Origin of the sequence: Prosthecomicrobium pneumaticum, from assembly GCF_014199915.1 — a bacterium.
Lineage (GTDB): Bacteria > Pseudomonadota > Alphaproteobacteria > Rhizobiales > Kaistiaceae > Prosthecomicrobium > Prosthecomicrobium pneumaticum.
The window spans coordinates 225,051-338,840 of the sequence record NZ_JACHOO010000001.1; the positions used below are offsets into that span (position 1 = coordinate 225,051).

Below are 113,790 nucleotides of genomic sequence, written 5' to 3' on the forward strand. Positions count from 1 at the left end.
TCGCTGCCCCACTTCACGGGCACGATCCCGGACGGCGTCAGCTCTGTCGAGGTGACGATCACCGTCAAGGGCGACCATCTGCCCGAGGGTGACGAGACCTTCGCCGTCCGGCTCGGCTCCGTCGTCAATGCCGCTGCGCCGGTCGCGCTCGGCGAGGACATCGTCGCCACCGGCGGCATCGTCGAAGACGATGTCGCGCCGCAGATCGCCTTTGTCGGCTTCAACAGCGATGGCGCCGACAACCTCGCCTTCGTGGCGCTCGGTCCGATCGTCGCCGGAACGCAGATCCAGTTCACCGACAAGTCGTGGAACGGCCAGTCCTTCTATACCGGCGAGAGCGCCTTCACGTGGACGGCATCGACCGATATCGCCGCGGGTACGGTCGTCACGCTCGACGGTCTCGCCGCTGGTGAGACGTCGACGAGCAATCTCGGCACCGTGGTCTTCACGGACTCGACCGCGCGCGATATTGATGGCGGCTTCGAGACCGTGTTCGCCTTTCTCGGCTCGGTCGACCAGCCGACCGCTTTCCTCGCCGCGATCAGCAATGGCGGCTTCGGTGAAGGCAGCTCGACGGGCGTCTCGCTCGCCAATACCGGGCTCAGCCTCGGCGATGGCGCGGTGAGCGTCGACCAGGCGGACATCGCCGCCTATACGGGCCCGCGGATCGGCACCTCCTTCGAGGAGTTCCGCTCCTTTCTCTTCGATAGCGCCTACTGGGTCTCCCAGAACGGTTCGGGCAAGGCCAATGACGGCACTGCGCCGGACCTGCCTTTCTCGATCGCGCCGCTCGTCTCCGATCCGGCGAGCCAGACCATCTTCTTCAGTCCCGGTGCGATCAATGTCGCGCAGAGCGAGGGTGATGCCGGGACAACGGTGCTGACCTTCACCATCATGCGCACGGGCGGCAGCGGCACCACCGGCGAACTGTCCTTCGGCGGCACTCTGGCCGCGGGGACCACCGACGCGGCGGATTTCGGCGGCACGCTCCCGACGACCTTCAGTGGCACCATTGCCCCCGGCGAGTCCAGCGCGGTCGTCAGCATCGTCCTCTCGGGCGATGTCGATGTGGAGCCGGCCGAGACCTTCGAACTGACGCTCACCTCGGTCTCGAACGGCACCGAGAGTGTGGCGATCGATCCGGCCCGCGCCACCGCGGTCGCGACCGTGCTGAATGACGACCCGCTCGTCATCGCCGACGGCGAGACGCGCACGACCCAGGTTAAGCTGACCGGCACCGACACGCTCGTCATCGAGCACGGCGGCACGCTGTCGGTTCTCTCCGGCAGTCCGGTCGGCTTCGTCGGCCCGATGACCGACGTGACGGTCGACAATTCCGGTGTGATCGATGGAGGAACCGGATCGGCCTTCGAAGCCAATCTGGAGCAGGTCGGCCCGGTCTTCTTCACCATCTGGAACCGGGAAGGCGCGATCATCCGCTCGGCGAGCGAGTTCCGCCTCGGCGGCACGGCGACGAGCCAGCTCGTCACGATCAACAATGCCGGCACGATGATCACGGCCAGCCGCAACATCGACGTCAACAACTTCCCGGCGGCGCCGACGGTGGTCAACAATTACGCCACCGGCCTCATCGAAAGCGCCGCCAACAGCGAGGCGATCCGCGGGCCGGCGATCGTCAACAATTGGGGCATCATCCGGCAGCGCGATGCCGGCACGAGTTCGGCCGATCAGGCGGCGATCGACTTCGAAGGCAAGCCCGGCGGCATCGTCAACAATTATGCAGGCGGCCTGATCGAGGGCAACAAGCACGGCGTGACCGGCAGTGATCCGATCCGTGTGCTGAACGAGGCCGGGGCGACGATCATCGGGCACAACGGTTCCGCCATCAACATCGATACCGATCCCGGCGTCGAGAACACCGTCTATGTCACCAATCACGGCACGCTGATCGGCGCGTCGTTCAACCTCGCCGACTCCGACGGCGATGCGATCGACACCGACGGCCTCGCGGTGATCGAGAACTGGGGCTCGATCCGCGGCATCGGCCACAATGGCTATCACAGCGGCGAGCCGAACCTGTCGGAGGGCATCGCGTCCGGCGGCGGCTCGATCCGCAACTATGAGGGCGCCGAGATCTATGGCTACGGGCGCGCCATCCAGATCGACAATTCCGGTAATGGCGCCGCCTACTCGGCGACCACGATCTACAATGAGGGCCTGATCCAGGGCGGCGGTAACCTTCCGACCGGCGTCGTCGCGGCCGATTCGCTCCTCTACACGCCGGTCAACGGCGAGGCGATCAACATCCTCGGCGGCTGGGCGGACGAGCTCGAGAACACCGCCACCGGCGTGATCGTGGGCGGCGTCCGGATGGGCGGCGGCGACGATCGGCTCGTCAATGCGGGCTCGATCTCGGCGACGGGCGGCTCGGCGGTCGATATGGGCGCCGGCGACGACGTCGTGACGCTCGATGCGGGGGCCGAGGTGGTCGGCGCGATTCTGCTCGGCGACGGCGACGACCGCCTGACCGCGGTCGATGGCGATCTCGACGTCTCGGGCGGGGCGGGCGACGACGCGATCACGGCCGGCGCGGGCGACGATGTGATCGCCGGCGATGACGGGGCCGACACGCTCGACGGCGGCGCCGGCGACGATCAGCTCGACGGCGGCGCGAATGCCGACCGGCTGTTCGGCGGCTCGGGCGACGATCTCCTCTTCGGCGGCACGGGCGACGATGTGCTCGTCGGCGGCTCGGGCGACGATCAGATCGACGGCGGCGCGGGTGTCGATACGGTCGATTATTCGGCCGACATGGCCGGCGTCACCGTCGATCTCGCGGTCGGCACCGCTTTCGGCGAGACGATCGGCGCGGACAGCCTCGCCGGCATCGAGATCGTCATCGGCGGCTCCGGCCATGACACGCTGACCGGCGACGACGGTGACAATGTCTTCTTCGGCGGGCTCGGCAACGATACGATCGCCGGGGGCGCGGGCTTCGACACGCTCGATCTCTCGGGCGCCAGCGGTGCGGTGACGATCGGCTCGGGTCGGGTGTCGGCCGCCGGTATCGGCACCGACAGCTTCACCGGCATCGAGGCGTTCCGCTTCGGCGACGCGGCCGACACCGTCACCGGTGGCAATGGCGACGAGACGCTCGACGGCGGGGCGGGTGACGATGTGGTGAAGGGCGGTGCCGGCAACGACGCCGTCACCGGCGGCACGGGCGACGACACGGTGGACGGCGGCTCCGGCGACGACGTCGTCGACGGCGGCGCGGGCACGGACACGGTGCGCGGCGGTTCGGGCGGTGACACCGCCCGGGGCGGCGCGGGCGACGACGCGATCGACGGCGGCTCGGGCGACGATCTCCTCTTCGGCGACGCCGGCCGCGACACGATCGCCGGCGGTTCGGGCGACGACACGATCGAGGGCGGGGCGGACGACGACGTGCTGTCGGGCGGTTCGGGCCACGACGTGTTCGTTTTCGCGGCGGGCTTCGGCCATGACCGGGTGACGGATTTCTCGCTCTCCGGGTCGAGCGCCGACGTGATCGCCTTCGCGGACGATCTCTTCGCCGATTTCGCCGCCGTTCTCGGCGCGGCGGATCAGGTCGGCCGCGACGTGGTGATCACGATCGACGACGCGACCAGCCTGACCCTCGCCAACGTCAAGCTCGCCGCCCTCGCCGCCGACGACTTCCGCTTCGCCTGAGGCGGGGCCGGGCGCCTGGCCGGCCGGGTGCGCGCCCGACGACCCCGCGCACCGGCCAGCCCGCCCGTCCGGCGGTCCGGTGGCGGCCCCCGCCGCGCCGTTTCACCAGAAGAGGATCGGCCGGCCGGTGTAGTCGCCGCGCAGGCCGTGCTTCAGCCGGCTCGCAACGGACCGGTCGCGCAGCCGATGGCAGTGGAACACCTGGCCGTAGCCGGTCGGCGGCCGGGCGAGGCCGTCGCCGAAATCCTCCGCCGTCCGGCGCGGCACGCGCGGGCCGAACTGGGAGGGATCGGGGAAGCGCGGCAGGCCCGCCTTCTGGGAGAGAATGGTCAGCACCGACTGGTCGTGCCGGTGCTCGATGAAGCCGTCGAAATTCGGCAGGCCGAGCCGGTTCGGGTCGTCGGTCAGCCGCTCGCGATAGGGAAAGGCCCGCGCCATCTCGGCGACGAAGGCCTCCGCCTCGGGCCCAGCGCGGTAGAGCTGAAAGCCGCTGACGAGCTGCGCGTTCTCCCAGAAGGCCGGGGTGTCGGCGTCCATCGAGACGAAGCAGTCGCGCTTCGTCCAGAGCCGCTGCGGCACCGGTCCACCCATCTCGAACAGCACGATCGGGTGCTCGTCGGCGAGCGCGAGCAGCGGCTCCGGGTCGCCGACGAGCGTCATCGCGACGTCGGTATAGAGAACGAGGTCGCCCGGGCGGCTGGCCCTGAGCGCGTCGGCGATGATCGCCGGCTTCCACAGCCAGTAGCCGGCGCCGCGCCGCTCGGCCATGATCTCGGGATGCCGCTCCGCGAGGTCGCGCGCGACGGGCGAGTGGGGTCCGTAGAGGCGGAAGGCGCGCAGGCCGGCGCGCTGCGAATACCGCTCGGCGAGCCGGGCCGCTTGGGCGAGATCGGACGTCGCATAAGCGATGTGGGTGGTCCGCGCCGCGTATCGTCCGCTCAACGCCGTCTCCGCGCCGGTGAGGCGGCACTGTCGCGAGGCCGGCGCCGCAGGTCAAGCGCGTGCGTCGGCCGCCGCCTCGAGCAGGGCGAGCGCCTCCGCGACGGTGGCGAGCCGGATAGCCGAACGGCCCTCGTCGGGGAAGGTGTGCACCGCATGACGGGCCGGCGCGCCGCGGCGGGCGAGGCCGAAATGCACGAGGCCGACCGGCTTCTCCGCCGAACCGCCGCCCGGCCCGGCGATGCCGGTCACGGCGACCGCGACATCGGCCTCCGAGCGGGCGAGCGCCCCGACGGCCATCGCGAGCGCGACCTCCCGGCTGACCGCGCCGACCCGCCCGATCAGCGTCGCCGGCACGCCGAGCATCGCCGTCTTCGCCGCGTTCGAATAGGTGACGAAGCCGCGGTCGACCACCGCCGAGGAGCCGGCGACCTCGGTCAGCGCGGCCGCGATCAACCCGCCGGTGCAGGATTCGGCGGTGGCGATCGTCAGCCCGCGTTCGGAATAGAGCCGGACGAGCGCAGTCGCGCGCGCGAGGAGGGGGGTGAGATCGGTCATGGCGTCTCCTCGCCGGGCGGGTCGACGGGATAGGGCAGGCGGATGGTCGCGGTGGCGATCGCGGCGATGCCTTCGCCGCGGCCGAGCGCGCCGAGCTTCTCGTTGGTGGTCGCCTTGACGCCCACCCGGTCCGCGCCGATGCCGCAGATCGCAGCGATCCGCGCCCGCATCGCCGTTCGGTGCGGGCCGATCCGCGGCGCCTCGGCGACGATGGCGAGGTCGAGATGGGCGATCACACCGCCGCGCGCCCGCACGCGCTCCGCCGCGAAGGCGAGGAAGCGATCCGAGGAGGCGCCCTTCCATTGCGGATCGGAGGGCGGGAAATGGTCGCCGATATCGCCTTCGGCGAGCGCGCCGAGCAGGGCGTCGGTCAACGCATGCAACGCCACGTCGGCGTCGGAATGCCCGGCGAGCCGCCGGTCGTGCGGGATCGGAACACCGCCGAGATGAACGGTGTCGCCGTCGGTGAAGGGGTGGATGTCGTAGCCCGTGCCGACCCGCGTCTCGCCGAGGATGAGCAGCCCGTCCTGCCGCAGGCGGCGGCCGGCGGCGGCGATGTCGGCCGGCGTGGTGAGCTTCACGTTCTCCGCCTCGCCCGGCACCAGCGTGACCGGCACCCCCGCCCATTCCATCACCGCGGCGTCGTCCGTCGCGGCGAGACCCGCCGCGGCCGCACCGCGATGCGCGGCGAGGAGCGTCTCGAGTCGGAATCCCTGCGGCGTCTGCGCGCCGAAGAGGCCGCCCCGATCGACCGTGGCTATGACGCGGCCGTCGCCGTCCGCCCGCTTCAGCGTGTCGGTGACCGGCGTCGCGGGCAGCACGGCGTCGGCCCCCTCGAGCGCGGCGATCACCCGGCCGATCAGCGCGGCCGACGCGAAGGGCCGCACCCCGTCATGCACCAGCACATGCGTCGCCCCCTCTGCGGCGAGCGCCTCGAGCCCGCGCAGCACCGTCTCCTGCCGCGTGGCGCCGCCCTTCACCGGCGGCAGCAGACGCGGATGCTCGCCGACGGCGGCGTCGTAGAGCGGGCCGTCCTCGGCCCCGATCGCCACCAGCACCGGACCGATGCCTTCATGCTGCATGAAAATCTCGACGGTCCGGGCGAGGATCGCCCGGCCGCCGATCCTCTGGTATTGCTTCGGCACCGCGCCGCCCGCTCGCACGCCGCGGCCGGCGGCGACGATCAGGACGGCGGGCTTTGTCTGCAGCATGGGCATGATCCGGTCGATTTCGGCCGCATGGTTCATCAATTTCGCGCCGCGGCGCAACAAGCCTCTTGCCGCGCCATAATTGCTGACTACGATGTGGGCAAAATCGGAAGATGCCTAATCGATAGTCAATCGGTGAATGTGGTCTTGAAGCCCCTGCAAACAGCACGATTAGCGGAGCCGCTGGCGATCGGGTCGGTGACGATTCCGAACCGGGTTCTGCTCGCGCCGATGTCGGGCGTTTCGGACCGGCCGTTCCGCCGCATCGCGGCTCGCTTCGGCGCCGGCATGGTCGTCTCCGAAATGGTGGCGAGCGAGGACCTCGTCGGCGGCGATCCGGAGATCGCGACGCGCGCCGAGGCGACCGGGGTCGGGCCGCATGTCGTGCAGCTCGCCGGCCGCGAGGCGCACTGGATGGCCGAGGGGGCGCGCGTCGCCGCCGGCGCCGGCGCCGACATCATCGACATCAATATGGGCTGCCCCGCGAAGAAGGTGACGAGCGGCTGGTCGGGCTCCGCGCTGATGCGCGACCTCGACCATGCCGAGCGGCTGATCGCGGCGACGGTCGAGGCGAGCCCGGTGCCGGTGACCCTCAAGATGCGGCTCGGCTGGGACGAGCGCTCGCTCGTCGCGCCCGAACTCGCCCGCCGGGCGGAGGCGGCCGGCGTCGCGCTCGTCACCGTGCACGGCCGCACGCGCTGCCAGTTCTACAAGGGCTCGGCCGACTGGGCGGCGATCCGCGCCGTGAAGGAAGCGATCGCCATCCCGCTGGTCGCCAATGGCGATCTCGTCGCGCCGGGCCAGCTCGGCGCGATGCTCGCCGCCTCGGGCGCCGACGGGGTGATGGTCGGCCGCGGCGCCTATGGCCGGCCCTGGCTGCCCGGCCATCTCGCCCGCTTCGCCGCAACCGGCGTGATGCCCGAGGCCCCGTCGGGCGTCGCGCTCTTCGAGATCGTCGCGGGCCAGTACGAGGAGATCCTCGCGCTCTACGGCGCGGCGCTCGGGGTGCGCATCGCGCGCAAGCATATCGGCTGGACGCTCGATGGCGCCGGCCTCGGCGGCGCGCTCCGCGCCGCGATCCTGACCGAAACCGATCCGGCCCGCGTGCTGCCCCTCCTCGAGGCGGCGCTCACGGCCGATGCAGCAAGGAGGGCCGCATGAGCCCCGCCATCTCACCCGCCGGCGGCCCGAAGGGCGCGAAGCCGGTGGACACGAAGGGCGTCAAGCCGATGGAGACGCCGATCGGTCCGCTGATGCTCGACGCCCTGCCGCATCCCGTCCTGCTCGTCGATCCGCGCGGCCACATCACCCAGGCGAACAACGCCGCGCAGGATTTCTTCCAGGCCTCCGTCGCCGTGATGCGCCGGCACCCGATCGCCCATTTCGTGCCGTTCGGCAGCCCGCTGCTCGCGCTGATCGAACAGGTGCGCACCCGCGGCGCGGCGGTCAACGAATACCGCGTCGATGTCGGCACGCCGCGCACCGGCGAGCGCGTCGTCGACATCTTCGCGACGCCGCTGCAGGACCAGTCGGAGGAGGTCGTCGTCATGCTGCAGGAGCGCGGCATGGCGGAGAAGATGGATCGCCAGCTCACCCATCGCGGCGCGGCGCGCTCGGTCACCGGCCTCGCCGCGATGCTCGCGCACGAGATCAAGAACCCGCTCTCCGGCATACGCGGCGCGGCGCAGCTCCTCGAGACCTCGGTCGACGACGCCGACCGGGCGCTGACCCGCCTGATCTGCGACGAGGCGGACCGCATCGTGAAGCTCGTCGACCGGATGGAGGTGTTCTCCGACGAGCGGCCGATCGAGCGCAGCCCGGTCAACATCCATTCGGTGCTCGAACACGTGAAGCGGCTCGCCCAGTCGGGCTTCGCCCGCAACATCCGCATCGTCGAGGAATACGATCCCTCGCTGCCTTTCGTCTTCGCCAACCGCGACCAGCTGATCCAGGTCTTCCTCAACCTCGTGAAGAATGCGGCGGAGGCGATCGGCGACGATCCGGACGGCGAGATCCTGCTGACGACGGCGTTCCGGCCGGGCATCCGGCTCTCCGTGCCGGGGACGCCGAACCGGGTCACCCTGCCGCTCGAATTCGTCGTGCGCGACAACGGCCCGGGTGTCCCCGCCGACATGATGCCTCATCTCTTCGATCCCTTCGTCACCACCAAGACGAACGGAACCGGGCTCGGCCTCGCCCTCGTCGCCAAGATCATCGGCGACCATGGCGGCGTCATCGAATGCGAATCGCAGCCGCGGCGGACGGCCTTCCGCGTGTTGATGCCGGCCTGGCCGGGCACTGGCGACCCCCCTGAGCGGGAGTGAAAGGACAGCTTCCATGCCGAACGGCAACATCCTCGTGGCGGACGACGATGCGGCGATCCGGACGGTGCTCAACCAGGCGCTGTCGCGGGCCGGCTACGAGGTCCGGCTGACCTCGAACGCGGCCACGCTGTGGCGCTGGGTGAGCCAGGGCGAGGGCGACCTCGTCATCACCGATGTGGTGATGCCCGACGAGAACGCCTTCGACCTCCTGCCGCGCATCAAGCGGGCGCGGCCGGAACTGCCGGTCATCGTGATGAGCGCGCAGAACACCTTCATGACGGCGATCCGTGCTTCCGAGCGCGGCGCCTACGAATATCTGCCGAAGCCGTTCGACCTCAAGGAGCTGATCTCGATCGTCGGCCGCGCGCTGTCCGAGCCGAAGCTGCGCCGGCGCGACGATCCGGGCGACGATCCGGGCGAGAACATCCCGCTCGTCGGCCGCTCGCCGGCGATGCAGGACATTTACCGCGTGCTCGCGCGGCTGATGCAGACCGACCTGACCGTGATGATCGCCGGCGAATCGGGCACCGGCAAGGAGCTGGTCGCCCGGGCGCTGCACGATTACGGCAAGCGGCGCACCGGACCCTTCGTCGCGATCAACATGGCGGCGATCCCGCGCGACCTGATCGAAAGCGAGCTGTTCGGCCACGAGAAGGGGGCCTTCACGGGCGCCCAGGCGCGTTCCGCCGGCCGGTTCGAACAGGCCGAGGGCGGAACCCTGTTCCTCGACGAGATCGGCGACATGCCGATGGAGGCGCAGACCCGGCTGCTCCGCGTCCTGCAGCAGGGGGAATACACGACCGTGGGCGGCCGCACGCCGATCAAGACCGATGTGCGGATCATCGCCGCGACCAACAAGGACCTGCGCATCCTGATCAATCAGGGCCTGTTCCGCGAGGACCTGTTCTTCCGCCTCAACGTCGTGCCGATCCGGCTGCCGGCGCTGCGCGAGCGGGCGGAGGATATCCCCGATCTGGTCCGCCACTTCTTCCAGCTCGTCGAGAAGGAGGGCCTGCCGAACAAGCAGATCGAACCCCCGGCGCTCGAGCGGCTGAAGCGCTATCGCTGGCCGGGCAATGTCCGCGAGCTCGAGAACCTGATCCGCCGGCTCGCCGCGCTCTATCCGCAGGACGTGATCACCGAGAACATCATCGAGACCGAACTCGATACGCCGGCGCAGGCGCTCGCGCCGGCGGAATCGGGCAATGAGGACACGCTCTCCGGCTCGGTCGAGCGCCACCTGACGGCCTATTTCGAGGGTTTCGGCGACAACCTGCCGCCGCCCGGCCTCTACCACCGCATCCTGCGCGAGGTCGAATACCCGCTGATCAGCGCCGCCCTCGCCGCGACCCGCGGCAACCAGATCAAGGCGGCCGAACTTCTCGGCGTCAATCGCAACACGCTCCGGAAGAAGATCCGCGACCTCGACGTCCAGGTGATCCGCAGCTCCCGCTGACGGGGCGGTCCCGACACGCAATGTGGCGCCTTCGCCACATTGCTGTTGCAATCGGGCCGCAGCTTCCGCGGCCATGTCGGACGGATTCGATCGCGACGAGATTCGGAAGTGCCGGGAGGTCCCGCCTTGATCGCGATCGGGGAGGCCCTTCCGGTGGCGACGCCGCTCGGCGGGCGCGAGTTCTCGCGCTGGCCGCGCCGCATCCGCACGCTCGGCTACATCCTCGTCGTGCTGTCGCTCGCGAGTTCCTTCGCGACCTTCGCGCTGCTGATGGGGCTGACGCCGATCGATCCCACCGGCGAGGTCGTGGTCAGCGCGATGGCCGTCAACGGCGCGCTGGTCGGCGCGCTGGCGCTCGCCGTCGGCTGGGAGATCGTCACCCTCGTGCGCGCCCGCCGCAAGGGCCGCGCCGCCGCCCGGCTGCACATCCGCGTCGTCGCGCTGTTCTCGATCATCGCCGCCGTGCCGGCGATCCTCGTCGCGCTCGCCGCGAGCTTCACGCTCAATCGCGGCCTCGATCACTGGTTCTCCGAGCGCACCCGGCAGATCGTCGCGACCTCGCAGCAGATCGCGCTCGCCTTCGCCGAGGAGCAGGCGCGCTCGCTGCGCACCGACATCCTGACGCTGCGCCTCGATTTCGAGCGCGCCCAACCGTTGCTCGAGGCGGACCCCGACCAGTTCCAGACCTTCATGAACTCGGTCGCCGCCTTCCGCGGCATTCCCGGCCTCTATATCGTCAAGCCGGACGGCTCGCTGATCGCGCAGGCCGATTTCCAGTTCAAGCTCGCTTTCGTGCCGCCGCCGCCCGAGGCGCTCGACCAGGCCAAGGCCGGCTCCGATCCGGTGCTGATCGCGCCGGGCGCCACGCGGATCGTCGGCGCGCTGATCCGGCTGCAATCCTATCGCGACGTGTTTCTCTACGTGTCGCGCGAGATCGACCCCAAGGTCGTCCGCTACATCAACATGACGACCGACAACATCAACGAATACCGATCGATGGAGCAGACCCGCTTTGCCGTCCAGGTGGCGTTCGGCCTGCTCTATATCGGCATCTCGCTCGTCGTGCTCCTTTCGGCGATCTGGCTCGGCATCGGCTTCGCCAATCGCATCGTCTCGCCGATCCGAAGGCTGATCGATGCGTCGGACCAGGTGGCGCGCGGCAATCTCGCCGTCGAGGTTCCCTACCGCTCGGCGGACGGCGACATCGGCGCGCTCGGCCAGACCTTCAACACGATGACGGCCGAGCTGCGCCGGCAGCAGGCGGAACTCGTCGCCGCCAACGAACTGATCGACAGCCGCCGCCGCTTCACCGAGGCGGTGCTCGCCGGCGTCTCGGCGGGCGTCGTCGGCCTCGACGCGGATGGCAGGGTGACGCTCGCCAATCGCGGCGGCCTGCGCCTGCTCGGCGTCGCCGACGAGCGCGGTGCGATCGGTCGTCCGATCGCCGAACTGGTGCCGGAGCTCACCGATGTGGTCGCCGTGGCGCTCGTCGACCAGGGCCGGTCGGAACACCGCGACCAGATCGCGCTGGTGCGCGACGGTCGCGAGCGTACCCTCAACGTCCGCGTCACCACCGAGCGCTCCGAATCGAACGCGCACGGCTATGTGGTGACACTCGACGACATCACCGATCTGATGACCGCGCAGCGCGGCGCCGCCTGGGCCGACATCGCCCGCCGCATCGCGCACGAGATCAAGAACCCGCTCACGCCGATCCAGCTCTCGGCCGAGCGGCTGCGCCGCCGCTTCGGCAAGACGGTGGGGGAGGGGCGGGAGGTGTTCGACCAGTGCGTCGACACGATCATCCGCCAGGTCGGCGACATCGGCCGCATGGTCGACGAGTTCTCCGCCTTCGCGCGCATGCCGAAGCCGGCGATGGAGGCGCGCGACCTGCGCGATCCGGTGCGCGAGGCGGTGTTCCTGCTCGAGGTCGGCCATCCCGACATCGAGTTCCGGATGGAGCTGCCTTCGGAACCGATGGTCGGCCGGTTCGATACGCGGCTCGTCTCGCAGGTCTTCACCAATGTCGTGAAGAACGCGACGGAGGCGATCGCGGCTCTGCCCGCGGAGGCGCGCGGCACGCCGCGCATCACCGTGACCGGCCGGGTTGAGGGCGATCAGATCGTCGTCGACGTCATCGACACGGGCATCGGCCTGCCGGCGGAAAACCGCCAGCGCCTGCTCGAGCCCTATATGACGACGCGCGAGAAGGGCACCGGGCTCGGCCTCGCCATCGTCCGCAAGATTCTCGAGGAGCACGGAGGGCGGATCGACCTCCTCGACGCGCCACAGGTCGCCGAAGGCGGCCACGGCGCGATGGTCCGCATCACGCTGCCGAAGAGCGAGGCTCCGTTGCCGGAGCCGGCTCGGGAAGCAGCGGCCTGAGACGGGAAGCGTTCATGTCCACTGACATTCTGATCATCGACGATGAACTCGACATTCGGGAACTCGTCGCCGGCATCCTCGAGGACGAGGGGCACGGCACGCGCACGGCCGGCGACACCGACACCGCGCTCGCCGAGATCGCGCGGCGGCGGCCGGGCCTCGTCTTCCTCGACATCTGGCTGCAAGGGAGCCGGATCGACGGCCTGACGCTGCTCGATACGATCAAGGAGCAGCATCCCGACCTGCCGGTGGTGATGATCTCCGGCCATGGCAATATCGAGACCGCGGTGTCGGCGATCCGCCGCGGCGCCTATGACTATATCGAGAAGCCGTTCAAGGCCGACCGGCTGATCCTCGTCGCCGAGCGGGCGCTCGAGGCGTCGAAGCTGCGCCGCGAAATCCGTGTGCTGCGCGAGCGTACCGGCGAGGCCGACGAACTGGTCGGCCGCTCGACCGCGGTCAACCATCTGCGCCAGACGATCGAACGGATCGCGCCGACCAACAGCCGGATCATGATCTCCGGCCCGTCCGGCTCGGGCAAGGAACTCGCTGCCCGCGCCATCCATCGGCTGTCGACGCGCGCCTCGGGTCCCTTCGTGGTGCTGAATGCGGCGACCATCACGCCGGATCGCATGGAGGTCGAGCTCTTCGGCACCGACGGCGACGGCGCGGCGCGGCGGGTCGGCGCGCTCGAGGAGGCGCATGGCGGCACGCTCTATCTCGACGAGGTCGCCGACATGCCGCGCGAGACGCAGGGCAAGATCCTGCGCGTGCTGATCGAGCAGTCCTTCCAGCGCGTCGGCGGGTCGACCAAGGTGCAGGTCGACGTCCGCATCATCTCCTCGACGGCGCGCGACCTCGAGCGCGAGATCGGCGAAGGCTCGTTCCGCGAGGATCTGTTCCATCGCCTCTCGGTCGTGCCGCTCCGGGTGCCGGCGCTGGCCGAGCGGCGCGACGACATCCCGGTGCTCGTCCAGCATTTCGCGGAGCACATCTCCCGCACCACCGGCCTGCCGATGCGGCCGATCGGCGAGGATGCCTTCGCCGTCCTGCAGGCGCACGACTGGCCGGGCAACATCCGGCAGTTGCGCAACAATGTCGAAAGGCTGATGATCCTCGCCCGCGGCGGCGCGACGGAGACGATCACCGCCGATATGCTGCCGCCGGAGATCGGCGAGATCCTGCCTTCGACGCCGGGCCGAGGCGGTGAGCATCTGATGTCGCTGCCGCTGCGCGATGCGCGCGAGATCTTCGAGCGGGAATATCTGACCGCGCAGGTCAACCGCTTCGGCGGCAACATCTCGCGGACCGCCGAATTCGTCGGCATGGAGCGCTCGGCGCTCCATCGCAAGCTGAAGTCGCTCGGCGTCAACTGAGCCCGGAGCCGCCATGTCGCGTATCGCCTATGTCAACGGCCGCTATGTTCCGCTGCGGCAGGCCGCCGTGCACGTCGAGGACCGCGGCTACCAGTTCGCCGACGGCGTCTACGAGGTCTGCGAGGTCGATGGCGGCCGGCTGATCGACGAGCGGCGCCACATGGACCGGCTCGAGCGGTCGCTGAAGGAACTGCGCATCGCGATGCCGATGAGCCGGGTCGCACTCGGCGCGGTGCTGCGCGAGACGGTGCGGCGCAATCGCGTCGGGCACGGCCTCGTCTATCTGCAGGTGACGCGCGGCGTCGCCCCGCGCAACCATCTCTTCCCGTCGCCCGCCGTCCTGCCGGCGATCGTCGTCACGGCGCGCTCCTCCGACGCCGCGGCGGCCGAGCGGCGCGCCGAGGCGGGCGTCGGCGTCATCACCGTGCCGGAGAACCGCTGGGCGCGGGTCGACATCAAGACCGTCTCGCTGCTGCCGAACGTGCTCGCCAAGCAGGCGGCGAAGGAAGCGGGCGCCTATGAGGCCTGGTTCGTCGATGCGGACGGCCGGGTCACCGAGGGCGGCTCGACCAATGCCTGGATCGTCACCGCCGACGGCGCCCTCGTTACCCGGCCGGCGGAGGAGGGCATTCTACGCGGCATCACCCGCACCGTTCTGTTCGATCTCGCCGCGGAGGAGGGCCTGAAGATCGAGGAACGTGCCTTCACCGTCGAGGAGGCGAAGGCGGCGCGCGAGGCGTTCATCACCGCGGCGACCGCTGTCGTCATGCCGGTCGTGCGGATCGACGAGGTGCCGCTCGGCAATGGCGCGCCGGGTTCGATCGCGACCCGGCTGCGCAGCCGCTTCCATGATGTCGCCGAGCGGAGTAGCCTGTTCGCCCGCCCGGCCGGATGAATCGTTCCATCGCGCGCCGCGTCAAGAAAGACGTGACGTGCAACCCGGAAGCGGGCACATTGTTTGGAACGGCCGGCAAGGCAAAGGCCGTCGGGACCGTCGCGTCCCCAACAAGCACGAAGCGTGAGACATAAGAATGGCAGACCGCGCGCAAAACCTTCAGGACACGTTCCTCAATCATGTCCGCAAGGCGAAGACACCGCTGACGATCTTCCTCGTCAACGGCGTCAAGCTGCAGGGCATCGTCACCTGGTTCGACAATTTTTGCGTTCTTCTCCGGCGGGACGGGCACTCGCAACTCGTCTACAAGCACGCCATATCAACCATCATGCCGGGCGCTCCGATTCAGCTCTTCGAGCCGAACGACGACAATGACCGGCCAGGAGCCTGATTGAACGACATCCATGAAAGCCCCGGCGATCGCATCGCCGGGCGCGAGACCAAGGCGGCGCCCGACCGGGCGCTCGTTCTCGTGCCGGTGCCGACCGGCCGCGCCAAGCTCGAAGACGGCTCGCCGCTCGCCCGCCGCAGCGTCGCGGCCCGGGTCGACGAGGCGGTCGGCCTCGCCCGCGCCATCGAGCTCGACGTGGTCGAGGCGATCCCGATCAACATTTCCGAATACCGGCCGGCAACGCTGATCGGCAAGGGCAAGGTCGAGGAGGTCGCGGCGAAGGCCGAGGCCGGCAAGATCGACCTCGTCGTTGTCGACCACGCGCTGTCGCCGGTGCAGCAGCAGAATCTCGAGAAGGCGCTGAAGGCAAAGGTCATCGACCGCACCGGCCTGATCCTCGAGATCTTCGGCGAGCGGGCGCAGACCAAGGAAGGCCGGCTTCAGGTCGAGCTCGCCCATCTCACCTATCAGAAGAGCCGGCTCGTTCGGTCCTGGACCCATCTCGAGCGGCAGCGCGGCGGCTTCGGCTTCCTCGGCGGCCCGGGCGAGACCCAGATCGAGGCCGACCGGCGGATGATCCAGGAGCGCATCGCCCGCATCGAGCACGATCTCGAGACGGTGGTGCGCACCCGCCGGCTGCAGCGCGAGGGCCGGCGCAAGGTGCCGCATCCGATCGTCGCGCTGGTCGGCTACACGAATGCCGGCAAGTCGACGCTCTTCAATGCGCTCACCCATTCCGACATCTTCGCCAAGGACCTGCTCTTCGCGACGCTCGACCCGACGCTGCGCCAGCTGAAGCTGCCGCATGGCGGGGAGGTGATCCTCTCGGACACGGTGGGCTTCATCTCCAACCTGCCGACCCATCTCGTCGCCGCCTTCCGGGCGACGCTCGAAGAGGTCATCGAGGCGACGATCATCCTGCACGTCCGCGACATCGCGCACGAGGACACCGAGGCGCAGGCCGCCGACGTCGCGCAGGTCCTGTCGCAGCTCGGCATCGACGTCGCCGCCTCCGACCGGGTGATCGAGGTCTGGAACAAGATCGACCTGCTGCCGCCCGACCAGCGGCCGGGCGCCGAGGAGATCGCCGGCCGGCGTATCGTCCCTGTATCGGCGCTGACGGGCGAGGGCCTGCCGCGGCTCCTCTCGACCGTCGAGGCGAAGCTCGGCGAGGGCCGCGCGGTGTTCCATGTCGCTCTCTCGGGCGAGGCGCTCGGCGGGCTGCACCGGCTCTACGAGCTCGGCAATGTCCTCGAGCGCCGCGACGAGGAGGACGGCACGGTCCATGCCGTCGTGCGCGTCGCCGACAAGCATCTCGACGCCTTCCGCGACACCTTCCCCGGCGCCCGCGAGCGCCGGGTGAACTGAAGCGGAGCACGGGGGGCTTTTCCATGAGCTCCTGATAGGGAGTTACCTTCGGCTGCGCCGGCGGGGCGTCTCCGGGCCGGCGCCGCCTCTCCGCCCGTCATCCCGGGCGAGGCGAAGCCGGGACCCGGGACCCATCGAGCAGGACGGGAAGACGCGCCTGTCCGGGCGAGGGATGTGCGTCCCCGCGCGGACCATGGATTGAGCCGCAAGGCGATGTGGCCGCCCGGGGCCGGCAGGCCGGCCGATTGCGCTGGCAGAATCGGGCGAGCCGGCTATTCCAGCCCCTTCGCCTCGCGCCACAGCGCTTCCATCTCGTCGAGCGTCGCGGCGTCGAGGCTGCGGCCCGTCTCGGCCAGGCGGCGCTCGATATGGCCGAAGCGGCGGCGGAACTTCTCGTTGGTGCCGCGCAGCGCCGCATCCGGGTCGATCTCGACATGGCGGGCGAGGTTGGCGACGGCGAACAAGAGGTCGCCGATCTCGTCCCCCACCCGGGCGGCGGGGGCTCCGGCGTCGAGCTCCGCCTCGATCTCGTCGATCTCCTCGCGCAGCTTGGCGAGCACCGCGCGCGGATCGTTCCAGTCGAAGCCGACGGTGCCGGCCCGCTTCTGCAGCTTCACCGCGCGGGCGAGCGCCGTCATGCCGGCCGGCACGTCGGCGAGCAGGCCGCCCTCCGTCGGCAGGCCCGCCGCGGCGCGCTTCTGCGCCCGCTCGCGCTTCTCCTCCGCCTTGATCGCCTCCCACATCCCCTTCGCCGAGCGGGCGGAGCGCGCCGCCGCATCGCCGAAGACGTGCGGGTGGCGGCGGATCATCTTCCGTGTGATCGCCGCGACGACGTCGCCGAAGTCGAACCGGCCTTCCTCGGCGGCGAGCTGCGCGTGATAGACGACCTGCAGCAGCAGATCGCCGAGCTCCTCCTCCAGATCGACCATGTCGCCGCGGGCGATCGCATCGGCGACCTCATAGGCCTCCTCGACCGTATAGGGCGCGATGGTCGCGAAACTCTGCTCGATGTCCCAGGGGCATCCGGTCTCCCGGTCGCGCAGCCGGGCCATGATCTCGATCAGACGGGTGATGTCGCGGGAGGGCTGCATGGCGGCGTCGCCGATTCGCTTGCGGGCCGGCAGGGTCGCACGGCGCGCCGGAGAGGGCTACGGGTCGCGATCGAACAGCGTCGGCGCGCCGCGGGCGTGCCGGCTCTCGATCGCCAGCATGCGCCGCTTGGCGGCGGTGCCGCCGGCGCCGCTCCAGGCGAGTCCGCACGGTCCGATCGGCGTGTCGAAGACGGTGAAGGCGATCATGTCGGACTGAAGACCCTCACCCGACCTCTCCCGCAGGCGGGAGAGGGGCTCGTCGCGCTTGCTGGACGGGTGATCCGATCGGCCGGTCGGGGCACCCTCTCCCGCCGCGCGGGAGAGGGCTTCGCCTCTTGGCGAGGCGAAGCCGAGCCTAGATGCGAAGGGTGAGGGCACCTTCCTCCCTTCGCCGATCCGGGAGAAGACCCTCACCCGACCTCTCCCGCAAGCGGGAGAGGGGCTCGTCGCGCTTGCTGGACGGGTGATCCGATCGGCCGGTCGTCGTCTCGCCCTCCGCAGGAGAGCGGTCGAGGAGAGGGGCTCCCCTCTCCCGCCGCGCGGGAGAGGGCTTCGCCTCTTGGCGAGCGCAGCGAGCCTGGATGAGAAGGGTGAGGGCGCCTTCCTCCCTTCGCCGATTCGGGAGAAGACCCTCACCCGACCTCTCCCGCAGGCGGGAGAGGGGCTCGCCGCGCCCTGCAGCCCTACGGCCGTTCCACCGTGATCACCTGGAAGGTGTGCATCACGTCGTCGTCCTCGCGGATCGAGACGTATTCGCCGACCACGAAGCGCTCCTCGCCGAGGCGGAAGCCGGTCTCGTCGTCCTCCTCGCCCGCCTCATAGTCGAAGAACCACTGGCCGCCCGGCCGTCGCGCCAGCCGGCCGACCGCGTCCGCCTCGCCGGGGCGGAAACGGCGGACGCGGCATTCGGCCTTGTGCGCCCTGAAGGTCTCGGCGTCGAGCGTGCCGTCGTCGGCGAGCGGCGCGACGAGGTCGTAGCCGTGCGTCGGGTCGCCGACCGGGTGGCCGCGCTCGCGCGCCAGTTCGAGGCGGATGTGGCGGAAACTCGATGGCAGCGTCGTCATGGGGGGCTCCTGTCGCGTGGTCGGGATCGGGTCGGCGCCGGCCGACCGGGCGGCGGCGAAGCGGGCGGCAGGCCTAGCTGCGGCCGGGCGAAGCGGGCGGATCGGGCCGGTCGGGCCCTTCATCGAGACCGTGCAGATAGGCGATGAAGGCGTCGATATCGGCCGGCGTGAAGGTGAAGACCGGCATCGCCGGATGGCCCGACGAGAGGCCCTCGGCCATCGATTCCTCGAGCGATTCGAGGGGATAGCGCAGATGCAGGTCGCGGAAGGGCGGCGCCTGCGCGAACGGGCTCGGCCCGTGCTTGCCGATCGCGTGGCAGCGGGCGCATTTCTCCTGCGCGATCGCCTTGCCGCGCTGCACATCGGCGGCGAACGCCGGCTGCGCGCCGATCGCCGCGAGCGCCAGAATCATCGGTATCCGTCTCATCCCGAACCTCCTCGCCGCATCCTGCGGCGCCTGCCGATCCGATGATAACGCCGCTGCGGCGCGTCGTTCTGATCCGGATCAAGCTGCACTGCGGCAGAAAACGCATATTGCACGCGATATTCGTTCGTGTTAGCGCTTCGATCCAGGCAGGCGAGGGCTCGGGAGGACTGGAGCCCGCTGCCGAGGGAGGACAATCCGATGACGACACGCCTTTCGGGCGCGCTTTGCCGTGCCTTCTCGATCGCTGCGCTGCTCGCCGGCGCGGCGACCGTCGCCCAGGCTTCCGACAACAAGATCGCGCTCATTCCGGGCGGACCGCATCCCTACTTCGCGCCCTGGGAGCAGGCCGCGGCCGACGCCCAGAAGGACTTCGGCATCGCCGCGGTCGACTTCAAGGTTCCGTCCGAGTGGAAGCTCAACCTGCAGACCGAGCTGGTCGAGAGCCTGGTGACGCAGGGCTACACCGCCTTCGGCATCTTCCCCGGCGACGCGGTCGGCATCAACTCGACGGTCGAGGAACTCGAAGGCGCCGGCATTCCGGCCGCCGCACTCGCGGGCTGCGCGCAGGACCCGACCAAGATGCAGTTCTGTCTCGGCACGGATGTCTACAACTCCGCCTATCTCGGCACCAAGGCGCTGATCGAGGCGATGGGCGGCAAAGGCAAGATCGTCCATCTCGCCGGCCTGCTCGTCGATCCGAACACCAAGCTGCGCATGGACGCGGTCGAGAAGGCGGTCGGCGAGACGAACGGCGCGGTGTCGATCGTCCAGCACATCACCGATACCGACGCGCAGGAAGCCGCCGACCAGAAGATCAACGCGCTCCTCGGCGCGCAGAAGGACCAGATCGACGGCCTGATCTCGACGGCCTACATCCCGTCCGTGGTCGCCGCCAAGTCGCTGCGCAATCTCGGCGACAAGCGGATCAAGCTCGTCGGCATCGACGACGATCCGATCGTGCTCGACGCGATCAAGGACGGCTTCGCGGCCGGCACGATGGCGCAGAACCCCTACGGACAGGGTTATGTCGGCGCCTATGTGCTCGACCTCCTCGCCGGCGGCGGCTGCACCGTGAAGGCCGACGCGCCGTGGATCCAGACGCCGCAGACCGCCCACTTCATCGACTCCGGCACGCTCCTGATCAGCGCCGCCAACATCGCGAGCTACAAGGACGACCTGAAGAAGATCACTTCGGACATCCAGTCCTCCTTCAAGGACAAGTATCTCGACTGCAAGTGAGGCTTTCGCGAGAGACGGCGTGCCGTCTCTCGCGCCATTTCGGCCACCCGGTCGTCATCCCGGCGAAAGCCGGGACCCATTCAGCCGAACCGCCAGACGGCATTCTCCTTGATGGGTCCCGGGTCTGGGCTTCGCTCCGCCCGGGATGACGGCCACCGAGACGCTCAACCCGGACCCCGTCATGACCGTCGCCGATGCCAACGAAGCGCCTGCCCGCCGCGGCGCCTTTCTCGCCGAGAGCGGCAATCTGATCGGGCTCGCCGCCATCGTCCTGATCTTCTGGGTGGTGCTGACGAGCCTTCGGCCCGGCTTCATCTCGAATTTCAACCTCTTCACCCTGTCGCGCTCGCTCGCCATCGACATTGTCATCGGCTTCTCGACGATGGTGGTGCTCGCGACCGGCGGCATGAACCTCGCGATCGGCTCGATCGGCGTCTGCGCCGTGATGGCGGCCGGCTTCCTGATGCAGGGGCTCGGCCTGCCGCCGCTCGTCGCCTTCGCGGCGGCGCTCGCGCTCGGCGCCGCGCTCGGCTGGCTGAACGGCTTCGCGATCGTCCGCTCGGGCGTGAACTCCTTCATCATCACGCTCGCGAGCGCGAGCCTCTATCTCGGCGCCATGCTCATTCTCTCGAAGGCGGTCACCTTCAACGAGCTGCCCGCCGCGGTCGCCGATTTCGGCAAGCTGCGCTTCGGCGGCTTCGTCTCGCCGCTCCTCATCATCGCGCTCGCGATCGGCGCGGCGCTGATCGTGCTCTTCCGCTTCACCGCGCTCGGCCGGGAGATTCTCGCCGCGGGCGCCAATCCGCGCGCCGCCGAGCTCTCCGGCGTGCCGGTCGGCCGCGTCGTGATCATTGCGCACACGCTGTCGGGCGCGCTCGCCGGAGCGGCCGGGCTGATGCTCGTCGCCCGGCTCGGCGCGGCGATGCCCTCGATCGGCCAGGACTGGCTGCTGCCTTCCTTCCTCGCGCCGGTGCTCGGCGGCACGCTGCTGTCGGGCGGCGCCGTCTCGGTGATCGGCACCATGCTCGGCGCACTCCTCGTCACCACCATCCGCTCGGGACTGCTCGTCATGCAGGTCGGCAATTTCTGGCTGCAGCTCTTCCTCGGCGTGATCCTGCTCGCCGCCGTGATGCTCGATCGCTATCGCGGCAAGGTCGCCGAGCGGCGCAGCCTGGGACGCCGCTGATGACACTCGGCCAGCGCCTCATCGCCAATGAATGGTCGGCGATCGCGGTCGCGATCGTGATCGGCGTGGTCGGCCTCGCCGCGACCTCGCCGGCCTTCCTGACGGAGTTCAACCTCTATGTGATGATGCGGTCCTTCTGCGTCGTCCTCGTCGTCGCCTTCGCGCAGATGCTGACGCTCGCCGTCGGGCAGCTCAACCTTTCGATCGGCGCGCTCGGCGGCCTCGTCGCGATCGCCATCGGCGGCATGATGGAGGTGCTCGGCTTTCCGATTGCCGTCGCCCTGCCGATCGGCCTCGCGATCGGCGCGCTCGGCGGCCTGATCAACGGGCTCCTGACGGTGCGGACCGGCATCAACGGTTTCATCATCACGCTCGCCACCGCCTCGGCCTTCACCGGCATCAATCTCGGCATCACCGAGTCGATCCCCTTCTACAACCTGCCTTCCGCCTTCGTGGCCTTCGGCACGGCGCGCCTCTCGGCCTTTCCGATGCTCCTCATCCCGCCGGTGATCGTCGCGCTCCTGCTCGCGCTCTTCCTCGCCCGCACCGTGCCGGGCCGGCAGCTCCTCGCGGTCGGCGGCAATCCGCACGCCGCGCAGCTTTCGGGCGTCCACATGAACGGCATCGTCGTGCTCGCCCATACGCTGTCCGGCCTCCTCGCCGCGGTCGGCGCGATCCTCGCCGTCGCGCAGCTCGGCTCGGCGCAGCCGACCATCGGCCAGGACTGGCTGATCATGTCCTTCGCCGCGCCGATCATCGGCGGAGCCGCCCTCACCGGCGGCCATGTCTCGGTGGCGGCGACCGCGCTCGCCGTCGTGCTGATCGTGCTCATCCAGAACGGCATGGTGCTCGCGCAGGTCGACCCTTACTGGGTGCAGTTCCTGCTCGGCGCGCTGATCCTCGCCGCGGTCGGGCTCAACCGGCTGCGCGCCGTCCGGGCGGGGGAGGCGTGAGATGCGGCTGACCGTCGAGGACATCGGCAAGAGCTTTCCGGGCGTCACCGCGCTCGACGGCGTCTCCTTCGAAATCCGGCCGGGCGAAATCCACGCCCTGATGGGCGAGAACGGCGCCGGCAAGTCGACGCTGATCAAGATCATCACCGGCCTCTACCGGCCGGACCGTGGCCGGCTGCTCGTCGACGGCGTGCCCGCCGACTTCCACTCGCCGCGCGACGCGATCGCCGCCGGCATCAGCGCGGTGCATCAGGAGCGCAACCTCATCCCGCGCTTCACGGTCGGCGAGAACATCCTGCTCGAGCGCCTGCCGCGCCGGCACGGCCTCGTCGATTACGGTCGGGTGCACCGCGAGGCGCGCCGCTTCCTCGACATGATCGACCCCTCGATCGACACCCGCACCGAGGTGCGCCGGCTGTCGGTCGCGCAGATGCAGATCGTCGAGATCGCCAAGGCCCTGTCGCTCGAGGCGGGCGTTCTCCTCCTCGACGAGCCGACCGCCTCGATCACCGGCCATGAGGCCGACGCGCTCTTCGCCGTGCTTCGCCGGCTGAAGGCGGAAGGCAAGGCGATCGTCTTCGTGAGCCACAAGCTCGAGGAAGTCACCGCGATCTCCGACCGCGTCACCGTGCTGCGCGACGGCAAGGTGGCGGCGGCCGGCGAGCCGATCGCCTCGATGAGCCGGGGCCGCATCGTCTCGGCGATGATCGGCCGCGAGGAGCGCGTCGCCGAGATCGGCGAGCGCGACCTCCGCGACCGGACGGCCGTGCTCGAGGCGCGCGGCGTCGCGACCGCGCTCGGCCATCGCGACATCGGCTTCACGCTCCGCAAGGGCGAGATCCTCGGCCTCTACGGCCTCGTCGGTGCGGGCCGCACCGAGCTCGCCCGCGCCCTGATCGGCGACGTGCGGATCACCGCGGGCGAGGTGCGGGTGAACGGCCGGCCGGTGGCGATCGCGAGCGTGCCGGAGGCGATCCGCCGGCACCGGATCGGCTACATCTCCGAGGACCGCAAGGCCGAGGGGCTGATCCTCGCCCATCCCGTCCGGTCCAATGTCGCGATCACCGTCTGGCGGCGCATCGCCTCGGCGCTCGGCCTCGTCGGCCGCGGCGCGGAGCGGCGGATCGTCGAGCCGCTGGTGCGCAAGCTCGACCTGAAGACCCCTTCGATCGAGCAGGGCGTCGGCAAGCTCTCCGGCGGCAACCAGCAGAAGGTCTCGATCGCCAAATGGCTCGCCGCCGGCGTCGAGATCCTGATCATCGACGAGCCGACGGTCGGCATCGACATCAAGACGAAGACCGCGATCCACGAGCTGATCGCCGAGATCACCCGCGACGGCGTCTCGGTCCTGCTGATCTCGAGCGACATGCCGGAAATGATCACGCTCGCCGACCGCATCCTCGTGATGCGCGACTTCGCCCTCGTCGGCGAGATCGAGAACAGCCGGCGCTACGAGCCGATGAGCCGGCGGATCATGAGCTTCATCCATCAGGGCGCCGAGGGCGCCGCAGAGAACGAGCCCAACGGGCCGGAGGCCGCGCATGGCTAGGATCGATCGTGTCGAAGTCCTGATGGTCGACCTGAAGCCGAAGGTCAAACGGGTCGACGCGATCCAGTCCTTCGTCAGCCAGGAGACCCCGTTCGTGCGCATCTTCGCCGACGACGGTTCGGTCGGCACCGGCTACACCTTCACGATCGGCACGGGCGGCCACTCGATCGTCGAGCTGATCGTGCGCCATCTGGCGCCGCAGCTGATCGGCCGCGATCCGGCCTTCATCGAGGAGATCTGGCGCGACCTGCTCTTCCATACCCATGCGACGGCGGTCGGCGCGATCACCTCGCTCGCGCTCTGCGCGATCGATACGGCGCTCTGGGATCTGCGCTGCCGGGTCGCGGGGCGTCCGCTCCATGTCGAAGCGGGCGGCGCGAAGTCGTCGGCCCGGCTCTACACGACCGAGGGCGGCTGGCTGCAGATCGAGACGCCGGCGCTCGTCGAGGACGCGCTGAAGGCGAAGGAGGCGGGCTTCGGCGGCTCGAAGATGAAGGTCGGCCGGCCGATCCATCAGGATGTCGCCCGCCTGCAGGCGGTCCGCGAGGCGGTCGGCCCGGATTTCGAGATCATGATCGACGCCAACCAGGCCTTCACCGTCGACGAGGCGATCCGCCGGGCCCGCCATTACGAGCCCTTCGACGTCGCCTGGTACGAGGAGCCGCTGCCGGCGGAGGACCTCGGCGGCCACATCCGCCTCTCGGCGGCGACGACGCTTCCTGTCGCGGTCGGCGAATCGATCTACAGCGTCTCCCATTTCCGGGAGTACCTGCAGCGCGAGGCATGCTCCATCGTCCAGGCGGACGTGGCACGAATCGGCGGTATCACACCGTGGCTCAAGGCAGCCCATCTCGCCGAGGCGTTCAACGTGCCGATCTGCCCGCATTTCCTGATGGAGCTGCATGTCGGCCTCGTCTGCGCGGTTCCGAACGGCCGCTGGGTCGAGTATATCCCGCAGCTCGATATCCTCACCGAGAAGGGGCTCCGGATCGAGAACGGCCGGGCGGTCGCCTCCGACGAGCCGGGCCTCGGCATCGCCTGGAACTTCGAGGCGATCGAGCGGATGCGGGTGGACGGCCGGACGCATGTGATCGGCCGAAACTGACGGGGAGCGAGGCGGCGCCATGACGCTCGCGGCGGACGGCGCCGGCAAGGATGGGGACGGGCTTCCGCTCTACGAGCTGATCTACCGCGTTCTCCGCCGTCATCTCGCCGATGGCGCGTTGCCGAAGGGCCTCGTCATCGGCGAGGCGGCGGTTGCCCGCGCCTTCCGCTCGAGCCGCATCCCCGCCGCCGCGGCGCTGCGCCGTCTGCGCGACGAGGGGCTTCTGACGAGTTTCGAGGGCCGCGGCCTGATCGTCGAGGGCGGCGAAGAGCCGCTCAGGATCGACCTCGCCGAGGCCGGACTCGTCCTTCCCGAGACGCTCGGCGGCGAACCGAAGGCCCGCAACCGCCGCGTCCGCATCTATCCGGAGGTCGAGCACATCGTCGCCTCCTGCCTGCCCTATGGCCGTTTCCAGCTGAACGGCAGCCTGCTCGCCGATCATTACGGCGTCAGCCGCACCGTCGCGCACGAGGTGCTGACCCGGCTCGAACGCGCCGGACTGATCGTCCAGGACCGCAATCAACGCTGGTATGCCGGGCCGCTGACGCCGGAGCTGATGCAGGAGCATTTCGAGCTGCGCTGGCTGCTCGAGCCGGTCGCGCTGACCCAGGCGCCGGACATCGACCGGGTCGATCTCGAGGCGAAGCGGGCGCGGCTCGTCAAGCTCCAGACGGGCAAGCGCACCGTCGCGGCGATCGAGCGGCTGGAGGAGGACCTGCACGTCGACACCGTGCTGCGCTGCCGCAACCGGCAGCTCCGCCAGGCGATCCGCCGCAGCCAGCTGCCGCTGATCGCGACGCATCACACCTTCGAGCGGCACCTGCACACGGAGGAGGTGGACCTGATGCTCGCCGAGCATCGCGAGGTGTTCGATCGCCTGATCGCCGCGGATCTGCCCGGCGCCACCGCGGCGCTCGAACGCCATCTGCGCCGGTCCTTCACCTCGAACGTCGCGCTCCTCGCCGCCCTCGGCCCGCTGCCCGAGCGCCACCGCGTGCCGTTCCTGATCGAGGTCGGCTGAGCTCGCGTCTCCCGGGCGTGTCGCCGTCCGTCAAGGCGATGCGCCGGACCGTCGTCGATCCGGCTGCGCCCGTGGACGAGTACGCAGCGTCTCCCGAAGCCGCGGCTACGATGGAGGGTCGCGATGCGTGGCCGGTCTCAGCTCGGAACGCGGACCGGACGCAGCAGGAATTGCGGGACGTGGTCGCCGAGGCCGACCGGGGTCGGGCCGTCGTGATCGTCGCGCCGGCCACGGCCACGGCGCTGGTCGCCCTGCGGGGCGTCGTTGCGGGGGCGCTGCACGGAGGGGCTCGCCGTCCCCTGCGTGACGGGGCCGGAGCGCGGCGCGGAGGAGGGGATGGCGGTTTCGGCCGTTCCGGCGGGCTCCGCCTCGCGCGGCGCACGGCGGCGTTCGGCCTCCTGGCGCGGCTTCGTCTCGCGGGCCTTCGCCTCCGACGGCTTCGCCTCGGGCGACCTGCCTTCTGAAGACCTCGCCTCGCGGGATTTGTCACTCCGGCGGCCGCGACCGCGGGCGGGACGCTCGTCCTCGGCCGTATCGCCGGAACCGGTCGAGACACCGGGCTCGAGCCAGCTCACATTGTCGCCGGTCAGCTTCTTGATGGCGTCGACATATTTCGTCTCGGCCGGGGTGACGAGCGTCACCGAGGTGCCGGAGCGACCCGCGCGGCCGGTGCGGCCGATCCGGTGGACATAGTCGTCGGCGTGGGTCGGCACGTCGTAATTGTAGACGTGGCTGACATCCGGAATATCGAGGCCGCGCGCCGCGACGTCGCTCGCCACGAGCAAGGTCAGCCGGTTGTTCTTGAAGGCGTCGAGCGTCGCCATGCGCGCCCGCTGGTCCATGTCGCCGTGCAGCGCGCCGACCGAGAAACCGTGCCGCTCGAGCGAGCGGGCGACCACCGCGACGTCGCGCTTGCGGTTGCAGAAGATGATCGCGTTCTTCAGATCGACGGCGCCGCGGATCAGGTCGCGCAGCGTCGCCCGCTTGTCGGCGCTCTCGCGGCCGCAGGTGATGAAATGCTGCGCCACCGTCTTCGCCGTCGTCGCCGGACGGGCCACCTCGACACGGACCGGATTGGTCAGGAAAGCGTCGGCGAGGCGAGTGATCTCCGGCGGCATGGTCGCGGAGAAGAAAAGGGTCTGCCGCGTGAAGGGCAGCATCTTGCAGATCCGCTCGATGTCCGGGATGAAGCCCATATCGAGCATACGGTCGGCCTCGTCGATCACGAGGATCTCGACGCCGGTCAGCATCAGCTTGCCGCGCTCGAAGAGATCGATCAGCCGGCCGGGCGTCGCGATCAAGACGTCGACACCGCGATCGAGCTTCTTCTCCTGATCGCCGAAAGAGACGCCGCCGATGATCAGCGCGACGCTCAGCTTGTGGTTCTGGCCATAGCGGACGAAGTTCTCCTCGACCTGCGCGGCGAGTTCGCGCGTCGGCTCGAGGATCAGGGTGCGGGGCATGCGGGCGCGGGCGCGGCCCTGTTCGAGCCGCGTCAGCATCGGCAGCACGAAGGAGGCCGTCTTGCCGGTGCCGGTCTGGGCGATACCCAGTACGTCACGGCCCTCGAGCACATGGGGGATCGCGCCGGCCTGGATCGGCGTCGGGGTGGTGTAGCCGCTCGTCGTAACGGCAGCCAACACTTTGGGGCTCAGTCCGAGCTGGTCGAAATTCATGTCTTAGAAGAAAGGACCTTTGGTCCGGGTCTGGACGAGGCGCGAGCGCTATCGCCTTCGGTCATCGATGAGCTGCAATATGGGAATTACTGGCCTCTTGTCAATTCGCCGCACAGGAAATCGGCTCGGCGCAGCCATTTTTTCGCGGCTGCGGCAAAGGTGAGACGGCGTATCGGGCCGGATTGAACGGCCGGCCCGCGTGCTGCTCGCGTCTCAGTTGCTGGCGGGGCCGAAGGTGTATGTGCCGTCGGTGTTGAGGAAAAGTTCGTAGGTATCGGAGCCGTTGCCGCTCGAATCGGCCAGTTCGACGAAGATCGACAGGCCGTTGTCGTCCGGCTCGGCGACATAATCGTCGATGTCGCGCTTCATGGTCTCGAGCTCCTTGATCTCGACGGAGCGCTGGACCACCTCGGCGCCGTCCGGACCTTTGCCGATCCACTGCACGAAGAGACGGGCGACCGGGGGCTCGGCGGTGCTCCGGGCGATGACGACGCGATAGCTGCCGGTGCCGCCGCCCGGAACGTCGAAGCTGCCGACGACGCGGACGTCCTCGACGGCGGTCGGCATCGCCCCGACGCCGTCGGCGAGCGGATCGGCCGCGACCGGGGCCGCATGGAGCGCGAGGAGGAGCGGAAGGGCGAAGAGGAGGCGGGTCTGCATATCGTCTGATCTCCCGGACGAGGGCGGCGGAGAGGCTAACCGAACTCGGGCGGTGGCGGAACCGCCCCCGCCGCCGCAGCGTTCATGGCGCCGAGGGGAGTTGCTCCGAAGGAGTGAGCCATGAGCAGAATGCTCGGTCTGATACTCGCCGCCGCCGTCGTAATTCCGCTCGGGACCGCAGAGGCCGCGCCCGTCGCGTCCCCCGCGGTGCCCGAAGCGGGCGTGATCAAGGTGGCCGACGGTTGCGGCCGGTTCTGGCACCGCAATCCGTGGGGTCGCTGTGTCCCCAATCGCGGCTACCGCGAACATCGGCGCCCGCCGGCGGTCTATTTCGGCTTCGGCCCGCGCTGGGAACGCGAGGACCGCTGGGATCGGCGCGATCATCACCGCCGCCATCGCGACTGGGACTGAGCGTCCGGCGCTGCGCATGCCGGCCCTGCGGGGCCGGCATGCCGGAGGCATCGCCGCTGCCGCGCGGCCGGCTCAGATGTCGAGCTCGGTCGCGAAGGCGGCGTTTTCCTGGATGAAGCGGAAGCGCTCCTCCGGCTTGTTGCCCATCAGCTGCTCGACCGTCTCGCGCGTCAGCGTAACTTCATCCTCGACGATGCCGACCCGCAGCAGGGTGCGATGGGCCGGATCCATCGTTGTCTCCTTCAACTGCGCCGGCATCATCTCGCCGAGGCCCTTGAAGCGGCCGACCTCCACCTTGCCGCGCCCCTTGAAGACGGTCGCGAGCAGTTCCTCGCGATGCGCATCGTCCCGCGCGTAGAGCGTCTTGCCGCCCTGCGTCAGCCGGTAGAGCGGGGGCACGGCGAGATAGAGATGGCCGCCACGGATCAGCTCCGGCATCTCCCGGTAGAAGAAGGTGATCAGCAGCGAGGCGATATGCGCGCCGTCGACATCGGCGTCGGTCATCACGATCACCTTGTCGTAGCGCAGATCCTCCTCGCGATAACTCTTTCCGGTGCCGACCCCGAGCGCCTGGATGAGATCGGCGAGCTGCTGGTTGGCGGCGAGCTTGTCGCGGCCGGCGCTCGCCACGTTGAGGATCTTGCCGCGCAGCGGCAGCACCGCCTGATTGGCGCGGCTGCGCGCCTGCTTGGCGGAGCCGCCCGCGGAATCGCCCTCGACGATGAAGATCTCGCTCCCCTGAGCAGCCGTCTGGCTGCAATCGGCGAGCTTGCCCGGCAGCCGGAGCTTGCGCACCGCGGTCTTGCGGGCGACGTCCTTCTCCTGGCGGCGGCGCAGCCGCTCGTCGGCCCGCTCGAGTACCCAGTCGAGCAGGCGTGTCGCCTCGGCGGGCGATGCGGCGAGCCAATGGTCGAACGGGTCGCCGACCGCCTTCTCGACCAGACGCGCCGCCTCGGCGGTCGAGAGCTTGTCCTTGGTCTGGCCGACGAATTCCGGCTCGCGCACGAAGACGGAGAGGAGGGCGGCGCAGGAGGTCATCACGTCGTCGGAGGTGATGATCGAGGCGCGCTTGTTGCCGGACAGTTCGGCATAGGTCTTGAGGCCGCGCAGGAGCGCCATGCGCAGGCCCTGTTCGTGCGTGCCGCCCTCCGGCGTCGGAATGGTGTTGCAATAGGAGCGGACGAAGCCGTCGCCGGGATACCAGGCGACCGCCCACTCGACCGCGCCATGGCCGCTCGCCTTCTCGGTGCGGCCGGCGAACATGGCGTTCGTCACCTGGCGCTCGCCGGTCAGCTCGACGGCGAGCGAGTCCTTGAGGCCGCCGGGAAAATGGAAGACCGCGGTGGTCGGCGTATCCGTGCCGGCGACGAGCTCGGCGGCACAGGTCCAGCGGATCTCGACGCCGCCGAACAGATAGGCCTTGGAGCGCGCCATCTTGAAGAGGCGCTCCGGCTTGAAGCGGGCGCCCTTGCCAAAGATCTGCTCGTCGGGCCGGAAACGGGTCCGCGTGCCGCGGCGGTTGTGCACCTCGCCGAGCGCCTCCAGGCCGGTCACCGGAGCGCCGCGCGAAAAGCGCTGCCGCCACAGCTTCTTGCCACGCGCCACCTCGACTTCGAGCGTTTCGGAGAGCGCGTTGACGACGGAGACGCCGACGCCGTGCAGGCCGCCCGAGGTCTCGTAGACCTTCGAGTCGAACTTGCCGCCGGAATGCAGCGTCGTCATGATCACTTCGAGCGCCGACTTGTCCTGGAACTTCGGGTGCGGATCGACCGGGATGCCACGGCCGTTGTCGGTGACGGTGAGGAAACCGTCGGCCTCGAGTTCGACACCGATAAACGTGGCATGGCCGGCGACCGCTTCATCCATCGAATTGTCGATCACCTCGGCGAAGAGATGATGCAGCGCCTTCTCGTCCGTGCCGCCGATATACATGCCAGGCCGGCGGCGGACGGGCTCGAGCCCTTCGAGCACCTCGATGTCGGCGGCGGAATAGCTCTCGGCGACCGGAGCCGGCGTCTTGGCGCGCTGGCGCGCCTCCTCGCGCCGCGCGGCGGCCTTGTCGGCGATCGATCGGATATCGGCGGCGGCGCCGGTCGCGGCGCCGAAGAGGTCGTCGGTTTCGGCCATGTCGTCCTGACGCTGTGGCGGCGCCGGCGGCGGAGATCCGACCCGGACCGGCGCGCGGCCCTGGCTTTCCTGAGAGCGGCTGCCCGTGCTTCGTATCGCCTTTGTTCACGGCCGCCGCAAGCGGAAATCCGCGGCCGTCCACCGCTTTCGGCGGCCTGCCGGAGCTGGCAGGAAAGGAGAGTCCCCCGATGATCGGCCATATCGACCATTTCGTGCTCACCGTGCGCTCCGTCGAAGCGAGCTGCGCCTTCGACGGCCGGGTGCTCGGCTTCCGGCGGGTCGATGCGCCCGGCCGGCCCAGCGCGCTCGCCTTCGGGCATCAGAAGATCAACCTGCACGAGGTGGGTCGCACCTTCGAGCCGAAAGCCGCGGCGCCGACGCCCGGCAGCGGCGATTTCTGCCTGATCGCGGCGGTGCCCATCGAGACCGTGCGCGACCGCCTGCTGGCCGAGGGCGTCCCGATCGAGCTCGGTCCCGTCGAGCGGGAAGGGGCGCAAGGTCCGATGACCTCGCTCTATTTCCGCGATCCGGACGGCAATCTCGTCGAGGTCGGCTCCTACCGAAGATGATCCGAGAGGGAACCGCGGCGGTGACTCGCGGAGTCTGTGTCGACCCCGCAACAGGTCCGATGAGTCCTGTTCCATGACTCGCGCATCGGCCCCATTCGCCGCCTTTCAGCCATAAATAGAAACGAGCGTCGCCGGCGTTGGGGGCGGATGGAAGCGCAGCGACAAGCCGGCGAATGTGCACCGGACGGACGGCCTCTGGCCGCGCCGCCGAAGCCTTTGCCGTAGCCGGACGGGCGCCTCGGATTCGCCGGAAACCAATCCTATCTCCCGCCGGACCGTGGATGCACGGCGGCGGTGGGCCTAGGCGGAAGTCACGCGTGGGAGAGACGACGGCGGGGGCCGTCGGCGGCGACCGCGCTACTCAGAAACGGCGTACCATGCGGATCGGTGTTGCGTTCGGTGTCAAGGCGATGATGGGGCTGCTGGCGGCCGGGCTGTGCTCGGTGGCGGCCTTCGCCTTCGACGCCAAGCACATGGACGAGAATTTCTCGCCCGGCGAGGCGTTCCGCTTCGGCTTCAACGCCTACAAGCAGGGCGACAAGTCGACCGCGGTCGAAGCGCTCACCTATGCCGCCGACAAGGGCCATGCCATTGCGCAGTGGAAACTCGGCCGGATGTATGCCGAGGGTGACGGTCTGAAGAAGGACGACGCCAAGGCCTTCAAGCTGTTCAGCGAGATCGTCAATGTGCATGCCGAGGACAATCCCAACGCGCCCTCGGCCCGTTTCGTCTCGAATGCCTTCGTCGAGCTCGGCGGCTATTACCGCAACGGCATTCCCGGCTCCGACATGGCGCCCGATCTCGGCCGTGCCCGCAGCATGTATGCCTATGCCGCCTCCTATTTCGGCGACCCCGACGCGCAGCTCGCGCTCGCCCGCATGTATTATGACGGCGAGGGTGTCGACCGCGACCCGCTGCAGGCGGCGCGCTGGGCGAAGCTCGCCGCCGACAAGGGCAATGTCGGGGCGCAGGCGCTGCTCGGCCACATGCTCTTCGAGGGGGAGGGGATCGAGCGCCAGCCGGTGCTCGGGCTGATGTTCCTGTCGCTCGCCCGCGATCGCGCGCCCGGCCAGGACTGGATCCTGCGCATGCACGAGCAGGCCTTCTCGGTCGCCGACGAGACCGAGCGCCGTACCGCCCTGGCGCTCGCCGAAAAATGGGAAACCAAGAACGCGCCGACGCAATAAGCCGCACCCCCCGGCGGCCCGGGCGCGTCCCTATCCTGTTGGCAGTCTTCGTTTTCCCGACCCGCATCGCTTGCGGCGCGCCGCCGACTCCGAAAAGATGAAGAGAATCTGAACGACCGGCGGTCGGCGCCCGGCGGAGACGCGATGTGAAGAGACGGTTCGGGACGGCCGACGGGGTGCACGGCCGTTGCCGCCTCGGGGGAGGCCGCGCGCAGTGATGCCCTGGCGACAGTGGCTCCGGTCCGGAACGGTGATCGTCACGCTCCTGACGCTCGTCGCGCTGTTGGCGACGCTGCGCGGCATCGAGAGCGATCTGGCGCGCCGGGTCGACGGGGCGCTGGTCGTCGACGGCCAGGGCTGGGCGACGGCCGAGGTGAGCGGCCGCGTCGTCACGGTGATGGGCACGGCGCCGACCGTGCTGGCGCAGCGGCTGGCGCAGGAATCGGCGCAGCGTGTCTGGGGCGTCGCCGAGGCGATCGACGGCACCGGCCTGATCCCACTCGAACGCCCCTATAGCTGGCGGGCGACGCGCGGCCAGACCGAGCTGCGCATCGGCGGCTTCGCGCCTTCCGAGGAGGCGCGCCGGTCGATCCTCGCCGCGGCCGCGCTGCGCCTGCCCGATGTCGCGCTGATCGACGAGATGAAGCTCGCCCGCGGCCAGCCATCGGGCTTTCTCGTGCTCGTCGACTACACGTTCCGCCGTCTCGCCGAGCTGTCCGAGGGGACGGTGACGCTCACCGACACGCGGCTTTCGGTCGACGGCACGGCAGCGGACGAGGCCGCCTATGCGGAGATTCAGACCGCGCTCGCCGGACCGCTGCCCTCCGAGGCGACGTTGACGGGCCTGCGCATCCTGCCGCCCCACGCCGACAGCTTCCGTTGGGAGGCGCGCTACGACGGAAAGGCGGTGACGATCGACGGTTTCGCCCCGTCGGAACCGGCACGCGCGGAGATCGCCGCTGCGGCCCGGCAGGCGCTGCCCGGCGCGACGCTCGCCGACACGACCCGGCTCGCCTCGGGCGCACCGGTCGGCTTCACTTCCGCCGCCGCATTCGCGCTCTACCAGCTCGCTTATCTCACCTCCGGCTCGGTGGTGATCGACAATGGTACGCTCGCCGTGAAGGGCACCGCCCGCTCGGTCGACGCCTATGAGGCGGCGATCGCCGAGATCGAGGCGCGGCGCGACCGCCGGCTGTCCGGCGTGCTGATCGACAGCGCCGACATCCTGCCGGCCTCCGTCGACCCCTATGTCTGGAGGGCCGAGCGGAACGGCGACAGCGCGACGGTGACCGGCTATGTGCCGAGCGAGGCGGCGCGCGACGAGATCACCCGCGCGCTCGCGGCGCGGTTGCCGGGCGTGCGGATCGAGAACCGGATGCGCGTCGCGGAGGGCGATCCGCGCATGGACTGGATCGGCGCGCTGAAATTCGCCATCGAGCAGCTCTCCCGCCTCGCCAAGGGGTCGGTCTCGCTGTCGGGTCCGAGCTATGAGATCACCGGCGAGGCGGCGAGCGCGGCGGCCTATACCGCGCTCGTCGAGCGGCTGAAGACGACGCTGCCGGCGAGCATGACGCTGCGGCGGCAGTCGATCGCGCCGGCGGCGATAGCACCCTTCGTGTTCTCCGCCGCGCAGAGCGGCGACACGCTGCTGCTCGGCGGCTATGTGCCGACCGACGAGACGGCGCAGGCGATCGTTGCCGCGGCACGGCCGAAATTCGGCAATGTGACGATCGAGATGCGGCTGCTGCTCGCCGGTGGCGCGCCGGACGGTTTCGTCACCGCGGTGACCGCCGGGCTTCAGGCGCTGTCCCGGCTCGAGGGCGGCACGTTCGATCTGACCGACCGCAAGCTGACGCTGACCGGCGCCGTCCATGGTGCCTCCGGCCGGGCTTCGATCGAGAGCGCGCTCGCGGAAGCGCTGCCCGAGGGCTTCGAACCGACCCTTTCGCTGACCGAGGTCGAGGACGGCCCGATGATGAGCGCGGAGGAGTGCCAGACGGCGCTGCGGGGCGAGGCGGCCAAGGGCCGGATCGATTTCGGGGACAATGACGACCGGCTGCAGCTGGACGCCTTCGGCCTGCTCGACCGCATCGCGGCGGTTGCGCGCCGGTGTCCGGGCGCGACGATCGAGGTCGGCGGGCACACCGATTCCGGCGGCGGCCGCAGCCGGAACCAGGCGCTCAGCGAGCGGCGGGCCCAGGCGGTGGTCGATTACCTCGTGGCCGCGGGCGTGCGGCCGGAGCGTCTCGCGGCGGTCGGTTACGGGGAGAGCCGGCCGATCGCCTCCAATTCAAACGCCGCCGGCCGAATCCAGAACCGCCGCATCGAATTCAACGTGGTGGGGCAGTAGCGCGCCATGACTTATGTCCTCGCCTTCTACTGGCCCTATATGGCGGTCGCCCTCGGCCTGGGCGTCGTCATCGGCTGGTGGACCGAGGGCCGGCGCGAGATCGGCGAACCGCCGAAGAGCGGGGAGGGCGGGTCATGATTCGCCACGCCGCCGAACTCTGGCTCGGCTTCGCGCTCGTCTTCCTGACCGGCTGTCTGATCGGCAGTCTGATCGAGCGGACCATCGCCCAGACCCGCGCCGGCCGGCTGCAGCGGCGCTGCGTGCTGGGCTTGCTGCGGATCGGCCGCGGCATTCTGTGGCGGCTCTTCCCCTGGCGCGGGCAGGCGCCGGAGGTGCCGGTCTCCGTGGCGATCCCGGCGCCCGCCTATGGCACAGCGGTCAACCAGATCGGCGGGCTGGTGCCGCACGACCTGCCGCCGGGGCCGCCGTCCGACGAAGAGGAGGAGGGCGAGCCCGGCGTCGGGCCGCCGCGGCGGCCTTCGGCCGCGACGGAACGGCGACGTGCCGAGTCGCTCGCCCGCGCCGAAGCCTCGGGCGGCCATCGGCCGATGGCGCTCGCAGCGCCCCGCGGTGGCAAGGCGGATGCCTTGATCGCCATCGACGGGGTGAGCCGCAGGGAGGCCCGCTGGCTCGGCGAGATCGGCATCTATCATTATGGCCAGATCGCCGCCTGGACGCCCGTCGAGCTGACCTGGGTCGCCGCCTATCTCGGCCGCACCGAGCCGGTCGACGAACTCGCCTGGGTCGCCTCGGCGACCGCGCTCGCGACCGGTGCATCGCCCCCGAAGCGGCGCCCGAAACCACGGCCGGCGGGCGGCGATGCGAGGGAGATCGTAGAGCCGCTCAACACCGAGGATGCCCCGGCTGTCGCGCCCGACGACGGCCCCGCGGAGGCCCGAGCCATCGATGCAACGCCGGCGGCGATGGTGCCGCTGCAGACGACGGACGGGTCGGCAGCCGTCGGTCCGCCGCCCGAACGAGGGGCGTCCGTCGCGCCGCCGCCGCCGGCGGCGGAGCCGGCCGAAGCCGCCGCGCCGGCCGACACGGACGATGCCGGACTCGAACCGCGCGTGCCCGCCGCGATCCCGGCCGCCGCCGAGCCCGATGAGGCGGCGGTCCCGCCGGCCGCGGCTCCGATCGAGGCCGCCACCGCGCATGCGGAGCCGCCGGCGATCGGGACGCTGCCGCCTGCAGAGAGTGAGGCGCTGCCGCCCGCAGAGAGCGGAGCGGCCGAGCCCGAGGCGGCGGCGGGCGATACCGACCTGGGCGTCGGTGACGACGCGCCATCCGAATCCGGCGGCGCCGGCGATGCATCGGGCGAGGCGGCTGCGGCGCTTTTCGAGACCGCGCCGCCCGAGGGGGCGACAAGGAACGATCCGCCGGCGCAGCGGAGTGTGGCCCTCGCGGTTCCTCCCGCTTCCGAGCGGCCGGACGAAGCGGAGGAAGCGCCCGTGCGCGCGGCCTCGGCCGGCGACATCCCGGCCGAAGAGGCGCAGGCGACGGACGGCCGCGTGGCCGGAACGGCCGGCGATGCCGCGGAAAAACCAGAAGGGGAGAGCGCGCCGCTGTCGTCAGGCGACGGTGCGCTCGTCCAGCCGGAGGAGAAAACCCGCGATCGTCGTGACGAGAGCGCCCCGTAGCATCGGCGGGTGGCCTTCACCGGGCGCCACCGCAACCTCGAGGCCCGGATGCGCCGTGGCCATTGCCTCGACCGTCTCGGCGGTCAGGAGATCGCTCGTGCCGCCGCGGATGACGAGGGTGGGGACGGCCGCGAGCGCCGCGAAGGCTGCCGACAGGTCGAGCGGCGCGGTGTCTTCGGCCACGCCGTCGAGGGTGCTGGCGAGCGCGGGATCGTAATCCGGCTCCGGCCGGCCGTCGACGTCGCGGAAGGTCAGGCGGGCGAGGGCGGCCCAGTCCTCCGCGCCATAGGCCGGAAACTGCGCGCCGTGCAGCGCCGCGAGCGCCCGCGCGGCCTCCGCCCAATCGGACGGCGCGGCGCCGCGCCCGACATAGGACTTGATCCGCATCAACCCCGCGGTCTCGATCCGGCTGCCGATGTCGACGAGCACCGCGCCGGCAATGATGTCGGGGCGGACCGCCGCCATCAGCATGGCGAGGATGCCGCCGCGCGACGTGCCGACCACCGCGACGCGCGTGAGGCCGCGGGCGGCGAGGCCGGCGAGCGCGTCGGCGAGTTCGACGCCGGGCTGATAGCGGCTCGGATCGGGGTCGCGTTCGGAAGCGCCACGGCCGCGTGAATCGAGGGCGAGCACCCGCCGCGGCCGCATCGGATCGGTCGCGAGCGCGGTCGCGAGGACCTCGAAATCGCGCACCGTGCGGGTCAGGCCGGGCAGGCAGAGGACCGGGACGCCGCCGCCCTCGCGCGGGCCGTAATCACGCCCCGCGAGCGTCAGCCCGTCCGCCGAGCGCCAGCCGAAGGCCTCGTATCCGGCCGCCTCGTCGCGGCGGGCCTCAGGGGGCGCGGGCGGGCTCAGGCTGGACCCCCGCGGCGCAGGTCGCGCTCGATCTTCAGCGCCGGCTCGCCGAGCCGGGCGCGGTAGACCTGCAGGTTCTCCATGCAGCGCATCACGTAGTTGCGCGTCTCGGTATAGGGGATGCGTTCGATCCAATCGACTACGTCGACGCCCGGGTCGCGCGGATCGCCATAGTCCGCGACCCATTTCAGCACCCGGCTGCGGCCCGCATTATAGGCCGCGAAGGTCATGATGTAGGAGCCGTTGAAGCCGTCGAAGAGATCGCCGAGATGGGCCGCCCCGAGCGTCGCGTTATAGGCCGGGTCGCTCGTCAGCCGCTTCTCCGAATAGGGCAGGCCGGCCGCCTTCGCCGTGATCCGCGCCGTCGCCGGCATCAGCTGAAGGAGGCCGCGCGCGCCGGCCCGGCTGACCGCGCCTGGGTTGAAGCCGCTCTCCTGGCGGGCGATCGCATAGACGACCGAGCGTTCGACCCCGGCGGTCTTCGCCGATTTGGGGATGGCGGCGACCGGATAGGCGAGGGCGTCGACGGGGAGGCCGCGCCCCTGCGCCTTCTTGCCGATCGCCAGCGCGGTCTGGTGATCGCCCTCCTTCTCCGCCATGTCGGCGAGGATGGCGATCTCGACGGGCTCGGAGAGCGTGTCGGCGAGATGGTTGAGGAACTGGCGGGCGAGCCGGTCGGCGCCCGCGGCCTCGAGGAGCCGGTGGGCGCGCACCAGGTCGCGCGCCTCGAAGCGCGCGAGTGCGGCCTTGTCGATGCGCGGCGCACGCGGAATCGAGAGTTCGCGAATGCCGAGCCGGGCGGTGGCGAGCTGGCCGTAATAGGTGGTCGGGTAGGCGGCGGCGCGGCGATACTGGCGCTCCGCCTCGCCCTTGTCGCCCGCCGCTTCCGCGGTTCGGGCGAGCCAGTATTCGGCGCGCGCCTGGCTGATCGGCATCGAGGAGATGCGCTGGATCTCCTCGAAGTGCCGCCGCGCCGTCTTCGCGTCGCCGATGAAGCGGAGCGCATACCAGCCGGCGTGGAACTCGGCCTCGGCGCGCTCGGCCGACGACTCGGCGGAATGCGCGGCGGCGAGCCGGTAGGCGGTGCGCGGGTCACCGAGATCGAGCAGTTCGCGCGACAGCACGCGGCGTTCGACCCACCAGGCGTCCGGGTCGACGAGCGATGCCGCGTCGCGCGGTGCCTCGAGCATCATCTTCGTCGCGTCGCGGTATTTCTCGGCGCGGCGGAGCTGCTGCACCTGCGCGAAGAGATAGCCGGGATCGCGCTTCATCTTCGCCGGCAGGGCGGCGAGCAGCGCGTCGGCGTTCTTCTGCCGGCGGATCACCGCGGCCCAGGCCTGGGCGAGGGCGCGGGTGTCCTTGTCGAGAAACTGCGCCACCTGCAGCGCCGCCTCGGCATTGCCGCGATAGAAGAACATCGCCATCCGGGCCTTGTGGTCGGCCGGGGTGAGGAGGTTCGCGAATTCCTTGGTGACGGTGAGCTGGAGCGCGGGCGAGAGCTCCTCGCTGCGCCATTTCGGCCGGATCACCGCGGCGGCGTCCTTCGCCCGGCCGGCGGCGAGATAGGCCCGCACGAGCAGCGCGACGCCCTCGTCGGAGGAGGGCGGGCTGCCGCGGAACGCGTCGATGATGCGGGCCGGCTGCTCGTTGCTGCGCGCGAGCGCCTGTTCGGCGCGCCGCCGCAGCATCGCCTGGCCCGGCCAATGGGCGAGTTCGAGCGACACCGCGGTGATCTGCTCGACCGGAACGTCCGGGCTGCCGCTCTGCGCGACGAGCCACTCGACGATGTTGCGGGCGACCGGGTCCGGCATCAGCCGGGCGACGGCGAGCGCCTTGCCGACATTGCCGTCGTCGATCAGGGCGAGCGCGGCCTTGAGGCCGACATTGCTCGGCGACAGGCTCTCGAGAAGCCCCGACGCGGCGGCGCCGGCGGCCGAGGCCTGGACCGGGCGGACGAGGGCGGGCTTCGCGACCGGGATGACGGCACCGGTGATGTCGCCGGCATCGGCGACGCGGACCGGATTGGGCCGGGGCATCGGCGCGGAGGCGAACGCCGCCTCGCCGGCGACCAGGAGGGCGAGCACGCTCGCGAGCGACCGCCCGGCGACCGCGCGCCGCCGCATGCTCCTCATCCGTTCTACCGTCATGCGCACCTCACTCTTCCGCCGCGACCGATCGAGATGCCCCTTCCCGGCCGAATCAGGATCATGGCCCGTCTGCCCGCCGGCCGTAAGGCTAAGGCAACGTGGTGAACGAAGTTTTGACGTGACGACCGAATGCGCCGCATCCTTGCCCTGTTTCCGAGCACGCTTTATGGTCCCCGCCCCATGAGCCGAGGCGGCATGCGCGAACAATGCGCCCGCAGTTCGGCCACAAGACGGCAAGGGCGGAAACCATGCTAGAGGGTTCGATCACGGCGCTCGTCACGCCGATGCGCGAGGGAACCGTCGACGAGGCGGCCTTTCGCGAATTCGTCGACTGGCAGATCACCGAGGGCAGCCACGGCCTGGTGCCGGTCGGCACCACGGGCGAGAGCCCGACGCTCTCGCACGAGGAGCACAAGCGCGTCGTCGAAATCTGCATCGAGGTCGCGAACGGCCGGGTGCCGGTGATCGCCGGGGCGGGGTCCAACAACACCACGGAGGCGATCGATCTCGCCCGCCATGCCGAGGAGGCCGGCGCCGACGCCGTGCTCGTCGTCACGCCCTATTACAACAAGCCGAACCAGGAAGGGCTCTACCAGCACTTCAAGGCGATCAACGATGCGATCGGCATTCCGATCGTGATCTACAACATTCCGCCGCGTTCGGTGATCGACATGTCGGTCGAGACGATGGCGCGGCTGTTCGAACTGAAGAACATCGTCGGCGTCAAGGACGCGACCGGCAAGATCGAGCGGGTGAGCCAGCAGCGGCTGGCGATGGGTCCGGATTTCGTCCAGCTCTCCGGCGAGGACGCGACCGCGCTCGCCTTCAACGCCCATGGCGGCCGCGGCTGCATCTCCGTCACCGCGAATGTCGCGCCGAAGCTCTGCTCGGAATTCCAGGAGGCGATGCTCGCTGGGGATTACGCGAAGGCGCTCGGCTATCAGGACCGCCTGATGCCGCTCCACCAGGCCCTGTTCATCGAGCCGAACCCGACCGGCGTGAAGTATGCGCTGTCGGTGCTCGGCAAGATGGAGGCAACCGTGCGCCTGCCGCTCGTCGGCATTACCGAGCCCACCCAGGCCGCCATCCGCAAGGCGATGGTGCATGCCGGGCTGACCAATTGAGGGTTCTTCCGTGACCACCGCCAAAGGCGGCGACCCGCGCTTCCGCCTCGCCGCCGACAACCGTCGCGCCCGCTACAATTTCGAGATCGGCCAGACCTTCGAGGCGGGCATCGCGCTCACCGGCACGGAGATCAAGTCGCTGCGCGGCGGCCGTTCGAACATCCAGGATTCCTATGCCGCCGAGCACAATGGCGAGCTCTTCCTCTACAACGCCTACATCCCGGAATATCTTCAGGCGAACCGCTTCAATCACGAGACGCGGCGGCCGCGAAAGCTCCTGTTGCACAAGCGGGAGATCAACCGGCTGACCGGCGCGGTGCAGCGCGAGGGCATGACGATCGTGCCGCTGAAGATCTATTTCAACGATCGCGGCCGGGCGAAGGTCGAGATCGGCCTCGCGCGCGGCAAGCAGCTGCACGACAAGCGCGCCGCCGAGCGCGACCGCGACTGGGGCCGCGAAAAGGCCCGCCTGCTCCGCGACAAAGGCTGAGGCTCGACCGACACACCGGGCGGCCCGGGACGACGTAGAACGGGGGGCGCTCCGTGTCCGGCGGGCGGCCGACCGGCGATCGGCCCTACAACCCCTCGATCGGGATGCCGGCAGGCTGCGGCGCGGGGGAGCGGCGGCCGGCGAGGTCGAGGAGGGTGGGGACGATGTCCTCGGCCCGTTCGACGACCACGAAGCCGACCTCGAAGCCGGGCCGGATGAAGCCTTCCCGGTCCATGTGGCGCAGCAGCGCGACGAGCGGATCCCAGAACCCCTCGATATTGGCGATCAGCACCGGCTTGTCGTGCCGGCCGAGCTGCGCCCAGGTCATCATCTCGACCAGTTCCTCGAGCGTGCCGATGCCGCCGGGAAGGGCGACGAAGGCATCCGCCCGCTCGAACATCTCCTGTTTGCGCTGATGCATGTTCTCGGTGACGAGAAGCTCGTGCGCCGCGTCGAGCATGATCTCGCGCTGCTTCAGGAATTCCGGGATGATGCCGGTGACCCGGCCGCCGGCCTCCATGACATGGCGGGCGACCAGGCCCATCAGCCCGATCGATCCGCCGCCATAGACGAGGCGAAGGCCCGCATCCGCCATGGCACGACCAAGGACCGCGGCCGCCTCGGCATAGGCGGGGTGGGCTCCGGCGGCGGAACCGCAATAGACGCAGATGGAGGAGAGCGCTGTCATACCGTCTTCCTCGCACCGCAGCATGAGGCCGTCAAGGATCGCGGCGCGGTGCGGGAAGTCGCAGAATTACGCCATCCTCGCGGCTTGTGGCATGCCGGAATCCGCGTATAACTGCCTTGGGGGCGCCGGATTTCGTTGAGTTCGGGGGGCGGTTCGCCGGCGAAGCCGATCCGCCGTGACAATCTGTGCAGGGACGCCGGATCGGAACGCAATGGCTGAGCAGAACAGGAACTCCGGTCCGCTGGCGACCATCGTGCTGATCGTCGTTCTGGCGCTCGCCGGCTGGTTCGGCTTCGTCTACGAGATCCCGAAGAAGGCGGCGGAACCGGCCGGGACGACCGCGGAGAGCGCGCCGGCCGCGGAGACCCCGGCGGCCGATTTGTCGGAGACGGCACCGGGCTCCGCCTCGTCCGACGCCGCAGCCCAGCCCGACGGCGCCGCGCCGGCTGCGGCCGAGGCCGCGCCGGGCGGGACGGAAGCAAGCGGGGGCGGAGCGACGGCTTCGTCCGGCGCCGCTTCGGACGCGACCGCGGAAGCGCTCCAAACGGCGACCCAGACATCGCCGGCCGATGCCGAATCGGCGCCGGCACCTGAACCGTCGAGCCAGGCGGCGGCCACGGCGCCCTCGAACGCGCCGGGCGGCGACGGGACGCCCGCGAGCGAGACCTCGACGCTTGCCGGTCCGACCTTCGACGTCGTCCGCGTCGAGCCGTCGGGCGAGACCGTCGCTGCGGGCCTCGCCGAGCCGAAGGCGACCGTCGAACTGCTCGACGGCGCCCAGCCGATCGCCAGGACCGAGGCGAACGAGCGCGGCGAATGGACCGTGCTGCTCGACAAGCCGCTCGCGCCCGGCACGCACGATCTCGGCATCCGCACCATTTCGCCCGACGGGCGCACCGAGTCGCTGTCGGAGCAGCGGGTCGCCGTCGATGTGCCCGAAAAGGCCGGAGAGCAACCGCTCGTTGTCCTGAACACGCCGGAAGAGCCGAGCCGCGTGCTGCAGGCGCCCGAGCCGGTGACGGAGACGGGGGGCGCGGAGACGGCGCAGGCTCCGACCGATGCCGCCGCCTCTTCCGCCGCCGGTGGCGCCGAGGCCGAGCCCGCCGCTCCGTCGTCCTCGAACGGAACAGACACCGCTGCAGACACGGGTGCTCCGGCCGATTTCCTGCCCCAGACTGCCGCCGGCGAGCCGCCGGCCCCTTCTGCAGACACCGAGGCCGCACCCGCGGCGGAGGCGCCCTCCGCCATCGCTGCGGACGGCGAGACCCCGGCCGCCCCGGTCGACACGCCTGCGCCCGCGGCTATCGCGAGCGAGCCGAAGGTCGCGGTCGAGGCCGTCGAGATCGAGAACGGCCGCCTCTATGTCGCCGGCTCGGCCTCGGGTCCCGAGACGGTGCGGGTCTATGTCGACGATCAGCCGGTGGGCGAGGCGAAGCCGGACGAGAACGGCCGCTGGATCCTCGAGGCGAACCGCGATCTCGATCCCGGCCAGCACGCGGTGCGCGCCGATCAGGTCGGCGCCGACGGCCAGGTGATCGTGCGGGCGGAGGTCGATTTCCTGCGCGAGCCGGACACGGTGGCGCTGGCGCCGGTCGTCGTCTCGCCCGGCGCCGCAGGCGGCGGCGCGGCGGGCGCAACCGTCGACGTGGCGATGCCGCAGACGCAGACCGTCATCATCCGCCGGGGCGACAATCTCTGGCGGATCGCCCGCCGCCTCTATGGCCGCGGCATCCGCTACACCACGATCTATTCGGCCAATGACGATCAGATCCGAAGCCCGCACCGGATCTATCCCGGACAGGTCTTCGTCGTGCCGGCGGGCGATCTGCGCTGGACGAACTGATCCGCCGTCCTTATCTGCGGGCGAGACACGGGCGCGGCTTCGCGGGGCGGTGAGTCCCCGCGGCCTCTTCGTGCTTTCTCTCGCGGCCTCGGCGCCGATCTCGACAAGAAGGAGGACGCGATGAGCGTCCAGGCCGGTCCGACGGCAACCGGCGCCGCCAAGGCGCAACAGGCGCAGCAGGCGCGAGACGGCGAAGGCGGCCTCGCGACCGTCCGCCGGCTGTGGCCCTATATCTGGCCATCCGACCGGCCCGATCTGCGGCTCCGCGTCTTCCTCGCCATCGTCGTTCTGGCGCTCGCCAAGGTCGTCACCGTCTACGTGCCCTATTTCTACAAATGGGCCACCGACGCCCTGGTCGGCCCGGCGGCGGCTGGATCGGCGGAGGCGCGCGGTCTCGCCGTCGCGGTCACCGTGCCGGTCATGCTCGTCGTCGCCTATGGCATGGGCCGGGTCCTGGCGACGGCCTTCAACCAGATCCGCGATGCGCTCTTCGCGCGGGTGAGCGAGCACGCCATCCGCCGCCTCGGCCACCGCGCCTTCGTCCACATGCACCAGCTGTCGCTGCGCTTCCATCTGCAGCGGCGGACCGGCGGCCTGTCGCGCACCATGGATCACGGGATGAAGGGCATCGACGCGATCGTCGACCACATCATCCTCAATGCCGCGCCGACCGTGCTCGAGTTCGTGCTCGCGGCGGGCGTCATCGCCTGGCACTTCGATTCGCGCTATCTGGCGGTGATCGTCGTGACGATCGTCCTCTATGTCTGGTTCACGGTCGTCGCCTCGAACTGGCGGATCGCCATCCGCCGCGAGATGAATGCGGCCGACACCGAGGCGAGCGGCAAGGCGGTCGACAGCCTGCTCAATTACGAGACGGTCAAGTATTTCGGCAACGAGCCGATGGAGGCGGCGCGCTATGACCGCAGCCTCGCCCGCTACGAAGCCGCCTCGGTCAAGACCTGGACCTCGCTCGCCTGGCTCAATCTCGGCCAGACGGTGATCTTCTCGATCGGCATGATCCTCTGCATGGTGCTCTCCGGCATCGCCGTGATGCGCGGCACGCAGACGATCGGCGATTTCGTGATGATCAATGCGCTGCTGATCCAGCTCTCCATGCCGCTCAATTTCATCGGCATGATCTATCGCGAGCTGAAGCAGGGGCTCGCCGATGTCGAGGCGATGTTCGCGCTGCTCGATGTCGATCCGGAGGTGAAGGACAGGCCGAATGCGGCGGATCTCGCGGTCTCGGCCGCGACGGTGCGATTCGAGAACGTCTCCTTCCACTATGATCCGGCACGTCCGATCCTGAAGGACGTCTCCTTCGAGGTGCCGTCGGGCAAGACCGTCGCGATCGTCGGCCCCTCCGGCGCCGGCAAGTCGACCATTTCGCGCCTGCTCTTCCGCTTCTACGATGTCACCGGCGGGCGCATCCTGATCGACGGGCAGGACATCCGCGACGTCAACCAGGCGAGCGTGCGAGCGGCGATCGGCATGGTCCCGCAGGACACGGTGCTCTTCAACGACACGATCGCCTACAACATCCGCTACGGCCGACCGGCGGCGACCGATGCCGAACTGCACGCCGCCGCCGCGATGGCTCAGATCGGCGGCTTCATCGAGAGCCTGCCGGACGGTTATGCGACGGAGGTCGGCGAACGCGGCCTGAAGCTCTCCGGCGGCGAGAAACAGCGCGTCGCGATCGCCCGCACCATTCTGAAGGCGCCGCCGATCCTCGTTCTCGACGAGGCGACCTCGGCGCTCGACACCCATACCGAGCGCGAGATTCAGGAGGCGCTCGACCGCGTCTCGACGGGCCGCACCACGCTCGTCATCGCGCACCGGCTGTCGACCGTCGTCAATGCCGACCAGATCATCGTGCTCGAGGCCGGGCGGATCGCCGAGCGCGGCACGCATGACGAACTGATCGCCGAGGGCGGGCTCTACGCCTCGATGTGGAGCCGGCAGCGCGAGGCGGCGGAAGCGGCCGAGCGGCTGCGCCAGGTCGAGGCGACGGACACGCTCGGTATCGTCAGGCGCGGCGTGCCGGCGGCGGAATAGGCGGGCCGGCTTCTCGCTTTATGCGGTGTGTGGCCGCCGGCGCTTCAGCGCCGACCAGGTGAGCGCCGTCGCGACCGTGATGACGACGAAGATCACGCCGATCACATTGATCACCGGGGTCAGGCCGAAGCGGAAGCGGGCGCCGATCTCGGTGACGAGCGTCCATTCGCTGCCGATCGTGAAGACGGTGGTGTTGTAGTTCTCGATCGACTGCAGCACGGCGATCAGCGTCGCGGCGCCGATCGAGGGCATCAGGAAGGGCAGGGTGATCCGCCGGAAGACCAAGAGCGGGGAGGCACCGAGATCGAGCGCCGCCTCCTCGAGGCTGCGGTCCTGCCGCTGCAGCCGCGCCATGAACATCAGCATGGCGTAGGAGGCGATGAAGGTCGACTGGGCGATCGTGGCGAGGAACAGGCCGCCGCCGACGCCGAGGGGCCGCCAGAATACGAGCGTCGAGATCGCGATGATGATGCCGGGCGTCAGCACCGGCGAGACGAGCGCGCCGTAGAGAAGGCCACCGAACCGGGACGAGAGGCGCGTCAGGACGAGCGCGCCGGCGAGGCCTAGCGGGATCGAGAGCGCGACGACCCCGGCGGCGACCATGAAGGAATTGAGGAGACCCCGCAGGATCCGCGCGTCATGGACGAGGGCGGAGAACCATTCGAGCGTGAAGCCGCGCCACTGCGTCACCGACGGGTAGGGATAGGCGTTGAAGGCGGCGAGCGACATCACCGCGAGCGGCGCGAACAGATAGACGAGGAACAGCGCCATATAGCCGGAAAGCAGCGCATCGGCGAGGCGGGACCGGCTCATTTGGCGATGTCCCGGATGCCGACGCCGAACAGCCGCATGACGGCGAAGATGAAGACGATGCAGACGATCAGCAACGCGAAGGAATAGGCCGCACCGACATTCCAGTCGTTCGAGACGAAGAACTGCCGGTAGACGAGCTGCGAGAACCAGTCGCCCGAGAGCCCGCGCGTCATGATCTGCGGCACCGAATAGGAGCCGACCGAGAGCATGAAGGTCATGATGCAGCCGACCGCGATGCCGGGCTTCGCATGCGGGATGATCACCCGCCAATGGGTGCGCGGCGTCGAGGCGCCGAGATCCTGCGCCGCCTCGATCTGGTTGCGGTCGAGCGTCTGCAGCGCATTGAGGATCGGGAACACCATGAAGAGCACATAGGCGTAGACCATCGCGACGAAGACCGCCGCCGGGCTCTCGAGGAAGGGGATCCAGGTCTTCTGCTCGAAGGAGACGAGCCCGATCGTCTGCAGGAAACCGTTGATGACGCCCTGATAGTCGAGGATCATCAGCCAGGCATAGACGCGCAGCAGCTCGTTGATCGCATAGGGCACGGTGAGGCAGAGCAAGAGCACCGCCGCCTTCGCCGGCTTTGCGACATGCGCGATCATATAGGCGACGGGATAGCAGACGACGAGCGAAAGCAGCGTTACGAGAAGGGCATAGAGGATGGTCTTCACGAAAATGTAGAAGTGCAGGCCGCTCATACGCGTGTAGTTCTGCAGCCCGTAGACCTTCGGGGGTTCCTTCTCCTGCGCTTCGAGCGTGGCGATCTCGGCTTCGAGTGCGGCGACCTTCTCTTCCATCGCCGGCTTCTCCGCCGCCGGCGCGGCCTGGAGGTCGAAGCGCAGGAGATCGATCTCGGTATAGGCCCGGTCGATCCGGAGCGACACGTCGCCCGCGCTCTGCCGGCTCCACAGCGACTGTTCGAGCATCATCGCCTGCGGCAGCACGATCATCACGACGAGCCAGAACGCGCAGAGGAGCAGCGCGAGCGCGGCGATGCCGCCGCCATAAGCGCGCCGGAAGGTGGCAAAGCCGCCGATGCCCGCCGAAGGCCGACGCCGGCGGGGCGTCGCCGCCGGCGCGGCGCCGAGGCCGATCGGGGGAATGTCGCCGAGCGGGCGCGCCGTCATCGCCTCAGCCTTCCGCGAGGCCGCCGGCGGGCAGGACCCGCGCATCGGCGGCAGCGAAGCCGATCGTGTGGCGGCTGCCGGGCTCGGCCGCCGAGTCCGCCTCGCCATTGGCGAGTTGAACCCGGATCGGCTCGCCACCCGCGGCGAACATCAGCGTGACGAAGGAGCCCTCGAGATCGCGCCGCAGGAGTTCGGCCGGCAGCGCCGCATCCGGGATCGTGCCGTTCGCGAAGCGCATCCGCTCCGGCCGCACGAAGAGCATCGCCTCATCGCCCACCGCGAGCCGTCCGCCGGGCCGGCCGCGTAACGGGCCGAAGGGGGAGGCGATCTCCGCCGTGTCGGCGTCGAGACCGGTGACCTTGCCGCGGAAAACGTTGTTCTCGCCGACGAAGGTGGCGACGAAGGGCGTCGCCGGTCGCGCATAGATCTCGTCCGCCGTGCCGATCTGCTCGACCCGGCCGCGCCGCATCACTGCGATGCGGTCGCTCATCATCAGCGCCTCGCCCTGGTCATGGGTGATGAAGACGAAGGTGACGCCGGTCTGGCGCTGGATCTGCTTCAGCTCGGCCCGCATGTGCTGCCTGAGCTTGAGGTCGAGCGCGGAAAGCGGCTCGTCGAGGAGAAGAACGGCCGGCTCGACGGCGAGCGCCCGGGCGATCGCGACGCGCTGGCGCTGGCCGCCGGACATTTCGGAGGGCTTCTTGCCGCCCTGGCCGGCGAGGCCGACCAGCGCCAGCAACTCCTCCGCCCGATCGCGCCGCCTCGCCTTCGACATGCCGCGCGCCTCGAGGCCGAAGGCGACGTTCTCGGCGACGCTCATCAGCGGGAAGAGCGCGAGATTCTGGAAGATGAGCGCCGTCGGACGGGCGTTCGGTCCTCTTCCGGCCATGTCCTCGCCGCCGATCAGCACGCGGCCGGCGGTCGGCTCGATGAAGCCGGAGATCATCCTGAGGATCGTCGTCTTGCCGCAGCCGGAGGGCCCGAGGATCGAGAAGAACTCGCCGGCCCGGATGTCGAGCGAGGTTCGCTCGACGGCGAGGAAATCGCCGAACTGCATCTCGACATCGACGAGTTCGACCGGTCTGCCGCGCGCAGCTGTGCCGCCGGATGCGCTCATGGACGTCCTCTGTCGATCGCGGGGGGCGAGGCGGAGGAGGGGCTCCGGCAGAACCGGAGCCCCCTTCGTATCAGGCGTTGGTCAGCTTCTCGGTGTATTCGGCGCGCAGAGCCGCATAGAAATCGGTCTGCATCGGCCACCAGAAGAGATTGTCGATCGTGCCGGCCGGATAGGCGGCGGCAAAGTCCTCCTTCGCCTCGGCCGACAGGTGCTGGTCGGAGTCGACGGCGCAGGAGTTGTAGCCGGTGGCATTCGCAAAGGTGCCGCCGACTTCCGGCTGGAACAGGTAGTTCGCGAAGGCATAGGCCTGGTCGAGATTGGCCGCACCCGCCGGAATGGCGAGCGTGTCGGTCCAGGCGAGGCCACCTTCCTTCGGCATGCCGTAGCGCCACTTCGGATCGGTCTTGCGCTTCAGCAGAATGCCGGTCGTGTCCCAGGTCTGGCCGATCGAGCAGGCGGCGTCGGTGAAAGCGGCGGTCGCCTCGGTCGCATTGTTCCAGTAGGCGCCGATATTGGCGCGGTGCTCGAGGACGAACTTCAGGCAGGCCTCGAAGACGCGGCGGCTGTCCGCCTCGGACTTGTACATGTCCATGGCGCGGTCGGACTTCTCGATGCCGGCCGCGTCGAGATAGAGCGCGACGCTGTTGAAGACCGATTTCTGGCGGATCGCGACCTGCTTATCGAGGCCCGACGTCCACATGTCGCCATAGGAGAGCTCGCCCGACTTCAGGTCGTGCTTGGTCGAGTCCCAGGTGACGGCCTCGGTGCCCCAGTCGAAGGGCACGAGATAGCGCTTGCCGCGATGCGAGGCGCCGAGGGCGAGCGAGTTGCGGTAGATCGCCGGGATCACCTGCTCGACCTTGAACTTCGCTTCGTCGATCGGCTGCAGAAGGTTGTCCTTGTAATAGTTCGGGCCGGTGTCGACCGAGGGGAAGAAGATGTCGTAGCCCTTGCCGCCGGCGGCACGCAGCTTGTTCTCGATCTCTTCGTTGCCGCCATAGGTCGAGAGGTTCACCTTGATGCCGGTGGCCTTCTCGAAATCGGCGATGATGGTGTTCTTGTCGAAATAATCGCCCCAGGCGGCGACGTCGACGCTGCCCGAGGAGGACAGCGCGTCGTGGGCGCGCAGGATGACGGGCGCGGCGAGGAGCGCGGCGCTCGTCTTGAGCACGGTACGGCGGTTGATCGTCATTGTTCCGTTCCTCTCTTCGCGTCCCTGAAAGGTCCGGCCTCGGTCGCGCGGGGCGCGTCACGGTGGCGGGCCGCCGGGCCAAGGCACTCCCCCGGGTACCAGCTCGCCTCTAGCGAGGCCCCGTGACGGCTGTGTGACGCCGGGCGAGCTTGGGTTGCGGCCATCATGCCCGTGGCGCGGGCATACTGACAAGGCGGATTGCGACGCCTTAGCCGACGAAGAAAAGCCCCCGCCGCGATGATGCGACAGGGGCCGGGCCGGGAAGAGGAAACGGGAGGGCGGCGCCTACCAGGCGCCGGCACGGATCGGCTGGTCGAGCCCGGCGGAGGCGGGCGCGGCGGCCTCGATCGGAGCCTGAACGCCGCCGGGGGCGGGCAGGGCCGGCGCCCGTGCCCCGCTCGTCACCGGCTGAAGGCTCTTCAGTGCATCGGCGAAAGCGTCGTTGCGGCGGAGCGCCTCGCGGCCGGCGGCAATCACCAGATCGACCTGCGCTTTCGGCAGCTTGAGCCGGGTCGGCACGCGCTGCAGCTCGGCGCGCTCTCCGGCATCGAGTTCCTCGAAGCCCACTTCGCCGACGAAGAGTTTCACGTCGCGGCAGTTCCAGCCATTGACCGAGCCGCGCAGCCGCTCGACCTCGTTGCGCGGCAGACCGCAACGCCAGTCGATCAGCTGCTTGTGCCAGCGCTGCATTTCCTGGCGCAGGCTGTCGAACCCTTCGCGGACCGACGCGTCGATCGCGGTATCGGTGACCGCCATGACGAGATCGGCGAGGCCGGGCTGCTCCGTCGAGGAGGCCCAGTCGGCGTTCTGCGTCTGCCCAGCATTGCCGACGAGGAACACGAGCCGGCGCATCTTCACCGCCTCGGAAGGCGAGAGCGGGCCATAGGGCGTCTGCGACGAGGCGCGCGCGATCGAGAAGCCGGTGATGCCGAAATTGTCGGTGATGCCGCCGTCGACGAGTTTTACGAATTTCAGCTTCTCGGGATCCTGATAGCTGTCGAGCGCCCGGGCATAGGCCTTCAGCCCGCTCGAGACATTGGGCGTGTTGAGCGCCGAGACGAGCCAGCCGGGCTGCTTGTAGCCGCAGCTGCCGCCATAGGCGGCGAGCTGGATCGGCGCAAAGACGACCGGCACCGCCGCGGAGGCGGCGACGGCCTCGGCGATCGGCAGCTGGTCGAGATCGCTGCAGAGCGCGGAGAAGGTGTCGTAGGTGAAGAGGAAGGGGGTACGGTTGTAGAGGTCGGTCGCGTTGATCCAGACGGTCGGCGCGCCCGGCCGGCGGAGCTGGCCGAAGCGGGCTCCGGAGAAGACGTTCTTGTCGAGCCAGCGGCCGAAGCTGCTGCGGTCGTTCACGCCGCCGCCGATCGCCCGCAGGATATTGGTCGGCTGCATCACCGAGGTGCGCATCGACGCCTCGCCGTCGCGGATCAGGAAGCGCTCGCGGAAATCGCGGTAGCCGCGCGTGCCGTTGAGGCCGAAATAGGCGGCAGCGACCGAGCCGCCCGAGACGCCCGACACCATGCGCACCGAATCGAGCATCGAGCCCTCGCCGCCCGGCAGCGGCGTCGCTTCGAGTTCCCGCATCATGCCATAGGCGAAGGCCGCGGCGCGCGTGCCGCCGCCCGAGAAGGCGAGGCCGACGACGGTCGAGCCGGACGTGTCGAGGCCGGCGATGGCGGCGGAGGCGGGCATCGGCGCCACGGTCGCGGCGACCGGCGCGTTGATCGGCTCGTTGATCGCGCTCAGGCAGCCGGAGAGCGCGAGCGCCGCTCCGAGCGCGGCCGCGAGGCCCAGCCGGCGGGCGCGCTTGTCTCTCGTCGCGTTCTCGATCTGCTGCACGGTCTCACTCTCGCACCCGACACCCCGGCGGAGCCATGGCCTGCGACAAGGGCGAAGGTATGGCGCGGAGAAGGCGCGAATCGGCCCCCGCGGCCCGCCGCAGGAGTCAGGAGGGGGCGCCGAGGGCTCCCGTCTCGCGGTCGAACCGCCAGACCTTGTGGCCGTCGAGCCGGGTGCCGCCCCACCAGCGGTCGAGCCCGCTCATCGCGACGTGATCCTCCTCGCCGGCGAGCACCGCCTCGCCCAGTTCGGAAAGGAACAGGTCGGCGAGGAGATAGTCGTCCCGCTCGGTCTCGAGCGTCGGATAGATGTGCGGCAGACCCTCGACGAGCGGAACGGCGCAGAAGGCGAGATCGTCGAGCAGCCGGTAGAAGCTCCAGTCGCCGAGGAAAGGCGCCGTCTCGCCGAGCGCCACATGGCGGAAGAGAGAACGGGGCGTCGCCTCGCCGCGGCCCACCGATTCGAGGATGCGCGCCTCGGTGAGGCCGAGGCCGCTCTCCGGCGCCGGCAGTTCCTCGACGAAACGGCGCAGCGCCGCGTCGAGGAAGGGCAGGGCATCGCCGAGCGTGCCGAGCCGGGCAACGATGTGCTCCGGTGTCGAGCGGCCGAGATCGGCAAAGACGCCCTGCGCGAGATCGAGATCGGCCGCCGTGAGCGGCCGGGCCCGCGCGGCGAAGCGGCCGATCGTCTCCGGCCGCTGTCGGGTCAGGAAATCGTCCGCCTGGACGAGCACCACACCCTCGGTCCGTCCGACCGAGGCGAAGAAATCGAGGATCTGCAGCAATTGCAGCTGGTCGTAGAGGTCGTGCTCGAGCCAGATCTCGATCCGGTCGAAGGCGCCATGGTCGTGCATCACCTCGTCGCGGTCGACGAAGCCGACCGCCAGCGCCTCGTCGGGCAGGCCGAAGCGGCGGCGCAGATATGCGACCCGCAGGGCCGACAGGCCCTCGAGGCTCGCGCCGGCGACGATCGGCCCCTCGTGCAGCGCGTCGCGCCAGGGAAGGACCGGTCCGTCGAGCGTGGTCGCCCGAAGCAGTTCGGCCGCGGCGTCGCCATTGGTGAGGTAGAGCGTCGTCATCGGTCCTTCATCGTCAGGGGCGAGGAAGAATGCAAGGCGCCCAAGAGAAACGAACGGCGCGCCCCTTCCGCCGTTCCGCCCTTGGCGCTAGAAGCGGCGAAGACGTCAGCCACGGGGCCCCGCCATGACCGCGATCATCGACATCACCGCCCGCCAGATCCTCGACAGCCGCGGCAATCCGACGGTCGAGGTCGACGTGACCCTCGAAGACGGCTCGACCGGCCGTGCCGCTGTGCCCTCGGGCGCCTCGACCGGCGCGCACGAAGCGGTCGAACTGCGCGACGGCGACAAGGCGCGCTATCTCGGCAAGGGTGTGCAAAACGCCGTCGACGCGGTCAATGGCGAGATCTCGGATGCCGTCGGCGGCATGGACGCCGAAGACCAGGCGCTGATCGACAAGGTGATGATCGAGCTCGACGGCACGCACAACAAGGCGCGGCTCGGCGCGAACGCTATTCTCGGCGTGTCGCTCGCGGTGGCGAAGGCGGCGGCCGAGGCGGCCGCCCTGCCGCTCTACCGCTATGTCGGCGGCGTCAATGCGAAGACGCTCCCGGTGCCGATGATGAACATCATCAATGGCGGCGTGCACGCCGACAACCCGATCGACTTCCAGGAATTCATGATCCTGCCGGTCGGCGCGCCCTCGCTCGCCGAGGCCGTGCGGATGGGCTCGGAGATCTTCCACACGCTGAAGAAGCAGCTGAAGGACGCCGGCCACAACACCAATGTGGGCGACGAGGGCGGCTTCGCGCCGAACCTGCCGTCCGCGGTCGCCGCGCTCGATTTCGTCAGCAAGGCGATCGAGAAGGCCGGCTACCGGCCGGGCGAGGACGTCTATATCGGCCTCGACTGCGCCTCGACGGAGTTCTTCAAGAACGGCCGCTACGAGTATGAGGGGGAAGGCATCGCCCGTTCGATCGACGAGCAGGTCGCCTATCTCGCCGATCTCGTCTCGAAGTTCCCGATCATTTCGATCGAGGACGGCATGAGCGAGGACGACTGGACGGGCTGGAAGGAGCTGACCAACGCGATCGGCAGCAGGTGCCAGCTGGTCGGCGACGACCTCTTCGTCACCAATTCGAAGCGCCTCGCCGACGGCATCGCCCGCGGCGTCGGCAATTCGATCCTCGTCAAGGTCAACCAGATCGGCACGCTGACCGAGACGCTCGACGCGGTCGAGCTCGCACACAAGGCGGGCTATACCGCGGTGATGTCGCACCGCTCGGGCGAGACCGAGGATTCGACCATCGCCGACCTCGCCGTCGCGACCAATTGCGGGCAGATCAAGACCGGCTCGCTCGCCCGCTCCGACCGGACCGCGAAGTATAACCAGTTGATCCGCATCGAGGGCGAACTCGGCCCGATGGCGAAGTATGCGGGCCGGAGCGTGCTGAAGGGGTGATCGCTCTTCGGGGCGGCGCGACGAAGTGCCGCCCCGTCTGCCATGCTCCCATTCGGGATTCCGCACACGCGGTGCTTGTGGGACAGGCTGAGGCGCCTTAGGAGATCGGCCGCATCTCCGCTTCGGGTTCCGTCATGTCGCGCCACCGCGGGAAATCCCAGTCCTCGCCGGCGGTCGTTCTCGTTGCGACGCAGCGAAGCCATTGGGGCGCCTGCCGTTTTCCTTCCGCCTTGCGGCGGGGCGGGTTCTTCGTCGTCATCCTCGCCCGGCCGCGGAGCCTGATCGCACTCGGCCGCGACCGAATCCGTGATCGGTTCGTTCTGTTGCGCAGCCGGCGGCTGGTGCCCGTCATGCGTGCCGATCTCGAACACGCCATCCAGGGCCTCTCCGACCTGCGCATCGTGCCGACCGACGACGGCGCCCATCACCTGCTCGCCCGGCTGCTGCGCGACGACACCGACCGCAGCGCTCCGCTCTCGCCGACGCTCCGCTCGGCGCTCGATCGGTCTCTCGGCGCGGCGGACAACGTGGCCATGCGCACAGACAAGACGGCGATCCAGGCCCTAGCGCAACGGACTGGCGTCGACGTACCAGCGGGCGGCCCGGTCGAGAGCGAGGACGAGGCGCTCCGCCTCGGGGCGGGACTCGGCTACCCGGTGCTCCTGAAGCTGCCGCGCGGCGCGGGCGGCGGCGGCATCGCGCTCTGCGAAGATGCAGCGAGCCTCACCGCGGCCTATCGGCGTCTCGTTCCGGACGCGAAGACGCCCCAAGGCGCCATCCGCCGCTTCATGGAACGGCTCGTCCTTTCGGACACGCCCGGGACGCCTTCGGTACAGAAATTCATAGCCGGCGAGACGGGGATCAGCTGCGCCTATGCCGAGGAGGGCCGGACGCTGGCCGTGATGACGGCGCTCGTCATCGCGCAGCGCGGGCCGACACGGCCGGCGACCGCCGTGCGGCTGGTGCGCCACCCCGCCATGGAGGAGGCGACCGCCCGCATGGTGGCGGGGCTCGGCGCGTCGGGCTTCCTGTCCTTCGACTTCGTCATCGAGCCGGGGACCGGCAGGGCCTTGCTGCTCGAATGCAATCCGCGGCCGATCCAGATGATGCCGCTCGGACCCAGGATCGGTGCAGACCTCATCGGCGCGATGCGCGCCGGACGATCCGGCCGGCTGGAGGGGCCGGCCGACCCGCTCGACGTCGCGCTCTTCCCGCAGGAATGGGGCCGTGATCCGCAGAGCCCGCTGCTCGTGCACGGCATCCATGACGTGCCCTGGGACGAGCCGCTGCTGCTCGCTGCGATGATGAAGCGGGCAGAGCGCCATCACCGCAGCCTCGTCTCGGAAGGCCTCGCCGGGCCGGCGGAGGAACCGCCGGTCGCGCCCGCCTCCTGGCCTGCCCTCGACACGCCGTCGCAGGCGGCGCGCGTTGCTGAACCGTGACGGGGCGCCGGCGTTCTGATACGCACGCAGCGGGCCGGAGCCAGCACCCATGTTTCTCGTCAAGATCTATGTCGTGATCGCCATCATCTTCTCGGCGATCACCTTCATGTCGCTCGAAGCGAACGACTATACGGACGATTCGATTCGCCGCTGCGCCGACCTGTCGAGCGATGTCGGCGGCGTGCGGATCCCCGCCAAATGGCAGTTCGCGCTCTACAAGGGCTTTCTGTGGCCGGTCAGCCTCTGGAACGAGTACGTCCAGAGCAACAATCGCAGCTTCACCGACTGGCTGATGACCTGGTACGATCCCTTCGAGGGCGAGTGCCGCCAGCGCCCGGCGCGCTGAGCGGCGCGGAAGGCCGGGAGACGGGCAGCACCCGGCCTCTTCAGCCGGCCCTGCGACGGCCGGGGCGGGGTTTCGTCGATGACGAAGGCCGGCGACGGCCGGGCGTCACACGGGGGAATCTACCCGGTTGCCCGCCCGCCGCGCTCTCCGAATTGCCTCTGCCGGAGCCGTGGCGCGCCGGCCGCGATCAGGCTGCCCTGGCGGCGAGCGCCTGATCGGCGGTGATCGCCGTTTCCGGCGTTCCGGAGACGATCAACTCGAGCACCTCGTGCTCGTCGGTGTGGGCGATGTAGCGGTCGCCGACATTCTGGCCGCGCTTCAGCACCATGATGCGGTCGCCGACCTCGAAGATGTCGGTCAGGCGGTGCGAGATGATGATCTGCGCGACGCCCTGCCGCTTCAGCTCGGCCATGGTCTCGAGCAGCCGCTCGGTCGCCATCACGGAGAGATTGGCGGTCGGCTCGTCGAGGATGACGACGCGCGGGTTGAAGGAGATCGCGCGCGCGATCGCCACCGATTGCTGGCGGCCGCCCGACAGGCTCTCGACCTTCTGGAACACCGAATTGACGTCGACCTTCAACCGCGACAGCACGGCCTCGGCGTCGGCATACATCCGCTTGCGGTCGACGAACAGGCCGCGCCGCGGCCAGCGGCCGAGGAAGATGTTCTGCGCGATGTCCATGTTCCCGCAGAGCGCGAAATCCTGGTAGATCATCTCGATCCCCTTGTCGCGGCTCTCGTGCGGGCTGCGGAAGTCCGTCGGCTGGCCGTCGACGAGCACATCGCCCGTGTCGCGGTGGTAGGCGCCGGTCAGAACCTTCATCAGCGTCGACTTGCCGGCCGAATTGTCCCCGACGAGACCGAGGATCTCGCCGGGCGCCAGCGTGAAGTTGACGTCCTTCAGCGCCTGGACCGGACCAAACGCCTTGTTGATGTTCCGCATCTGGATGAGCGGGGTCTTGGTCTCAGGCATGAGCGCTTCCCTTGGCGGGGGTCGAACGACGAGCGAAACGGCGGCGGATCGAGCCGACGAGGTCGCCCTGTCGGAACCAGATGTCGCCGAGCACAGCGGTGATCAGGATGAGGCCGATGAAGACGTTCACCCAGTGCTGCGGCATCACGAAGGAACTGCCGTCCGGCAGCAACACCTGCAGCGACAGGAGCGCGCGGATGAGCGCGATCACCGCCGCGCCGGCGAGCGCGCCGATCACCGTGCCATAGCCGCCGAAGATCGATCCGCCGCCGATGATCACGGCGGCGATCGCGTCGAGCTCGCGGAGCTGGCCGGCGGACGGATTGAAGCTGCGCAGGAAGGCGATGTAGATCACGCCCGCCGCCGCGGCGCAGAGCGCCGAGAAGACGAGGCTGAGGAAACGCACCCGGTTGGTGTTGATGCCGGCATATTCCGCCGCGCGGCGGTTGCCGCCGGTCGCATAGACCATCTGGCCGAACGGCGTCTTGGCGAGCACGATGCCGGCGACGAGCGCGACGAGGAGCATGAAGATCGTCTGCACGCTCAGCGCCGCGGCGATCTCATAGGCGAGCGAGCCCGGCTCCGGCGCGATGCCGAAATAGCGCAGCACCTCGATCAGCTTGCGCCCGAGGAGATTGAAGTTCTCGCTGAAGCCGGAGAGCTGGCGTCCCGCCACCATCCACGCGCCGATGCCGCGCGCCATATAGAACATGCCGAGCGTCGCAACGAAGGCCGGCAGGCCGAAGCGCACGGTGAGCAGGGCATTGACGAAGCCGGCCGCGGCGCCCGCGGCGAGCGCGATGAACACCGCCGACCAGGGGTCGAAGCCGAGCTGCTTCATCAGGAAGGCGGCCGTCGCGCCCGACAGCGCCAGAACGGAGCCGACCGACAGGTCGATGTCGCCGTTGGCGATCACATAGGTGAGGCCGATCGAGAGCAGGCCCACCTCGGTGAAGGAGAGCAGGAGATTGAAGGAATTGTCGATCGAGCCCCAGAAATCGGGGCGCAGATAGAGGCCGACGGCCCACAGCACGATCGTCAGCATGATCGCCGCGGCGTCACGCCGGGCGAGGAACTTGCCGAGGCCGCGCGCCCGGAGCGCCTTGTCCGACGCCGTGGAGCCTTTCGTCTGAGCGCCTTCGATGGCGACGCCGCCGACCTCGATCAGCGGCGGCAAGGGCCGGCCGCGCAGCCGCGCGAGCAGGCGCGGGAACACCTGGCGGCGGATGATCCAGGGCTCGATGAGCACGGCGAGGAGCAGGATGATGCCGAGGAAGGCCGGCACGGCGCCTGGCGGCAGCTGCGCCATGCCCTGCACCTGCATCTCGACATCGCCGACCTTGACGATCCGCGTCATCGGGATGCCTTCGCGCAACACCTTGTCGATCAGGGTCACCAGCATGGCGCCGAGCGCGCCGCCGAGCACGCGGCCCCGGCCGCCGAGGATCGACGCGCCGCCGACGATCACCGCGGCGATCACGATCAGCTCGGCGCCCTGGCCGTATTGCGAGGTGACGCCCTTGTCCTGCGCGACGTTGAGCAGGCCGGCGAGGGTGGCGCAGAGCGCCGAGAGCACATAGGCGCGGATGCGCACCCGCTTGGTCGGAATGCCGGCATAGCTCGCCGCCATCTCGTTGCCGCCGGTCGCATAGGTCTCGTAGCCCCAGCGCGTCTTGGCGAGCGCAAACACGCCGACCAGCGCGACGAGGGCGAAGACGAGGATCTGGTTGTTGAAGCCGAAGCCGTTATTGGCGCCGAGGGCGAAGAACCAGCCGCCATCGCTCGTCGCCTTGTCGGAATAGGAGATCGTCTTGCCGCCGGTCAACCCGAGCACCAGGCCGCGCCCGATGAAGAGCATGGTCAGCGTGGTGATGAAGGAAGGGACGCGCAGCGTCGTGACGAGGAAGCCGTTGACCAGTCCCACCGCAACGCCGAAGGCGACGGCGGCGAGGATCGAGGGCACGATGCCGAGATCGTAGTGCGAGCGGGCGAAGCAGATCGAGAAGACGGTGGCGACGAGGCCGACCGTCGATCCGACCGAAAGGTCGAGATCCTTGTTGACGATCACGAAGGTCATGCCGACCGCCATGATGCCGACGCGCGCGGTGTCGCGCAGCACCGAGACGAGCGCGTCGGCCTTGCCGAAGAAGACCGGATTGATGAAGACGCCGACGAGATAGAGCAGCGCCATGAAGAGGATGAGCCCGACCTCCCAGCCGCCGATCAACTCGAGCGGCAGGCGGCGTGAGGGCTTGGGCGAGGAAACGGTCGCAACGGCCATGGTGTCTCGGCGTGGGCGAGAGGCGTCGATACGGAGCGGACTGCGCCCGTCGGGGCGCAGTCCTCAACCGTGGTGCGGGGCCCGCGAAGGCTCCCGCGCGGGACATCAGTTCTCGAAGCGCTTGCCGACCTTGTCGACGTTCTCTTTGGTGACGAGCTGCGCCTTGGTGTCGAGGTCGGCCGCCTGAACGCCGCGGTCGATCTCGAGATAGAGCTGCGCGACGGGCCAGAAGCCCTGCAGGAAGGGCTGCTGGCCGAGCGAGCCGGTGAGCGCGTCGCTCTTGATCAGCTCCTGCTGCTTCGGACCGAGGTCGAAGCCGAAGGCGCAGACCTTGCCGTTCATGCCGAGCTGGGCGATCGCGTCGCCGAGCGCCGGCGTCACGAAGGCGTTCGCCGCGAAGGCGCCGACGACATCGCCGCGCGACTCGATCAGGCTGACGATCGAGTTGACGATGTCGTCCTTGTTGACGTCGACGCCGATGTTCTCCGGGCCGGCATCGACCTTGAAGTTGGCGAGCTTGCCGGCGTCGTTGAGCGTCTTGACGATCGCCTCGAAGGCGGCGGTGACGCGGCGGTTGACTTCCACATTGCCGAGCGTGGTGGTCGACGGCAGGATGATCGAGCCGCCCTCGACGCCCTTGTCGAGCAGGCACTTGGCGAGCGCCTCGCCGCCGACGGCGGCGGCCGCCGACGACTGGCCGGTGTGGCTGATCTGGTTGCGGTGGGCGAGCGCGGGGTCGAACGAATTGGTCGTGGCGACCGGGATGCCGTTGGCGAAGGCCTTGTTGACGATGTCGTCATAGGCGCCCGACTGCGGCGTCGTCATCACGATGCCGTCGATCGTCGGATCATTGATGACCTGGTTGAGGATCTCGATCTCGCGCGGAATATCGTCGACCGGCGCTTCCGAGCCGAGCATGATCAGGTTGATGCCGAACGCGTCGGCCGCCACTTTCGCGCCGACATAGGTCGGGTCGAAGAAGCCGTTGCCGGCGGTGTGCGTGATGACGGCAAAGGTCAGCTTGCCGTCGGCGGAATGGAAGTTCTTCGTCCCCTCGGCTTCCTTGGCGGCATCGCCGAAGGTGTAGCCGCCGACGGCCTTCTCCAGAACGCCCGACTGCGCATGCGCGAAGGTCGCGACGACGGAGACGGAGGCGCAGAGCGCCATCGTCTTCAGTACCGATTTCATTGTGATCCTCCCAAGATCGCTCCCCCGAAATGATACGATCATTCCGAGCGGGCCGCAGCATAGGCAAGCCTGCGGCCGGCTGCAATCGGGGTCCGAAGAAAAGGCTGACGCGGGGGAAGCGCCGTCGACGCGGCATCCCCTCTGTGCGAAGTTCGCCGCCGCCCGAACCCACCCGCCGACCTGCCGAGGACAAGATGGCCGAGATCGCGTTCGTCCCGCTGACGCCCACCCTGCACCGGCTCGCCGAGGGGCCCTCGTGGGACGATCGCCGGGGCGCGCTGCTCTATTGCGATATCCCCGAGGGCCGCATCCGTGCGGTGACGCCGGACGGGCTCGAGGTCGACCTGTGGACGCTGCCCGACATCGTCTGTTCGTTCGGTCTCTGCGAGTCGGGGCGGCTGGTCGTGGCGCTGCGCGACCGGGTGGTGCTGTTCGACCCCTCGAGCGGTGGCATCGAGACGCTCGCCACCATCGAGGCCGACAATCCGGCGACCCGGCTCAATGACGGCAAGGTCGGCCCGGACGGCGCTTTCTGGGTCGGGACGATGGACGAAAGCCCGGCGAAGCGGAAGGTCGGGGCGCTCTACCGCGTCACCGCCGACGGCTCGGTCGAGAAGAAGGTGGAGGGGCTCGGCGTCTCGAACGGCCTCGCCTTTGCCGCCGACGGCCGCACCCTGTTCCATGCCGACAGCCGGGGTCCCTGGATCGATCGCTGGACGCTCGACCCGGCGACCGGCGCGCTGTCCGACCGCGTCCGCCTCGCGGAGCTCGACGAGGCCACCGGCCGGCCGGACGGCGGCGCGACCGATGTCGAGGGCTATTACTGGAGCGCCGGCGTGTCGGCGGCCCGCCTCAACCGCTTCGCGCCCGACGGGCGACTCGTGGAAAGCCATTCCATTCCGGCCGCTGCGCCGACCATGCCGTGCTTCGGCGGACCCGACATGAAAACGCTTTTCGTCACCAGTCTCAGGACCGGCCGCACCGAGGAACAGCTCGCCCGTTATCCCTTGAGCGGATCCGTATTCGTAGGACGATCCACCGTCGCCGGCGTCCCCGTCGGCCGATTCCGCGGCGTCTGAGCGCGGGCCGGCGCGGCAGCAGCGCGTGCACCGCAAACGCTCCGTTAATCCTCTTTGGCGATGGTTCGTTCACCATGCGCCAATTCCGGAGATCAGCGGTGACGACACGCCAGCGCCGGCGATCGATGCTCGGCATGTTGATCGTTCCCGCCGCCTCGGTCGCGATGCTCGGCTATTTCGCCTATCACTCCTTCAACGGCGATTACGGCATCTGGTCGCGCGAGCGGATGGAGGCGGAGGCGGTGCGGCTCGAGGCCGAGCTCGCTGCGCTGCAAAAGGAGCGCAAGGCGCTCGCCTTCCGTGCGGACCTTCTGCGCTCGGAAAGTCTCGATCCGGACATGGTCGACGAGCGCGCACGGCGCAATCTGAACGTTCTCCACCCCGATGAGCTGATGATCGACATGGGTGCGCTGCAGCAAGACGGACGCTGACTCCGCCCCGTCTCATTCGTCCGATCAACCGGATTTTGGTTCATTTCTATTTTCGCAGCGAAGTCATGTATTTGGCGCATGGCTTCGATGCTCGCCGCGCATCTTTCCTTGCCCCTCGCCTTGCGGTAACGTCCGCGCCATCAAGGGGTAGGATAACGCTCGGAGAACTTCCGCATGGCCGTAGCCAAGAGGGCAGGGGGCCGCACGGCCGCCGCTTCCGCAGCACGCAAGCCGGCGACGCGTTCGGGCGGCAAGGCCGCGACGAAGGCGGCCGCCGTCGAGACGCCGGCTTTCACCAGGGACGAGGAACTCTTCGCCTATCGCGAAATGCTGCTGATCCGCCGCTTCGAGGAGAAGGCGGGCCAGATGTACGGCATGGGGCTGATCGGCGGCTTCTGCCATCTCTATATCGGCCAGGAGGCCGTCGTCGTCGGCATGCAGATGGCGATCCGCGACGGCGAGGATCAGGTCATCACCGGCTATCGCGACCACGGCCACATGCTGGCGACCGGCATGGACGCGAAGGGGGTGATGGCCGAGCTGACCGGCCGGCGCGGCGGCTATTCGCGCGGCAAGGGCGGCTCGATGCACATGTTCAGCCGCGAGAAGCAGTTCTTCGGCGGCCACGGCATCGTCGGGGCGCAGGTCTCGCTCGGCACCGGCCTCGCCTTCGCCAACCGCTACCGCGGCAACGATACCGTCTCGCTCACCTATTTCGGCGATGGCGCGTCCAATCAGGGCCAGGTCTATGAGAGCTTCAACATGGCGAAGCTCTGGAGCCTTCCCGTCGTCTATATCATCGAGAACAACCGCTACGGCATGGGCACCTCGGTCGCTCGCGCTTCGGGCCAGCCGGACCTCCACCGCCGCGGCGCCTCGTTCGACATTCCCGGCGAGCAGGTCGACGGCATGGACGTGCGCGCCGTGCGCGCGGCCGGGGAGCGGGCGGTCGCCTGGTGCCGGGCCGGCAAGGGTCCCTATATCCTCGAAATGCTGACCTACCGCTATCGCGGTCATTCCATGTCCGATCCGGCGAAATACCGCTCGAAGGACGAGGTGCAGAAGATGCGCACCGAACATGATCCGATCGAACAGGTCCGTGCGCGGCTGCTCGCGGAGGGCTGGGCGAGCGAGGACGAACTCAAGGACATCGACAAGCAGGTCCGCGACATCGTTGCCGAGGCGGCGGATTTCGCGACCCACGATCCCGAGCCCGATCCGTCGGAGCTGTGGACCGACATCGTCAAGGAGACGGTGGCCTGAGGCCGCCCGGCCGGCGTGCCGCCGGCCGATCAGAGGGATGACCGCTTCCGCGCGGCGCGACAGGCCGAGCCTCGCGCCCGGAAGCCGCAAGCTGGGACACGACCGCTCATGCCGATCGACATTCTGATGCCGGCGCTCTCCCCCACTATGGAGGAAGGGACGCTTTCGAAATGGGTCAAGAAGGAGGGTGACGCCGTCAAGGCCGGCGACGTCATCGCCGAGATCGAGACCGACAAGGCGACCATGGAGGTCGAGGCGGTCGACGAAGGCACGCTCGCCAAGATCCTGATCCCGGAGGGGACCGAGGGCGTCAAGGTGAACACCCCGATCGCGCTTCTCGCCGGCGAGGGCGAGGACGCCTCGGCCGTTTCCTCGTCCGAAGCCGAGGCGCCGGTCTCCGCGGCGCCCGCGCAGAAACCGGTCGAGACCCCGGCGGCGAACGGTTCGGGCGAGGCGGGGTCCGCACCGGCCGTTTCCGCGGCTGCCGTTTCCGCCCCGCCGGTCGTCGATGTCGCGGCCGATCCGTCGATCCCCGAAGGCACCAGAATGGTGTCGATGACGGTGCGCGAGGCGCTCCGCGATGCGATGGCGGAAGAGATGCGCCGCGATCCGGACGTCTTCGTGATGGGCGAGGAGGTCGCCGAATATCAGGGCGCCTACAAGATCACCCAGGGCCTGCTGCAGGAGTTCGGGGCCCGCCGGGTCGTCGACACGCCGATCACCGAGCACGGCTTCGCCGGCGTCGGCGTCGGCGCCGCGCTCGCCGGGCTGAAGCCGATCGTCGAGTTCATGACCTTCAACTTCGCCATGCAGGCGATCGACCAGATCATCAATTCGGCCGCCAAGACGCTCTATATGTCGGGCGGCCAGATGGGCTGCCCGATCGTCTTCCGCGGCCCGAACGGCGCGGCGGCCCGCGTCGCGGCCCAGCACAGCCAGGACTACGCCGCCTGGTACAGCCACATCCCGGGCCTCAAGGTCGTGATGCCCTATACGGCGGCCGACGCGAAGGGCCTCCTCAAGGCGGCGATCCGCGATCCCAATCCGGTCATCTTCCTCGAGAACGAGATTCTCTACGGCCATTCCTTCGAGGTGCCGCAGCTCGACGATTTCGTGCTGCCGATCGGCAAGGCGCGCATCCACAAGGCCGGCAAGGACGTGACGATCGTGTCCTTCGGCATCGGCATGACCTATGCCACCAAGGCGGTCGCGGAACTCGCCGGCATGGGCATCGACGCCGAGCTGATCGATCTGCGGACCATCCGGCCGATGGACATCGGCACGGTGATCGAATCGGTCAAGAAGACCGGCCGCTGCGTCACGGTCGAGGAGGGCTGGCCGCAGAACTCGATCGGCTCCGAGATCGCCGCGCAGCTGATGGAGAAGGCGTTCGACTATCTCGACGCGCCGGTCCTCAAGGTCACCGGCAAGGATGTGCCGATGCCCTATGCCGCCAATCTCGAGAAGCTCGCGCTGCCGAATGTCGGCGAGGTGATCGCCGCCGTGAAGGCCGTGACCTACCGCTAGAGGGGAGGGCGCCATGCCCATCGACATCACGATGCCCGCGCTCTCCCCGACCATGGAGGAGGGCACGCTCTCGAAATGGCTGGTCAAGGAGGGCGACACCGTCAAGTCGGGCGACGTCATCGCCGAAATCGAGACCGACAAGGCGACCATGGAAGTCGAGGCGGTCGACGAGGGAACGGTCGGCAAGATCGTCGTGCCGGAGGGCACGGAAGGCGTGAAGGTGAACGCCGTGATCGCCGTGCTGCTCGGCGACGGGGAAGACAAGGGCGCGCTCGCGTCCGGCGCGGCGCCGGCCAAAACCCAGGCCGCCAAGGCCGAGGCACCCAAGGCCGAGGCGGTGAAGGCCGAGGCGGTGAAGGCCGAGCCGGCGGCCTCCGAGGCGCCGAAAACGGCGAACGGCGCCGGCGCCGTGCCGCGCGAAGGGCTGCACGACGCCGCGCCGAAGGCGGAGGGCGCGCGCCTGTTCGCCTCGCCGCTCGCCCGGCGGATCGCCAAGGACGCCGGCATCGATCTCGCCGCCGTGAAGGGCTCGGGGCCGCACGGCCGCATCGTCCAGGCCGATGTCGAGGCGGCGAAGAAGGGCGGCGCGCCGAAGCCGGCTCCCGCTCCGGCCGCTGCTCCGGCTCCGGCCGCCAAGCCCGCCGCAGCGCCGGCTGCCGCCGCTCCGGCGGCGCATCCGGCTTCGGATGCCCAGGTGCTCAAACTCTTCGCCGAGGGCTCCTACGAGATCGTCCCGCACGACAACATGCGCAAGACGATCGCGCGCCGGCTGACCGAATCGAAGCAGACGGTGCCGCATTTCTATCTGACGATCGACACCGAGCTCGACGCGCTCCTGAAGCTGCGCGAGGAGGTCAACGCCGCCGCACCGAAGGACAAGGACGGCAATCCGGCCTACCGCGTCTCGGTCAACGACATGATCATCAAGGCGATGGCCTTGTCGCTGAAGAAGATCCCGGCGGCGAACGCCTCCTGGACCGATGGCGGCATGGTCGTGCACAAGGTGGTCGATGTCGGCGTCGCGGTGGCGATCCCCGGCGGCCTGATCACCCCGGTGGTGCGCCATGCCGACCAGAAGACGCTGTCGGCGATCTCGAACGAGATGAAGGACCTCGCCAAGCGGGCGCGTGACCGCAAGCTGAAGCCCGAGGAATACCAGGGCGGTACGACCTCGGTCTCCAATCTCGGCATGTTCGGCGTCAAGGATTTCGCCGCCATCATCAACCCGCCGCACGCGACGATCCTCGCGGTCGGCGCCGGCATCCAGAAGCCGGTGGTGCGGAAGGGCGAGATCGCCATCGCGACGGTGATGTCGGTGACGCTGTCGACCGACCACCGCGTCGTCGACGGCGCGCTCGGCGCCGAGCTGATGCAGGCCTTCAGGGGCTTCATCGAGAAGCCCATGTCGATGCTCGTCTAGAGAAAGCGCCGCGACCCCCCTCCCTCGCAAAGGGGGAGGGGAGGCGGATCGCGCCTGCGGGCGGCCGGTGCCGCTCTCCTTCCTCGATGCCGCAGTCGCCTAGAAACCAGGAAAGAGGCTCGACATGGCCGACAGCTACGACCTCCTCATCATCGGCTCCGGGCCGGGCGGCTATGTCGCGGCGATCCGGGCGGCGCAGCTCGGACTCAAGGTGGGCGTCGTCGAACGGAAATATCTCGGCGGCATCTGCCCGAACTGGGGTTGCATCCCGACCAAGGCGCTGCTGCGGTCCGCCGACGTCTATCACGCGATGCTGCATTCCGCCGAATACGGGCTCTCGGCGGACGGGATCCGCTTCGACCTGCCGGCGATCGTCAAGCGTTCGCGCGGCATCGCCGCGCAGATGAGCGGCGGCGTCGGCATTCTCCTGAAGAAGAACAAGGTCGACGTGATCTGGGGCGAGGCGACGATCACCGCGCCGGGCAAGGTCAGCGTCAAGCCGGCCGACGGCGCGCCGAAGGGGGCGCTGACCGGCGGCGGCGATTTCACGGCGAAGAACCTGATGATCGCGACCGGCGCCCGGCCGCGTGCTCTGCCGGGCATCGAGCCCGACAAGAAGCTGATCTGGACCTATTTCGAGGCGATGGCGCCGGACGTGATGCCGAAGTCGCTGCTCGTGATGGGCTCGGGCGCGATCGGCATCGAGTTCGCCTCCTTCTATCGCACGCTCGGAGCCGAGGTCACCGTGGTCGAGCTGCTGCCGCAGATCCTGCCCGTCGAGGACGAGGAGATCGCCGCTCACGCCCGCAAGCGCTTCGAGAAAGAGGGCATGAAGATCGTCACCGGGGCCAAGGTGACGAAGGTGACGAAGGCCGCCGATTCGATCACCGCGACCATCGAGACCGCCGACGGCAAGACCTCCGAGGTGACGGCCGACCGGCTGATCTCGGCGGTCGGCGTGCAGGGCAATATCGAGGGCCTCGGCCTCGAGGCGATCGGTGTGAAGACCGAGCGCGGCATCATCGCCGTCGATCCGCTCGGCCGGACGAGCGTGCCGGGCGTCTGGGCGATCGGCGACGTCGCCGGCCCGCCGATGCTCGCCCACAAGGCGGAGCACGAGGGCGCGCTCGCCGCGGAGGCGATCGCCGGCCTCCACCCGCACGCCATGGACAAGGCGAAGATCCCGGGCTGCACCTATTGCAACCCGCAGATCGCCTCCGTCGGCCTGACCGAGAGACGCGCGAAGGAGGCCGGCTACGACGTGCGCGTCGGCAAGTTCCCCTTCATCGCCAACGGCAAGGCCGTCGCGCTCGGCGAGGCGGAAGGCCTCGTCAAGACGGTGTTCGACAAGAAGACCGGACAGCTGCTCGGCGCCCACATGGTCGGTGCCGAGGTGACCGAGCTGATCCAGGGCTTCGTCGTCGCGATGAATCTCGAGACGACGGAAGAGGACCTGATCGCGGCCGTCTTCCCGCACCCGACGATTTCGGAGACGATGCACGAGAGCGTGCTGGCAGCCTATGGCCGGGCCATCCACATCTGAGGGGAAGTGCCATGGAAGCGCGTGAAGTTCTGATCTGGATCGTCATCGGCCTGATCGCCGGCTGGCTGGCGAGCCTCGTGCTCGGCGGCGGCGGTCTGTTGCGCTATATCGTGACAGGCCTGATCGGCGCGATCGTCGGCGGCTTCCTGTTCCGCCATCTCGGCATCGACTTCACCCTCGGCAACAGCTTCGTCGACCAGGTCGTGGTGGCTGCGATCGGTGCCGTCATCGTAGTCGCGATCGCCCGGCTGATCGCCTGAGGCCGCCAGCATGGGCCTCCCGGCGCGGCGCTCTGGTGGCGGCCGCGCCGCGGGACTATATGCTGGCGGACGGATCGAGAGAGGGTCGAGGAGCGGACGATGACGGGTGTGGGCATTTTCCTGGCGATCGTCGTCGGCATCCTCGCCGGCTGGATCGCCGAGCGCGTGATGAAGCGCAATCACGGCCTGATCACCAATCTGATCGTCGGCCTGATCGGGTCCTTCATCGGCGGCTGGCTCGTTTCGGCCCTCAATCTCAATCTCGCGCCGGGCTTTCTCTCGAGCCTCGTCGTCTCGACGGTCGGCGCGATCATCCTGCTCTATCTCTTCAGCCTGCTGCGGCGCTGAGCGCGGCGGCGAGACCGGAGTCCGCAATGGTCGTCCTTCTCGATACGATCACCGCCGACCGGCGGCCGCGCCATCCCGAGAAGGCGAACCGGCCCGACACGCCGCTGCTGCGCAAGCCCGAATGGATCCGGGTCCGCGCGCCCGGCTCGCCGGTCTATCGCGAGACCAAGGAGATCGTGAAGACGAACGGCCTCGTCACCGTCTGCGAGGAGGCCGGCTGCCCGAACATCGGCGAATGCTGGTCGCAGAAGCACGCGACCTTCATGATCATGGGCGACACCTGCACGCGGGCCTGCGCCTTCTGCAATGTGCGCACCGGCCTGCCCGAGGCGCTCGATGGCGATGAGCCGGAGAAGGTCGCCGATGCGGTCGCCAAGCTCGGCCTGCATCACGTCGTGATCACATCGGTCGACCGGGACGATCTCGCCGACGGCGGTGCCGCGCATTTCGCCCGTGTCATCCGTGCCATCCGCGCCCGCACGCCCGCCACCACGATCGAGGTGCTGACGCCGGATTTCCTGCGCAAGCCGGGGGCGCTCGAGGTGGTGGTCGAGGCCCGGCCGGACGTCTTCAACCACAATCTCGAGACCGTGCCGTCGAAATATCTGACGGTGCGGCCGGGTGCGCGCTATTTCCACTCGATCCGGCTGTTGCAGCGGGTCAAGGAGCTCGACCCGACCCTCTTCACCAAGTCCGGCATCATGGTCGGCCTGGGCGAAGAGCGGAACGAGGTGCTGCAGCTTATGGACGACCTGCGCTCCGCCGATGTCGACTTCCTGACGGTCGGGCAATATCTGCAGCCGAGCCGCAAGCACCATCCCGTCGCTCGCTTCGTCACGCCGGACGAGTTCAAGTCCTTCGAGACGATCGCCTATGCGAAGGGCTTCCTGATGGTCTCGGCGAGCCCGCTCACCCGCTCCTCGCATCACGCCGGAGACGATTTCGCCAAGCTCCGGGCGGCGCGGGACGCGCTGCACCGCGGCTGAAGCGAGGATAGAATGCCGCATTTCACGACGGAACGGCGCGTCCGCCATTCGGCCGACGAGATGTTCTCCCTCGTCGCCGATGTCGAGCGCTATCCGGAATTCGTGCCGCTCTGCGAGAAGCTCGTCGTGCGCGGCCGGCAGAAGGAGGGCGAGCGCGAGATTCTCGTCGCCGATATGACGGTCGCCTACAAGCTGATCCGCGAATCCTTCACGAGCCGGGTCGTGCTCGACCGGCCGGCGCTCGCCATCCGGGTCGACTATCTCTCCGGCCCGTTCCACCATCTGAAGAACGACTGGACCTTCGTTGCGGTCTCCGAAGAGGCCTCGATCATCCGCTTCGCGATCGACTACGAATTCCGCTCGCGCATGCTGTCCGTGCTGATGGGCAGCGTCTTCGACAAGGCCTTCAGGAAATTCGCCGAAGCCTTCGAAGAGCGCGCCGACGCCGTCTACGGCGTCGGCGCGGTCTGAGGCGGCACGACGGGGACGAGTGAACCGCCTCCGACGAGGGTCGGATCGACCGGCGGGGGCGCCGATCATGCGGGCAGCTTCGTCGACCCCGCCGGCCGCGGCAACTTAAGGAAACTTAATCTCGGACGGCGGAAATTCCGCCGCAATCCGGCGTTCCGCGGCGGGGCGGGACCCTGCGGCCGGTCACGAGCGGCGTGCGACGTAGCGGCCGGGCGCGTCCTCGATCGGTCTGTATCGTGCGCTGCCGACGGTGCGGGCCGGCACCCGGTCGGACGCCTGCCGCTCGACCCAGGCCTGCCAATGCGGCCACCACGAACCCGGATGCTCCTGCGCAGCGCCGAGCCAGCTGTCATAGCCGTCGCCCTTCGGCGCCGGACCGGTCCAGTACTGGTATTTGCCGCGCGCCGGCGGATTGACGACGCCGGCGATATGGCCCGATCCGGACAGGACGAAGGTGACCGGCCCGCCGAAGAAGGACGAGCCGAGGAACACCGATCGGGCAGGCGCGATATGGTCCTCGCGGGTGGCGAGGTTATAGAGGGGAACGGTGACGCGGCCGAGATCGAGGCGGACATTGTCGACGGTCAGCTGCCCCTGCGCCAGCCGGTTGTCGAGGTAGCAATTGCGCAGGTAATAGGAGTGGTTCGCCGCCGGCATCCGCGTCGCGTCGGCGTTCCAGTAGAGCAGGTCGAAGGGCGCCGGCTCCTTCCCCTTGAAGTAATTGCCGATCACATAGGGCCAGACGAGGTCGTTCGGCCGCAGCATGTTGAAGGCGGCGGCCATCTTCCTGCCTTCGAGATAGCCGCGCACCCCCATCGTCTTCTCGATCGCGTCGATCTGCGCCTCGTCGACGAAGACCTTCAGGTCGCCGGCGTGACGGAAATCGACCTGCGTCGTCAGCAGCGTCGCCGAGGCGATCCGCCGGTCGTTCTGCGCCGCCATATAGGCGAGGGTGAAGGCGAGGAGGGTGCCGCCGACGCAATAGCCGATCGCGTTCACCGCGTGGGCGCCCGTCACCTCCTCGATGACGTCGAGGGATTCGAGGATGCCCTCGCGCATGTAGTGCTCGAAGGATTTCTGCGCCTGCTCCTCGTCCGGGTTCACCCAGGAGACGACGAAGACGGTGTGGCCCTGGTCGACGCACCACTTGATGAAGGATTTCTCCGCCGTCAGGTCGAGGATGTAGAACTTGTTGATCCAGGGCGGCACGATCAGGAGCGGCCGCTCGATGACGGTTTCGGTCGACGGGCTGTACTGGATCAGCTGGCGGACGCCGTTCTCGGCGATCACCTTGCCGGGCGTGGTGGCGAGGTTGACGCCGACCCGGAAGCGGGAAAAGTCGGTCTGGCGCAGCCGCAGGTCGCCTTCGCCGGCCTCGATGTCCTCGGCGAGCATTTTCATGCCGCGGACGAGGTTCTCGGCGTTCTCGTCGAGAGTCGTGCGCAGCACCTCGGGATTGGTGAGCAGGAAGTTCGAGGGCGCAATCGCACTCGCGATCTGCCGGACGTAGAACTCCGCCTTGTGCCGGACATGCGGCGCGAGCGAATCGGCCTCGGTCGCCATCGCCTCCGCCCAGCGGCTGGTGATCAGATAGAACTGCTTCAGGAAGTCGAAGAACTGGTTCTCCGACCATTCCGGGTCCTGGAAGCGCTTGTCGCGCGGGTCGGGCTCGACAGCGGGGGGAACCGTCTCCCCCATCATCCGGCGCATCGAGCTGTTCCACAGCGCGAGATAGCCGCCGATCAGCCGGGTCTGCGCCTCGACGCGACGCTCCGGCTCGGCCATCCAGTATTCCCCGACCTCGGCGAGCGTCTTCACCACGTCGCTGATCTGTTCGGAATAGTCGCTTTCGACCTTGCCTTCCTGGCGCGGCTTGATGAAGGCGGTGGCGGCCTTGCCGGCCTCCTCGATGAGGCGCGAGAGGTTCTTCGCGAAGGCCTCGGGATCGCGCGGCACGAAGCTGAGCGGCGGCCGTTCGGCGGCGCCGGGGGCCGGCTTCACAGCGGGTCGCTCGCGGGGCGCGACGGTCGCCGGGGGCGGTTCGGTGGCGAGCGCGATTCGCTCTGAGGACGGCACGGGCGCTGCGGCCTTCGCGGCCCGCGCCGGGCGCCGCGGCTTGGAGGGCGGACGCTGCGGCTCCGCTTCCGGCGCCGGACGGAGCTCGGGGGAGGCGGCCGCCGACCGACTCCGCGCCGTCCGCACCGTCCGCTTCGGCTTTGCGGTCGGCGCGGTCTCCGCACCCGTCTCGGCCGCTCCATTCTCCTCGCCCGCCTTCGGCCGCTTCGCCATTCTCTCCCCTTTTACGTTCCCGCCTCCGGTGTTCCGGATGGCCGCCTTCCTATCCCGCGTGGAGTGTAATAGTTTCCCGGCGCCAGAGATATGGCGGAGCCGTTGACCCTTCGCTCACCCTGCCCGTGGGAGCCTACCGAAATGCATTGCGCTGTGATGACGCGACGGTTCGGTCGGGTCGCGATGGCGGTGGCCGTCGGCCTGACGCTCGCCGGCTGTTCCTCGACGCTCGCCAATCTCACCGACAAGGATCCGGAGATGGAGCGGCCGGGCGCCTACCCGAACATCAACCAGGCCGGCGGCCAGCCGCCCGGCAAGCTGCTGACGCCGGAAGAGCAGGCCAAGGCCCGCGCCGATCTGGAGCGCCGCGCGTCGCAGGCCTCGGCGCGCAGCGGTGCCCGGGTCGCGGCGAAGCAGAACGCGGCCGGCGACCAGTTGCAGAAGCGCGCGGCGACGCATGGCGAGGACCGGCTGCGCGAGCTCGAATGTGGCGCGCAGGGCGCAGACGACGCCACGAAATGCCCGCAATGAGGGCGTGAAGACAATTCGATCGTCGCCCGGACGGGACGTCGCCGGCGGTTCGGCGGGGCAAACCGGGCATTGAGCGGAAGCGGAGCCATGAGCGAGTTCCACAGCGTGCGGCGTCTGCCGCAATACGTCTTCGAGCAGGTCAACCGGCTGAAGGCGAGCGCTCGGGCCGCAGGCGCAGACATCGTCGATCTCGGCATGGGCAATCCCGACCTGCCGACGCCGAAGCACATCGTCGAAAAGCTCGCCGAGACCGCGGCGCGCGAGGATGTGCACGGTTATTCCGCCTCGCGCGGCATCAACGGGCTGCGCAAGGCCCAGGCCGGCTATTACGCCCGCCGTTTCGGCGTGAAGCTCGACCCGAACACCCAGATCGTCGCGACGATCGGGTCGAAGGAAGGCTTTGCCAATATGGCGCAGGCGATCACCGCGCCGGGCGATGTCGTGCTCTGTCCCAATCCGAGCTATCCGATCCACGCCTTCGGCTTCCTGATGGCCGGCGGCGTGATCCGCTCGGTGCCCTCCGAGCCGGGGCCGGAGTTCTTCCGCGCCATGGAGCGCGCGGTGATGCACTCGATCCCGAAGCCGATCGCCGTCGTGCTGTGCTACCCGTCGAACCCGACGGCGCACGTCGCCGATCTCGACTTCTACCGCGACGTCGTCTCGTTCGCCCGCAAGCACGATATCTTCGTGCTGTCGGACCTCGCCTATGCCGAGATCTATTTCGACGACGTGCCGCCGCCCTCGATCCTGCAGGTGCCGGGCGCGATGGATGTCGCGGTCGAGTTCACCTCGATGTCGAAGACCTATTCGATGGCAGGCTGGCGGATGGGCTTCGCGGTCGGCAATGAGCGGCTGATCGCGGCGCTCGCGCGGGTCAAGTCGTATCTCGACTACGGGGCCTATACGCCGATCCAGGTCGCCGCGACGGCGGCCTTGAACGGCCCGCAGGAGTGCATCGAGGAGATGCGCCAGACCTACAAGCGGCGGCGCGACGTGATGGTCGACAGCTTCGGCCGGGCCGGCTGGGTGATTCCCCCGCCGCGCGCCTCGATGTTCGCCTGGGTGCCGATTCCGGAGCCGTTCCGCGCGCTGGGCAGCGTCGAGTTTGCCAAGCTCCTGATCGAGAAAGCGGATGTGGCGGTCGCCCCGGGCATCGGCTTCGGCGAGCACGGCGACGACCATGTCCGCATCGCCCTCGTCGAGAACGAGCAGCGCATCCGGCAGGCCGCCCGCAACATCCGCCGCTTCCTTGAAACGGCTGACAAAACATTGCACAACGTCGTCCCCATCAGCAGCGCCCGGCGGTAGAGCGGCCGGGCCGTCTTCGGGACGGAACCATGCAGCATGCCCTCAGGCTCGGCGTCGCCGGTCTCGGAACGGTCGGCGCCTCGCTGGTGCGGCTCGTCCAGCGGCACGGCAACGAGCTCGCCGTCCGGTCCGGCCGGGCGGTGGTGATCCAGGCGGTCTCCGCCCGCAGCCGCGGGCGGGATCGCGGCGTCGATCTCTCGGCGATGCGCTGGGAGGACGATCCGGTCGCGCTCGCCCGTGCCGAGGACATCGACGTCTTCGTCGAGCTGATGGGCGGCGCGGAAGGCTCGGCGCTCGCCTCGGTGAACGCCGCGCTCGACGCCGGCAAGCACGTCGTCACGGCCAACAAGGCGCTGCTCGCCGCCCATGGCGGCGCGCTCGCCCGCAAGGCCGAGGCGATGGGCGTCAGCCTCAACTTCGAGGCAGCGGCGGCCGGCGGCATACCGATCATCAAGACATTGCGCGAAGCCCTTGCGGGCAATACGATTTCGCGCGTCTATGGCATCCTCAACGGGACCTGCAACTACATCCTCACCCGGATGGAGCGGGAAGGGCTGTCCTTCGACGCCTGCCTCGCCGAGGCGCAGCGGCTCGGCTATGCCGAGGCCGACCCGACCTTCGACATCGACGGCCACGACACCGCCCACAAGCTCGCCCTGATGACGGCGATCGCCTTCGGCAGCGAGATCGACGCCGAGGCGATCTATGTCGAGGGCATCCGTTCGATCACCTCCGCCGACATCGAGGCGGCGGACGAGCTCGGCTACCGTATCAAGCTGCTCGGCGTCGCGACCCGCAGCGACAGCGGCATCGAACAGCGCGTCCACCCCACCATGGTGCCGAAGTCCTCGCCGATCGCCCGGATCGACGGCGTCACCAATGCGGTGGCGGTCGAGGCCGATTTCGTCGGCCGGCTGGTGCTGCAGGGGCCGGGCGCCGGCGGCGACGCCACCGCCTCGGCGGTGATGAGCGACATCGCCGATCTCGCCCGCGGCGATCTGATCGGCACGTTCGGCCGGCCGGCGACGGCGCTCGCACCCTATCGGCGGGCGACCATGCCGCGGCACGAGGGCGGCTATTACATCCGCCTCTCCGTCTATGACCGGCCCGGCGCCTTCGCGGCGATCGCCGGCCGCATGGCCGAGCAGGGCATCTCGCTCGAATCGATCGTCCAGCGCCGCCGCGCGCCGCGCTCGGATGCGCCGGAGCATCCCGTGCCGCTCGAGCCGCAGCCGGTCGTCCTCGTCACCTACGACACCGCCGAGGCTCAGGTGAAGGCGGCCCTCGCCAATGTGACGGCGGACGGTCATATTGCCGAACAGCCGCAAGTGATACGCATCGAGCCGCTCGCCTGATGGAGGCCACCCCGATGGATCTGGAGCTCGCCGTGAAGCCCGCCCGCCGTGCCGGCAAGGGACTCGACCGCATCCTGACGCTCGAACTCGTGCGTGTGACCGAGCGGGCCGCCGTTGCGGCCGCACGCCTGCGCGGCCGCGGCGACGAGAAGGCGGCCGACCAGGCCGCGGTGGACGCCATGCGCAACGAACTCAACCGGCTGCCGATCTCCGGAACGGTGGTGATCGGCGAGGGCGAGCGCGACGAGGCGCCGATGCTCTATATCGGCGAGGAGGTCGGCACCGGCAGCGGCCCGAAGGTCGACATCGCGCTCGACCCGCTCGAGGGCACCACGATCTGTGCCAAGAACCAGCCGAACTCGATCGCCGTGATCGCGATCGCCGAGGCGGGCAGCCTGCTCAACGCGCCCGATGTCTACATGCAGAAGCTCGCCATCGGTCCCGGCTATCGGCCCGGCCTGATCGATATCGATGCGCCGCCGGCCGAGACGATCCGCGTGCTCGCCCGCGAGAAGGGCGTGTCGGTCGCCGAGATCACCGCCTGCATCCTCGACCGGCCGCGCCACGCCAAGCTGATCGAGGAGGTGCGCTCGACCGGCGCCGCGATCCGCCTGATCGGCGACGGCGACGTCGCGGGCGTGATCCACACCACGAGCCCGGACGAGACCGGCATCGACGTCTATCTCGGTATCGGCGGCGCGCCGGAGGGCGTTCTCGCCGCGGCGGCGCTGCGCTGCATCGGCGGCCAGATGCAGGGCCGGCTCGTCACGCATTCCGAGGAGCAGCGCCAGCGCGCCGCGCGGATGGGCGTCGTCGACATCAACCGTGTCTTCACCCATGAGGAGATGGCGCGGGGCGACGTGCTCTTCGCCGCGACAGGCGTGACGGACGGCAACATGCTGTCGGGCGTCCGCTTCGGCAAGACGGGGATCACCACCGACACGGTGGTGATGCGCTCCTCGACCGGCACGGTTCGGTGGATCAAGGCGACCCACCAGGATCTGGAAAAGTTCGACGAGGCGGGTTGAGCGGCTCCGGCCGGGCCGAGGGCCGGCACCCCGATCCCTCGCACGGTCCGATCTTCCTCGGCGTCTCCGAATCGGTCACCGGCCGCGTCTGGCGCGACCGGCTCGGCGTGATCGAGTCGCGCGCCTCGGCCGCGATGGTCGAGCGGCACGCCATTCCCGAACTCGTCGCGCGGGTGATGGCGGGCCGCGGCGTCGGCATCGACGAGGCGGTGGATTTTCTCGACCCGACGCTGCGCCGGCTGATGCCGGATCCCGCCGTTCTCACCGACATGGAGGCGGCTGCGGAGCGGCTCGCCGATGCCGTCGCAGCCGGAGAACGGGTGGCGATCTTCGGCGACTACGACGTCGACGGCGCCACCTCCTCGGCGCTCCTCTTCCGCTATCTCGCCGCGCTCGGGCCGACGCCGCGGATTTACATCCCCGACCGGATTTTCGAAGGCTACGGCCCGAATCGGGAGGCGATCCGGCTGCTCGCAGGGGAGGGGCATCGCCTGCTCGTCACGGTCGATTGTGGCGCGACGAGCCATGAGGCGCTCGGCGAGGCGGCGGAGCTCGGCCTCGACGTCGTCATTCTCGATCACCATCAGATGGGCGCGGCGGGCCCGCCGGCCGTCGCGCTCGTCAACCCGAACCGGCCGGACGATCTCTCGGGCCTCGGCCATCTCGCCGCCGTCGGCGTGACCTTCCTCACGCTCGTCGCCACCAACCGGGCGCTCCGCCGTCGCGGCGCCTTCGGGTCCGCTCGGCCCGAACCGGATCTGCTGCGCTGGCTCGACCTCGTCGCGCTCGGCACGATCTGCGATGTCGTTCCGCTGAAGGGGCTCAACCGCGCCTTCGTGACCAAGGGCCTGATGCTCGCCCGCGCGCGCTCGAATGTCGGCCTCGCCGCGCTCGCGACGGTGGCGCGCTGCGAGGGGCCGATGGCGCCCTGGCATTGCGGCTTCCTCATCGGTCCGCGCATCAATGCCGGCGGCCGGATCGGCGATGCGGCGCTCGGCGCCCGGCTGCTCACCGAGGACGATCCGGCCCGCGCCGAGGCGATCGCCGTCGAACTCGACCGGCTGAACCAGGAGCGCCAGGCGGTCGAGGCGGCGATGGTCGAGGAGGCGGTCGCGGAGGCCGATGCCGAAATCGGCGGCGGGCCGGGACCGGCCGTGCTCGTCACCGCGAGCGAACGGTGGCATCCGGGCATCGTCGGTCTCGTCGCGGCGCGGCTCAAGGAGCGATTCGGCCGGCCCGCCTTCGCCATCGCGCTGACCGGCAATGGCTTCGGCACGGGCTCGGGCCGCTCGATCGCCGGCGTCGATCTCGGCGTGGCGGTCCGTGCGGCGGTCGAGGCCGGACTTCTCGTCAAGGGCGGAGGCCATGCCATGGCGGCTGGCCTGACCATCGCCCGGGAGAAGCTCGGCGCTTTCCGCGCCTTTCTCGACGAGCACCTTGCGGAACAGGCGAGTGCGGCGCGCTCCGCCGACGCGCTCCTCGTCGACGCGGCGCTCACTGCCCGGGCGGCGACGCCCGAGCTCGTCGACCGGCTCGAACGGGCCGGGCCCTATGGTGCCGGCCATCCGGAGCCGGTGCTCGCCTTTCCCGCCCACCACGTCACCTATGCCGAGGTGGTCGGCAGCGGCCATGTCCGCGTGACGCTCTCGGGCGGCGACGCGGTGCTGAAGGGAATCGCCTTCCGCTCCGCCGACGGGCCGCTCGGCCGGGCTCTGCTCGCCGCGCGCGGCAGGCCGCTGCACGTCGCCGGGACGCTCTCCGTCGAACACTGGAACGGACGGCGGCAGGCGCGATTAAGGCTGATTGACGCCGCACAACCGGCGCAAATGTGAAGATACGCGGGTGCAACCGCGTTTTCTCTTGGAAGATCAGAGGGTAAAACGGTTGTGGGCAGGGGTGTCGCCCGGCTGCCGGTAGGCCGCAGCCGGGCGTCCGGAGGATGATCGGGGGCGGTCGTCCGTCCAGCAACACGGTTGTGGGGTGGGGTAGCGGCGATGCCAAGCGACGAAAGTGTTAAGATCGGAGACCGTATTCGGGACGCGCGGAAGGCGCGCCGGTTGACATTGCAGCGCGTCGCGGACGCGACCGGCCTGTCGATCGGATTTCTCTCCCAGGTGGAGCGGGACATCACGACGCCCTCGCTCTCCTCGCTGGTGACGATCGCCCGCGCACTCGACGTGTCGATCAACGCGTTTCTGCAGGCCGTCGAGATTCCGAACGGCGTCACCCGCCGCGAGGATCGCGCCGTCTATTCGCTGCATCCGAGCTGGATCGTCTATGAGCGCCTGTCGAGCGAGGCGCAGGGCCAGTCGCTGAGCGCGGTGAAGATGCGCATCCCGCCGCATTACCTCTCGGAGACGTCGACGCACGAGGGCGAGGAGGTCGTCTACATCCTCAGCGGCACGTTGCGCTACGCGATCGAGGGCACGGTCTACGAACTCAATGCCGGGGATTCCCTGCATTTCTCGCCGCAGCGGCCGCATAAGGTGCACAACCCGACCGACCAGCCCGTCGATGCCATCCTCGTCGGGACGCAGCCGCTCTTCGTCGATTTCGCGACCCCACTCAGCGACGGCGGCCTCGCGGCAGCGGCCGCCCAGCCGGTCGGCCGGACCGAGAGCGCGTCCAAGGTTCTCGGCTGAACCGCGGCGTCCTCGCTGGCCGGCACCGTCCCCCCCGCGGAGCGGGCGCGGCGCGCGGGTAACCCGCCGCTTTCGCGGGGCCGCCATGCGTGCTGCTATGGCGAAGGCCGGCCGCTTGACACCCCCCGGGACCAACGCCACCTAATGGTCAACGCGCTGCCAGGCGCACCTGCCCCGCGAGTCGACCGGCCCCGTTCCTCCGGATCCGGTCGCCCGCCCGAGACCCCGGCCTCCCCGGCCGCGGGCTGAAAGGACGAAGACATGCCCGCCGACAATCCGCGCTCGATCGGCATTCCTTCCGGCGACGAGCTCCATCCGGTGCTGCCGCTCCGCGATATCGTCGTCTTCCCCCACATGATCGTGCCGCTCTTCGTCGGCCGCGAGAAATCCATTCGCGCCCTCGAAGAGGTGATGCGCGCGGACAAGCAGATCCTGCTCGCCACGCAGCAGAACCCGTCCGACGACGATCCGGCGCCGGAATCCATCTATCCGGTCGGCACGCTCGCGACCGTGCTGCAGCTTCTGAAGCTGCCCGACGGTACCGTCAAGGTGCTGGTCGAGGGTGTCGCCCGGGCGCACATCAAGCGCTACACCGCGCTCGAGCAATATTACGAGGCCTATGCCCGGCGCCTGCCGGACGAGCTCGGCAATGAGGTCGAGGTCGAGGCCATGGCCCGCTCGGTCGTCGCCGAGTTCGAGAACTACGTGAAGCTCAACAAGAAGGTCTCGCCCGAGGTCGTCGGCGCGGTGACGCAGATCGACGATTATTCGAAGCTCGCCGATACCGTCGCCTCGCACCTGGCGATCAAGATCCCCGAGAAGCAGGCGATCCTCGCTCTCGCCACGGTCGCGGAGCGGCTGGAGCGTGTTCTCGGCCTGATGGAGAGCGAGATCTCCGTCCTGCAGGTGGAGAAGCGCATCCGCTCCCGCGTCAAGCGGCAGATGGAGAAGACGCAGCGCGAATACTACCTCAACGAGCAGATGAAGGCCATCCAGAAGGAGCTGGGTGACAATGAGGACGGCCGCGACGAGCTCGCCGAACTCGAGGAGCGCATCCGCAAGACCAAGCTCTCGAAGGAGGCGCGCGACAAGGCGCAGGGCGAGCTGAAGAAGCTGCGCCAGATGTCGCCGATGTCGGCCGAGGCCACCGTCGTGCGCAACTATCTCGACTGGCTGCTGTCGCTGCCCTGGGGCAAGAAGTCGAAGGTCCGCAACGACCTCTCCTTCGCGCAGCAGGTGCTCGACGACGACCATTACGGCCTCGAGAAGGTCAAGGACCGCATCGTCGAGTATCTCGCCGTGCAGAGCCGGGCCAACACGCTGAAGGGTCCGATCCTGTGTCTCGTCGGGCCTCCGGGTGTCGGCAAGACCTCGCTCGCCCGCTCGATCGCCAAGGCCACGGGCCGCGAATATGTCCGCATGTCGCTCGGCGGCGTGCGCGACGAGGCGGAGATCCGCGGCCATCGGCGGACCTATATCGGCTCGATGCCCGGCAAGGTCATCCAGTCGATGCGGAAGGCCAAGAAGTCCAATCCGCTCTTCCTGCTCGACGAGATCGACAAGATGGGCATGGATTTCCGCGGCGATCCGTCCTCGGCGCTGCTCGAGGTGCTCGATCCGGAGCAGAACGCTTCGTTCAACGACCATTACCTCGAGGTCGATTACGACCTTTCGAACGTGATGTTCGTGACGACGGCGAACACGCTCAACATCCCGCCGCCGCTGATGGACCGGATGGAGATCATCCGCATCGCCGGCTACACCGAGGACGAGAAGATCGAGATCGCCCGCAAGCATCTGCTGCCGAAGGCGGTCAAGGATCACGGCCTGGTCGAGAAGGAGTTCTCGCTGTCCGAAGAGGGGCTGCGCCAGGTCATCCGCCGGTACACGCGGGAAGCGGGCGTGCGCAATCTGGAGCGCGAGCTCGCGACCCTCGCCCGCAAGGCGGTGAAGGAGCTGCTGACGACCAAGAAGAAGACGGTCAAGGTCACCGAGGAGAATGTCGACCAGTATCTCGGCGTGCCGCGCTATCGCTATGGCGAGGCGGAGCTCGAGGATCAGGTCGGCGTCGTCACCGGGCTCGCCTGGACCGAGGTCGGCGGCGAGATCCTGACGGTCGAAGGCGTGATGATGCCGGGCAAGGGCCGGATGACGGTCACCGGCAATCTGCGCGACGTGATGAAGGAGTCGATCTCGGCCGCGGCCTCCTATGTCCGCAGCCGGGCCGTCGATTTCGGCATCGAGCCGCCGCTGTTCGATCGGCGCGACATCCATGTGCACGTGCCGGAAGGCGCGACGCCCAAGGATGGTCCGTCGGCGGGTATCGCGATGGCCTCGACGATCGTTTCGGTCATGACGGGCATCCCGATCCGCAAGGAGGTGGCGATGACCGGCGAGATCACGCTGCGCGGCCGCGTGCTGCCGATCGGCGGGTTGAAGGAGAAGCTCCTCGCGGCGCTTCGGGCCGGCATCAAGAAGGTGCTGATCCCGGAGGACAACGCGAAGGACCTCGCCGACATCCCGGACAACGTCAAGAACGGTCTCGAGATCGTTCCCGTCGCCCGGATGGACGAAGTGCTGAAGCACGTGCTGGTGCGCGAGCCGACGCCGATCGTCTGGGACGAGACCAAGGCGGAGCCCGCGCGGCCTTCTGTCGAGGATGACGACAAGGCGGGCTTGACGGCGCACTGACCGCGCCGGCCCGGCCGAGACGACGACGCCCGCCTCTCCGGCGGGCGTTTTCGTTTGTTTTTCTCGGAGAATCGCCCGCTGGACGGCGGAATTCGGCCGTTTCTGCTTGAAACGCCGACGGAGTTGAGGAAAGTGTCCCGCCACGGCCGGCCGTTTTCTCTCCTGGAATCGTGACCGGCCCCGAACGCTCACGGGAAAGGAAGACCCCCCATGAACAAGAACGATCTCATCGCGGCCGTCGCGGAGCAGACCGGTCTTTCCAAAGCCTCGGCGGGTGAAGCTGTCGATGCCACGTTCAAGGCCATCGAGGGCGCCCTGAAGGCGGGCGACGAAGTGAAGATCATCGGCTTCGGCAACTTCTCGGTCGCCAAGCGCGCCGCCACCGAAGGCCGCAATCCGCGCACGGGCGAGACGATCGAGATCGCCGCGTCGAACACGCCGAAGTTCAAGGCCGGCAAGGGCCTCAAGGACGCGGTCAACTGAGGTAGCCTGTGGGGTCAGGGGTTATGTGGAAACGGCTCCGCCCGGGCGACCGGGCGGGGCCGTTTCCATTCGATCGCTTGAAGCGCCGGCTCCGAACGCTTAAACCGGACGCGCCGGAGGGAAGGGCGGTTAGCTCAGTCGGTAGAGCGCCTCGTTTACACCGAGGATGTCGGGAGTTCGAGTCTCTCACCGCCCACCACTCCTGGATGGCCTTTTTCGAGTTGTCCCCAGGATGTTCGAACGAAGTTTTGAGAGCGGGCGCGGCCCGCTTGACAGGCCCGGAGCGGTGCCGTAATCAGCGCCCACACGACGCGGCGACGCCGCGCCGGCCCCGAAAGGGGACCCTAGCGGGGGTGTAGCTCAGTTGGTTAGAGTATCGGCCTGTCACGCCGAGGGTCGCGGGTTCGAGCCCCGTCACTCCCGCCATTTTCTTCTCATCTCGTTCCGATGATCTCGACCGGTGCTGGCTCGGGCGCGTTCCGGTCGCAGTGCTTGGACCGGTTCGACGGAGACCCGTTGCGTCGCCCCGTCGGCGACCGACCGGTCCGGCTGGCCCGGAACCCCTCATGATCGTGCTGATCACGACCCGCGGGCACGGCTATACGCTGGGCTCGATCAACAAGGGCACGTTCGGCGTGCCCACGCCGCCTTTCCGCCGCACCACCTATGACCGCATGTTCCGCCGCTTCCGGGCGCCGCGCGCGACCTATGTCTTCGCCGACCTCGAGAGGCTTTCACCCTTCGAACTGAGCCTCGCCGCCGATCTCTACCGCGCCCTGACGGCGGCCGGCTTCCGCTGTCTGAACGACCCTGCGCGGGCGATGAGCCGGGTCGAGCTGCTCGTCGCGCTCGAGGCGGCGGGGATCAATCCCTTCGGAGCGTACCGGGCCGACACTGCGCCGAGGCCGAAGCGATTTCCGGTCTTCCTCCGCTCGGAGCAGGACCATGTGCAAGCGGCCGATACGCTCTATCCCGACCAGGACACGCTCGATGCCGCGCTCGTCCGTCTGCGGGCCGCGGGAACGCCTTTGCGGGGCCTTCTCGTCGTCGAGCAGGCGGCCGAACCCTATGCCGAGGGCCGCTGGGCGAAATGGGGAACCTGGCGGGTCGGCGACCATATGAGCGTCGATCACATCGCGGTCGACGACACATGGCTGGTCAAATATGGCGACCATGCCAAGGTGACCGGCGCGATCGCCGAGGACGAGCACGACGCCGTTCTCTCGAACCGATTCGCCGAGCCGGTGCGCCGCGCCTTCGACATCGGGGGCATCGCGTTCGGGCGCGCCGATCACGGCAGCTTCGGCGGCCGCCCGGTGGTCTACGAGATCAACACCAACGCCTATCTGGGACGCTACTCGAACCACAAGAACCCGCTCCGCGCCGAGGCGCATCGGGTCGCGCGGACGCGATTCGCCGAGGCGCTCGAGGCGATCGACAGCGAGGGCGGCGGCTCGGTGGCATTGCCGGCGACGCCGCTCCGCCGGCCGCTCGCCTGGTGGCAGATCGGCTTCGTGGGGCCGAAGCGGCCCTGAACGCCGATCAAACGAAAAGAGCCCCGGCGGGGCCGGGGCTCGCACGCGAAAATCACTCGGGGATCAGCCGGGCGGCGGACCCATAGGGGCACGCCCGAGCGGAGCGGTCGGCGGCGGGCCCATCGGCGCACGGCCGAGCGGTGCGGTCGGCGGCGGACCCAGCGGGGTGCGTGCTACGACCGCGACGCCCGGCGGCGGACCCATCGGCGCACGGCGGGCAACAGGCGCAGGCGGAATGGGCGGCGGACCCATCGGCGCACGCCCCAGCGGTGCGGTCGGCGGCGGCCCCATGGGCGAAGAGAGCTTTGCAGCAACAGCCATATCTTGTCTCCCGGAATGCTCGGCCTCACGGACCCCGCCGAGATGATCCTCCGCCGACAACCGGGGGTCAAGTCCCGCTCGTCACGTCCGGATCCCGGGGCGCCGCTGCCGGGCGGTTCCGCGGCGCGGCGACGCGAAGTTTCGAAAGGTGGCGCGGATTTCCGGTCTCGCCGGAGGGCGTCTTGCCGCGGAAGTACCACTTTTGCCAGCCGGCGCGCACCGTCTCCGGATCTCCCTCCCTCAACCTTTCGTTGAATTCCTGGCGCAAGCGCGAATAGTCGCGGAACGTGTCGCGCAGTTCGGGTGCGTCGTCGAGCGCCACCACCTCCGGCACGACATCGTCGAGCGCGCGGTATTCGACCGGCGTGACGAAGCAGAACGGCTCGCCTTGCGCGAAGCGCACGAGGCCGGGCCGGGTGAACTGCCAGTTCATGGTGAAGGTGAAGGCGAGCCAGTCGGTCTCGACGATGCCTTCGAGCGGCGCGATGCCGTCCTTCGGCAGGTTGGGAACGCCGCGCACCCAAAGGCCGAAGCCGGGATCGGTGCGGAACAGGTAGCGGACGTGGAAGGTCAGGACGCCATGGCCGAAATGCGACGAGGCGATTCCCTCGGCGGACCCGCCGTCCCCGGTCGTCACGGTGATCGCGTCGAGACCCATTTCGCCGTTCCATTCGGCGACGATCCCGGTCGGACAGAGAATCTCCCAGCCCATGCTGTTGGCGATGGTGAGCGGCAGGCAGCGATAGGCGAAGCGCTCGTCGGTCAGGTCCATCCAGTCCCGCTCGGCCCGTCCCGGCACGATGTCGGAGGCCTCTTCTTCCAGACGATAGCAGACGAGCTTGGTCACGACGGGCCCTCGCGTTAGGCGGCGCGAATGTCGAGCGGCCTTTAGCACACGCGGCGGAGCGCGTCGTGGCCTCGCACCACCGATGTGAAAGGGCCGGCGCTCGGCCGGCCCTTCTGGTCTCGCGACGCCCCTGACGGTCAGGGCGAGGTGGGAGCCGCAGGAGCCGGCTCGGTCGCCGGCGGTGCCGGCGTGGCGGGCGCCGGGGGAGGGGTGTCCGCGGCTGGCGGCGGCGTCGCGGGGGCCGGAGCCTCGGGCGCCGGGGTCGCCGGCGCAGGAGCCGGTGCGGTGGTGTCGGCAGCCGGGGCGGGCGGCGGGGGCGGCGTGGTGCCGCGGCCGAAGAACAGGAAGGCGACCACGATGACGAGAATGATCACCGCGATCGCGGCCCACAGGTTTCGCTGCTGCATGCATTTCCTCCGAGCGGCTCGTTGAGCGCGCCGGACCGGACGGCCCGGCGGTATCCGCCCCGTCCGCTGCTTTCGCGGCGCGGACGGGGCCTTGGCGGCAACGGTCTCGGGCCGGACCGGTTCCGCCCGGCCGGCGCCGCGGCGGCTGTCGGCGCTCCAGGGCGACGCGCCGCGGCGCGCGGGACATTTAGCCGCGTCCTCCCGAACGGGCCGCGTGCTTAAATTCCTACAGTTCTAAGATTTGCGGCGAACCGCCTGAAAACGTGGCGCGCTCCATCGGTCGACCGGCCGAACCAGGGCTTGCGCGCCCCCCGCCCCTCCGCTAAGCCTCGCCCCAGTCTTCGAACTGCCGCACCGCCGTTTCCGCGCTTGACGGACGAGGGCGATCGGTAGGTCAATGAACCGCTTGGCAGACTGCTGCGCCGCAACATCCCGCGGTCGCCGCCGCCCGTCCGGGCAGAGCCGAGGAACGAACGAGGGCTTTGATGGAAGACCTCCTCAGAGACTATCTTCCGATCGTGGTGTTCATCGGCATCGGCGCCGTGATCGCCATCGCACTGATGGCTTCCTCGTTCCTGATCGCCTACCGCAATCCGGATCCGGAGAAATTGTCCGCATACGAATGCGGCTTCAATGCGTTCGACGACGCGCGCATGAAGTTCGACGTGCGGTTCTACCTGGTCGCGATTCTCTTCATCATCTTCGACCTGGAAGTGGCCTTCCTGTTCCCGTGGGCGATCACGTTCGGCGACCTCGGCTGGTATGGCTTCTGGTCGATGATGCTGTTTCTCGGCGTTTTGACGGTGGGCTTCATCTACGAATGGAAGAAGGGAGCGCTCGAATGGGACTGAGCGAAACCTCCGGCACGCTCGTCGCGCCGGCCCCGAAGGGCCTGGTCGATGCGACCGGCAAGCCCATCGGCCACGACGATCCGTTCTTCCGTGAGGTCAATGACGAGCTCGCGGACAAGGGCTTTTTCATCGCCGCCGCGGACGATCTGATCACCTGGGCCCGGACCGGCTCGCTGATGTGGATGACCTTCGGCCTCGCCTGCTGCGCGGTCGAGATGATGCAGATGTCGATGCCGCGCTACGATGTGGAGCGCTTCGGCCTCGCGCCGCGCGGCTCGCCGCGCCAGTCCGACGTGATGATCGTCGCCGGCACGCTGACCAACAAGATGGCGCCGGCGCTGCGCAAGGTCTACGACCAGATGCCCGAGCCGCGCTACGTCGTCTCGATGGGCTCGTGCGCCAATGGCGGCGGCTATTACCACTATTCCTATTCGGTGGTGCGCGGCTGCGACCGGGTCGTTCCGGTCGACATCTATGTGCCGGGCTGCCCGCCGACCGCCGAGGCGCTGCTCTATGGTCTCCTTCTCCTGCAGAAGAAGATCCGCCGCACCGGCACGATCGAGCGCTGAACGAGGATGGCGATGGACGAGACGCTCAGCCAGCTCCTCGAGACGATCGCCGCGGCGAAGCCGGGTGTGATAGTGGCATCGAAGATCGCCTATGGCGAACTGACGGTGACCGTGCCGGGCGCCGAGATCGTCGGTCTCGTGACGCTGCTGCGCGACGATCCGCGCTTCGGCTTCGTCTCGCTGATCGATGTCTGCGGTGTCGATTATCCGGAGCGCGAGAAGCGTTTCGATGTCGTCTATCACCTCCTGTCGCCGACCCGGAACGCCCGAATCCGCCTGAAGGTCGAGACGGACGAGTTCACGCCCGTCCCTTCGATCACCGGCGTGCTCGAGGGCGCAGACTGGTTCGAGCGCGAAGCCTACGACCTCTACGGCATCCTCTTCACCGGCCATCCGGACCTGCGGCGGCTGCTGACGGATTACGGCTTCGAGGGGCACCCGCTGCGCAAGGACTTCCCGCTCACCGGCTATGTCGAGGTGCGCTACGACGACGAGCAGAAGCGCGTCGTCTACGAGCCGGTGCGGCTCAATCAGGAATTCCGCGACTTCGACTTCCTGTCGCCCTGGGAAGGCACGGACTATGTCCTGCCCGGCGACGAGAAGGCGAAATCGGAACCGAAGGCGAACTGAGATGGCCGAGGCCCAGGTCCGCAGCTTCAACATCAATTTCGGCCCGCAGCATCCCGCGGCGCACGGCGTGCTGCGGCTCGTCGTCGAGCTCGATGGCGAGGTGGTCGAGCGTGTCGACCCCCATATCGGGCTGCTCCATCGCGGCACCGAGAAGCTGATCGAGCAGAAGACCTATCTCCAGGCCGTGCCCTATTTCGACCGGCTCGACTATGTCGCGCCGATGAACCAGGAGCACGCTTTCGCGCTCGCGGTCGAGAAGCTCGTCGGCATCGAGGTGCCGAAGCGGGCGCAGCTGATCCGCGTGCTCTACTCCGAGATCGGCCGGCTTCTGTCGCATCTCCTCAACGTCACGACCTATGTGATGGACATCGGCGCGCTCACGCCGCCCCTCTGGGGCTTCGAGGAGCGCGAGAAGCTGATGATCTTCTACGAGCGCGTCTCGGGCAGCCGGATGCACGCCGCCTATTTCCGGCCGGGCGGTGTCCACCAGGACATGCCGCAGGCGCTCGTCGACGATGTCGGCGCGTTCTGCGACCCCTTCCTGAAGCAACTCGACGATCTCGACCGGCTCGTCTCGGAGAACCGGATCGTCAAGCAGCGCATGGCCGATATCGGCGTGATCACGCTCGAGCAAGCCTGGCGCTGGGGCTTCTCGGGTACGCTGGTGCGCAGCGCCGGTGCCGCCTGGGACCTGCGCCGCGCGCAGCCCTATGAGTGCTATTCCGAGCTCGAATTCGACATCCCGATCGCCCATCACGGCGACTGCTACGACCGCTATCTCGTCCGCATGGAAGAGATGCGCCAGTCGGTCCGGATCATGCGCCAGTGCGTCGAGCGCCTGTCCTCGGCGGCCGGCCGCGGCCCGATCGCCTCGACCGACGGCAAGGTGGTGCCGCCGAAGCGCGGCGAGATGAAGCGCTCGATGGAAGCGCTGATCCACCACTTCAAGCTCTACACCGAGGGCTACCGCGTCCCCGAGGGCGAGGTCTATGCCGCCGTCGAGGCGCCGAAGGGCGAGTTCGGCGTCTATCTCGTCTCGGACGGCACCAACAAGCCCTATCGCTGCAAGATCCGCGCGCCGGGCTTCGCGCATCTTCAGTCGATGGATTTCCTCTGTCGCGGCCACATGCTCGCAGACGTCTCGGCGATCCTCGGCTCGCTCGACATCGTGTTCGGCGAGGTCGACCGCTGATGCCGAACGCCGCGCCGATCCTGCTCGACATGACGACCCGCTCGGTGAGCGGGGCGACGGCGCGCGAGCGGGTGGGGATCGCGGCGATGCGGGCTGTGACGCGGCTGTTCCTGCGCCGCGGCCTGCGCGGCCTCGGCTATGCGCTGCGCGGCATCGCGACGGTGCTGCCGAGCGAGCGCTGGGTGGTCGCCGTCTTCGCCGACGACGAGCGGTTCGCCTTCCCCTATGGCGACCGCTATTGGAGCACGCTGTTCGACGAGGATCACGTCTACAGCGCTGCGATCGACGCGTTCGTCGATGCGGCGCGCGGGCTCGATTACGTCTTCGTCGATTGCGGCGCCAATTTCGGCTACTGGTCGGTGCGCGCGAGCGCGGCGCGGGCCGGCGGTCACGAGGCGATCGCCATCGAGGCGTCGGGCGAGACGGTCGCGGCGCTCGAGCGCAACGCCGCGCTCAACGACAACCGGTTCCCGGTGCATCACCGCGCGATCGCGGCGACGAGCGGCGAGCGGCTCGCGCTCTATGGCGGGGCCAAGCACGAGCAGCGCTCGCTCGACCAGGGCGAGGCCGGCGGCGCGGTGCTCGAGGTCGTCGAGACGCTGGCGATCGACGATCTCGGCCAGGCCGAGCGCGGCAAGCCGCTTGTTCTCAAGCTCGATGTCGAGGGCTTCGAGCCGCAGGCGATGGCGGGTGCGGCCCGTTCGCTCGCCGCCGACACGCTGGTGATCTATGAGGATCACGGCCGCGACCGCGCGCATGCGACGTCGCGCTTCATGCAGGATCAGGGGCTCCGGATCTTCCGGACCGCCGGTCGATCCATTTTCGCGGAGATCCGCAACCTCGCCGAGCTCGACGGGGTCAAGGTCCACGCGACCGAGGGCTATGATTTCTTCGCGACTCGCTCGCCTTTCTGGATCGATTTCCTGGAAGGTCGTCGAGTCGCCTCCGCGGCCGCCGCATAGGCGGAAGCGAGGACGGTAAGGTTCGAGGACGGCAAGAGATGGCAGTTCGTAGACTGGCAGCCGAGCAACCGGAGAGCTTCGCCTTCACGCCCGCCAATTTGGAATGGGCGCGGCAGCGCATTGGGCTCTATCCGGAGGGCAAGCAGGCCTCGGCGGTCATTCCCATCCTGTGGCGGGCGCAGGAGCAGGAAGGCTGGGTGACCGAGCCGGCGATCCGCGCCGTCGCGGAGATGCTCGGCATGCCCTATATCCGCGTGCTCGAGGTCGCGACCTTCTACACCCAGTTCCAGCTCGCCCCGGTGGGCGCCAAGGCGCACATCCAGGTCTGCGGCACGACCCCTTGCCTGCTGCGCGGCGCCGACAAGCTGATCGAGGTCTGCCGCCACAAGATCCACCACGACCCCTTCCACGTCACCGAGGACGGCGCGCTGTCCTGGGAAGAGGTCGAGTGCTTAGGGGCCTGCGTCAACGCCCCGATGGCGATGGTCGGCAAGGACACCTATGAAGACCTGACGCCGGAGAGCTTCGCCGCGCTGATCGACGGCTTCGCCGCGGGCAACCCGCCGGCGCCGGGCCCGCAGATCGACCGGCATCAGTCCGCCCCGGTCGGCGGCGCCCGGGTGCTCACCGATCCGGGCCTCTTCGACGGTTCGATGATCGGCGGTGGCGTCGGTCTCGCCGCGGCGCGCGATGCGATCGCCGCCCGGCAGGCGGCCGAGGAGGCGGCGCGCGCGGAAGCCGCAGCCTCCGCCGCGCCGGCCGAGCCGGCGCCGCCCGCCGCCGCCCCGGCGCCGAAGAGCGACCGCCCGGCCGAGGCGCCGGCCGAGCCCGTCGTCAAGAAGCAGGGCGAGGCGGACAAGGAGAAGGTGCCGGATCAGGTCCGTCAGGACGTTCCGGCTTCCGACCCGGCCGTTCGGCCGGATCGGGGCGTCGAACAGAAGCCTCAGGGCTGAGGAGGGATCCATGCTCGCCGACAAGGATCGCATCTTCACCAACATCTACGGCCTGCACGATTGGGGCCTCGAGGGCGCGCGCCGGCGCGGCTCCTGGGACGGCACCAAGCTGATGCTCGAGGCGGGCCGCGACTGGATCATCGACCAGATGAAGGCCTCGGGCCTGCGCGGCCGCGGCGGCGCGGGTTTCGCGACGGGCCTCAAATGGTCGTTCATGCCGAAGAAGTCGGACGGCCGGCCGCATTATCTCGTCGTCAACGCCGACGAGTCCGAGCCCGGCACCTGCAAGGACCGTGAGATCCTGCGGCACGACCCGCACCATCTCGTCGAGGGCTGCCTGATCGCCGGCTTCGCGATGGGCGCCCATACCGCCTTCATCTATGTCCGCGGCGAGTTCATCCGCGAGCGCGAGCATCTGCAGGCGGCGGTCGACCAGGCCTATGAGGCGCGGCTGATCGGCAAGAACAACATTCACGGCTGGGACTTCGACATCGTCGTCCACCATGGCGCGGGCGCCTATATCTGCGGCGAGGAGACGGCGCTGCTCGAAAGCCTCGAGGGCAAGAAGGGCCAGCCGCGCCTGAAGCCGCCTTTCCCGGCGAATTCCGGTGTCTACGGAGCGCCGACCACGGTCAACAACGTCGAATCGATCGCGGTGGCGCCGACCATCCTGCGTCGCGGCCCGGCGTGGTTCTCCTCGATCGGCCGGCCGAACAATGTCGGCACCAAGCTGTTCGGCATCTCCGGCCATGTGAACACGCCCTGCATCGTCGAAGAGGCGATGGGCATCCCGTTCAAGGAACTGATCGAGAAGCACGGCGGCGGCGTCCGTGGCGGCTGGGACAATCTGCTCGCCATCATCCCCGGCGGCGCGTCCTGCCCGGTCATCCCGGCGGCGCAGTGCGAAGACCTGATCATGGATTTCGACGGCACCCGCGCGGTGAAGTCGAGCTTCGGTACGGCCGGCGTGCTCGTCATGGACAAGTCGACCGACATCGTCCGCGCGATCGCCCGCATCGCACACTTCTTCAAGCACGAGAGCTGCGGCCAGTGCACGCCGTGCCGCGAGGGCACGGGCTGGATGGCGCGCGTGCTCGACCGCATGGCGCACGGCAACGCGCAGAAGAGCGAGATCGACATGCTGCTGCAGGTCACGACCCAGGTCGAGGGGCACACGATCTGCGCGCTCGGCGATGCCGCGGCCTGGCCGATCCAGGGTCTGATCCGCAATTTCCGTCCCGTCATCGAAGAGCGCATCGACAGCTTCACCTCGCGCGGCCGGACCGTGCACGCGGTCGGCGCGCTCGAGGCGGCGGAGTAGGGCGGATGGTCGACGAGGGCCCGGACAGCCTGGTGCTGCGCTACCTCAGGCGGATCGACGAGAAGGTCGACCGGCTGATCGAGGACGTGCAGCTCCTGAAGGTCCGGGTGACGAGCCTCGAAGAGCAGGGCGCTCGTGTCGAGCTTTCGATCGCTGGTGTGAACCGCCGGATCGATCGGGTTGAAGAACGGTTGGCGCGGGTCGAGAAGCGGCTCGATCTCGTCGACGTGCAGAACTGAGGGCGGCGTATGGCCAAGATCATCGTCGACGGCATCGAGGTGGACGTCCCGCCGGAGTTCACGCTGCTGCAGGCGGCGGAAGCGGCGGGCGCCGAGATCCCGCGCTTCTGTTTCCATGAACGTCTGTCGGTCGCCGGCAATTGCCGGATGTGCCTCGTCGAGGTGAAGGGCGGCCCGCCCAAGCCCCAGGCGAGCTGCGCGATGAACGTGCGCGACCTGCGGCCCGGCCCGAACGGCGAGCCGCCGGTGATGTTCACCAAGTCGCCGATGGTGAAGAAGGCCCGCGAGGGCGTGATGGAATTCCTGCTGATCAACCATCCGCTCGACTGCCCGATCTGCGATCAGGGCGGCGAGTGCGATCTGCAGGACCAGGCGATGGCCTATGGCGTCGACAAGAACCGCTTCGCCGAGAACAAGCGTGCCGTCGAGGACAAGTATATCGGCCCGCTCGTCAAGACGGTGATGACGCGCTGCATCCACTGCACGCGCTGCGTCCGCTTCACGACGGAGGTCGCCGGCATTTCCGAGCTCGGCCTGATCGGCCGCGGCGAGGATGCCGAGATCACCACCTATCTCGAGCGCGCGCTCTCCTCCGAGCTGCAGGGCAATGTCATCGACCTCTGCCCGGTCGGCGCGCTCACCTCGAAGCCCTATGCCTTCCAGGCGCGACCCTGGGAACTGACCAAGACCGAGTCGATCGACGTGATGGACGCGGTCGGCTCGTCGATCCGTGTCGACAGCCGCGGCCGTGAGGTCATGCGCATCCTGCCGCGGGTCAACGAGGCGGTGAACGAGGAGTGGATCTCGGACAAGACCCGCTTCGTCTGGGATGGGCTGCGCACCCAGCGCCTCGACCGGCCCTATGTCCGGCAGAACGGCCGTCTGGTCGGTGCGTCGTGGAGCGAGGCCTTCGCCACCATCGCCGAGAAGGTCGGCGCGACGGTCGGCGGCCGCATCGGCGCGATCGCGGGCGATCTCGCCGCGGTCGAGGAGATGTTCGCCCTCAAGCAGCTGATGACGGCGCTCGGCTCCGGCAATTTCGACGTCCGCCAGGACGGTGCGGCGCTCGATCCCTCGCTCGGCCGGGCGAGCTATGTCTTCAATCCGACGATCGCCGGCATCGAAGAGGCCGACGTGATCCTGATCGTCGGGTCGAACCCGCGCCGCGAGGCGGCCGTGCTCAACAGCCGGATCCGCAAACGCTGGCGGATGGGCGGCGTGCGCATCGGTCTGATCGGCGAGATGGCCGATCTCACCTATCCGCACGACTATCTCGGCGCCGGCGCGGAAACGCTCGAGAGCGTCGCGGCGGGCGAGGGCGCCTTCGGTGCGGCGCTCGCCGCCGCCAAGCGCCCGATCGTCATCGTCGGCCAGGGCGTGCTCGCCCGCGCCGATGGCGCCGCCGTGCTCGCCAAGGCGGCGGCGATCGTCGCGGCGCCGGGGCGCGACGCCGGCTGGAACGGCCTCGCCGTGCTGCACACCGCGGCGTCGCGCGTCGGCGGCCTCGACATCGGCTTCGTGCCGGCCGAGGGCGGCATGGGCACGGCGGCGATGATCCGCGCCGCCGGGGAGGGGCGCCTCGACGTGCTCTTCCTGCTCGGCGCCGACGAGATCGACATGGCGGCGCTCGGCCAGAGCTTCGTCGTCTATATCGGCACCCATGGCGACGCCGGTGCGCACCGCGCCGACGTGATCCTGCCGGCCGCGGCCTATACCGAGAAGTCGGGCACCTATGTCAACACAGAGGGCCGGGTGCAGCTCGCCAACCGGGCGACCTTCCCGCCGGGCGAGGCGCGCGAGGACTGGGCCGTGCTGCGCGCGCTCTCCGACGTGCTCGGCCGCCGGCTGCCCTTCGATTCGCTCAACGAGCTGCGGCGCGCCCTCTATGCCGCGCATCCGCATCTCGCCGCGATCGACCAGATCGCCCCGGCCACCTTCTCGACCGTCTCGGCGCTCGCGCTCTCGGGCGGCTGGTTCAATCCGGGTGCCTTCACCGGCGCGGTGGCGGATTTCTACCTGACCAACCCGATCGCCCGCGCCTCGGCCGTGATGGCCGAGTGTTCGGCGCTCGCGGCGGGCCGTTCGGCCCAGGCGGCGGAGTGAGCACGATGGACGGCTTCGTCGGCACCTATCTGATCCCCGGCGTGATCATGGTCGCGCAGAGCCTGCTCCTGCTCGTGCTCCTGCTCGTCTTCATCGCCTATCTGCTCTATGCCGACCGCAAGGTCTGGGCGGCCGTCCAGATGCGGCGCGGCCCGAACGTCGTCGGCCCCTGGGGGCTGTTCCAGTCCTTCGCCGACCTGCTCAAATTCGTGCTCAAGGAGCCGATCGTCCCGTCGGGCTCGAACAAGGGCATCTTCCTGCTCGCGCCCGTCGTGACCGCAACGCTCGCCTTCGCCGCGTGGGCGGTGATCCCCTTCGATGCCGGCTGGGTGATCTCCAACATCAATGTCGGCATTCTCTACATCTTCGCGATCTCGTCGCTCGGGGTCTACGGCATCATCATGGCCGGCTGGGCGTCGAACTCGAAATACCCCTTCCTCGCCGCGCTCCGCTCGGCGGCGCAGATGGTGTCCTACGAAGTCTCGATCGGCTTCGTGATCGTCACCGTGCTGCTCTGCGTCGGCTCGCTCAACCTCTCGGACATCGTGGTGGCGCAGGAGACCGGCCTCGGCACGCGGCTCGGCCTCGTCCCGAGCCTGCTCGACTGGCACTGGCTGCCGCTGCTGCCGATGTTCGTCGTGTTCTTCGTCTCGGCGCTCGCCGAGACCAACCGGCCGCCCTTCGACCTCGTCGAGGCGGAATCGGAGCTCGTCGCCGGCTTCATGTCGGAATATTCCGCGACGCCCTACCTGCTCTTCATGCTCGGCGAATACGTCTCGATCGTGCTGATGTGCGCGCTCGGGTCGATCCTCTTCCTCGGCGGCTGGCTGCCGCCGGTGTCGATCGCGCCGTTCACCTGGATTCCGGGCATTGTCTGGTTCGTCCTCAAGCTGTCGCTTCTGTTCTTCATGTTCGCGATGGTGAAGGCCTTCGTGCCGCGCTATCGCTACGACCAGCTGATGCGGCTGGGCTGGAAAGTGTTCCTGCCGCTGTCGCTCGCCTCGGTCTTCGTCGTCGCTGCCGTCCTGCAATATATGGGGTGGGCACCGTGACCGCCTCGACCGCCAACAAGAGGGCCTGACCATGCGTCTCGACCAGGCCGCACGCTCGATCTTCCTGTCGGAGTTCGTCTCCGCCTTCTTCCTCTCGATGCGGTATTTCTTCGCGCCGAAGAAGACGCTCAACTATCCGTTCGAGAAGGGCGCGGTGTCGCCGCGCTTCCGCGGCGAGCACGCGCTGCGCCGCTATCCGAACGGCGAGGAGCGCTGCATCGCCTGCAAGCTGTGCGAGGCGATCTGCCCCGCGCAGGCGATCACCATCGAGGCCGGACCGCGCCGCAACGACGGCACCCGCCGCACGACGCGCTACGACATCGACATGGTGAAGTGCATCTATTGCGGCTTCTGCCAGGAGGCCTGCCCGGTCGATGCGATCGTGGAAGGCCCGAACTTCGAATTTTCCACCGAGACCCGCGAAGAGCTCTATTACGACAAGGACAAGCTCCTCTCGAACGGCGCCCGGTGGGAACGCGAGATCGCACGGAACATCGAGATGGACGCGCCCTACCGCTGAGGCGGGGCGCCGAACGGACCTGACATGATCCTGCACACCCTCTTCTTCTACCTCTTCTCGGTGGTGACGATCGCCTCCGCGCTGATGGTCATCTCCTCGCGGAACCCGGTCCATTCGGTCTTGTTCCTGATCCTCGCCTTCTTCAACGCCGCCGGGCTGTTCCTGCTGCTCGGCGCCGAGTTTCTCGCGATGATCCTCGTCGTCGTCTATGTCGGCGCGGTGGCCGTGCTGTTCCTGTTCGTCGTGATGATGCTCGACGTCGACTTCGTCGAGCTGCGGCAGGGCTTCCTGCAGTATCTCCCGGTCGGCGGGCTGATCGGGGTCGTGCTGCTCGCGGAGCTGCTGATCGTGCTCGGCGGCTGGGCCTTCGCGCCGACGGTCGGGTCGGCACCGGTGGCGCCGATTCCGGCGATCTCCGAGATGACCAACACGGCGGCGATCGGCCAGCTCCTCTACACGCGCTACATCTTCTTCTTCCAGGCGGCCGGCTTCGTGCTGCTCGTCGCGATGATCGGCGCGATCGTGCTGACGCTGCGGCACAAGCCGGGCGTCAAGCGGCAGAACATTGCCGCGCAGGTGGCCCGCCGGGCGACCGTCGAGATCCGGCACGTCGAGCCGGGTCAGGGTCTGTGAGCGGGGAGGGGGCATCATGACCATCGGCCTTTCGCACTATCTCGCGGTCGCCGCGATCCTCTTCACGCTCGGCGTGTTCGGCATCTTCCTCAACCGGAAGAACGTCATCATCATCCTGATGTCGGTCGAGCTGATCCTGCTCGCCGTGAACATCAATTTCGTCGCCTTCTCCTCCTTCCTGGGCGATCTCGTCGGCCAGATCTTCGCGCTTCTGGTGCTGACCGTCGCCGCGGCGGAGGCCGCGATCGGCCTCGCCATCCTCGTCGTCTTCTTCCGCAACCGCGGCACGATCGCGGTGGAAGAAATCAACATGATGAAGGGCTGATTGCCCATGTATCAGGCGATCGTCTTCCTGCCGCTGATCGGCTCGATCATTGCCGGTCTCGTCGCGCTGTTCGGCAGCCACCGTGCCGCGATGGCGCACGCCCCGCGCGAGGGGCTGGCGCACGGCCATGGCGACCACGGGCACGGCCATGCGGCGCCGGTCGGCGGCGGTGCCGTCGTGCACGGGACGCATCACGAGCCGGCGGACAGCCATGACGATCATGGCCATGGTCGTGACGACCACGGCCATCATCACGCCGCGCCGGGCTCGCGTCCGGCGGAGCTCGTGACGACGGGCCTGCTCCTCGTGTCGGCGGTTCTCTCCTGGGTCGCCTTCCTGACCGTCGGCTTCGGCGGGGCGGAGACGGTGCGCATCCCGGTTCTGCCCTGGATCGCCTCCGGCACGCTGTCGGTCGACTGGGCGTTCCGCATCGATACGCTGACGGCGATGATGCTCGTCGTGGTGACCACCGTGTCGTCGCTCGTCCACCTCTACTCGATCGGCTATATGAGCCACGACGAGCACCGGCCGCGCTTCTTCGCCTATCTGTCCTTCTTCACCTTCGCCATGCTGATGCTGGTGACGTCGGACAACCTCCTGCAGATGTTCTTCGGCTGGGAGGGCGTCGGCGTCGCCTCCTATCTCCTGATCGGCTTCTGGTTCCAGCGCCCCTCGGCGAACGCCGCCGCGATCAAGGCCTTCGTCGTCAACCGCGTCGGCGATTTCGGCTTCGTGCTCGGCATCTTCGCGATCTTCGTGATGTTCAACTCGATCGAGTTCGACACGATCTTCGCGAATGTCTCGGATGTCGCCGGCCAGAAGATGCACTTCCTCTCCTGGGACGTCGATGCGCTGACGGTGATCTGTCTGCTCCTCTTCGTCGGCGCGATGGGCAAGTCGGCGCAGTTCCTGCTGCACACCTGGCTGCCGGACGCGATGGAGGGCCCGACCCCGGTCTCCGCGCTCATCCACGCCGCGACCATGGTGACGGCGGGCGTGTTCATGGTGGCGCGGATGTCGCCGCTCTTCGAGATGTCGCCGACCGCGCTCACCGTGGTGACGCTGATCGGCGCGACGACGGCCTTCTTCGCGGCGACGGTCGGCCTCGTCCAGAACGACATCAAGCGGGTGATCGCGTATTCGACCTGCTCGCAGCTCGGCTACATGTTCGTCGGCCTCGGCGTCGGCGCCTATTCGGCGGGCGTGTTCCACCTCTTCACGCACGCCTTCTTCAAGGCGCTGCTCTTCCTCGGCGCCGGCTCGGTGATCCATGCCGTGTCGGGCGAGCAGGACATGCGCAAGATGGGCGGGCTCAGGAAGCACATTCCGATCACCTATTGGACGATGGCGATCGGCACGCTGGCGCTGACCGGGTTCCCGTTCACGGCCGGCTATTTCTCGAAGGACGCGATCATCGAGAGCGCGTTCGCGAGCCACAATCCGGTCGCGCCCTATGCCTTCCTGATGACGGTCGTCGCGGCGCTCTTCACCTCCTTCTATTCGTGGCGCCTCGTCTTCCTGACCTTCCACGGCAAGCCGCGCGCCTCGGCCGAGGTGATGAGCCATGTGCACGAATCGCCGCTCGTCATGACCATCCCGCTCTTCGTGCTCGCGGTTGGCGCGGTCTTCGCCGGCATGGTGTTCTCGGGTGCCTTCATCGGCGAGGGCTATGACGCGTTCTGGCGCGGCGCCCTCTTCACCGGGGCCGAGAACCACATCCTGCACGAGCGCCACGAGGTCCCCTTCTGGGTCGTGTGGTCGCCCTTCGTGATGATGGCGCTCGGCTTCGTCGTCGCCTTCCTCTTCTACATCGTCTCGCCCGACACGCCGCGGCGCCTCGCGGCGCAGCACGAGCCGCTCTACCGGTTCCTGCTCAACAAGTGGTATTTCGACGAGATCTACGACTTCCTGTTCGTCCGCCCGGCGAAGTGGCTCGGCCGCTTCCTGTGGAAGAAGGGCGACGGCTGGCTGATCGACGGCTTCGGTCCGGACGGCATCTCGGCGCGCGTCGTCGACGTGACGCGCGGCGTGGTCCGGCTGCAGACCGGCTATCTCTACCACTACGCCTTCGCCATGCTGATCGGCATCGCCGTGCTGATCACCTGGTTCATGTTCGCGCGCTGAGGCCCCCCGCGATGACCGATTGGCCCATCCTCTCGACCGTCACCTTCCTGCCGGCGGTCGGCGCGCTCCTCCTGCTCCTGATCCGGGGCGAGGGGCCCGCGGCGCGTCGCAACGTCTACTGGGTGTCGCTGTGGACGACCCTCATCACCTTCGTCCTGTCGCTCGGGATCTGGTGGGACTTCGACTATTCGGCGGCGGGCTTCCAGTTCGTCGAGAAGCGGGAGTGGTTCGGCGGCATCTCCTATGCGATGGGCGTCGACGGCATCTCGATGCTGTTCGTCATCCTCACCACGTTCCTGATGCCGTTCTGCATCGTCGCGTCGAAGTGGTCGATCGAGAAGCGCTTCCGCGAATATATGATCGCCTTCCTTGTGCTCGAGACGCTGATGATCGGCGTCTTCTGCGCGCTCGATCTCGTCGTCTTCTACGTCTTCTTCGAAGGCGGCCTGATCCCGATGTTCCTGATCATCGGCGTGTGGGGCGGCCCGCGGCGGGTCTATGCGAGCTTCAAGTTCTTCCTCTACACGCTCGCGGGTTCGGTCCTGATGATGCTCGCCATCATGGCGATGTATTATGAGGCCGGCACGACCGACATCGCGCTGCTGCTCGACCACAGCTTCCCGGCCGGCATGCAGACCTGGCTGTGGATCGCCTTCTTCGCGTCCTTCGCGGTCAAGATGCCGATGTGGCCCGTGCACACCTGGCTGCCGGACGCGCATGTCGAGGCACCCACCGCGGGGTCTGTCATCCTGGCGGGCATTCTCCTGAAGATGGGCGGCTACGGCTTCCTGCGCTTCTCCCTGCCGATGTTCCCGCTCGCCTCGGCCGATTTCGCGCCCTTCGTCTTCACCCTGTCGGTGGTGGCGATCATCTACACCTCGCTCGTCGCGCTGATGCAGACGGACATCAAGAAGCTGATCGCCTATTCGTCGGTCGCCCATATGGGCTTCGTGACCATGGGCATCTTCACGATGAACCCGCAGGGCATCCAGGGCGCGCTGTTCCAGATGCTGTCGCACGGCATCGTCTCGGGCGCGCTCTTCCTCTGCGTCGGCGTCATCTACGACCGCATGCACACCCGCGAGATCTCGGCCTATGGCGGCCTCGTCAACCGTATGCCTGCCTATGCCGTGGCCTTCCTCGTCTTCACCATGGCGAATGTCGGCCTGCCGGGCACGAGCGGCTTCGTCGGCGAGTTCCTCACCATGCTCGGCGCCTTCCGCGCCAACACCTGGGTCGCCTTCTTCGCGGCGACGGGCGTCATCCTCTCGGCGGCCTACGCGCTCTGGCTCTATCGCCGGGTCGTGTTCGGCGCGCTCGAAAAGCCGAGCCTGAAGGGCATGTTCGACCTCTCGGTGCGCGAGAAGGCGATCATGATCCCGCTCGTCCTGCTCACCATCCTGTTCGGCGTCTATCCGATGCCGGTCTTCGACGTCACCGCCGTGTCGGTCGACAATCTCATTGCGAACTACCAGGCGGCCCTGTCGGCCGCGGGTCGGTTGGCGCTCCTCGCGCCCTGATCCTCCGGGGGAAGAACCGCGTCATGATGGACATCACGAGCCTTTCGGGTCTCGCCTCGTTCCAGCCGGAACTGGTGCTGGCGATCGGCGCGCTCGCCGTGCTGATGATCGGCGTCTTCGTCGGCGAGCGCTCGACCGGCCTCGTCACCGTGCTCTCGGTGCTGCTGATCGCCGGCGCCGGCCTCGCGCTCTACAACGCGCCGGACGGCGCGGCCTTCCAGGGCGCCTTCGTGCTCGACGCCTTCGCCCGCTTCATGAAGACGGTCGCCCTCATCGCCGCGGCGGCGGCGGTCGTCGTCTCCTATCGCTTCGCCAAGGACGAGAAGTTCGACCGCTTCGAATACCCCGTGCTGATCGTCCTTTCGACGCTCGGCATGATGGTGATGATCTCGGCGACCGACGTGATCTCGCTCTATCTCGGTCTCGAGCTGCAGTCGCTCGCGGCCTATGTCATCGCCTCGATCAACCGCGATTCCGGCCGGTCGACCGAAGCGGGCCTGAAATATTTCGTGCTCGGCGCTCTGTCGTCCGGCATGCTCCTCTACGGCGCCTCGCTCATCTATGGCTTCACCGGCCATACGAGCTTCGACGGCATCGCCGCCGCGCTCTCCTCGGGCGTCTCGGTCGGCGCGGTGTTCGGTATCGTGTTCTTCCTCGCCGGCATGGCGTTCAAGATTTCGGCCGTGCCCTTCCACATGTGGACGCCGGACGTCTATGAGGGCGCGCCGACGCCCGTCACCGCCTTCTTCGCCTCGGCGCCCAAGGTGGCGGCGATGGCGATGTTCGTCCGCGCCACCGTCGACGCCTTCGGCCCGGCGCTCGGCGACTGGCGGCAGGTGGTCACCTTCGTGGCGCTCGCCTCGATGCTGCTCGGTGCCTTCGCCGCGATCGGCCAGCGCAACATCAAGCGCCTGATGGCCTATTCCTCGATCGGCCATGTCGGCTATGCGCTCGTCGGCCTCGCCGCCGGCGATCAGGCGGGTGTCCAGGGGGTCGCCGTCTATATGGCGATCTATGTCGCGATGACGCTCGGCGCCTTCGCGGTCATTCTTTCGATGCGGCGGGCCGACGGCGCGGTCGAGGACATCTCCGAGCTCGCGGGCCTGTCGCGCACGCATCCGGTGATGGCCTTCATCCTCGCGATGATCCTGTTCTCGCTCGCCGGCATCCCGCCGCTCGCCGGCTTCTTCGCGAAGTGGTACGTCTTCCTCGCGGCGATCCAGGCCGGGCTCTATCCGCTCGCGGTGATCGGCGTGCTGACGAGCGTGGTCGGCGCGTTCTATTACATCCGCATCATCAAGCTGATGTATTTCGACGAGCCGGCGCCGGCCTTCCGGCCGGTTCCGGGGGAGTTGCGCCTCGTGCTCGGCCTGTCGGGCGCCTTCGTCATCCTCTTCGTGCTGGTGGCGGGGCCGCTCGGCAATGCCGCCGATGCAGCGGCGCGATCGCTCTTCTGAGTTGGCCGATTTCGCGCTCGGTCCCGCAGCGACCGCGGCCGGCTATCGGCTGATCGCCTATCCGACCGTCGGCTCGACCAATGCCGAGGCGCTCCAGCGGGCGCGCGAGGGCGATCCCGGCCGGCTCTGGCTCGCCTCCGATCACCAGACCGGCGGGCGCGGCCGGCGCGGCTCGTCCTGGCAGACGCCGCGCGGCAATCTCGCGGCGAGCGTGCTGACCGTCCTGCCGGCGCAGAGCCCCCGCGCCGCCACCCTCGGCTTCGTCGCCGGCCTCGCGCTCGACGAGGCGCTGCGCAAGGCGGCGCCGCAGATCGGTTTCGTCACCGCGCTCGACGGGGCAGGGGGCTGGGGCGGCGCGGTCAGCGACCGCGTCCGGCTCAAATGGCCGAACGACGTGCTGATCGACAAGGCGAAGCTCGCCGGCATCCTGCTCGAGGCCGAGCCGCTGCCGGACGGCCGCTTCGCCGTGGTGGTCGGCATCGGCGTCAATGTGCAGCATGCACCCACCGGCCTGCCCTATCCGGCCACCGCCCTTGCGGCGGAGGGCGCAACGGTCGATGCTGCCTCACTTTTCATCGCGTTGACTGAGTCGTGGGCCGGCATAGAACGGGTCTGGGACGGCGGGCGCGGTTTCCCGGCTCTCCGCCGGCTCTGGCTCGAACGCGCCGCCGGTCTCGGCGAAGCGGTCGCGGTGCGGATCGGCGAGGAGGTGTTCCGGGGTGTGTTCGAGACCATCGACGAGGAGGGGCACCTCGTCATTCGGTCCGGTGAAGGCAAGATGCGGACGATCGCCGCCGGCGAGGTCCATTTCGGAACGGTGGCGACTGCGCGGTGATGGTGGCAAGAGGTGACGGACTGAAGCGGGAACTCGTCTTCCTGCCGCTCGGCGGCGTCGGCGAGATCGGCATGAATCTGGGCCTTTATGGCCTCGGATCGCCTTACTCGAAACGGTGGCTCGCGGTCGATTTCGGGGTCGGATTCGCCGGTCCGGACCTGCCCGGCGTCGACATCATCTTCCCCGACACCCGCTTCGTCGAGGAAGAGCGGAGCGCCCTCGAGGCGATCATCATCACGCACGCGCACGAGGATCATTTCGGCGCGCTGCTCGATCTCTGGCCGCGCCTGCGCGTGCCCGTCTACATGACGCCGTTCGCCGCCGGCCTGCTCGCCGCCAAGCGCGCCTCGGAGCCCGGTGCTCCCGATATCCCGGTGCGGATCGTCCATCCGGGCGAGCGGGTGCGGCTCGGACCGTTCGAGGTCGAGTTCGTCAACGTCGCGCATTCGATCCCCGAGCCGCTCGCGCTCGTCCTTCGTACCGAACTCGGCACGGTCGTCCACACCGGCGACTGGAAGCTCGATCCGCATCCGCAGATCGGCCTGCCGACCGACGGTCGGCGTCTCGCCGCAGTCGGCGACGAGGGCGTGCTGGCGCTCGTCTGCGATTCGACCAATGCGACGCGCGAAGGCTGGAGCCCGAGCGAGGCCGATGTCGCGGCCGAGCTCGAGGTGCTGATCCGCGAGGCGTCCGGCCGGGTCGCCTTCACCGCCTTCGCCTCCAATGTCGCGCGGCTGCGCTCGATCGCGCTCGCGGCCGCGAAGGCCGACCGTCAGGTCGTGCTGGTCGGACGGGCGCTGCGCCGGGCCGTCGACGTCGCCGGCGAGCTCGGCTATCTCGAAGGCCTGCCGCCCTTCCTCGACGAGGAGGCCTACGCCCATCTGCCGCGGGCGAAGACGGTCGCCATCCTCACCGGCAGCCAGGGTGAGTCGCGCGCCGCGCTCGCCCGCATCGCCGAGGACGACCACAAGTCGATCGCGCTGTCGCCCGGCGACACGGTCGTGTTCTCCTCCCGGGCGATTCCCGGCAATGAGCGGGCGATCAACGACATCATCAACGCGCTGGCGACGCAGGGCGTAAGGGTGATCACCGACCGCGACCGCCTCGTCCACGTCTCCGGCCATCCGCGCCGTGACGAACTCGCCGAGATGTATGGCTGGGTGCGGCCGGAGATCGCCGTTCCGGTTCATGGCGAGGCGGCGCATCTCGCCGCGCACGCCGCTTTCGCCCGCGAGATGGGGGTGCGCCAGATCGTCGAGGCGCGGAACGGCGCGGTGATCCTGCTCGCCCCCGGCCCGGCGGAAGTGATCGACCACGTGCCGACCGGACGGCTCTACAAGGACGGCATGGTGATCGCCGATCTCGAGGGCATCGGCGTGCCGGAGCGGCGCAAGCTCGCCTTTGCCGGCCATGCCGTCGTCTCGCTGGTGATCGACCAGAAGGGCAGTCTCGTCGCCGATCCCGACCTCGCGCTCGTCGGCCTCCCGATCGCCGGCGTCGCGGGGCATCCGCTCGAGGAGGCGGCAATGTCCGCCGTGCTCGGCACGATCGAGAGCATTCCGCGGGCGCGGCGGCGCGATCCGGAACTGGTGCGCGAGGCGGTGCGGCGCGCCGTGCGGGCGGCGGTCCGCGAGCACTGGGGCAAGAAGCCGCTTTGCACGGTGTTCGTCGCGGTCGTATAGGCGCTGTCGCGAGGGCTTTTCGCCGGCGACGGAGCAGTGTTTTGATCGGACGGCTCAATCATGTCGCGATCGCCGTGCCGGATCTCGGTGCGGCGGCCGAGCGCTACCGTAGCGCCTTCGGAGCGACCGTGACCGGACCCGACGCGCTGCCCGAACACGGCGTCACGGTGATGTTCATCGAGCTGCCGAACACCAAGATCGAGCTGCTCGCGCCGCTCGGCGCCGATTCGCCGATCGCAGCCTTCCTGGCGCGCAATCCGGCCGGCGGGATGCACCATGTCTGCTACGAGGTGGACGACATCCTTGCCGCACGGGACCGGCTGCTCGCCACGGGCGCGCGGGTGCTCGGCACGGGTGAGCCGAAGACCGGCGCCCACGGCCGGCCGGTGCTCTTCCTGCACCCCAAGGATTTCGACGGCACGCTGATCGAGCTGGAGGAAGTGGCATGAGCTGGTACAGCCTCGTCGCGATCTACTTCGTCATCTGGTGGACCATCCTCTTCGCGGTGCTGCCCTTCGGCATCAGGACGCAGGAAGAGGTCGGCGAGGTGACGCTCGGCACCACGGCGAGCGCGCCCGCGCAGCCCATGCTGGTGCGCAAGGCGATCATCACATCGATCGTCGCGGCGATCCTCGTCTTCGGCTTCTGGTATCTCTATGCCCGGCTCGGCTGGACCGCCGAGGCGCTCGGAAACCTCTTTCAGTGACGGGGTTGCCCGGACGGCACGGCTTCGATACGATTCGGGCCATGGGAAACGCCCCCCGCGCCCTCGCGCTCGCCGCCATCCTTTCAGGACTCGCCAGCGCGCCATCGGCAGCGGCCATGGATCGGGCGCTGCGCGAATCGCTGAGCACGCTCGATCCCGAGACGCGCTTCGTCCAGGTCTGCGACCTCGCCGCGATGGACAGTCTCGCCAAGGACAAGAGCCATTTCCGGCCCGAGCACGCCATGGTCGATTATCTCGGTCGGCCGAATCAGAAGGGCGACACGCTCGAGGGCAAGGGCGCCGTGTTCCGCAGCCGCGGCGACTGGTACCGCTTCACCTTCACCTGCACGACCTCGGATGACCATTACGAGGTCACCTCGTTCCGCTACAAGGTCGGCGACAAGATCCCGCGCGAGGAGTGGGACGAGCTGAACCTCTTCCCCTGATCCTGTCTTTGATGCCGGGCGAGGGTTGCGGGGCTGCGGCGAGGCCGTCCGCTGATACATCCGCCCGGTGATCGGAGAAAAGGTCGGAAAGGCCGCTCGTTCGTGGCGTCTTCCGCCCTCATCGGCCGGTCGGGACGGCGCTGGCGCGCCACGCGAAGAACCCGACGCCCCGGTCCACAAAAGAAAAAAGCAAGGCCCTTTCGAGCCTTGCTTCCCCAGTTCCGCGTCCTACCCCTCGTAACCTCACCCGTCAGCCGATCCTCAGATCGGTTCTTGCCGGGCCTGGCGGCAGCAGCCTTTACGGCGCGCCAGAGGGGCCTTCCTCCCAAGACTTAGACCGCGATGCCTTCCGGGCGGTGGTCTTGTTGCCCGCGCCCTTGTTATGTCGAGGAGGTTATCCAATGGCCGAACGCTTGTCATCATTTTGTGCAGCGCTAGCCCAAAAATTTCGCGTCAGTATGACTGACCTTAGGATTTCCGCCCTCGCACGGTGACCTCGATCGCGTCACGGCCGGTCGCGGCGCCGCGGGGCGTCGCGGCTCTTGTGTTTTGCGTCGGCCCTTGTCTTGATGACGGCCCTTACGAACCCGTTCCCGAGTCCCGGAGCCCCGGCGATGCGCCTCTCCCGCTTCTTCCTGCCGATCCTGCGCGAGACGCCGAAGGAGGCGGAGATCGTGTCGCACCGGCTGATGCTGCGTGCCGGCATGATTCGGCAGCAATCGGCGGGCATCTATTCCTGGCTCCCGCTCGGCAAGATCGTGCTTTCGAAGATCGAACAGATCGTGCGCGAGGAGCAGAACCGCTCCGGCGCGATCGAGCTCCTGATGCCGACCATCCAGTCGGCCGAGTTGTGGCGCGAGAGCGGGCGCTACGACGCCTATGGCAAGGAGATGCTGCGCATCGAGGACCGGCACGAGCGCGAGATGCTCTACGGTCCGACGAACGAGGAGATGGTGACAGACATCTTCCGCAGCGCCGTGCGCAGCTATCGCGACCTGCCGCTCAACCTCTATCACATCCAGTGGAAGTTCCGGGACGAGGTGCGGCCGCGATTCGGCGTCATGCGCGGGCGCGAATTCCTGATGAAGGACGCCTATTCCTTCGATATCGACCGGGAGCGGGCGCGCGAGGCGTACAACCGGATGTTCGTCGCCTATCTGCGCACGTTCGACCGGCTCGGCCTGAAGGCGATCCCGATGCGGGCCGACACCGGACCGATCGGCGGCGACCTGTCGCACGAGTTCATCATCCTCGCCTCGACGGGCGAGAGTGCGGTGTTCTGTTCGAAGGACATTCTCGACCTGCCGATTCCGCCCGACGATGTCGATTTCCGCGGCGATCTCTCGCCGATCGTCACCGCCTGGACGACGCCCTATGCGGCAACCGACGAGATGCACGACGCCGCGGCCTTCGAGGCGCTGCCCGAGGACAAGCGCGTCTCGGCACGCGGCATCGAGGTCGGCCACATCTTCTATTTCGGCACCAAGTATTCCGGACCGATGGGCGCCAATGTCGCCGGCCCGGACGGTGTCGAGCAGCCGGTCCATATGGGCTCCTACGGCATCGGCGTGTCGCGCCTGATGGGCGCGATCATCGAGGCGAGCCATGACGAAGCCGGCATCATCTGGCCGGAATCGGTGGCGCCGTTCGCGGTCGGCCTCATCAATCTGAAGACCGGCGATCAAAAGACCGACAGCGTTTGCGACGGGCTCTACGAACGCCTTACGAACGCCGGAGTCGCGGTGCTCTTCGACGATGTCGACGGCCGCGCCGGTGCGAAATTCGCCACCATGGACCTGATCGGGCTGCCCTGGCAGCTCGTGGTCGGTCCGAAGGGGCTCGAGCGGGGCGAGGTGGAGCTGAAGCGCCGGGCGACCGGCGAGCGGCTGACGCTCTCCGTCGACGCGGCGGTGAACCGGCTGATGGCCGGCTGATCGGGACGTGCGAGGAGACGGCATGGCGGAGCCGACGAGAACCGGGCCTTTCGCGGCCTTCGAGTGGATGCTCGCGGGCCGTTATCTCCGGTCGCGGCGACGGGAGACCTTCATCTCGATCATCGCCGGCTTCTCCTTCGTCGGCATCATGCTCGGCGTTGCGACGCTGATCATCGTGATGGCGGTGATGAACGGCTTCCGCACCGAGCTGATCAGCAAGATCCTCGGCATCAACGGCCATGTCATCCTGCAATCGGCCGATGGCGAGCTGACCGACTATGCCGAGGTCGCGGCGCGCATCGCGATGGTCGACGGCGTCGTCTCGGCGATCCCGCTCGTCGAGGGGCAGGCGCTCGCCTCCGGCCCCAGCACGGCAAACGGCGTGCTGGTGCGCGGCGTGCGCGACGAGGACCTGCCGAGCGTTCCGGGCATCGCCAACAACATCCGGCTCGGCTCGATCGCCAATTTCACGCAGGAAGGCGGCGTCGCGATCGGAACGCGGCTCGCCTCGGCGCTCGGCGTGACGATCGGCGACCGGCTGACGCTCGTCTCGCCGCGCGGCAACATCACGCCGATGGGCGTCACGCCGCGGGTCAAGGCCTATCCGATCGTCGCGATCTTCGAGATCGGCATGTCGGAATACGACGCCACCTTCGTCTTCCTGCCCTTCGCGGAGGCGCAGGCCTATTTCAACCAGACCGGCAAGGCGAGCGCGATCGAGATCTATCTCGACAATCCCGACCGGACGGGAGCGCTGCGCGACCCGATCGAGAAGGCGGCGGGGCGCTCGGTGCTGCTCACCGACTGGCGGCAGCGCAACATGACGTTCTTCTCGGCCCTCGAGGTCGAGCGCAATCTGATGTTCATGATCCTGACGCTGATCGTGCTCGTCGCCGCACTCAACATCATCTCGGGCCTCACCATGCTCGTGAAGGACAAGAGCCACGACATCGCCATCCTGCGGACGATGGGGGCGACGCGCGGCTCGATTCTGCGCGTCTTCTTCATCACCGGCGCGGCGATCGGCGTGGTGGGCACGGCGGTCGGTTTCGTGCTCGGGCTCGTCGTCTGCTGGAACATCGAGCCGATCCGGCAGGGCATCTCCTGGATGACGCGCACCGAACTCTTCTCTCCCGAACTCTATTTCCTCAGCCGGCTGCCGGCCGAGGTCGAGTTCGGCGAGACCTTCACCGTCATCGTCATGGCGCTCGCGCTCTCCTTCCTCGCGACGCTCTATCCCGCCTGGCGAGCGGCCCGGCTCGATCCCGTGGAGGCACTGCGCTACGAATGAGCGGGGCGGTGGCGAACAAGGGGGAGGCCGGCGGCGCGGCGCTCCGGCTCGAGAAGGTCGAGCGGCACTATGGCGACGGCGAGAGCCGGCTCTCCATCCTGACGGGAGCGAGTCTCGTGCTGTCGCCGGGCGAGGTGGTCGCGCTCGTCGCCCCGTCGGGTGCAGGCAAATCGACGCTCCTTCACATCGCAGGCCTGCTCGACAAGCCGGACAGCGGCGAGGTCTATATCGGCGGCCGGGAGGCGGGTTCGCTCACCGATGCCGAGCGGACGGAGATGCGGCGGCTCCATATCGGCTTCGTCTACCAGTTCCACCATCTCCTGCCCGAATTCACGGCGCTCGAGAACGTGATGATGCCGCAGCTGATCCGCGGGCTCGACCGCAAGGAGGCGGCGGCACGTGCCGAACAACTGCTCGCCTATATGCGGCTCGGCGAGCGCGTGAAGCACCGACCCTCGGAGCTCTCGGGCGGCGAGCAGCAGCGCGTCGCGATCGCGCGCGCCGTCGCCAATGCGCCGCATGTCCTCCTCGCCGACGAGCCGACGGGCAATCTCGACCCGAAGACATCCCGCTATGTCTTCGAGGCGCTGACCGCGCTCGTCCGTGCCTCCGACGTCGCCGCGCTGATCGTCACCCACAATATGGACCTCGCCTCGAAGATGGACCGCCGGATCACGCTGTCGGGTGGCAAGATCGTCGAGGTGTAGCGGGGGAAAGGGGTTGCCGCCCTCGGACCGGGTGCCGCCCGCTCTTCGAACCACCCCTCCAGCCGTCATTCCCGCGAAGGCGGGAATCCATGAAACAGAGGACGGCTCGGCTCGATGGATCCTCGCCTTCGCGAGGATGACGCCTGCTTGGGGGTGAACCTGGCGCGCGGACCGGGCGCGGTTTCCCTCTCCCTCGTGGGGGAGGGTAGGGCGGGGCGTGGCCGGGAACGGGGTTCAGGGTGGCCGCACCGACGCGCCGATCCACCTTCGCGTGGAACGATCTTGCCCGTTCGGGCCGCAATTCGGTCTGCCGTTTCTCGATCGGCCCAAGCGCGGCTGGTAGCGTCGGTTCACTTTCCGAGGCGCCTTCGCGCCTTCGCCGAACGGGACATCCGATGCGTCTTTCCTCGCTTGCCGCCGCCGCCTTCCTCGCCCTCGCGCCGCTGCCCGCCCTGGCGCAGGAGCCGACGACGCTGCTCAACGCCTCCTATGACATCTCCCGTGAGCTGTTCGTGCAGGTGAACGCCGCCTATGCGGCGAGCCGCGCCGAGCGCGGCCTGCCGGCCGTCGAGGTGAACCAGTCGCATGCCGGCTCCTCGAAGCAGGCGCGCTCGATCATCGAGGGGCTCGAGGCCGACGTCGTCACCTTCAACCAGGCGACGGATGTGCAGGCGCTCGCCGACAAGGGCTTCGTCGCCGCCGACTGGCCGTCGAAATTCGCCGACGGCGCCTCGCCCTTCTATTCGCTGCCGGTCTTCCTCGTCCGCGCCGGCAATCCGAAAGGCATCAAGGACTGGGACGATCTCGTCCGCGACGATGTCGCGCTCGTCTTCCCGAACCCCAAGACCTCGGGCAATGCGCGCTACACCTATCTCGCGGCGGCGGCCTACGCGAAGGAGAAGTTCGGCGGCGACGAGGCGAAGGTCGAGGAGTTCCTCGGCAAGTTCCTCGGCAATGTCGCGGTATTCGACACCGGCGGCCGGGCGGCGACGACCACCTTCGTCGAGCGCGAGATCGGCGATGTGCTGATCACCTTCGAGGCCGAGACGAAGGGCATCGCCAAGGAATTCGGCGCGGACCGCTTCGAAACCGTCGTGCCCTCGGTGAGCCTGCTCGCCGATTTCCCCGTCGCGGTGGTCGACAAGGTCGCCGACAAGCGCGGCTCGCGGGCGCTCGCTAGCGACTATCTTGCCTTCCTCTATACGCCGGAAGGCCAGCGCATCGCCGCCGAGAACGGCAACCGGGTGCGCGATCCGAAGGTCGCCGAGACCTTCGCGGCGCAGTTCCCGAACGTGCGTCTCGTCACCGTCGACACGGTCTTCGGCGGCTGGGCGGAAGCCCAGAAGACACAGTTCGGTTCGGGCGGGTTGCTCGATCGGCTGCTGGACCAGTAGTGTCCGCGCTCGCCGCGGCGGCGCCGGGGGCGCCGCCGGTCCGCCAGCCGCGCCTGCGCTATTCGAACAAGCCGGCACTCGCCGGCTTTCGGCTTTCGCTCGGCCTGACGCTCGTCTATGCGGCGCTCGTCATTATCCTGCCGCTCGCCTGCCTGGTGTGGACCGGCGCGGGGCTGGGCTTCGCGGATTTCATCCGCATCGTCACCTCGCGCCGGGCGCTCGCGAGCTACCGCGTGACGCTCTCGGCAGCGGCGCTCGCCACCCTCTTCAACGCGGTCTACGGCTTCGCGCTCGCCTATGTGCTCGTGCGTTTCCGCTTTCCGGGCCGCCGGCTGCTCGACGCTCTGGTCGATCTGCCCTTCGCCATCCCGACCGCGGTCGCCGGCATCGCGCTGACGACGCTCTTCGCCGGCAATGGCTGGTTCGGCGCGCCGCTCGAGGCGCTCGGCATCAAGGTCGCCTATACCCCGCTCGGCATCGCGGTGGCGATGGCCTTCACGAGCCTGCCCTTCGTCGTGCGGACGCTCCAGCCGGTGCTGCAGGACCTCGATCCGGCGATCGAGGAAGCGGCCGCGACGCTCGGCGCGAGCCGCGGCCGCGCCTTCCGGAGCGTCGTCTTCCCGCTCCTCGTTCCGGCGCTGCTCGCCGGCGTCGCGCTCGCCTTCGCCCGCTCGCTCGGCGAGTTCGGCGCGGTGATCTTCATCGCCGGCAACCAGCCGAACCGCACCGAGATCACGGCGCTGCTCGCCTTCATCCGCATCGAGGAATACGACTATCCGGCCGCTGCGGCGATCGCGACCGTGATGCTCGCCGCTGCCTTCGTGATGCTCCTCGTCATCAACGCGCTCCAGGCGCGGCTCGCCCGCTACCAGGAGGCGTCCCGATGAGCCGGGCGGGTGCCGCGGTGCGGGAGGGGCGGGCGGCGCGCGGCGCACTGCTCGGTGCGGTGCTCCTCGCCTCGCTCCTCGTCCTCGTCGCGCCCGTCGCCATCGTCTTCATCGAGGCGTTCGGCGCCGGCCTTTCGGGCTTCGCCGCAACGCTCGCCCATCCCGATACACGCGCGGCGATCGGGCTCAGCATCGTCACCGCGCTCCTCGTCGTGCCGGTCAACACGCTGTTCGGCATCGCCGCCGCCTGGGCGATCGCGCGCTTTCGCTTTCCCGGCCGGCGGCTGCTCCTCGCCACGATCGAGGTGCCGTTCTCCGTCTCGCCGATCGTCGCCGGCATCGCCTATCTCTTCGTCTATGGCGGGCAAGGGCTTCTCGGCCCCTTCCTCGAGGCGCACGAGCTGCGCATCATGTTCGCGCTGCCCGGCATCGTGCTCGCCTCGATGTTCGTCACCGCGCCCTATGTCGTGCACCAGCTGATCCCGCTGATGGAAGCGCAGGGGAGCGACGAGGAGGAGGTGGCGGCGACGCTCGGGGCGGGCGGCTTCGCGATCTTCCGGCGCGTGACGCTGCCCAATATCCGCTGGGCGCTGCTCTATGGCGTCGTGCTCTGCAATGCGCGCGTGCTCGGCGAGTTCGGCGCCGTGTCGATCGTCTCGGGCAATATCCGCGGCCAGACCAATACGCTGCCGCTCCACATCGAGCTGCTCTATCATGACTACAATACGATGGGTGCCTTCGCGGCCGCCTCCGTCCTGGCCCTCGCCGGGCTTCTGACGCTCGTCGCGAAATGGCTGCTCGAGCGGAGCGGCGCGCGGCAGGGATGAGCGCCCGCGCGGCAAGCCATTGATCCGCCGTGGTGGCGCCTGATAACCAAGGTCCGCTCCGCCTCCCCGCAGCCCCGGCCGCCATGATCCGATTCCTCCGCACGTTCGTCCTCGCGCTCGCCCTTTCGGCGGCGGGCGCGGCGCGTGCGGAGACGCCGCCGGCGCCCTTCGAAGCCAAGGCGACGGCCGCCTTCCTCGTCGATGCCGAGACGGGCACCGTGCTCTACGAGAAGGCCGCCGACCGGCCCTTCGCCCCGGCGGCGATGGCGAAGATGATGACGATGGCGATCGTCTTCGAGGCGCTGAAAGCCGGCCGCATCCACCTCTCCGACACCTTCCCCGTCAGCGAGCACGCCTGGCGGACGGGCGGCGCACCGTCCGGCAGCGCCACCATGTTTGCGGCCGTCAAATCGCAGATCGCCGTGTCCGACCTCGTGCGCGGCGCGATCGTCCAGGCCGGTAACGACGCCTGCCTGATCCTCGCCGAGGGAATCGCCGGATCGGAGGAGGCCTTCGTCCGGCTGATGAACGACAAGGCGAGGGCGCTCGGCATGGCGGGCTCCGTGTTCACCAACGTCACCGGCTTCGAGGATCCGGCGCAGAAGGTGACGGCGCGCGACATGGCGAAGCTCGCCCTCCACCTGATCGAGACCTATCCGGACTATTACCGCATCTATAGCGAGCCGGATTTCACCTGGAACAAGATCTATCAGCGCAACCGCAATCCGCTGCTCGGCATGGCGATCGGCGCGGACGGTCTGTCGACCGGCAGCACGGCCGCCTCCGGCTTCAGCCTGACCGGCTCGGTCGTGCGCGGCGGGCATCGCGCGGTCGTCGTGGTGAGCGGCCTCGCGAGCGATGCGGAGCGGGCGGCGGAGGCGCGGCGGCTGATCGAATGGGGCTTCTCCGCCTATGAGCGGGTGCGCCTCTACGAAGCGGGCGAGCCGCTCGGCGAGGTGCGCGTCTTCGGCGGTGCCGAGGGCCGTGTGGCGGTGGCGACGCGGGTGCCGGTCGACCTCCTGCTGATGAAGG

Annotated in this window: 100 protein-coding genes and 2 tRNA genes (2 of these 102 running past the window's edge); 77 read left to right on the top strand and 25 right to left on the bottom strand. The window is 68.8% G+C overall.

What is annotated here, in order from left to right:
- Window positions 1-3,672, top strand: the 3' portion of a protein-coding gene (locus tag GGQ63_RS21830) for a beta strand repeat-containing protein (protein ID WP_246429550.1). Its footprint begins 2,820 nt before the window's first position; the window shows 3,672 of its 6,492 coding nt (coding positions 2,821-6,492); its start codon lies beyond the left edge, outside the window; the stop codon is at window positions 3,670-3,672.
- Between the two features lie 102 nt (window positions 3,673-3,774).
- Here the strand turns inward: GGQ63_RS21830 and GGQ63_RS01025 are convergent, their stop codons facing one another.
- The 3 genes from GGQ63_RS01025 to GGQ63_RS01035 are packed head-to-tail and all read right to left on the bottom strand — an operon-like array spanning window position 3,775 to window position 6,380.
- Window positions 3,775-4,614 (bottom strand): hypothetical protein, encoded by an 840-nt coding sequence (locus tag GGQ63_RS01025; RefSeq protein WP_183851737.1) that lies wholly within the window; start codon window positions 4,612-4,614, stop codon window positions 3,775-3,777.
- Window positions 4,615-4,665: 51 nt separating this feature from the next.
- On the bottom strand, window positions 4,666-5,169 hold the full coding sequence (locus GGQ63_RS01030) for a CinA family protein (protein ID WP_183851738.1): 504 nt from the start codon (window positions 5,167-5,169) through the stop codon (window positions 4,666-4,668).
- Complete coding sequence (locus GGQ63_RS01035; protein ID WP_183851739.1) at window positions 5,166-6,380, bottom strand: bifunctional 2-C-methyl-D-erythritol 4-phosphate cytidylyltransferase/2-C-methyl-D-erythritol 2,4-cyclodiphosphate synthase; 1,215 nt, start codon at window positions 6,378-6,380, stop codon at window positions 5,166-5,168. The genes GGQ63_RS01030 and GGQ63_RS01035 overlap by 4 nt, the downstream gene beginning before the upstream one ends.
- 195 nt (window positions 6,381-6,575) lie before the next feature.
- Here GGQ63_RS01035 and dusB point away from each other — a divergent pair, with 195 nt between their 5' ends.
- From dusB to hflX, 8 genes are all read left to right on the top strand, one after another.
- Window positions 6,576-7,538: a tRNA dihydrouridine synthase DusB gene (dusB, locus tag GGQ63_RS01040; RefSeq protein ID WP_343061051.1), complete on the top strand. Its 963-nt coding sequence runs from the start codon at window positions 6,576-6,578 to the stop codon at window positions 7,536-7,538.
- 68 nt (window positions 7,539-7,606) lie between these two features.
- Window positions 7,607-8,701: a two-component system sensor histidine kinase NtrB gene (locus tag GGQ63_RS01045; RefSeq protein WP_183852584.1), complete on the top strand. Its 1,095-nt coding sequence runs from the start codon at window positions 7,607-7,609 to the stop codon at window positions 8,699-8,701.
- 13 nt (window positions 8,702-8,714) lie between these two features.
- Complete coding sequence (gene ntrC, locus GGQ63_RS01050; RefSeq protein WP_183851741.1) at window positions 8,715-10,157, top strand: nitrogen regulation protein NR(I); 1,443 nt, start codon at window positions 8,715-8,717, stop codon at window positions 10,155-10,157.
- A 126-nt stretch (window positions 10,158-10,283) separates the two neighbouring features.
- Window positions 10,284-12,542: a sensor histidine kinase NtrY-like gene (locus tag GGQ63_RS01055; protein ID WP_246429551.1), complete on the top strand. Its 2,259-nt coding sequence runs from the start codon at window positions 10,284-10,286 to the stop codon at window positions 12,540-12,542.
- 14 nt (window positions 12,543-12,556) lie between these two features.
- Window positions 12,557-13,918 (top strand): nitrogen assimilation response regulator NtrX, encoded by a 1,362-nt coding sequence (ntrX, locus tag GGQ63_RS01060; RefSeq protein ID WP_183851742.1) that lies wholly within the window; start codon window positions 12,557-12,559, stop codon window positions 13,916-13,918.
- Between the two features lie 13 nt (window positions 13,919-13,931).
- The gene (locus tag GGQ63_RS01065; protein WP_183851743.1) at window positions 13,932-14,813 is read left to right on the top strand and encodes a D-amino-acid transaminase; all 882 of its coding nucleotides are present in this window, start codon (window positions 13,932-13,934) and stop codon (window positions 14,811-14,813) included.
- 136 nt (window positions 14,814-14,949) lie between these two features.
- Window positions 14,950-15,204: an RNA chaperone Hfq gene (gene hfq, locus GGQ63_RS01070; protein WP_183851744.1), complete on the top strand. Its 255-nt coding sequence runs from the start codon at window positions 14,950-14,952 to the stop codon at window positions 15,202-15,204.
- On the top strand, window positions 15,205-16,572 hold the full coding sequence (gene hflX / locus GGQ63_RS01075; RefSeq protein WP_183851745.1) for a GTPase HflX: 1,368 nt from the start codon (window positions 15,205-15,207) through the stop codon (window positions 16,570-16,572).
- 272 nt (window positions 16,573-16,844) lie between these two features.
- On the opposite strand, the gene mazG is transcribed toward hflX, so the two are convergent.
- The 4 genes from mazG to GGQ63_RS01095 form a co-directional block, all read right to left on the bottom strand.
- Window positions 16,845-17,663 (bottom strand): nucleoside triphosphate pyrophosphohydrolase, encoded by an 819-nt coding sequence (gene mazG / locus GGQ63_RS01080; RefSeq protein ID WP_183851746.1) that lies wholly within the window; start codon window positions 17,661-17,663, stop codon window positions 16,845-16,847.
- Between the two features lie 57 nt (window positions 17,664-17,720).
- Window positions 17,721-17,870: a hypothetical protein gene (locus GGQ63_RS01085; RefSeq protein ID WP_183851747.1), complete on the bottom strand. Its 150-nt coding sequence runs from the start codon at window positions 17,868-17,870 to the stop codon at window positions 17,721-17,723.
- Between the two features lie 476 nt (window positions 17,871-18,346).
- Entirely contained in the window at window positions 18,347-18,727 is a 381-nt protein-coding gene (locus GGQ63_RS01090) for a hypothetical protein (protein ID WP_183851748.1), read from the bottom strand.
- 73 nt (window positions 18,728-18,800) lie between these two features.
- The gene (locus GGQ63_RS01095) at window positions 18,801-19,154 is read right to left on the bottom strand and encodes a c-type cytochrome (RefSeq protein ID WP_183851749.1); all 354 of its coding nucleotides are present in this window, start codon (window positions 19,152-19,154) and stop codon (window positions 18,801-18,803) included.
- A 198-nt stretch (window positions 19,155-19,352) separates the two neighbouring features.
- On the opposite strand from GGQ63_RS01095, the gene GGQ63_RS01100 reads away from it, so the two are divergent.
- From GGQ63_RS01100 to GGQ63_RS01125, 6 genes are all read left to right on the top strand, one after another.
- Complete coding sequence (locus tag GGQ63_RS01100; protein ID WP_183851750.1) at window positions 19,353-20,393, top strand: substrate-binding domain-containing protein; 1,041 nt, start codon at window positions 19,353-19,355, stop codon at window positions 20,391-20,393.
- A 181-nt stretch (window positions 20,394-20,574) separates the two neighbouring features.
- Complete coding sequence (locus GGQ63_RS01105; protein WP_183851751.1) at window positions 20,575-21,579, top strand: ABC transporter permease; 1,005 nt, start codon at window positions 20,575-20,577, stop codon at window positions 21,577-21,579.
- A complete protein-coding gene (locus tag GGQ63_RS01110; RefSeq protein WP_183851752.1) occupies window positions 21,579-22,532 on the top strand; it encodes an ABC transporter permease in 954 nt (317 codons plus the stop codon). Before GGQ63_RS01105 ends, GGQ63_RS01110 begins: the two co-directional genes overlap by 1 nt.
- Window position 22,533: 1 nt before the next feature.
- The gene (locus tag GGQ63_RS01115) at window positions 22,534-24,081 is read left to right on the top strand and encodes a sugar ABC transporter ATP-binding protein (protein WP_183851753.1); all 1,548 of its coding nucleotides are present in this window, start codon (window positions 22,534-22,536) and stop codon (window positions 24,079-24,081) included.
- Complete coding sequence (locus GGQ63_RS01120) at window positions 24,074-25,186, top strand: mandelate racemase/muconate lactonizing enzyme family protein (protein ID WP_183851754.1); 1,113 nt, start codon at window positions 24,074-24,076, stop codon at window positions 25,184-25,186. Before GGQ63_RS01115 ends, GGQ63_RS01120 begins: the two co-directional genes overlap by 8 nt.
- A 19-nt stretch (window positions 25,187-25,205) precedes the next feature.
- Window positions 25,206-26,207 carry a GntR family transcriptional regulator gene (locus GGQ63_RS01125; RefSeq protein ID WP_183851755.1) on the top strand — a complete coding sequence of 334 codons (1,002 nt, stop codon included), beginning with the start codon at window positions 25,206-25,208 and terminating at the stop codon, window positions 26,205-26,207.
- A 137-nt stretch (window positions 26,208-26,344) separates the two neighbouring features.
- Here GGQ63_RS01125 and GGQ63_RS01130 read toward each other — a convergent pair whose 3' ends face one another.
- Entirely contained in the window at window positions 26,345-27,883 is a 1,539-nt protein-coding gene (locus GGQ63_RS01130; RefSeq protein ID WP_183851756.1) for a DEAD/DEAH box helicase, read from the bottom strand.
- Between the two features lie 213 nt (window positions 27,884-28,096).
- Window positions 28,097-28,543: a hypothetical protein gene (locus GGQ63_RS01135; protein ID WP_183851757.1), complete on the bottom strand. Its 447-nt coding sequence runs from the start codon at window positions 28,541-28,543 to the stop codon at window positions 28,097-28,099.
- Window positions 28,544-28,663: 120 nt separating this feature from the next.
- On the opposite strand from GGQ63_RS01135, the gene GGQ63_RS01140 reads away from it, so the two are divergent.
- Window positions 28,664-28,954, top strand: a complete 291-nt coding sequence (locus GGQ63_RS01140) for a GCG_CRPN prefix-to-repeats domain-containing protein (protein ID WP_183851758.1) — start codon at window positions 28,664-28,666, stop codon at window positions 28,952-28,954.
- A 72-nt stretch (window positions 28,955-29,026) separates the two neighbouring features.
- Here the strand turns inward: GGQ63_RS01140 and parE are convergent, their stop codons facing one another.
- The gene (parE, locus tag GGQ63_RS01145; RefSeq protein ID WP_183851759.1) at window positions 29,027-31,081 is read right to left on the bottom strand and encodes a DNA topoisomerase IV subunit B; all 2,055 of its coding nucleotides are present in this window, start codon (window positions 31,079-31,081) and stop codon (window positions 29,027-29,029) included.
- Window positions 31,082-31,269: 188 nt separating this feature from the next.
- Here parE and GGQ63_RS01150 point away from each other — a divergent pair, with 188 nt between their 5' ends.
- From GGQ63_RS01150 to GGQ63_RS01165, 5 genes are all read left to right on the top strand, one after another.
- Entirely contained in the window at window positions 31,270-31,650 is a 381-nt protein-coding gene (locus GGQ63_RS01150) for a VOC family protein (RefSeq protein ID WP_183851760.1), read from the top strand.
- Window positions 31,651-32,027: 377 nt separating this feature from the next.
- Window positions 32,028-32,837, top strand: a complete 810-nt coding sequence (locus GGQ63_RS01155) for a tetratricopeptide repeat protein (RefSeq protein ID WP_183851761.1) — start codon at window positions 32,028-32,030, stop codon at window positions 32,835-32,837.
- A gap of 217 nt (window positions 32,838-33,054) precedes the next feature.
- Window positions 33,055-35,187 (top strand): OmpA family protein, encoded by a 2,133-nt coding sequence (locus GGQ63_RS01160; protein ID WP_183851762.1) that lies wholly within the window; start codon window positions 33,055-33,057, stop codon window positions 35,185-35,187.
- A 6-nt stretch (window positions 35,188-35,193) separates the two neighbouring features.
- Window positions 35,194-35,325, top strand: a complete 132-nt coding sequence (locus tag GGQ63_RS22175) for a hypothetical protein (RefSeq protein WP_281380082.1) — start codon at window positions 35,194-35,196, stop codon at window positions 35,323-35,325.
- Window positions 35,322-36,827, top strand: coding sequence for a hypothetical protein (locus GGQ63_RS01165; RefSeq protein ID WP_183851763.1), 1,506 nt, complete (start codon window positions 35,322-35,324; stop codon window positions 36,825-36,827). The genes GGQ63_RS22175 and GGQ63_RS01165 overlap by 4 nt, the downstream gene beginning before the upstream one ends.
- Here GGQ63_RS01165 and GGQ63_RS01170 read toward each other — a convergent pair.
- The gene (locus tag GGQ63_RS01170; protein WP_246429587.1) at window positions 36,759-37,769 is read right to left on the bottom strand and encodes an alpha/beta fold hydrolase; all 1,011 of its coding nucleotides are present in this window, start codon (window positions 37,767-37,769) and stop codon (window positions 36,759-36,761) included. The two genes, GGQ63_RS01165 and GGQ63_RS01170, sit on opposite strands and share 69 nt — an antisense overlap.
- Window positions 37,679-39,805: a lytic transglycosylase domain-containing protein gene (locus GGQ63_RS01175; protein ID WP_183851765.1), complete on the bottom strand. Its 2,127-nt coding sequence runs from the start codon at window positions 39,803-39,805 to the stop codon at window positions 37,679-37,681. Before GGQ63_RS01175 ends, GGQ63_RS01170 begins: the two co-directional genes overlap by 91 nt.
- Window positions 39,806-40,077: 272 nt before the next feature.
- Here GGQ63_RS01175 and dapA point away from each other — a divergent pair, with 272 nt between their 5' ends.
- Together dapA and smpB are read left to right on the top strand one after the other, a co-directional pair.
- Entirely contained in the window at window positions 40,078-40,953 is an 876-nt protein-coding gene (dapA, locus tag GGQ63_RS01180; RefSeq protein ID WP_183851766.1) for a 4-hydroxy-tetrahydrodipicolinate synthase, read from the top strand.
- 10 nt (window positions 40,954-40,963) lie between these two features.
- Window positions 40,964-41,443 carry an SsrA-binding protein SmpB gene (gene smpB / locus GGQ63_RS01185; protein ID WP_183851767.1) on the top strand — a complete coding sequence of 160 codons (480 nt, stop codon included), beginning with the start codon at window positions 40,964-40,966 and terminating at the stop codon, window positions 41,441-41,443.
- 85 nt (window positions 41,444-41,528) lie between these two features.
- Here smpB and GGQ63_RS01190 read toward each other — a convergent pair whose 3' ends face one another.
- Entirely contained in the window at window positions 41,529-42,131 is a 603-nt protein-coding gene (locus tag GGQ63_RS01190) for an LOG family protein (protein ID WP_183851768.1), read from the bottom strand.
- Between the two features lie 211 nt (window positions 42,132-42,342).
- Between GGQ63_RS01190 and GGQ63_RS21835 the strand changes: the two genes are divergently transcribed.
- Complete coding sequence (locus tag GGQ63_RS21835) at window positions 42,343-43,974, top strand: LysM peptidoglycan-binding domain-containing protein (protein ID WP_210308341.1); 1,632 nt, start codon at window positions 42,343-42,345, stop codon at window positions 43,972-43,974.
- 120 nt (window positions 43,975-44,094) lie between these two features.
- Entirely contained in the window at window positions 44,095-46,032 is a 1,938-nt protein-coding gene (locus GGQ63_RS01200) for an ABCB family ABC transporter ATP-binding protein/permease (RefSeq protein ID WP_183851769.1), read from the top strand.
- Between the two features lie 18 nt (window positions 46,033-46,050).
- Here the strand turns inward: GGQ63_RS01200 and GGQ63_RS01205 are convergent, their stop codons facing one another.
- From GGQ63_RS01205 to GGQ63_RS01230, 6 genes are all read right to left on the bottom strand, one after another.
- Window positions 46,051-46,845 (bottom strand): ABC transporter permease, encoded by a 795-nt coding sequence (locus tag GGQ63_RS01205; protein ID WP_183851770.1) that lies wholly within the window; start codon window positions 46,843-46,845, stop codon window positions 46,051-46,053.
- Complete coding sequence (locus GGQ63_RS01210) at window positions 46,842-47,975, bottom strand: ABC transporter permease (RefSeq protein ID WP_183851771.1); 1,134 nt, start codon at window positions 47,973-47,975, stop codon at window positions 46,842-46,844. The genes GGQ63_RS01205 and GGQ63_RS01210 overlap by 4 nt, the downstream gene beginning before the upstream one ends.
- A gap of 4 nt (window positions 47,976-47,979) precedes the next feature.
- Window positions 47,980-49,092, bottom strand: coding sequence for an ABC transporter ATP-binding protein (locus tag GGQ63_RS01215; protein WP_183851772.1), 1,113 nt, complete (start codon window positions 49,090-49,092; stop codon window positions 47,980-47,982).
- A 70-nt stretch (window positions 49,093-49,162) separates the two neighbouring features.
- On the bottom strand, window positions 49,163-50,284 hold the full coding sequence (locus GGQ63_RS01220; RefSeq protein WP_183851773.1) for an extracellular solute-binding protein: 1,122 nt from the start codon (window positions 50,282-50,284) through the stop codon (window positions 49,163-49,165).
- A 285-nt stretch (window positions 50,285-50,569) separates the two neighbouring features.
- A complete protein-coding gene (locus GGQ63_RS01225) occupies window positions 50,570-52,123 on the bottom strand; it encodes a patatin-like phospholipase family protein (protein ID WP_183851774.1) in 1,554 nt (517 codons plus the stop codon).
- Window positions 52,124-52,229: 106 nt separating this feature from the next.
- Window positions 52,230-53,201, bottom strand: coding sequence for a hypothetical protein (locus GGQ63_RS01230; RefSeq protein WP_183851775.1), 972 nt, complete (start codon window positions 53,199-53,201; stop codon window positions 52,230-52,232).
- Between the two features lie 124 nt (window positions 53,202-53,325).
- Between GGQ63_RS01230 and eno the strand changes: the two genes are divergently transcribed.
- From eno to GGQ63_RS01245, 3 genes are all read left to right on the top strand, one after another.
- Window positions 53,326-54,603: a phosphopyruvate hydratase gene (gene eno / locus GGQ63_RS01235; protein ID WP_183851776.1), complete on the top strand. Its 1,278-nt coding sequence runs from the start codon at window positions 53,326-53,328 to the stop codon at window positions 54,601-54,603.
- A gap of 134 nt (window positions 54,604-54,737) precedes the next feature.
- Window positions 54,738-56,045, top strand: coding sequence for an ATP-binding protein (locus tag GGQ63_RS01240; protein ID WP_183851777.1), 1,308 nt, complete (start codon window positions 54,738-54,740; stop codon window positions 56,043-56,045).
- A gap of 49 nt (window positions 56,046-56,094) precedes the next feature.
- A complete protein-coding gene (locus tag GGQ63_RS01245) occupies window positions 56,095-56,391 on the top strand; it encodes a hypothetical protein (protein ID WP_183851778.1) in 297 nt (98 codons plus the stop codon).
- 187 nt (window positions 56,392-56,578) lie between these two features.
- Here GGQ63_RS01245 and GGQ63_RS01250 read toward each other — a convergent pair whose 3' ends face one another.
- From GGQ63_RS01250 to GGQ63_RS01260, 3 genes are all read right to left on the bottom strand, one after another.
- Window positions 56,579-57,364: an ATP-binding cassette domain-containing protein gene (locus GGQ63_RS01250; protein ID WP_183851779.1), complete on the bottom strand. Its 786-nt coding sequence runs from the start codon at window positions 57,362-57,364 to the stop codon at window positions 56,579-56,581.
- The gene (locus GGQ63_RS01255) at window positions 57,357-59,645 is read right to left on the bottom strand and encodes an ABC transporter permease (RefSeq protein ID WP_183851780.1); all 2,289 of its coding nucleotides are present in this window, start codon (window positions 59,643-59,645) and stop codon (window positions 57,357-57,359) included. The genes GGQ63_RS01250 and GGQ63_RS01255 overlap by 8 nt, the downstream gene beginning before the upstream one ends.
- Window positions 59,646-59,750: 105 nt before the next feature.
- Complete coding sequence (locus GGQ63_RS01260) at window positions 59,751-60,833, bottom strand: substrate-binding domain-containing protein (protein ID WP_183851781.1); 1,083 nt, start codon at window positions 60,831-60,833, stop codon at window positions 59,751-59,753.
- 194 nt (window positions 60,834-61,027) lie between these two features.
- Here GGQ63_RS01260 and GGQ63_RS01265 point away from each other — a divergent pair, with 194 nt between their 5' ends.
- From GGQ63_RS01265 to GGQ63_RS01310, 10 genes are all read left to right on the top strand, one after another.
- Window positions 61,028-61,912, top strand: a complete 885-nt coding sequence (locus GGQ63_RS01265) for an SMP-30/gluconolactonase/LRE family protein (protein WP_183851782.1) — start codon at window positions 61,028-61,030, stop codon at window positions 61,910-61,912.
- A 134-nt stretch (window positions 61,913-62,046) separates the two neighbouring features.
- On the top strand, window positions 62,047-62,343 hold the full coding sequence (locus GGQ63_RS01270) for an FtsB family cell division protein (RefSeq protein WP_246429552.1): 297 nt from the start codon (window positions 62,047-62,049) through the stop codon (window positions 62,341-62,343).
- A 174-nt stretch (window positions 62,344-62,517) separates the two neighbouring features.
- Window positions 62,518-63,606 (top strand): pyruvate dehydrogenase (acetyl-transferring) E1 component subunit alpha, encoded by a 1,089-nt coding sequence (gene pdhA, locus GGQ63_RS01275; RefSeq protein WP_183851783.1) that lies wholly within the window; start codon window positions 62,518-62,520, stop codon window positions 63,604-63,606.
- Between the two features lie 108 nt (window positions 63,607-63,714).
- Window positions 63,715-65,133 carry a pyruvate dehydrogenase complex E1 component subunit beta gene (locus GGQ63_RS01280; protein WP_183851784.1) on the top strand — a complete coding sequence of 473 codons (1,419 nt, stop codon included), beginning with the start codon at window positions 63,715-63,717 and terminating at the stop codon, window positions 65,131-65,133.
- Window positions 65,134-65,185: 52 nt separating this feature from the next.
- Complete coding sequence (locus tag GGQ63_RS01285; RefSeq protein ID WP_425502046.1) at window positions 65,186-66,553, top strand: pyruvate dehydrogenase complex dihydrolipoamide acetyltransferase; 1,368 nt, start codon at window positions 65,186-65,188, stop codon at window positions 66,551-66,553.
- Window positions 66,554-66,677: 124 nt separating this feature from the next.
- Window positions 66,678-68,096, top strand: coding sequence for a dihydrolipoyl dehydrogenase (lpdA, locus tag GGQ63_RS01290; RefSeq protein ID WP_183851786.1), 1,419 nt, complete (start codon window positions 66,678-66,680; stop codon window positions 68,094-68,096).
- Window positions 68,097-68,107: 11 nt separating this feature from the next.
- The gene (locus GGQ63_RS01295) at window positions 68,108-68,356 is read left to right on the top strand and encodes a GlsB/YeaQ/YmgE family stress response membrane protein (protein WP_183851787.1); all 249 of its coding nucleotides are present in this window, start codon (window positions 68,108-68,110) and stop codon (window positions 68,354-68,356) included.
- 99 nt (window positions 68,357-68,455) lie between these two features.
- The gene (locus GGQ63_RS01300) at window positions 68,456-68,704 is read left to right on the top strand and encodes a GlsB/YeaQ/YmgE family stress response membrane protein (RefSeq protein ID WP_183851788.1); all 249 of its coding nucleotides are present in this window, start codon (window positions 68,456-68,458) and stop codon (window positions 68,702-68,704) included.
- 26 nt (window positions 68,705-68,730) lie between these two features.
- Window positions 68,731-69,690, top strand: a complete 960-nt coding sequence (lipA, locus tag GGQ63_RS01305; protein ID WP_183851789.1) for a lipoyl synthase — start codon at window positions 68,731-68,733, stop codon at window positions 69,688-69,690.
- A 12-nt stretch (window positions 69,691-69,702) separates the two neighbouring features.
- A complete protein-coding gene (locus tag GGQ63_RS01310) occupies window positions 69,703-70,161 on the top strand; it encodes a type II toxin-antitoxin system RatA family toxin (protein ID WP_183851790.1) in 459 nt (152 codons plus the stop codon).
- 183 nt (window positions 70,162-70,344) lie between these two features.
- Here the strand turns inward: GGQ63_RS01310 and phaC are convergent, their stop codons facing one another.
- Window positions 70,345-72,450: a class I poly(R)-hydroxyalkanoic acid synthase gene (phaC, locus tag GGQ63_RS01315; RefSeq protein ID WP_183851791.1), complete on the bottom strand. Its 2,106-nt coding sequence runs from the start codon at window positions 72,448-72,450 to the stop codon at window positions 70,345-70,347.
- Between the two features lie 156 nt (window positions 72,451-72,606).
- On the opposite strand from phaC, the gene GGQ63_RS01320 reads away from it, so the two are divergent.
- From GGQ63_RS01320 to GGQ63_RS01370, 11 genes are all read left to right on the top strand, one after another.
- Entirely contained in the window at window positions 72,607-72,981 is a 375-nt protein-coding gene (locus GGQ63_RS01320) for a hypothetical protein (RefSeq protein WP_183851792.1), read from the top strand.
- 87 nt (window positions 72,982-73,068) lie between these two features.
- Complete coding sequence (locus GGQ63_RS01325; RefSeq protein WP_183851793.1) at window positions 73,069-74,289, top strand: LL-diaminopimelate aminotransferase; 1,221 nt, start codon at window positions 73,069-73,071, stop codon at window positions 74,287-74,289.
- A 29-nt stretch (window positions 74,290-74,318) separates the two neighbouring features.
- Window positions 74,319-75,644, top strand: coding sequence for a homoserine dehydrogenase (locus tag GGQ63_RS01330; RefSeq protein ID WP_183851794.1), 1,326 nt, complete (start codon window positions 74,319-74,321; stop codon window positions 75,642-75,644).
- A gap of 14 nt (window positions 75,645-75,658) precedes the next feature.
- Window positions 75,659-76,672 (top strand): class II fructose-bisphosphatase, encoded by a 1,014-nt coding sequence (gene glpX, locus GGQ63_RS01335; protein ID WP_183851795.1) that lies wholly within the window; start codon window positions 75,659-75,661, stop codon window positions 76,670-76,672.
- Window positions 76,669-78,504, top strand: a complete 1,836-nt coding sequence (recJ, locus tag GGQ63_RS01340) for a single-stranded-DNA-specific exonuclease RecJ (protein WP_246429553.1) — start codon at window positions 76,669-76,671, stop codon at window positions 78,502-78,504. The genes glpX and recJ overlap by 4 nt, the downstream gene beginning before the upstream one ends.
- A gap of 162 nt (window positions 78,505-78,666) precedes the next feature.
- Window positions 78,667-79,314, top strand: coding sequence for a helix-turn-helix domain-containing protein (locus tag GGQ63_RS01345; protein ID WP_281380083.1), 648 nt, complete (start codon window positions 78,667-78,669; stop codon window positions 79,312-79,314).
- Between the two features lie 261 nt (window positions 79,315-79,575).
- Window positions 79,576-82,005, top strand: a complete 2,430-nt coding sequence (lon, locus tag GGQ63_RS01350) for an endopeptidase La (RefSeq protein WP_183851797.1) — start codon at window positions 79,576-79,578, stop codon at window positions 82,003-82,005.
- Between the two features lie 210 nt (window positions 82,006-82,215).
- Window positions 82,216-82,488 (top strand): HU family DNA-binding protein, encoded by a 273-nt coding sequence (locus GGQ63_RS01355; RefSeq protein WP_183851798.1) that lies wholly within the window; start codon window positions 82,216-82,218, stop codon window positions 82,486-82,488.
- 123 nt (window positions 82,489-82,611) lie between these two features.
- Window positions 82,612-82,687 (top strand) — tRNA-Val (locus GGQ63_RS01360).
- 150 nt (window positions 82,688-82,837) lie between these two features.
- Window positions 82,838-82,914 (top strand) — tRNA-Asp (locus tag GGQ63_RS01365).
- A 140-nt stretch (window positions 82,915-83,054) separates the two neighbouring features.
- Window positions 83,055-84,023, top strand: a complete 969-nt coding sequence (locus tag GGQ63_RS01370) for a hypothetical protein (protein ID WP_183851799.1) — start codon at window positions 83,055-83,057, stop codon at window positions 84,021-84,023.
- Window positions 84,024-84,411: 388 nt separating this feature from the next.
- On the opposite strand, the gene GGQ63_RS01375 is transcribed toward GGQ63_RS01370, so the two are convergent.
- On the bottom strand, window positions 84,412-85,191 hold the full coding sequence (locus tag GGQ63_RS01375) for a DUF6065 family protein (protein ID WP_183851800.1): 780 nt from the start codon (window positions 85,189-85,191) through the stop codon (window positions 84,412-84,414).
- A 137-nt stretch (window positions 85,192-85,328) separates the two neighbouring features.
- Complete coding sequence (locus GGQ63_RS01380; protein ID WP_183851801.1) at window positions 85,329-85,598, bottom strand: hypothetical protein; 270 nt, start codon at window positions 85,596-85,598, stop codon at window positions 85,329-85,331.
- A 485-nt stretch (window positions 85,599-86,083) separates the two neighbouring features.
- Between GGQ63_RS01380 and GGQ63_RS01385 the strand changes: the two genes are divergently transcribed.
- The 28 genes from GGQ63_RS01385 to GGQ63_RS01520 form a co-directional block, all read left to right on the top strand.
- Complete coding sequence (locus tag GGQ63_RS01385; RefSeq protein ID WP_183851802.1) at window positions 86,084-86,449, top strand: NADH-quinone oxidoreductase subunit A; 366 nt, start codon at window positions 86,084-86,086, stop codon at window positions 86,447-86,449.
- A complete protein-coding gene (locus GGQ63_RS01390; RefSeq protein WP_183851803.1) occupies window positions 86,440-87,018 on the top strand; it encodes a NuoB/complex I 20 kDa subunit family protein in 579 nt (192 codons plus the stop codon). The genes GGQ63_RS01385 and GGQ63_RS01390 overlap by 10 nt, the downstream gene beginning before the upstream one ends.
- Window positions 87,019-87,030: 12 nt before the next feature.
- On the top strand, window positions 87,031-87,648 hold the full coding sequence (locus GGQ63_RS01395; protein ID WP_183851804.1) for an NADH-quinone oxidoreductase subunit C: 618 nt from the start codon (window positions 87,031-87,033) through the stop codon (window positions 87,646-87,648).
- A gap of 1 nt (window position 87,649) precedes the next feature.
- Window positions 87,650-88,840, top strand: coding sequence for an NADH-quinone oxidoreductase subunit D (locus GGQ63_RS01400; RefSeq protein ID WP_183851805.1), 1,191 nt, complete (start codon window positions 87,650-87,652; stop codon window positions 88,838-88,840).
- Window positions 88,840-89,802, top strand: coding sequence for an FkbM family methyltransferase (locus GGQ63_RS01405; RefSeq protein ID WP_183851806.1), 963 nt, complete (start codon window positions 88,840-88,842; stop codon window positions 89,800-89,802). The genes GGQ63_RS01400 and GGQ63_RS01405 overlap by 1 nt, the downstream gene beginning before the upstream one ends.
- A 38-nt stretch (window positions 89,803-89,840) precedes the next feature.
- Window positions 89,841-90,755 carry an NADH-quinone oxidoreductase subunit NuoE gene (gene nuoE, locus GGQ63_RS01410; protein WP_183851807.1) on the top strand — a complete coding sequence of 305 codons (915 nt, stop codon included), beginning with the start codon at window positions 89,841-89,843 and terminating at the stop codon, window positions 90,753-90,755.
- A 10-nt stretch (window positions 90,756-90,765) separates the two neighbouring features.
- Entirely contained in the window at window positions 90,766-92,076 is a 1,311-nt protein-coding gene (gene nuoF, locus GGQ63_RS01415; protein ID WP_183851808.1) for an NADH-quinone oxidoreductase subunit NuoF, read from the top strand.
- A 5-nt stretch (window positions 92,077-92,081) separates the two neighbouring features.
- Window positions 92,082-92,315 carry a hypothetical protein gene (locus GGQ63_RS01420; protein WP_183851809.1) on the top strand — a complete coding sequence of 78 codons (234 nt, stop codon included), beginning with the start codon at window positions 92,082-92,084 and terminating at the stop codon, window positions 92,313-92,315.
- A 9-nt stretch (window positions 92,316-92,324) separates the two neighbouring features.
- The gene (gene nuoG / locus GGQ63_RS01425; RefSeq protein ID WP_183851810.1) at window positions 92,325-94,418 is read left to right on the top strand and encodes an NADH-quinone oxidoreductase subunit NuoG; all 2,094 of its coding nucleotides are present in this window, start codon (window positions 92,325-92,327) and stop codon (window positions 94,416-94,418) included.
- Between the two features lie 5 nt (window positions 94,419-94,423).
- Window positions 94,424-95,470: an NADH-quinone oxidoreductase subunit NuoH gene (nuoH, locus tag GGQ63_RS01430; RefSeq protein ID WP_183851811.1), complete on the top strand. Its 1,047-nt coding sequence runs from the start codon at window positions 94,424-94,426 to the stop codon at window positions 95,468-95,470.
- A 31-nt stretch (window positions 95,471-95,501) separates the two neighbouring features.
- Window positions 95,502-95,990, top strand: coding sequence for an NADH-quinone oxidoreductase subunit NuoI (nuoI, locus tag GGQ63_RS01435; protein ID WP_183851812.1), 489 nt, complete (start codon window positions 95,502-95,504; stop codon window positions 95,988-95,990).
- A gap of 24 nt (window positions 95,991-96,014) precedes the next feature.
- Window positions 96,015-96,623, top strand: coding sequence for an NADH-quinone oxidoreductase subunit J (locus tag GGQ63_RS01440; protein WP_183851813.1), 609 nt, complete (start codon window positions 96,015-96,017; stop codon window positions 96,621-96,623).
- Window positions 96,624-96,639: 16 nt separating this feature from the next.
- Entirely contained in the window at window positions 96,640-96,948 is a 309-nt protein-coding gene (nuoK, locus tag GGQ63_RS01445) for an NADH-quinone oxidoreductase subunit NuoK (RefSeq protein ID WP_183851814.1), read from the top strand.
- A gap of 6 nt (window positions 96,949-96,954) precedes the next feature.
- Window positions 96,955-99,072, top strand: a complete 2,118-nt coding sequence (nuoL, locus tag GGQ63_RS01450) for an NADH-quinone oxidoreductase subunit L (RefSeq protein ID WP_183852594.1) — start codon at window positions 96,955-96,957, stop codon at window positions 99,070-99,072.
- Window positions 99,073-99,083: 11 nt separating this feature from the next.
- Window positions 99,084-100,592: an NADH-quinone oxidoreductase subunit M gene (locus GGQ63_RS01455; RefSeq protein ID WP_183851815.1), complete on the top strand. Its 1,509-nt coding sequence runs from the start codon at window positions 99,084-99,086 to the stop codon at window positions 100,590-100,592.
- Window positions 100,593-100,618: 26 nt separating this feature from the next.
- Window positions 100,619-102,049 (top strand): NADH-quinone oxidoreductase subunit NuoN, encoded by a 1,431-nt coding sequence (gene nuoN, locus GGQ63_RS01460; protein WP_183852596.1) that lies wholly within the window; start codon window positions 100,619-100,621, stop codon window positions 102,047-102,049.
- Window position 102,050: 1 nt separating this feature from the next.
- Window positions 102,051-102,884 (top strand): biotin--[acetyl-CoA-carboxylase] ligase, encoded by an 834-nt coding sequence (locus GGQ63_RS01465; protein WP_246429554.1) that lies wholly within the window; start codon window positions 102,051-102,053, stop codon window positions 102,882-102,884.
- Window positions 102,884-104,566, top strand: a complete 1,683-nt coding sequence (locus tag GGQ63_RS01470) for a ribonuclease J (protein ID WP_183852598.1) — start codon at window positions 102,884-102,886, stop codon at window positions 104,564-104,566. Before GGQ63_RS01465 ends, GGQ63_RS01470 begins: the two co-directional genes overlap by 1 nt.
- Window positions 104,567-104,607: 41 nt before the next feature.
- Complete coding sequence (gene mce / locus GGQ63_RS01475; protein WP_183851817.1) at window positions 104,608-105,015, top strand: methylmalonyl-CoA epimerase; 408 nt, start codon at window positions 104,608-104,610, stop codon at window positions 105,013-105,015.
- Complete coding sequence (locus GGQ63_RS01480) at window positions 105,012-105,272, top strand: DUF1467 family protein (RefSeq protein ID WP_183851818.1); 261 nt, start codon at window positions 105,012-105,014, stop codon at window positions 105,270-105,272. Before mce ends, GGQ63_RS01480 begins: the two co-directional genes overlap by 4 nt.
- Window positions 105,273-105,313: 41 nt before the next feature.
- Window positions 105,314-105,718 carry a DUF930 domain-containing protein gene (locus GGQ63_RS01485; RefSeq protein WP_183851819.1) on the top strand — a complete coding sequence of 135 codons (405 nt, stop codon included), beginning with the start codon at window positions 105,314-105,316 and terminating at the stop codon, window positions 105,716-105,718.
- 614 nt (window positions 105,719-106,332) lie between these two features.
- On the top strand, window positions 106,333-107,652 hold the full coding sequence (proS, locus tag GGQ63_RS01490; RefSeq protein ID WP_183851820.1) for a proline--tRNA ligase: 1,320 nt from the start codon (window positions 106,333-106,335) through the stop codon (window positions 107,650-107,652).
- A gap of 22 nt (window positions 107,653-107,674) precedes the next feature.
- Window positions 107,675-108,943, top strand: a complete 1,269-nt coding sequence (locus GGQ63_RS01495) for a lipoprotein-releasing ABC transporter permease subunit (protein WP_210308343.1) — start codon at window positions 107,675-107,677, stop codon at window positions 108,941-108,943.
- A gap of 8 nt (window positions 108,944-108,951) precedes the next feature.
- Window positions 108,952-109,650 carry an ABC transporter ATP-binding protein gene (locus tag GGQ63_RS01500; RefSeq protein ID WP_343061055.1) on the top strand — a complete coding sequence of 233 codons (699 nt, stop codon included), beginning with the start codon at window positions 108,952-108,954 and terminating at the stop codon, window positions 109,648-109,650.
- A gap of 395 nt (window positions 109,651-110,045) precedes the next feature.
- Window positions 110,046-111,044 carry a sulfate ABC transporter substrate-binding protein gene (locus GGQ63_RS01505; protein WP_183851822.1) on the top strand — a complete coding sequence of 333 codons (999 nt, stop codon included), beginning with the start codon at window positions 110,046-110,048 and terminating at the stop codon, window positions 111,042-111,044.
- A 53-nt stretch (window positions 111,045-111,097) separates the two neighbouring features.
- Window positions 111,098-111,931, top strand: a complete 834-nt coding sequence (cysT, locus tag GGQ63_RS01510) for a sulfate ABC transporter permease subunit CysT (protein ID WP_183852602.1) — start codon at window positions 111,098-111,100, stop codon at window positions 111,929-111,931.
- A complete protein-coding gene (gene cysW, locus GGQ63_RS01515) occupies window positions 111,928-112,758 on the top strand; it encodes a sulfate ABC transporter permease subunit CysW (protein ID WP_183851823.1) in 831 nt (276 codons plus the stop codon). Before cysT ends, cysW begins: the two co-directional genes overlap by 4 nt.
- Before the next feature lie 83 nt (window positions 112,759-112,841).
- Window positions 112,842-113,790, top strand: partial view of a D-alanyl-D-alanine carboxypeptidase family protein gene (locus GGQ63_RS01520; protein WP_183851824.1) — the 5' portion only. The gene runs 212 nt beyond the window's last position; only the first 949 of its 1,161 coding nucleotides appear in the window; the start codon lies at window positions 112,842-112,844; the stop codon falls past the right edge of the window.

What these genes read in the sequence shown, in the direction of transcription:
- GGQ63_RS01030 (WP_183851738.1), bottom strand. Translation starts at nt 5,169, where the DNA reads ATGACCGATCTCACCCCCCTCCTCGCGCGCGCGACTGCGCTCGTCCGG.
- GGQ63_RS01035 (WP_183851739.1), bottom strand. Translation starts at nt 6,380, where the DNA reads ATGCTGCAGACAAAGCCCGCCGTCCTGATCGTCGCCGCCGGCCGCGGC.
- GGQ63_RS01045 (WP_183852584.1), top strand. Translation starts at nt 7,607, where the DNA reads ATGGAGACGCCGATCGGTCCGCTGATGCTCGACGCCCTGCCGCATCCC.
- ntrC (WP_183851741.1), top strand. Translation starts at nt 8,715, where the DNA reads ATGCCGAACGGCAACATCCTCGTGGCGGACGACGATGCGGCGATCCGG.
- ntrX (WP_183851742.1), top strand. Translation starts at nt 12,557, where the DNA reads ATGTCCACTGACATTCTGATCATCGACGATGAACTCGACATTCGGGAA.
- GGQ63_RS01065 (WP_183851743.1), top strand. Translation starts at nt 13,932, where the DNA reads ATGTCGCGTATCGCCTATGTCAACGGCCGCTATGTTCCGCTGCGGCAG.
- hfq (WP_183851744.1), top strand. Translation starts at nt 14,950, where the DNA reads ATGGCAGACCGCGCGCAAAACCTTCAGGACACGTTCCTCAATCATGTC.
- mazG (WP_183851746.1), bottom strand. Translation starts at nt 17,663, where the DNA reads ATGCAGCCCTCCCGCGACATCACCCGTCTGATCGAGATCATGGCCCGG.
- GGQ63_RS01085 (WP_183851747.1), bottom strand. Translation starts at nt 17,870, where the DNA reads ATGATCGCCTTCACCGTCTTCGACACGCCGATCGGACCGTGCGGACTC.
- GGQ63_RS01090 (WP_183851748.1), bottom strand. Translation starts at nt 18,727, where the DNA reads ATGACGACGCTGCCATCGAGTTTCCGCCACATCCGCCTCGAACTGGCG.
- GGQ63_RS01095 (WP_183851749.1), bottom strand. Translation starts at nt 19,154, where the DNA reads ATGAGACGGATACCGATGATTCTGGCGCTCGCGGCGATCGGCGCGCAG.
- GGQ63_RS01100 (WP_183851750.1), top strand. Translation starts at nt 19,353, where the DNA reads ATGACGACACGCCTTTCGGGCGCGCTTTGCCGTGCCTTCTCGATCGCT.
- GGQ63_RS01105 (WP_183851751.1), top strand. Translation starts at nt 20,575, where the DNA reads ATGACCGTCGCCGATGCCAACGAAGCGCCTGCCCGCCGCGGCGCCTTT.
- GGQ63_RS01110 (WP_183851752.1), top strand. Translation starts at nt 21,579, where the DNA reads ATGACACTCGGCCAGCGCCTCATCGCCAATGAATGGTCGGCGATCGCG.
- GGQ63_RS01115 (WP_183851753.1), top strand. Translation starts at nt 22,534, where the DNA reads ATGCGGCTGACCGTCGAGGACATCGGCAAGAGCTTTCCGGGCGTCACC.
- GGQ63_RS01120 (WP_183851754.1), top strand. Translation starts at nt 24,074, where the DNA reads ATGGCTAGGATCGATCGTGTCGAAGTCCTGATGGTCGACCTGAAGCCG.
- GGQ63_RS01125 (WP_183851755.1), top strand. Translation starts at nt 25,206, where the DNA reads ATGACGCTCGCGGCGGACGGCGCCGGCAAGGATGGGGACGGGCTTCCG.
- GGQ63_RS01130 (WP_183851756.1), bottom strand. Translation starts at nt 27,883, where the DNA reads ATGAATTTCGACCAGCTCGGACTGAGCCCCAAAGTGTTGGCTGCCGTT.
- GGQ63_RS01135 (WP_183851757.1), bottom strand. Translation starts at nt 28,543, where the DNA reads ATGCAGACCCGCCTCCTCTTCGCCCTTCCGCTCCTCCTCGCGCTCCAT.
- GGQ63_RS01140 (WP_183851758.1), top strand. Translation starts at nt 28,664, where the DNA reads ATGAGCAGAATGCTCGGTCTGATACTCGCCGCCGCCGTCGTAATTCCG.
- parE (WP_183851759.1), bottom strand. Translation starts at nt 31,081, where the DNA reads ATGGCCGAAACCGACGACCTCTTCGGCGCCGCGACCGGCGCCGCCGCC.
- GGQ63_RS01150 (WP_183851760.1), top strand. Translation starts at nt 31,270, where the DNA reads ATGATCGGCCATATCGACCATTTCGTGCTCACCGTGCGCTCCGTCGAA.
- GGQ63_RS01155 (WP_183851761.1), top strand. Translation starts at nt 32,028, where the DNA reads ATGCGGATCGGTGTTGCGTTCGGTGTCAAGGCGATGATGGGGCTGCTG.
- GGQ63_RS01160 (WP_183851762.1), top strand. Translation starts at nt 33,055, where the DNA reads ATGCCCTGGCGACAGTGGCTCCGGTCCGGAACGGTGATCGTCACGCTC.
- GGQ63_RS22175 (WP_281380082.1), top strand. Translation starts at nt 35,194, where the DNA reads ATGACTTATGTCCTCGCCTTCTACTGGCCCTATATGGCGGTCGCCCTC.
- GGQ63_RS01165 (WP_183851763.1), top strand. Translation starts at nt 35,322, where the DNA reads ATGATTCGCCACGCCGCCGAACTCTGGCTCGGCTTCGCGCTCGTCTTC.
- GGQ63_RS01175 (WP_183851765.1), bottom strand. Translation starts at nt 39,805, where the DNA reads ATGCGGCGGCGCGCGGTCGCCGGGCGGTCGCTCGCGAGCGTGCTCGCC.
- dapA (WP_183851766.1), top strand. Translation starts at nt 40,078, where the DNA reads ATGCTAGAGGGTTCGATCACGGCGCTCGTCACGCCGATGCGCGAGGGA.
- GGQ63_RS01190 (WP_183851768.1), bottom strand. Translation starts at nt 42,131, where the DNA reads ATGACAGCGCTCTCCTCCATCTGCGTCTATTGCGGTTCCGCCGCCGGA.
- GGQ63_RS21835 (WP_210308341.1), top strand. Translation starts at nt 42,343, where the DNA reads ATGGCTGAGCAGAACAGGAACTCCGGTCCGCTGGCGACCATCGTGCTG.
- GGQ63_RS01200 (WP_183851769.1), top strand. Translation starts at nt 44,095, where the DNA reads ATGAGCGTCCAGGCCGGTCCGACGGCAACCGGCGCCGCCAAGGCGCAA.
- GGQ63_RS01205 (WP_183851770.1), bottom strand. Translation starts at nt 46,845, where the DNA reads ATGAGCCGGTCCCGCCTCGCCGATGCGCTGCTTTCCGGCTATATGGCG.
- GGQ63_RS01210 (WP_183851771.1), bottom strand. Translation starts at nt 47,975, where the DNA reads ATGACGGCGCGCCCGCTCGGCGACATTCCCCCGATCGGCCTCGGCGCC.
- GGQ63_RS01215 (WP_183851772.1), bottom strand. Translation starts at nt 49,092, where the DNA reads ATGAGCGCATCCGGCGGCACAGCTGCGCGCGGCAGACCGGTCGAACTC.
- GGQ63_RS01220 (WP_183851773.1), bottom strand. Translation starts at nt 50,284, where the DNA reads ATGACGATCAACCGCCGTACCGTGCTCAAGACGAGCGCCGCGCTCCTC.
- GGQ63_RS01230 (WP_183851775.1), bottom strand. Translation starts at nt 53,201, where the DNA reads ATGACGACGCTCTACCTCACCAATGGCGACGCCGCGGCCGAACTGCTT.
- eno (WP_183851776.1), top strand. Translation starts at nt 53,326, where the DNA reads ATGACCGCGATCATCGACATCACCGCCCGCCAGATCCTCGACAGCCGC.
- GGQ63_RS01240 (WP_183851777.1), top strand. Translation starts at nt 54,738, where the DNA reads ATGTCGCGCCACCGCGGGAAATCCCAGTCCTCGCCGGCGGTCGTTCTC.
- GGQ63_RS01245 (WP_183851778.1), top strand. Translation starts at nt 56,095, where the DNA reads ATGTTTCTCGTCAAGATCTATGTCGTGATCGCCATCATCTTCTCGGCG.
- GGQ63_RS01250 (WP_183851779.1), bottom strand. Translation starts at nt 57,364, where the DNA reads ATGCCTGAGACCAAGACCCCGCTCATCCAGATGCGGAACATCAACAAG.
- GGQ63_RS01255 (WP_183851780.1), bottom strand. Translation starts at nt 59,645, where the DNA reads ATGGCCGTTGCGACCGTTTCCTCGCCCAAGCCCTCACGCCGCCTGCCG.
- GGQ63_RS01260 (WP_183851781.1), bottom strand. Translation starts at nt 60,833, where the DNA reads ATGAAATCGGTACTGAAGACGATGGCGCTCTGCGCCTCCGTCTCCGTC.
- GGQ63_RS01265 (WP_183851782.1), top strand. Translation starts at nt 61,028, where the DNA reads ATGGCCGAGATCGCGTTCGTCCCGCTGACGCCCACCCTGCACCGGCTC.
- GGQ63_RS01270 (WP_246429552.1), top strand. Translation starts at nt 62,047, where the DNA reads ATGTTGATCGTTCCCGCCGCCTCGGTCGCGATGCTCGGCTATTTCGCC.
- pdhA (WP_183851783.1), top strand. Translation starts at nt 62,518, where the DNA reads ATGGCCGTAGCCAAGAGGGCAGGGGGCCGCACGGCCGCCGCTTCCGCA.
- GGQ63_RS01280 (WP_183851784.1), top strand. Translation starts at nt 63,715, where the DNA reads ATGCCGATCGACATTCTGATGCCGGCGCTCTCCCCCACTATGGAGGAA.
- GGQ63_RS01285 (WP_425502046.1), top strand. Translation starts at nt 65,186, where the DNA reads ATGGAGGAGGGCACGCTCTCGAAATGGCTGGTCAAGGAGGGCGACACC.
- lpdA (WP_183851786.1), top strand. Translation starts at nt 66,678, where the DNA reads ATGGCCGACAGCTACGACCTCCTCATCATCGGCTCCGGGCCGGGCGGC.
- GGQ63_RS01295 (WP_183851787.1), top strand. Translation starts at nt 68,108, where the DNA reads ATGGAAGCGCGTGAAGTTCTGATCTGGATCGTCATCGGCCTGATCGCC.
- GGQ63_RS01300 (WP_183851788.1), top strand. Translation starts at nt 68,456, where the DNA reads ATGACGGGTGTGGGCATTTTCCTGGCGATCGTCGTCGGCATCCTCGCC.
- lipA (WP_183851789.1), top strand. Translation starts at nt 68,731, where the DNA reads ATGGTCGTCCTTCTCGATACGATCACCGCCGACCGGCGGCCGCGCCAT.
- GGQ63_RS01310 (WP_183851790.1), top strand. Translation starts at nt 69,703, where the DNA reads ATGCCGCATTTCACGACGGAACGGCGCGTCCGCCATTCGGCCGACGAG.
- phaC (WP_183851791.1), bottom strand. Translation starts at nt 72,450, where the DNA reads ATGGCGAAGCGGCCGAAGGCGGGCGAGGAGAATGGAGCGGCCGAGACG.
- GGQ63_RS01320 (WP_183851792.1), top strand. Translation starts at nt 72,607, where the DNA reads ATGACGCGACGGTTCGGTCGGGTCGCGATGGCGGTGGCCGTCGGCCTG.
- GGQ63_RS01325 (WP_183851793.1), top strand. Translation starts at nt 73,069, where the DNA reads ATGAGCGAGTTCCACAGCGTGCGGCGTCTGCCGCAATACGTCTTCGAG.
- GGQ63_RS01330 (WP_183851794.1), top strand. Translation starts at nt 74,319, where the DNA reads ATGCAGCATGCCCTCAGGCTCGGCGTCGCCGGTCTCGGAACGGTCGGC.
- glpX (WP_183851795.1), top strand. Translation starts at nt 75,659, where the DNA reads ATGGATCTGGAGCTCGCCGTGAAGCCCGCCCGCCGTGCCGGCAAGGGA.
- GGQ63_RS01345 (WP_281380083.1), top strand. Translation starts at nt 78,667, where the DNA reads ATGCCAAGCGACGAAAGTGTTAAGATCGGAGACCGTATTCGGGACGCG.
- lon (WP_183851797.1), top strand. Translation starts at nt 79,576, where the DNA reads ATGCCCGCCGACAATCCGCGCTCGATCGGCATTCCTTCCGGCGACGAG.
- GGQ63_RS01355 (WP_183851798.1), top strand. Translation starts at nt 82,216, where the DNA reads ATGAACAAGAACGATCTCATCGCGGCCGTCGCGGAGCAGACCGGTCTT.
- GGQ63_RS01370 (WP_183851799.1), top strand. Translation starts at nt 83,055, where the DNA reads ATGATCGTGCTGATCACGACCCGCGGGCACGGCTATACGCTGGGCTCG.
- GGQ63_RS01380 (WP_183851801.1), bottom strand. Translation starts at nt 85,598, where the DNA reads ATGCAGCAGCGAAACCTGTGGGCCGCGATCGCGGTGATCATTCTCGTC.
- GGQ63_RS01385 (WP_183851802.1), top strand. Translation starts at nt 86,084, where the DNA reads ATGGAAGACCTCCTCAGAGACTATCTTCCGATCGTGGTGTTCATCGGC.
- GGQ63_RS01390 (WP_183851803.1), top strand. Translation starts at nt 86,440, where the DNA reads ATGGGACTGAGCGAAACCTCCGGCACGCTCGTCGCGCCGGCCCCGAAG.
- GGQ63_RS01395 (WP_183851804.1), top strand. Translation starts at nt 87,031, where the DNA reads ATGGACGAGACGCTCAGCCAGCTCCTCGAGACGATCGCCGCGGCGAAG.
- GGQ63_RS01400 (WP_183851805.1), top strand. Translation starts at nt 87,650, where the DNA reads ATGGCCGAGGCCCAGGTCCGCAGCTTCAACATCAATTTCGGCCCGCAG.
- GGQ63_RS01405 (WP_183851806.1), top strand. Translation starts at nt 88,840, where the DNA reads ATGCCGAACGCCGCGCCGATCCTGCTCGACATGACGACCCGCTCGGTG.
- nuoE (WP_183851807.1), top strand. Translation starts at nt 89,841, where the DNA reads ATGGCAGTTCGTAGACTGGCAGCCGAGCAACCGGAGAGCTTCGCCTTC.
- nuoF (WP_183851808.1), top strand. Translation starts at nt 90,766, where the DNA reads ATGCTCGCCGACAAGGATCGCATCTTCACCAACATCTACGGCCTGCAC.
- GGQ63_RS01420 (WP_183851809.1), top strand. Translation starts at nt 92,082, where the DNA reads ATGGTCGACGAGGGCCCGGACAGCCTGGTGCTGCGCTACCTCAGGCGG.
- nuoG (WP_183851810.1), top strand. Translation starts at nt 92,325, where the DNA reads ATGGCCAAGATCATCGTCGACGGCATCGAGGTGGACGTCCCGCCGGAG.
- nuoH (WP_183851811.1), top strand. Translation starts at nt 94,424, where the DNA reads ATGGACGGCTTCGTCGGCACCTATCTGATCCCCGGCGTGATCATGGTC.
- nuoI (WP_183851812.1), top strand. Translation starts at nt 95,502, where the DNA reads ATGCGTCTCGACCAGGCCGCACGCTCGATCTTCCTGTCGGAGTTCGTC.
- GGQ63_RS01440 (WP_183851813.1), top strand. Translation starts at nt 96,015, where the DNA reads ATGATCCTGCACACCCTCTTCTTCTACCTCTTCTCGGTGGTGACGATC.
- nuoK (WP_183851814.1), top strand. Translation starts at nt 96,640, where the DNA reads ATGACCATCGGCCTTTCGCACTATCTCGCGGTCGCCGCGATCCTCTTC.
- nuoL (WP_183852594.1), top strand. Translation starts at nt 96,955, where the DNA reads ATGTATCAGGCGATCGTCTTCCTGCCGCTGATCGGCTCGATCATTGCC.
- GGQ63_RS01455 (WP_183851815.1), top strand. Translation starts at nt 99,084, where the DNA reads ATGACCGATTGGCCCATCCTCTCGACCGTCACCTTCCTGCCGGCGGTC.
- nuoN (WP_183852596.1), top strand. Translation starts at nt 100,619, where the DNA reads ATGGACATCACGAGCCTTTCGGGTCTCGCCTCGTTCCAGCCGGAACTG.
- GGQ63_RS01470 (WP_183852598.1), top strand. Translation starts at nt 102,884, where the DNA reads ATGGTGGCAAGAGGTGACGGACTGAAGCGGGAACTCGTCTTCCTGCCG.
- GGQ63_RS01480 (WP_183851818.1), top strand. Translation starts at nt 105,012, where the DNA reads ATGAGCTGGTACAGCCTCGTCGCGATCTACTTCGTCATCTGGTGGACC.
- GGQ63_RS01485 (WP_183851819.1), top strand. Translation starts at nt 105,314, where the DNA reads ATGGGAAACGCCCCCCGCGCCCTCGCGCTCGCCGCCATCCTTTCAGGA.
- proS (WP_183851820.1), top strand. Translation starts at nt 106,333, where the DNA reads ATGCGCCTCTCCCGCTTCTTCCTGCCGATCCTGCGCGAGACGCCGAAG.
- GGQ63_RS01495 (WP_210308343.1), top strand. Translation starts at nt 107,675, where the DNA reads ATGGCGGAGCCGACGAGAACCGGGCCTTTCGCGGCCTTCGAGTGGATG.
- GGQ63_RS01505 (WP_183851822.1), top strand. Translation starts at nt 110,046, where the DNA reads ATGCGTCTTTCCTCGCTTGCCGCCGCCGCCTTCCTCGCCCTCGCGCCG.
- cysW (WP_183851823.1), top strand. Translation starts at nt 111,928, where the DNA reads ATGAGCCGGGCGGGTGCCGCGGTGCGGGAGGGGCGGGCGGCGCGCGGC.